The organism is Flavobacterium restrictum (assembly GCF_007097245.1).
In the GTDB taxonomy this organism is placed as follows: Bacteria; Bacteroidota; Bacteroidia; order Flavobacteriales; family Flavobacteriaceae; genus Flavobacterium; species Flavobacterium restrictum.
Genome location: NZ_VJZT01000014.1, coordinates 1 through 115,343, shown reverse-complemented (window position 1 = coordinate 115,343; position 115,343 = coordinate 1). Strand labels below are relative to the sequence as shown.

The following is a 115,343-nucleotide window of genomic DNA, read 5'->3' as shown; positions in this document are numbered from 1 at the left end:
CTTTAGAGCGTTATTTTGACTCGAATCCTTTTGGTTTCATTCAGCCTTATTTGGCACTAAATTATTGTATTTGTGTTTCAGGAGGAAATGACTAAATAGTATGTAAACAATCAGCATTTCAATTGGTTATAAATCGCTAGAAATATTATAAAAACAAACAACTATGAAAAAAATTACTATTGCTTTATTATTATTTTGTATTCAAAATACAATAGCGCAGTTTCAAAACAATGCCATCTTGTCCATTGGGGATACTGATTATGTCTATATATCGTCGTTTAACTATTCTTTTGGAGCAAGTGGACAAACCAAAACCACAAGAACTGCTTCGACTTACGGAAAATTAGTTTTTGGAGCAGCAGCCACTTGGAGCGGTGCGTCAAACAGTCATTTTGTAGATGGTTATGTTACTACAAAAGGGACAGCAGTCTTTGTTTTGCCCATAGGACAATCCAGCGTGTATGCACCAGTACAAGTTATTCCTACTACGACTGATGGTGTCGATGGAGCGTATTTTAGAACCAATCCAACCACTATTGGTGCTACACTTGATGCCACACTTGGAGGAATTTCTACCGTAGAATATTGGGATATAAAAGGAGCAGTTGCCGATGCTAAAATTTCGCTTTCATGGCGCAATTCTAGCGATGTAACTAACCTGACCCAGTACAAAGGGACTTCTATTTCGTCCTTGTCTAATTTATCAATCGTAGGTTACGATGGTGCCAAATGGGTTTTGATTCCTTCAACCATAGATGCAACTTCGTTTCTGGGTACAACAAGTAGCCTGACCGAAGGATCAATTACTACCGACGGAGTTGTCGATTTGAGTTTGTACACCTCCTTTTCATTGGGAGCAAAAGAAAGCTCTTGTAATTTGACCACCACTTGGAACGGAACATCATGGAGTCCTTTTTTGCCCACAGCCTCTCAAAAAGCGATTATTGCAGGCAATTATTCCGAAGCTATAAATATAAATGCCTGTAGTTTGGAAGTTCTAGGGACAGCCGTTGTAACGGTACCAACAGGATTTAACTTTACTATTTCTGGCAAAGTAGCGGTAGCACGAACAGCGAGTTTGACATTCGAGAACAATGCGAATCTGGTTCAAGTAGATGATGTTCCAAATCAAGGAAAAATCACATCTAAACGAAATAGTACCACGTTAATGCTTCTCGATTACACCTTATGGTCATCGCCAGTTGCAGGGCAGCAATTGTTAAGCTTTTCTCCCGCAACTTTGTCAAACCGTTTTTATATTTACAATCCAGCAACGAACTTATACAATGTAACAACACCTACAGCCAACTTCACAACAGGAACAGGTTATTTGATTAGGATGCCCAACAATCATCCGACAACGCCAACAGTTTGGAACGGAAGTTTTACAGGAATCCCAAACAACGGAACGGTATCACTTACGGTAGCCAATAACACGTATAACGGCATAGGCAATCCCTACCCATCGACTATCAGTGCCGATGCTTTTATTGATGCGAACAACCTTACCGATGCCTTGTACTTTTGGAGAAAAACCAATGGCACAACAGCATCCTATGCCACGTATACCAAAGCGGGCGGCACGGCCAATGCCGGTGGCTTAAGTAGTATTGTTCCCAACGGTACCATCCAAGTAGGGCAAGGATTTATAGCCAAATCAACCAGTACCACATTGATTTTTACCAATGCCATGCGAACGGCCAATAACACCGCTCCGTTCTTGAAAACCAAAGCCATAGAAAAAAGCAGAATCTGGTTGAATCTAGCCAAAGATACCGCTCCAGCAAACCAAATGATGGTCGCCTACATGACTGGTGCCACCGCAGGAATTGACGCAGGAATTGAAGGAAAATATTTCAACGATTCGCCTATCGCTTTGAACTCGATTATCAACAACGAAGAGTTTGTCATTCAAGGGAAAGGACTTCCGTTTGCCGATTCAGATGTGGTGCCACTCACTTTCAAAACGAACGCTGCTGGAAATTTCACTATTAGCATCGACCATGTAGAGGGACTATTCTCTGGCAATCAAGCCGTGTTCTTGAATGATAAAGAACTAGGGACATCGCAGGATTTGAAAAAAGGCGCCTACACATTTGCATCAGCAATAGGAACGTTTAACAATAGATTTGAATTGGTGTACAAAAGCAGTACCGCCTTGGGACTTGAGGAACAAGAATTCAGCAATTCGGTTCTCGTTTATAAACAAAATAGACTCATTCACATCAACGCTGGCAAAACAATTATGAAAACGGTACGAGTTTTTGATATGCAAGGGCGATTGATTTTCAAACAAGAAAAAGTGAATCAAAACACAACGATCTTAAAAGGTTTTACCGCCGCCGAGCAAACGATTTTGGTTCAAATTACCTCGGATGAAGATAAAATAGTAACCAAAAAAGTAATGTATTAAATAATCTAAAAAACGAAAGAAGCGAAAGAATCAAAAAGAATGGAACAGATTAATTTTCAACTTTTTAGAATTTTAGGCTTTTTTAAATCAAAACAATTTTTTAAATCAAACAAAACAATAGTATGAAAACAGCACAAAACAACCTCCAGAAAATCTTTATTTTATTTTCTTTTCTCTTTGCTCTCACGGCAAATGCACAATCAGTAGCCATCAATACCGATGGTAGTACCGCAGACCCATCGGCAATATTAGACTTAAAAAGCACGGATAAAGGATTGCTTATTCCTAGAATGACTATTGCGCAACGGGATGCTATTAGCACTCCAGCCACTGGATTGTTAGTTTATCAAACTGACGGCACAGCTGGTTTGTATTCCTACGACGGCAGTATCTGGAAAAGCTTGTCTAGTACAGGCGCAACCAACTCTACACTTTTGCCTAATTTTGCTATCGGACACAATGTAACTGCTTCATCAACTCCAATAACACTTTACATAAGTGCATTTACAACTTCAACAGCGACAAGTATATCGTCATCAACAAGTTTCTTTATTCCTGGGGATATTACTTTTACCATAAATTTTTACTCATATGATGACGAAGCATTTACTTATGAATTGTGGAATGTAGCACCAGTTTCAAACGCTACAAATTATACTACAACAGGAGCAGTGCTTGCAACGGCTAACACTTCAGCATACTCTAATGGTGCTCCCATTAACACATCATTTACTTATACAGCAGTAGCAGGACAATTGTTAACAATAAAAATATACAAAACTTTAGGGGGGGCAAACGCTACAACAGGAGGCATTTTTACAATGTTTTCAGCAAATTAGAGAACTCCTCTAATTACTCTCAAAGGGCTAAAAGAATGAATAAAAAATAGCGGTTTTACTTTTTTGAATAGCATAAAAAAATATTATTATCGAGAAAGCCGAAAATCGAAACAAAGAGTAGGTGATTGTAAATCAATTAAATATTAAAAAAATGGATGGTTATATTGGAGAAATTAAAATGTTTTCGGGAGATTTTGTTCCAAAAGGATGGATGTTGTGTAATGGTGAAGAATTAGCGATTACGAAATACGTTCCTCTATATTCAATTATCGGTAATGTTTATGGGGGTAATGGTAGTACTGTTTTTAATTTGCCTGATTTCTGTGGTAGGGTTGCAGTAGGTCTCGGTATAATTAGTGTGCCTGGGGATATTGGAAAATATAATCTTGGTGAAAAAAATGGAAATAATGAAACACGTCTTATGCCTTCAAATATACCTGAACTTAGGGGAGGATTTGTTGACGGAACTAAATTTTCTATACCTTGTGCCGCAGATGGCGGAGCATTTAATCCAATTGGCAAGGTGATTGGTGGTAATGGTGACGCTTCTATTTTTTCTGGAATCCCTACTGGTACGTTAGAACCATTTGATTTAAATAAGGCAATAAGTGGCGATCATCTTGTTGTTGTAAATAATAGAAATGGACATATAGAACCTTTAAGCATTATGCAACCTGGTTTGGTGATTTTTTACATAATATGTGTTAACGGATTATATCCTGACAGAGGAGAATAATAACAAAATTCTAATTTATAACTCACAACCTATGAAAAGCAACGATTTGAATCCCTTAACCAAGAAACACCAGGTGATTTCAATTTTGGCTGCATTGTCTAATTGCAATCAAAATGTTGTGAAAAATACCGAAAATGAATTACAAGATAATTTAAGCCTGCAAGTGGCTTCAGCCTTGCAAAACCCTATCATAAAAGCATACATTGGTGATTGGGATATTGTTTGGGGACCTTGTACTAAAAACAGCAGGCAAAGAGACAAAAACCTAAACATTATCCCCAATGCATTTATTACAGATAATGCTATGTTTGTTGCAAAAGGTCAGGATCCTGATGATGAAACCAAAACACTTTATGTGATTGCTGTTTCAGGCACTAATGGTGTTTCAAAATTTGGATGGCTTGATGAAGATTTTAAAGTCGAAACGAAACTTATGAAAAGTTGGGGAACTATTCCTGATGCAAAAATAGCAGGAGGTAGCCATGATGGATTAACAATTTTAAGGGATTTAAAAAACCATAAAAATCAAGATGTTATATCCTTCTTAAGCCAATTACCACTAGACCAAAATACCGAAGTAACCACTTGTGGACATAGTTTAGCTGGTGCTTTGTCGCCACTATTGGCACTTACTATAATCGAATGGAAAGAAAAAGAGAACAAAGCATTTTTAGTCTCGACCTATCCAAGTGCGGGTTCAAGCTCGGGTAACAAAGCTTTTGCAGCATATGCAGAAAGTAAATTTGGCAACAATTATCACTCGGTTATTAATAATTATGATATAGTTCCCCATGCTTGGAATTCCAAAACGTTCTTAAAAATTCCCAATATATACCATACGCCTGAATTTGGAAACCTAAAAATTTTAACCGCAACTCAAGCATACAAAACGGAGTTGGGTTTTTTATTTATAGATGTAACGCTCTTAAAAAATAGTCATTATACCCGTATTTTTGACGAAAAACCACAAGAATACAGATTTGATGGTAAGCCAAGCGAAAAAGCTACTAATACGTTTATTGAAGAAGCTGGATTTCAACATATTAATGCTTATAATTCCCCCAAAGCATTTTATTATGGGGACAATGATAGTGCCGTAGCCACAGCAGTAAATTCATATCTTAAACATTAATCACGAAAAGAGCAAAGAGTATTAATAACTGTAAATGCTTTTTTTGGACTCTTTACTATCTCCATATTTTATTTACCAAATTGATAATCATAAAAAACATAATAATATGAAAAACACAGCATTAAAATTGTATCTAACAATCGTTTGTTTATTCTCCAGCGTATTGATTTTTGCCGATCCGGGCGACGATTCGGATACCGGAGATCTCGAAGGTGGTGAGCCAATGCCAATAAACGGGAAATTGATTTTCTTGGCTTTGGTAGGAGTTGTTTTTGCAATCTATACCTTTAGAAAGAATAGAAAACTAGCTTAAAATAATTAAACCGCAAGGACGCAAAGGTGCAAAACTTTGTTGATTTTTGCAGTATAATAATAAACCGCAAGAACGCAAAAGCATAAAAATTTGCGCACTTTGCGGTTTTTTCTTTGCGCCTTTTGCGGTAAAACACTTACGCTTTCAAAATAAGCTAAAGTTTTTACAATCAAGTAAGGATTTTAAGGTATTCTCCAGGAGAACAACCTACTTCGTCTTTGAAGGTGCTTTGAAAAGAAGATCGGGACGAAAATCCAGCTTTGGATGCTACGGCATCTAATGTTAAGGTGTCTAGAGATCCTTGCTCGATTAGTTTTTTGGCATATTCAACCCGCAACTCGGCACGTATTTTTGTCAATTTAAGGTTCATTACGCTATTGAAACAATAATAAAGATGGTGCTTTGGGACATCCATTTCCCTAGAAAGTTCTTCCATTGAAAAATTGGGATTGAGATAAATTTCACTTTCTTTTATATAAACCAAAATAGATTGGGATAATTCAATGAATCGGGGTTCAATATCTTTTTCCGAAAGCACTTCTTTAGTAGTATCGATTGCTGGTGAGTTAATTTCCTTGGGTGCTGCTTGATTAAAAATGTTGTTTTTTATCTCTTTTTCGCCTGATTGAAAATCGTTGCTTTGATCTGGGTCAGTTTGGGGAATTCCATAGAGTAGCTCCGGGAAAACGAGTAAACTTACAGGAATCATCAATAAGCAAAATCCAAGAATAGCCATGGGAGTACTGGTTTTTATTCGGACAAGGTTTGGATTTGGGTCTTTCAAAAATAAATAAGTAAGCACCCCGTAACAAATCACTGTAGCTATGATGATTAAAATAAAGCCAAAGAGCCATAGTAGCATATTGCGGGTTTGCTTTTTGGGGATTCGATTGTTAGTTTTGGTTTTTGCCCAAAAGCGAAACAACATAACAAGTGCTAATACGACATAGAAGCAAAGTAACACAGGTCTTGCAATGATGTTTATAATATTAGGATAAAGCCCTACGGTTTCTGTCTTGGCAACCATGACGTCTTTGATGAGTCTATGTGCCAATGCAAGTTTATAGGCAAAGGGTGTGAATAGGTAGGGTGTGATGCTAACTATATTGATAAGCGCAGGGGTTAAATGGAGAAAATCTTTTCGGGAAAGTTTGCTTTTGTCAAAGAGCACTCCTCTCACATAAAAATAAAACAGGGGACCTACTAAATATCCAGTTGGGGCGGTATTGTTGTAAAAAATAGCCAATAAATACTCGTTTTTATTAATCAACAGCACATAGTGTATTAGGGAATAAAGCGCAAATAGTACTATGAATCCGGATAAAAAAATAGAGTTACGGTTGATGTTCCAGTTGTGGTATGCCAACAGTAGTGCCAAAAAGATAGTAAGAATAGAAATATAAGGGTGCATTAAAACGTTTTTGATTGTCAAAAGGAAGTAAAGACAAGTTTTTAATGGGAACAAATATAGGCAACACAACTTGAAAATCTATTTCTTGAAGCCCGATAAATCATTAAAAAACACTTTTGTTTGCCAGATTCGTCGAATTTGGACAATGTTGCAGTGCCTGAATAGTGGGTTTCATCGGTTTTTTTTGTCCTTTTGCCAAATATATTATAAATCACACAGTCCAGGATTATGAAACAAAGAATTACACAAACGCTACTACTATTTTTGATGATTTTTGGCATTAGCAAAACACAAGCTCAAGACGCGAGCAAGAATTGGGTAAAAGCAATGGGGGGAAGTAGTCCCGATTTTGGAACAAGCATTGTCACAGATGCCTCTGGCAATGTCTATACCACAGGTACTTTTAGTGGAACAGTCGATTTTGACCCTAGTAGTGCGGGTACAACTACTCTTACTTCGGTAGGTGGTTCCGATATCTTTGTACAAAAACTAGATGCTTCGGGCAACTTGGTTTGGGCAAAATCCATGGGGGGGAGTAATGCTGATAGTGGAAAAAGCATCAGTGTGGACTCCTCGGGCAATGTCTATGTTACAGGTTATTTTCAAGAAACAGTCGATTTTGACCCTAGTAGTACTGGTACAACTACTCTTACTTCGGTGCGTTATTTAGATATCTTTGTACAAAAACTAGATGCTTTGGGCAACTTGGTTTGGGCAAAATCCATGGGGGGAAGTAGTGATGATTATGGAAACGGCATCACTGTGGACTCCTCTGGCAATGTCTATACCACAGGTTCTTTTATTAACACAGCTGATTTTGATCCTAGTCCTACGGGTACATTTAATCTTATTGCGGCGGGTAAATCCGATATCTTTGTACAAAAACTAGATGCTTCGGGCAACTTGGTTTGGGCAAAAGCCATGGGGAGAAGTAGTATTGATAGTGGATACGGTATCAGTGTGGACTCCTCTGGCAATGTCTATACCACAGGTTTTTTTCAAGGAACAGTCGATTTTGATCCTAGTAGTACGAGTATAACTACTCTTACTGCGGTAGGTAATAGCGACATCTATGTACAAAAACTAAATGCTTCGGGCAACTTTGTTTGGGCAAAAGCCATGGGGGGAAGTAGTGGTGATATTGGCTATGGCATTACTGTAGATTCCTCGGGCAATGTTTATACTACAGGTTATTTTACAGGAGCAGTCGATTTTGACCCTAGTAGTACGGGTACATTTAATCTTACTCCGGTGGGTATTGGCGATATCTTTGTACAAAAACTAGATGCTTCGGGCAACTTCGTTTGGGCAAAATCCATGGGGGGAAGTAGTGATGATTATGGATACGGCATCAGTGTGGACACTTCTGGCAATGTCTATACCACAGGTCTTTTTCAAGGAACAGTCGATTTTGACCCTAGTAGTACGGGTAATACCAACCTTACTGCGTTGGGGGGGCAAGATATCTTTGTACAAAAACTTGATGCTTCGGGCAACTTGGTTTGGGCAAAAGCCATGGGGGGAAGTAGCGATGATTATGGATACGGCATCAGTGTGGACACTTCTGGTAATGTCTATACCACAGGTCTTTTTCAAGGAACAGCCGATTTTGACCCTAGTAGCACTAGTGCAACCAATCTTGTTTCGAGTGGAAGTTACGATATTTTTGTACAAAAGATGGGCCAAGTTACCGCCACTCCTACAAACAATGCTGTTGTAAATATAAATTCCAGTATGACAGCCGATGTAGTTGCTGATGGCACTACGGTTTCTGGAAGTACAACCGCAAACTTTGATGGATCTAGTCAGTACTTAATGTCTAGTACATTTAGTCAGTTTGGTGTGCCTACCTCTTTTTTACCAAATAATAACACGTTTACAAGTGCCCGAACGGCAAGTGTTTCTTATAGTTTAGCGCCTTACAATGCGAGTAACAGTTTGCGAATTACAGGTACAAATTCTGGAACTATTACCGTAAGCATGGCTAGTAATTTTGGTGCCAAAAAGCTTTATGTGCTAGCGGCTACTGGTGGAGCTTCTAGTACCACTAATCTCACTATCAATTTTTCTGACGGCACGAGCCAGTCTGTTTCAGGAGTTGTTGTAGGGGATTGGTATAGCGGTACCAATTTTGCCCTAAAAGGTTTTGGAAGAACGAGTACCACTTCAATAGATAATAATGCGGACAATCCACGCTTATACGAAATGGAGATTGCTATTGATGCAGCAAACCAAGCAAAAAACATTACGAGTATTGTAGTTGCTAAAACAACTTCAAATGGTGTTCTTAATGTGATGGGATTAAGTTATGAAAAAGGGACTCAAACAGTATGCAATTTAGCTACAGTTGCTGATTTACAAATGAATGGCTCTAATATCAAATGGTACACTACCGCAACGGGTGGCTCTCCGCTATCGAGTTCCCTTGTATTAACAAATAATACAACTTATTATGCAAACCAAACGATAAATGATTTTGAAAGCGCAACCCGAACCGCATTAACGATAACGGTGATCTCAAATGTTCCAGTACCAACGGCTGCTACACCACAAGTGTATACGGGTTCTGGTACAATTGCCAACTTAACAGCCACAGGAACTTCTTTGAAATGGTACGGAAACAGTACGGGTGGTTCCCCATTGGCAACAACAACTGCACTGGTAAATGGTATCACCTACTATGTGAGCCAAACGCCAAGTTCTTGCGAAAGTGCACGGGTTGCGGTAACTGCTATAACTTCTCCTGTTATTACGTCTTTTACACCTGCAAACGCAAAACCAGGTGATGTAGTGACTATTTTGGGAACTGGTTTTAATACAACAGTAACGAACGATATTGTGTTTTTTGGTGCTACAAAAGCCACCATAACCGCTGCAACGGCAACAAGTTTAACGGTAACAGTACCTGCTGGAGCAACGTATGCTCCTATTACATTTTTGAATACAGGAACAACATTGGCGTGTTATAGTTTAACCAATTTTAATCCTATTTACAGTCCTGCAAAAAGTAGCTTAAAAGCAACTGATTTTACACCAAAAGTTGGCTTTGCAACGGAAACAGGGATTTCCAGTTCAGTAGCAATTGGCGATTTAGACGGAGATGGTAAGCCTGATTTAGCTGTTATTGATGGAGAAAGTAAATTTATTGCGATATATCGCAATACTGCAACTAGTGGTAATGTTAACTCTGGTAGTTTTGCTCCTAAAGTAGTTTTTGCAACGGGAGACTATTCTAGATCAATTGCTATTGGTGATTTAGATGGAGATGGTAAACCTGATTTAGCGATAGCGAATCCCAATAATAGCACCGTTTCGGTATTGCGGAATACAGCAACTAGTGGCGCAATTACAACCAGTAGTTTTGCCGCCAAAGTTGATTTTACAACTGGTAAAAATCCTTATTCAGTAGCTATTGGCGATTTAGACGGTGATGGAAAGATGGATTTAGCGGTAGCTAATTTGGGTAGTAATACCGTTTCGCTGTATCGAAATAAATCAAGCGTAGGTGTTATCAATAGCAGTAGTTTTTCCACCAAAGTTGATTTTGTAATGGGTACTTATCCTTATTCAGTAGCTATTGGCGATTTAGATAGCGATGGTAAGCCTGATTTAGCGGTAGCGAATTATAGTAGTTCTAACGTTTCGGTATTGCGAAATACAGCAACCAGCGGCGCTCTTACTACAAGTAGTTTTGCAACCAAAGTTGATTTCTCAACGGGTTCGTCTTCTCAATCAGTTGCTATTGGCGATTTAGATGGCGATGGTAAGCCTGATTTAGCTGTGGCGAATTCTTATAGTATTTCAGTATTACGTAACACGGCAACAAGTGGAACAATTACAACCAATAGTTTTGCCTACAAAGTTGATTTTACAACAGATTACGTTTCATCTCTTCAATCAGTTGCAATTGGGGATTTTGATGGGGATAGCAAACCTGATTTGGCAGTAGTTGATCTTTCTAGTAGTACTGTTTCTGTTTTACGAAATAACGCAACCAGCGGTGCTATTACTATAAGTAGTTTTGCAAGCAAAGTTGATTTTGCAACGGGTAAATATCCTCGGTCAGTCGCCATTGGTGATTTAGATGGAGATGGTAGGCCGGATTTGGCAGTATCGAGTGGTGGTGGTGGTACTAGTGTTAGTTCTTTAGTTTCAGTTTTGCGTAATGCTGGCACCAATAGTTATTTAAGTTCATTAACGACAACTGCAGGGGCAATAAGTCCAGTATTTGCAACAGCAACAACGGCTTACACGGCAACTGTTCCAAATACTACAACTACTACAACCCTAACCCCAACGATACAAGACGTATCAGCAACGGTACAAATGAAAGTAAATGGCGGTAGTTTTACGGCGGTAACAAGCGGGGAAGCTTCAATTGCATTGGCTTTAAATGAGGGTAGCAATACCATAGAAGTGAAAGTTACGGCGCAAAACGGGGATGTAAAAAGCTATTATTTAGTTGTTTGTAGAACGGCTATTCCTATGTTTACTACTATTGCTCCGCTATGTCAAGGTAGTAGTTTCACCTTACCAACAACATCCAATAACGGTATAATCGGAACTTGGTCTCCAGCAATAAATACTGCAGCAACCACAGTTTATACTTTTACTCCAGACGCCAGTCAATGTGTTGATGCTGCACAAATGACAGTTACTATAGGAAACACCACCACTTGGACAGTAACTAGCGGTACAGGTTCTTGGGACAACGGCACTCCAACATCCACCTCCAAAGCCATCATCAACGGCAATTATTCCGAAGCTGTAAATCTCGAAGCTTGTAGCCTTGAGGTAACAGGAACAGCCGTTGTAACGGTGCCAACAGGATTTAACTTTACTGTTTCTGGCAAAGTAACCGTAGCAACAACGGCAAGTTTGACCTTTGCGAATAATGCCAATTTAGTTCAAGTAGATGAAGTTGCCAATGACGGGAAAATCACGTCTAAACGCAATAGTGCTGCATTAATGCTTCTCGATTACACCTTATGGTCGTCGCCAGTTGCGGGTCAGCAATTGCAGGGGTTTTCTTCCGCCACCTTGTCAAACCGTTTTTACATTTACAATCCAGCCACGGATAAATACAATGCAGCAACACCAACAGCCAATTTCGCAACAGGAACGGGTTATTTGATTAGGATGCCTAACAATCATCCAACAACACCAACCATTTGGAATGGAAGTTTTACAGGAATCCCAAACAACGGAACGGTATCACTTACGGTAACAAGTAATACTTACAACGGCATAGGCAATCCCTACCCATCGACTATCAGTGCGGATGCTTTTATTGATGCTAATGCGATCACTGAATCCTTGTATTTTTGGAGAAAAACGAACAACGCCGCAACCACATCCTATGCTACGTATACTAAAGCGGGCGGCACTGCCAATGCTGGTGGCTTAAGTAGTATTGTTCCTAGCGGTACGATCCAAGTAGGGCAAGGATTTCTAGCCAAATCAACCAGTACCGCATTGATTTTTACCAATGCCATGCGAACGGCCAATAATACTGCTCCGTTCTTGAAAACCAAAGCCATTGAAAAAAGCAGAATCTGGTTAAACCTAGCCAAAGATACCGCTCCAGCAAACCAAATGATGGTCGCCTACATGACGGGAGCCACCGCAGGAATCGACGCAGGAATTGAAGGGAAATATTTCAACGATTCGCCTATTGCTTTGAACTCGATTATCGACAACGAGGAATTTGTGATTCAAGGAAAAGGACTTCCGTTTGCGGATACTGATATAGTGCCACTCACTTTCAAAACGAACGCTACTGGAAATTTCACCATTAGCATCGACCATGTAGACGGACTCTTTTCTGGCAGTCAAGACGTGTTCTTGAATGATAAAACCGCAGGGACATCGCAGGATTTGAAAAAAGGCGCCTACACTTTTGCAGCTACAAAAGGAACATTTAACAATAGATTCGAATTGGTTTATAAAAGCAGTGCTGCCTTGGGAATTGATGAGCAAGAATTGAGCAATTCAGTTTTGGTTTTCAAACAAAACGGACTCATTCACATCAACGCTGGTAAAACAGTTATGAAAACGGTACGAGTTTATGATATGCAAGGGCGATTGATTTTCAAACAAGAAAAAGTGAATCAAAACACAACTATCTTAAAAGGTTTTACCGCCGCCGAGCAAACGATTTTGGTTCAAATTACCTCGGATGAAGATAAAATAGTAACCAAAAAAGTAATGTATTAAATAATCTAAAAGACGAAAGAAGCTAAAAAAGCGAAACAAAGAACCATATTTCATTCCAACCTTTTTTTAGCTTCTTTCCATTTTTTCAATTCAAAAAAAATATGAAAAACACAGCATTAAAATTGTACCTAACAATCGTTTGTTTGTTCTCCAGTGTATTGATTTTTGCCAATCCGGGCGACGATTCGGACACCGGAGATCTCGAAGGTGGAGAACCAATGCCAATAAACGGAAAATTGATTTTCTTGGCTTTGGTAGGCGTTCTTTTTGCAATCTATACTTTTAGAAAGAATAGAAAACTAGCTTAAAAAAATCAAACCACAAAGGGGCAACTCTTTGTTAATTTTGTAGTAACAACTTAAACCGCAATGACGTAAAAGCACAAAGCTTTGCGTCCTTTGCGGTTTTTTTCTTTGCGACTTTGCGGTAAAACCCTCAACAGAATGAACGCAAAAGCACAAAACTTTACAGACTTTGCGGTTTTTTCTTTGTGCGTTTGCGGTCAAACACCAATCATGAACACATAAATTTTTAAGTCTTTTCGTTTAATTCCTAGGATACTTTTTTTATCCTTTTCTCCTTGTGTTTTCATCAATTTTGCGCATCTTTAGCCTATAAATAAAATCAAAATGAAAGCATACGATATTGTTACGCTCACCGTAAACCCCTCCATAGACAAAAGCACGCATTTTTCGGGACTTGTTCCAGAACAAAAAATACGATGTCAAACCCCATTATTTGATGCAGGCGGTGGCGGAATTAATGTTTCAAAGGCAATAGCTCGTTTGGGAGGAACTTCGTTGGCCGTTTTTACTTCGGGGGGTGCTATTGGTGCCATGCTCGAAGATTTAATCCAAAAAGAATCCGTTCCCTTTGAAGCGATAGCAACCCAAAGTTGGACCCGAGAAAATTTTATTGCCGTTGATGATAATACCAATTCGCAATACCGTTTTGGGTTTACAGGAGGCGTTTTGACAACTGCCGAAAGCAACAAAATAATAGCAACGATTTTCGAATTACAACCGAAATTTTTGGTCGCTAGTGGGAGTTTGAACGAAGGTTTATCGGATGATTTTTATCAAAAAATTGCTGCAATTGCACAAAAATCGAATTCTAAACTAATAGTAGATACTTCTGGCGAAGCCTTAAAAAAAGTGCTAGAAACAGGGGCGTATCTCATCAAACCTAATGTAGGTGAACTCGCCAAGTTGGTGGGTGTAGCGCACCTAGAAATGGAGGAAGTCAACGATGCCGCCAAACAAATTATTGCCAATGGTGGAGCCGAAATTGTAGTTGTCTCTCTTGGTCCTCAAGGTGCAATTCTTGTTACCAAAGACGATTATGAGTTTGTTCCTGCTCCTAATGTTGCCAAAAAAAGTACCGTTGGAGCTGGCGATAGCATGGTAGGCGGAATGGTTTGGGCGCTTTCGCAAAATAAAAGTCTCAAAGAAGTAATTCGCTGGGGTGTTGCTTGTGGATCCGCAGCTACAATGAACGAGGGAACACAATTATTCAAAGGTGCCGATGCGCAACGGTTATTCGAATGGTTTAAATAGTTTTTTTTACTAAAAAAACAAAAGATAAATTTGTTCTTTTTGGATATTTTAACATTCAAAAAATCTGTTTTTATCCGTGTTTTTCTTTTGCAATCGCTACGATTAGCGTTCTATTTCGCAACCCTTTGTAAGGTCAAAATATCAAATCAAAATCATTTCTGCATAAGGAATTATGGTGGTGTATCCTTGATTTGCAAAGTAATCTTTAGGATTTTCCTTTGAAATAACCAGCACAAAATCTCCTCCCCATGCACCTAGACTTTTTATAATTCCTTTGAAATCAGGAAACAAAGCCTCTTTTACGGTTTTCATTTCAAGGATGTTACTCATAACTATTTCGTGTTTCTCGATTGCTTTGGCAAAGTCCGAAAGGGTGCTTGCATCCAAAACGACTTGTGTTATTTTGTTTATAACAGCACTGTTTTGTGCTAAATGAGCATTTTTATTGTTGTAATAAGCAGCTATTGCGGCTTTGCTACTTTGTTTTTGGTTGAGGTATACAAAAAATAAATGCTCCGAAAAATCGGGGGCAAAAACCACGGGTTCCACTACTGGCTTTCCTTGTTCTAATTGGTAAAGGATTGGGGTATCGTTTTGTGCGCAAGCAATATCATAACCGCTACCACCAAAACTGTTTTGGAGTAATGCGAATGCGTCTATTTGCAACCATTGTGCTACGTTATTTATCAATGTTGAGGAAGTTCCCAATCCCCATTTTCTAGGAAAAGTCAACTCGGTCGTGATTTCGTAACCTTCGGATTGGGTTATAAAGCTTGGGTTTACCAGATACCCTTGGTGCAAAATGGTTAGCAAAGTCGTTTTTACCGACTCATTTTGCCACTCTGGTGGGGTTATAATTTCCGAGAAAAGCACCGTTTCTTGAAACCAAATATTCCCGTCGGCATCAAAACTTTGCCACTGTATTTCTTGGTTTTTTCCGGAAGAGACACTTAAATTTTGTCCGAATTTGGTTGGCAATGCCAAGGCTTTGGCGCCGTCCAGAACAAGGTATTCGCCTGTTAGCAATAATTTTCCGTTGCTGTAGAAGGTTCGTTTCATGTATGTATTTTTAACCTCAAAAAGCTTATTTTTTTAAATTCGCAATAAAATCCACCACGGCACTGTGCGAAATGGGATGTGTTTTGAAGTGTTTTTTTATCAAATGGGTTTCGGTTTCGTTGATTTCAAACTGGTTCAGGATGTTGTTCAAGTGCATTTTCATGTGGCCTTCCTGAATGCCGGTGGTAGTTAGTGAACGCAAAGCGGCAAAATTTTGTGCCAATCCGGCAACCGCTACAAACTGCATCAACTCCTCGGCCGAAGGATTTTCGAGCATTTCTAACGCTAATTTTACTAATGGATGTAAGGACGTCAAACCGCCCACGGTACCTAATGCCAAAGGAACTTCGAGCCAAAAAGTAAAAATATCGTTCTCGATTTTGGCATGTGATAAGCTGGAATATTTGCCGTTTCGTGCCGCATAAGCGTGAACTCCTGCTTCGACAGCACGAAAATCATTCCCTGTTGCCAGTACAACGGCATCAATCCCGTTCATGATGCCTTTGTTGTGCGTCACGGCTCGAAAAGGTTCTACCTCGGCAATTTGCACGGCTTGTATAAAACGGCTTGCAAATTCCTGTGAATTAGGAATGTTTTTTTCGGACAAAGCAGCAACGGGACACGATACTTCGGCGCGAACAATGCAATTGGGGACATAATTCGAGAGGATGCTCATAACGATTTGGATATCCTTTTCGGTCTCGGAAAAAAGGGCGTACTTCAGGGCTTCTTCCTTCAATGTCTTGGCAAATTGCTCCAAACACGAATTGATAAAATTGGCTCCCATGCTGTCTTTGGTGTCAAAAGTGGCATGAAGCTGAAAATAATTGGGTAGGGAATTCGTCTTGTCGATTAAAGCAATATCAAGGATGCCACCGCCTCGTTTTTGCATGTTTTTGGTAAGAGATGCGGTGTCTTCGTAAAATTTATTTTTGACTTGGAGAAAAAATAAATCTAGTTTTTCAATTTCGCCTTTGTATATAAAATGAACTTGTCCAATTTTTTCGGTGTTGATTACGGTGGCTTTAAAACCGCCTCGTGTCGCCCAATATTTGGCAGCTTTTGCGGCAGCGGCAACCACAGAACTTTCCTCGATTGCCATAGGAATGGTACTGTATTTACCGTTTATCAAGAAATTTGGGGCTACTCCTAGAGGAATATAAAAATTAGAAATGGTGTTTTCTATAAAATCATCGTGTAATTGTTGGATTTTGGGGTCTGCATTCCAATACTTTTTGATTAAAGCTATTGCTTCCTGTGGGGCAGAAAAGTAGGTATTGGCAATCCAATTTATTTTTTCTTCTTTAGATAATTTCGAAAATCCGCTGACCGTTTTATTCATGCTCAATTGATTGTGTAATTTGATAGCAAAGATACGGTATTCCGTTTTTTAATTGCAAGGTCAGGGCATTCGCTTTTAAAGTACCACCACAGATTGCTTCGCCTGTTCGCTATCGCTCGGGTCGCCCATTTTAATAAAAAAAGTAACTGCATTCACCTGTTTCAGCGAAATTTATACGAATTTATTTCTAAAAAAAAGCTGAAATCCGAGCGATAGCGAACAGGCGAAGCAATCTGTTGTAAAAAACACCTTTTGAGTTTGATTTTTAAAAACGTTAAAATGATTTTTAGGAAGCTTTAATTTAACATTTAACATTCAAAATGTGTGTTTATTGTAATTTTTTCACTAAAATTGACCAGTTTTTTAAATTAAAATCAATTGTATGCATTTGAATAAAATAACGGTTTTGTTTTTAGTCTGGTCTTGTGTCGTTTTTGGACAAAAAAAAATCACAGTTGAAGAAATATATTCGGGTGTTTACACCGCCAAAGCGATGGATGAACTCAAATCCATGCAAAATACCAACCATTATACGGTATTGAATTTTGACAAGAATACGGGCAGTTCCCAAATTGATGTGTATGATTTTGGAACTCTAAAAAAAGTGACTACGCTCATCGATACCAAACAATTCAAAGCGTTACCAAAAATAGAAAGCTACAGTTTTGATGCTTCCGAAAAGCAACTTTTGCTGGCTTGCAACAAAAAGCAAATCTTTCGCCATTCCTTTACCGCCGATTATTTTTTGTTTGATACCGCAACGCAAGTTTTGGTCAAACTTTTTGATTTCCCTGTGCAAGAACCTACTTTTTCACCCGATGGAAAAAAGATTGCTTACGCCAGAGAAAACAACCTTTATGTCTATGATTTGAGTTCCAAAACGACCACGACAATCACCACCGATGGCAAGAAAAACAGCATCATTAACGGGATTACAGATTGGGTTTATGAAGAGGAATTTGCGTTTGTAAAAGCCTTTGATTGGAGTAAAGACAGCCAGATAATTGCCTACATACGGTTTGACGAAAGTCAGGTTCCTGAATTCTCAATGTCTATTTTCAAAAAAGATTTGTACCCCACAATCGAGACTTTTAAATACCCAAAAGCAGGTGAGAAAAACTCCGAAGTTTCGCTGCATATTTATGATGTGAACGCCAAGTCGACTCAAAAAGTAAATTTAGAAACCTACTCGGATTTTTATATTCCAAGAATTCAATGGACAAATGATGCCCATGTTTTGAGTGCTCAAATCTTAAATCGCCACCAAGACAGTTTGGATTTGTTGTTTATAGATGGCAATTCGGCGGTGGCAAAAGTGGTTTTGAACGAAAAAGACAAAGCGTATGTTGCGGTTACCAATGATTTGACGTTCCTCAAGGACAATAGTTTTATCTGGACGAGCGAGAAAGATGGGTTTAATCACATTTACCTCTATGACAAAACGGGAAAATTCAAAAATCAAGTGACCAAAGGCAATTGGGAAGTGACGAAATATTATGGTTTTGATGCTAAAACAAATACTGTTTTTTACCAATCGGTGGAGAATAGTTCTATCAACAAAGCGATTTATAAAATAGGACTTGACGGAAAAAACAAAGTGCTTTTGTCCCCAAAAACAGGAGCTAACGCAGCGACTTTTAGTCCCAATTTCCAATATTATATCAACACGTTTTCGACTGCCGAGCAACCCACTAGGTATTCGTTAAACGATTCGAAAACAGGCAAAGAACTTCAAGTTATAGAAAACAACGAAGCATTGGCCACGCAATTAAAAGCGTATAATTTACCTGTAAAAGAATTTTTTGTTTTAAAAACGGATAAAGGAAACGAATTGAATGCTTGGATCATGAAACCCAAAGATTTTGACGCCTCCAAGAAATATCCTGTTTTTATGATTCAGTATTCTGGGCCTGGGTCGCAACAAGTGGTGAACCAATGGGGCAATTCTAATGAGTATTGGTTTATGATGTTGGCACAACAAGGCTATATCGTAGCTTGTGTTGACGGTCGGGGAACGGGTTTTAAAGGTGCCAATTTCAAGAAGTGTACCCAAAAACAACTCGGAAAATTCGAAGTCGAAGATCAAATTGATGCTGCCAAAGTGATTGGGAATTACCCTTTTGTAGATAAAACCAGAATTGGAATTTGGGGTTGGTCTTATGGCGGATTCATGGCGTCGAATTGTATTATGAAAGGAAATGACGTTTTTAAAATGGCGATTGCAGTGGCTCCCGTGACCAATTGGCGTTTTTATGATAGCGTTTACACGGAGCGCTACATGCAAACACCACAAGAAAACCCAAGGGGATACGATGACAATTCGCCTATGAATTTTGTGCAACAACTCAAGGGGAAATTCCTTTTGATACACGGTTCAGGTGATGATAATGTACATGTGCAAAACTCCATGCAAATGATGGAAGCGATGATTCAAGCCAACATACAGTTCGATTCCCAGATTTATCCGGATAACGATCACAGCATTAGAGGTGGAAAAACGCGAATGCAACTTTATAATAAAATGACTAACTTTATCAAAGAAAATTTATAAATCACAACCTAAAACAACTATAATGACCGAAACACAATCAAAAACAGGACATCCAAAAGGGCTTTGGGTATTATTTGGAACCGAAATGTGGGAGCGTTTCAATTTCTATGGGATGCGAACCTTATTGGTTTTGTTTCTAGTAAACTCGTTACTGATGAAGGAGGAAGACGCCTCTATTATTTATGGTGGTTTTCTGGGATTGTGCTATTTAACACCCATGTTGGGCGGATTTATCTCTGACCGTTATTTTGGGAACCGGAATTGTATTTTGTTGGGAGGTTTGGTAATGGCTATTGGACAATTGTTGTTGTTTACCAGTGCCACTGTTTTTACTGCAAATTTAAGTTTGGCAACCACTATAATGTATGGCGGTTTGGGTCTAATTATTTTTGGAAATGGTTTTTTCAAACCCAATATCTCCAGTATGGTGGGGAGTTTGTATCCCAAACAAGAAAAAAGTAAATTAGATACCGCTTTTACAATTTTCTATATGGGAATCAACATTGGAGCGTTTTTAGGGCAATCAATTTGTCCGTTATTAGGCGATGTACGAGACACGGGAGGCGTACGAGATATTCACGCATTCAAGTGGGGATTTCTTGCGGCTTCTATAGCCATGCTTATTGGGACGGTTTTGTTTTATTTTCTAAAAAACAAATATGTAGTCACTCCCGAAGGGAGACCATTAGGCGGTTTGCCGTCTCAAAATGTTGCCGCAGATTTTGAAGAAGGCGAAGCACAAAAAGCCAATTTCTCTTCCTTATCCTTGGGTATTGCAGGAGTTGTTTTCCTTGTTTTAGGAGCTATTTTTCATTACGCTTTTGATCAAAACTTAATTTATACTTTAATTTATTCTAGCGGATTAACATTAGCGGGATTAATTATCTCGGATTCATCTTTGACAAAAATCGAGAGAGACCGAATTATTGTTATTTATATCGTTTCGTTTTTTATTATTTTCTTTTGGGCAGCTTTCGAGCAAGCAGGATCTTCATTGACATTTATTGCCGATAATCAAACGGATAGAGGTTTTTTTGGATGGCAAATGCCTGCTTCGATGGTTCAAATTTTTAATGGTTTATTCGTTGTTGCATTAGCAATTCCGTTTAGTATATTGTGGGATAAATTAAGAGCCAATGATAAAGAACCCATTTCGCCAGTAAAATTAGCGTTTGGATTGTTACTAATTACTGTCAGCTTTTTTATGATTGCTAATCAAGTAAAAGACCTTGGTAATTCGGGTTTGTTAGCTGTGAAATGGTTGATATTGTTGTATTTGCTAAACACTTGTGCCGAGTTGTGTTTGTCACCCATTGGACTTTCTTTGGTTGGGAAACTATCACCAAAACGGTTTTCGTCCTTATTATATGGCGTTTTCTTTTTGTCGAATGCCTCTGGCTATGCCTTGGGTGGTACTTTGGGATCGATATTGCCAGCAACGGGTGATAAATTCAAAAAAGCAACTGATTTAGGCATTGATTTACAAGGGATTTTGGACAAAACAATAACGCCAACGGCAACCCAACTCAAAGTATTGGCTGATAATAACATAAGCGATCATAATAATGTTTTTGTAGGTTTTGAAATCCATAATTTGTTCGAATTTTTTATGGTTTTTGTTGTCTTGACCGGAATTGCTGCTCTCGTTTTATTTGCATTGACTCCTTTCTTGAAAAAAATGATGCACGGTATTCGCTAATTATAAATTTTTTAAAACCCACAATATATTATGGAACATACTATTACAATCGAACAAATACAAAATTTTAAAGGGAAATATCCTAAACAGCTCTGGTATTTGTTTATTGTTGAAATGTGGGAGCGTTTTTGTTTCTATGGCATGCGTGGGGTTTTAGTTTTCTTTATGGTTGATCAGCTTTTGTTAAAAGAAGCCGCAGCTAGTTTGCAATATGGTGCTATACAGGCTTTTGTATATGCGTTTACGTTCATAGGTGGCATTTTTGCCGATAAGATTTTAGGGTTCAAGAAGTCTCTTTTTTTTGGCGGTATTGTCATGATTTTGGGTAATTTGTTAATTGCCTTTTCTCCTCAAACTTTATTTTATTATGGTATTGCTTTTTCGATTATTGGTACTGGTTTTTTCAAGCCTAATATTTCCTCTATGGTCGGCGAATTATACCACGAAAAAGACCCAAGACGGGATGCTGGTTACGGAATGTTCTATGCTGGGATTAATATTGGAGGCCTTTTAGGAGGTGCTTTGTGTATTTATTTAGGCAAAAATTACTCGTGGTCTATGTGCTTTTTGTCGGCTGCAGTTGTAATGATTATTGGTTTGACTACGTTTTTAATGACCAAAAAACATTTGGGTCCTATTGGCGATTCACCACTTTTGAATTTGACGAAAGGAAAACGAAAAACAAAAGAAATAGCCGTTTATTTGGGCTCTTTATTGAGTATTCCTTTTATTTTTATAATGGTCAAGAACACTAGTTTTACGGATTATTTTATGTACACAATAGGAATTATTGCCGTACTTTATTTTCTGTTTGAAGTCTATAATTTGAAAGAAATCACCCTTCAAAAGAAACTGTTAGCAGCCTTTGTTTTTATATTTTTCTATTTTGTTTTCAATTCTATTTACGAACAAAGCGGTGGTTCGTTGTCGCTTTTTGCCAAAGATAATTTAGATTCAAGCCTACTTTTTTTTAATATAGATCCCAATATTGTAAACAATAGTTCCAACTCGTTTTTTGTTATAATTTTTAGTCCAGTTCTAGGTTTATTGTGGCTATGGTTGGCTCAAAAGAAATTGGAGCCTAACACTATTGTTAAATTTGGTATTGGATTTTTGTTTTTGGGAGCCTCATTCTTTTTGTTTTACTACACCCGCTTTTTTGCGAATAGCAAAGGTGTCACTTCTTTAAATTTATTCACGTTTGCCTATTTAGTAACCACTTTAGGAGAACTTTGTTTAGGCCCTATTGGGATGTCTATTATTACCAAATTGTCTCCCAAAAGACTCTTCGGGATGATGATGGGATTGTGGTTTCTAGCCAGTGCCTTTGGACAATTTGCCGCCGGAAAATTAGGAGCCGCAATGGCCGAATCGAATACGGGAACAACATTAATGTCTAAATTACAATCCTATACGCAAGGATATTACCAACTGGCAATGTATTCGATTGTTGCGGGAGTTTTTTTAATACTAATTGTGCCAATAATGAAAAAATTAATGCAAGAAGTAAAATAGCCGACATTGAGTGGTATTGTTTTTGTATATATTTGTAAAAAATTAATAAAAAAGATGAAAAAAATAGTTTTGATAGCCGCATTTCTGGTAAGTGGTTTTGCCATGCAAGCGCAAGAATTAAAGTGGTATACCAATGTAAACGAAGCCATAGCTGTAGGCAATAAAGAGAAAAAACCATTGTTGTTATTCTTCACAGGAAGTGACTGGTGCGGCTGGTGTATTCGTTTGCAAAAAGAAGTTTTGACCACGCCAGAATTTGCAACTTGGGCAAAAGCCAATGTGATCTTGGTTGAATTGGATTTCCCGAGACGTGCCCCACAAACCGATGAAATTAAAAAACAAAATAATGATTTGCAACAAGCATTTAATATCCAAGGTTTCCCAACAATTTGTATCGCTAATGGAATTACCAAAGACGGAAAAACCAATTTTCAAGGGCTAGGAACTACCGGTTATGTTGCTGGCGGTCCAAAAGCTTGGTTGGCCGTTGCCGATGGTTTCTTAAAAAAAAAATAATCCTATTTTAGGTTACTGTAACCTGTAAAATCCCTTTTCGGCTGTGGCATGAAAAGGGATTTTTTGTTGCTGGCACGTTGCTTTCCAAATTTTCAAAAGACTCTTGAAATTACTCCCGTCAGCGACTACCATTTTGGGTTTCATAGTGTGCAAAACGCGCTCAAGATTAAGTCTTGCTGATTGTGTAAGTACCAAAATATCAGGTGATATGTCCTTTGGAAATGAACACAAACTATCTACAATTAGAATTTTTTCTCCTTTAAAATACGCGATATTCCCCAGCTTTTTCTTTGCCGTCAATGTGCTATAGTTGCCCACGAGATAAGTTGTAAGCACATTGTTTTTGCTTGCCGTTTTTAATACATTATCAGCAGCAAATACCGTTACTTGTTTGCCCTTTCGCTCTGTAATAAGTGTGGTTTTTTTAGCATTAAAAACAATCCATTCGTGCTCGTTTTGAATTTTCCATTGGTTTTCTAAAACAACAATTTGAGTTATAATTATGGCAATACCTACCCCAATGAGTTTGTTGAAACTTGGTTTTTTGAACCAAAGAATACAACTCACAATCAAGAGATAAAAACTCATCATAAAATACCAATTGAATGCAATATCGTGAATGATAAATTGTTCCAATGAAGCGATGGTATTGATTATTTTATTCAAATAGAAAATGCTCCATTCCAATGCTTTCGAAAGGAAATACGGGACGCAATTTAACGCTGCCAAAAGCATAACGACAACACCTAGAATCATAATCAAAGAAAGGAGCGGTATGACAACTAAATTTGTCGCAAAAAACAACCCTGGGAATTGATGGAAATAATAAATACTCAATGGAAAAGTGCCTATTTGTGCTGCAAATGTTACCGTGATAATATCCCAAATGTAGGTGAGTACTTTGTTTTTGGGTATCCAAATACCAGCCAAAAGTGGTTGCAACCAAACGATAAAAAACAATGCTACATAACTCAATTGAAACCCAACATCAAACAAAAAAGTGGGTTGAAATAGTAAAATAAGCAGGATAGAAACCAGTAATGTATGGTAAATGTTCACGCTTCGGCGCAAATGATTCCCAATGGCTACAAACGAAAACATGGTTACAGAGCGAACCACAGAGGGTGCCAAACCAGCTAAAATTCCAAACAGCCACAACGAAATCAAAATGAGTAGTAACTTGATAAACGACCCTTTTCGAGTGTTGGGAATAGGTTTTAAAACTGCCGTGAGAAACATCAAAATAAAACCAATATGCAATCCCGAAACCGATAAAATATGAACCGCACCCGCATACTGATAATCCCGAATAATCTCTGGTGAAATATCTTGTTGTTGCCCTAGAATGAGTGCCACGGCGACATCAAGTTCGGTTTTATGAAAATGGTTTTTCTCTAAATTCCGAATAATTTTTGTTCGCAATCGTGCTGTGTAATACCAAATGTCTTTTTCGAGTTTACTTCCTTTTTGAATAGCATCCGCATTGGCGTAAATTTGGGCGTAAATTTGCTTGTTCGCTAGGTATTTGCTGTAATCAAATTGGTTTGGATTGTTAGGCGGATTGTTGGGATACAACGTGCCTTTGATTTGTAAATTTGTCCCAATTTCAAATGGTAAATTTAGACTGTCTTTCCGGATATTAAGTACGATTTTCCCAGTTTGTTTTTGTTGATTTACTTGCTCAATAAGCGCAATATAACGATAGTTTGTAACTGAATTTTTTAGCTTTTCACGAATTGTCACCCTTATCAAATGGTCTTTTTCGAATAAAGACGTGTTGTGAATGTAATTGCTTTTTTGAAAAGAATCGGTGTGGACAATTAGCGCAGTTGCTCCAATGCAAAAACTCAAAAAGGCAGTGTTTATTCCAAAAAATAAGGAATTGTACGTTTTTTTAACACTCCAAAAATAGCAAAAACAAAGCGATACAAAGGCTACCAAAAGACTGCCAAAAACCAATTCTGGAATAGGGTTGCAGTAATAGGCACTTAGTATGCCCAGCACAAAACCAATTGTTATTCTCGCCAAAGGAAATTGTAGCACTTTCATCCTACTAAAATAGTGAATTTTAGTAAGAAATGGCTTTGCTTTGCTTTTTTTATTTGCTCAAAGCACTCACAATTAGTTTTGCTGTTTTGGCACTTGCACCCATTCCGCCAAGTTTTTGTTCCAATAAAGTGTAGTTTTGCAACAATTTCGTGCGATGATTGGGTTCTAGAATTTTATGTAATTCCTCTCGTATGCGTTTTGTGGTACAATCGTCTTGAATCAATTCGGTTACGACTTCTTCATCCATGATTAAATTGACTAGCGAAATGTATTTTAGGGTAATAATTCGTTTCGCAATTTGGTAGGATGCCCAACTTCCTTTGTAACACACCACTTCGGGAACTTTAAAAAGCGCCGTTTCTAGCGTGGCTGTTCCTGATGTTACTAATGCTGCAGTGGCATTTTTGAGTAAATCGTACGTTTTATTAGAAATAAATTTGATGTTTTCATGGGTTATAAATGTCTCATAAAAGGATAATTCTTGGCTTGGAGCACCCGCAATTACAAATTGATACTCCGGAAAATCATCAACAACGCTTAACATTACGGAAAGCATTTTGGTTATTTCTTGCTTTCGGCTTCCAGGTAAAATAGCAATTATAGGTTTGTCATTAAGTTGGTTCTCTTGTCTAAAAACGGTGTTGTCAATGGGCGGTTGTTGCTGGATGGCGTCTATTAATGGATGTCCTACAAAGGCAACGGGATACTGGTGTTTGTCCTCATAAAAACTTTTTTCGAAAGGCAAAATCACATACATTTTATCAATATCACGTTTGATTTCGACAATGCGGTTTTCTTTCCAAGCCCAAATTTGCGGAGAAATATAATAGTGGTTTTTATACCCTTGTAGTTTGGCCCATTTAGCTATTCGTAAGTTAAAACCGGGATAATCGATGTAAATGAGTACATCGGGCTGAAATGTGGTAATGTCATTTTTGCAAATGGTGATGTTGTTCAAAATGGTTTTCAAATTAAAAAGCACTTCAATAAATCCCATAAAAGCCAATTCGCGGTAGTGTTTGACCAAGGTGCCACCTACTTTTTGCATCAAATCGCCTCCCCAAAACCGAATATCAGCTTTTGGATCTTCAAGATACAATGCCTTCATAAGGTTCGCACCATGCAAATCCCCTGAAGCTTCTCCTGCAATAATGTAATATTTCATTGGTAAATAAGTATTGTTTTGAAACAATTCCTACCAATACTATTGTAAGTGATATTGGTACGATGTGATGGTGCAAAGATATAAAGAATTGATTTTGTTAGAGAAACAAAGTTAAAATGGTAATGCAAATTACGGCCAAAACAACGCCTCTCGCCATCATTTCTTGTTTTAATTGGAGTAAAATCCCAAAAGCAAGTAAATCCAAGATGCTTCCTAAAGCTACAATTTTGCCAAGATTTCCTTGTGATTTGATGATTTGCAATCCTGCCAAAAAGGTATAATCGGTGAACCATAACAGGAACAGGTAGCACCCTAGAATTGCCAAAATAATGGCCATTACAAATCCATAAAAAACAGCTGCTTTAGTCATTCCATTTTAGTGTGTTAAGTTGTTGCATGGCGTGATGTGCCGTCAAATCGAATTGCACGGGCACGACTGAAATATAATCGTTTTCTAATGCCCATTCATCCGTATCTTCGCCTTTGTCTTGGTTTACAAAAGTACCGCTTAACCAGTAATAATCCCTTCCTTGAGGGGTTTCTCGTTTATCAAATTTTTCTACCCAAAGTGCTTTTGCTTGCCGGCAAATTTTAATTCCTTTGATTTCGTTTTCTTTCCGTTTTGGAAAATTTACATTCAAAACTACGCCTTCGGGTAAGCCGTTTTCGAGGACTTCCAATGTTATTTTTTTGATGTATTTCTTGATTGGCTCAAAATCAGCATTCCAGTCATAATCTAGTAACGAAAACCCGATGGCAGGAATTCCTTCGATACCCGCCTCAACCGCTGCGCTCATAGTTCCAGAATAAATCACATTTATCGAGGAGTTGGATCCGTGATTGACACCAGAAACGCACAAATCTGGTTTTTGTTTTAAAATTTCATTTACCGCCATTTTCACACAATCCACAGGCGTTCCAGAGCAACTGTATTGAGTGATGAGATCTTCTTCTTTAGAAATTTTGTTCAAATACAAGGTGTTGTTGATAGTAATGGCGTGTCCCATGGCACTTTGCGGCTTGTCTGGAGCGACTACAATTACGGTTCCTATTTCGGACATGACTTCAATTAACGCTTTGATTCCTGGGGCAGTAATACCGTCGTCATTGGTTACTAATAGTAGCGGTGAGTGATTTTTCATATTTTTTATCTAAAAAAAGGGCACAATTTTGAATTCTAAAAACACCCACAAATGTAGTCATACTATCGGGTGTTTTGGGTACATAAATAAAATAAAATACCACAAATTCGCAAAGCCAAAAAGGAATGCATATTGCGTTTATGGTAGCATTATATTTGCTGCTTAATAAGGTTGCTTTATTGTGACTTCGCACCTTTGTGTCTTTGTGGCAAAATTTTAAACGCTTCAAAAAATTAAAAATTAAATCGATAAAACATTTTTATATCTTTAACAAAAATTTATAAAGCGCCACCGTTTGTTGGCATTATCTTTACTAAAAAATTACATTGACCAATTGATGAATACTATTTTTAATTTTATGAAAAAAAATTTCAAAATACTACTAGTTTTAGTATGTGTTTCGGTGACGCTTTTTGCGTTCAAAATTAATTCGGATAAAAAAGCCGCTACCGATCCCGAAAAGGATAAATTATTGCTAGAACTGCTCACTTTTGTTATTGCCAAAGGACATTATAGTCCCGCACCTATTGATGATGCTTTCTCCAAAGGGGTGTATAAGGATTACATTCAGGCATTAGATCCCTCAAAACGTTTCTTTTTACAATCGGATATTGAGGAGTTTTCTAAATTCGAAACCCAATTAGACGATCAGTTGACAAACAAGGATTTGTCTTTTTTTAACTTGACTTACAGTCGTTTGATGCAGCGCGTGGAGGAAAGTAAAAAAATATATAAAGCGGTATTAAGCCAGCCGTTTAACTATAAAGTAGACGAAAGTTTCAATACGGATTATGAAAAAGCACCTTATGCTGCCAATGAAAAAGAATTGACCGAAAAGTGGCGCAAACAAATTAAATTATCCACACTTTCGTCGCTTACAGAGCGCATGAGAGTTCAGGAAAATAAAGGAAAAACTGGAGCTGCTACTACCAAAGAGACTACTGTACCTTTGCAACAAGGACAAGAAATCAAAGAAGATTATTTGGTCAAAAAAGACGCCGATAAAGTAGCGGATACAGGTAAAATTAAAACCTTTGAAGAGCTAGAAAAAGAAACCAGAGCCAGTACTTTGAAATCGTTAGACGAGTCGTTTGGGTTTATGAATGAGCTCAACAGAGACGACTGGTTTACGGTATATATCAATTCTATTATGTCCCGTTTTGATCCGCATACGAACTATTTTGCACCGCAAGAAAAGGAACGTTTTGATGTGGATATTAGCGGAAAACTAGAAGGAATTGGCGCTCGTTTGCAAAAGAAAAATGATTTTACCGAGATTACTGAACTTATTTCTGGCGGTCCAGCTTGGAGAGGAAAACAGTTAGAAGCAGGCGATTTAGTGATGAAAGTAGCGCAAGGAAATGCGGAACCAGTTGATGTGGTAGGAATGCGTTTAGATGATGTGGTCAAAAAAATCAAAGGCCCAAAAGGTACTGAAGTACGTCTAACCGTTAAAAAAGTAGACGGAACGGTAAAAAACATTTCGATAATTAGAGACATCGTTGAAATTGAAGAAACCTACGCCAAGTCAAGTTTGGTAGAGAAAAATGGTTTGAAATATGGCGTGATTTATTTGCCAAAATTCTACATTGATTTTGAAAATAAAGAGGGTAGAGATGCAGGGAAAGACATTGCTTTGGAAGTGGAAAGGCTCAAAAAGGAAAATGTCAGCGGTATCATTTTAGACGTAAGAGATGATGGTGGTGGGTCGCTATCAACTGTGGTCGATATTGCTGGATTGTTTATTGAGCAAGGGCCAATTGTACAAATTAGATCGTCTAATCAGAAAAAGGAAGTGTTGTACGATAGGGACAAAAAAATTGAATGGGACGGGCCTTTGGTTATCATGGTGAATAGTTTTTCGGCATCGGCATCAGAGATTTTAGCGGCGGCTATTCAAGATTACAAACGAGGAATTATCATAGGTAGTAAACAAACGTATGGCAAAGGAACCGTGCAAAATGTAATTGATTTGAACCAGTTTGTACGCAATAGTGCTGTGGGCGATTTGGGTGCTTTGAAAACCACTATTCAAAAATTTTATAGAATAAATGGTGGTTCAACGCAACGAGAAGGCGTGAGTAGTGATATTGTGATGCCAGATCGTTATGCTTATTTAAAAATGGGAGAGCGCGATGTAGAAAGTGCTTTGCCTTGGGATAAAATTGACGCTGCACCTTATACTGTTTGGGATAAAAATGGGGGTTTTGAAAAAGCCGAAGCCAATAGTAAAGCCAGAATTGCTCAAAATAAACAATTGCAATTGATTGAAGAAAATGCAAAATGGATTGATAGTCGAAGCGATGAAAACACCTATAGTTTGAATATTGATAAATTCAAAGTGGCTCAAAACGAACTGGAAGAAAAAGCTAAAAAATACAAACCAATTTCTGAATACAAAAACGGCTTGAAATTTACCTCACTTCCTTATGAAGTCGAAGGCATGAGCAAAGATGTTTCTTTGAAAGAAAAAAGAGAAAGATGGCACGAAAGTTTGTCCAAAGATATTTATGTTGAAGAAGCTTTGAATGTATTGGATGATTTGCAACCAAAATCAAGTTCAGTAAAGAGTCTTTCAAAAAAAGTAAACAAAAAAGAGAAGTTGGTTAAATCTTAAATCAATTTTCATACAAAAGAACGCTTTAAAAACCAGGAAATTTTTAAAGCGTTTTTTTAATTTTAAAAAATAATAATTATGAGAATAACTACCCTTTTTTTGTCCCTTTCACTATTGTTTAATGGCGTTTTAATTTCGTGCCAAAACAACAATACCGCTGTAAATATAACATCGTCAGCTAGAAAAATTTCGAAACCAAAAGTACAAGAAGGCTTTGAAAACACGAAGGGATTTTTTGATTACCTACCAACATCTACGACAAAGCAACTTGTAAAGCACGAATATTATACCGTTTCCTATAATGAAAAGTACGAGCAAGCCGAATGGGTGGCGTATGAACTCAAGAAAGAATATGGGAGCAATACTCATTTCAAAAGACCTTTTTTTATTGAAGATCCTCAAGTCGCAACGGGTTCAGCTGATTGGCGTAATTATAAAAATTCAGGATATGACAAAGGGCATTTGTGTCCTGCGGGCGATATGGAATTTTCGAAAGCTGCTTATGACGATACTTTTTTCACGTCTAATATTTCGCCTCAAATACACGAATTTAATGATGGTATTTGGAATCGCTTGGAACAAAAAACTCGGTATTGGGCCAGTAAATACAATGGAATTTATGTGGTTACAGGCGGTGTTTTGAAAGATAATTTAAAAACTATTGGCAAAGAGAAAGTAGCAGTCCCCGATTATTTTTACAAAGTACTTTTGAACAATACTAACGGAAACTACAAAATGATTGCTTTTTTAGTTCCAAATCAAAAAAGTGAAAAACCATTGTATGATTTTGTTGTTTCGGTTGCTGTTTTAGAAAAAATGACAGGAATTGATTTTTACCCCAACTTACCCGATGATATCGAATCTAATTTGGAAAAAAACACCAACTATAAAGAATGGAGTTTTGATTAATACAATGGTGAAAGGAACGAAATAGTTTTTGTTTCTTTCACCATTTATGTAACAATCATTGTATGATGAAGTATTTTATAAATTAGAAAAAATGTGGTAACAGGTTGATTTTGAACTATTATTGAAAACATTCCTTCTTTTGACTTTACGATATTATAACTTTCGACTTACTTATTACCATTCGTTGACTTTATTAGCATCCATTTTGATAAAAATAAACAGCAAAATTGTAAATCCCCAAAGTCCCGATCCACCATAAGAAAAGAACGGAAGTGGCACTCCAATAGTGGGGAAAACGCCCGCAACCATAGCGATGTTTACAAAAAAGTGAATAAATAAAATGCCTGCAACGGCATAACCATACACTCTGCTGAATTTTGTTTTTTGCCTTTCGGCTAAATAGATGACCCTCAAAAAGAGGCCAACAAATAATCCTATGACAAACAAGGATCCTAAAAACCCCCATTCTTCCCCTACAGTAGTGAAAATATAATCCGTGTGTTGTTCGGGTACAAATCCACCTTTGGTTTGTGTTCCTTCAAGAAAACCTTTGCCAAACCATCCTCCGGATCCAATTGCAATTTCGGATTGATTGGTGTTGTATCCAATCCCTTTCATATCAACCGATTTTCCTAGCAAAATATTAAAACGATCTCGATGATGCTGCTTAAAAACATGGGTAAAAACATAATTCACAGACAACACAAATCCCGATATTACGACCAATAATATACCACTCATAACAAGGTTTCGATCACCTAAACGGGACTTAAAATGAACGATGGCAATGACCGCCAAAGCAATTAATATTACATATTGTGGTTGGAGAACAAGCGTTAAAACAAATAATAAAATGGTAATAAAACCCGTCCAAACATACCAAGCCGGAAGTCCTTCCCGATACAAAACAATAATAAAAATGCTGTAAATCAAGGCGCTTCCTGGGTCAGGTTGCGGTAGAATAAGCATCACAGGTAAAAAAACAATTGCTAATGCTTGAATTTGCCTGTTGACATCTTTCAAATTAATTTGGGGATCACTTAAGTATTTGGCCAATGCCAATGCTGTCGCTGCTTTTGCAAATTCAGAAGGTTGAAGGGTAAAACTTCCTATTCCATACCAGCAGCGTTGTCCAGCGATTGTTTTTCCAAATGCAAACAAACCCAACAGTGATAATAATGCAACTCCAAAAATAATTGTGGCATATTTTTCGTAAAATTTCCCATCTACATAAAGCACAATAAAAATTAACGGAATGGCGAGTATTATAAAAATCAATTGCTTGTCAGAGGTGCCTTCCATTGAGGAAAGTGAGGAGGAGTATATGTTTATCCATCCCAATAGCACTAATAAAATATAAATAATGACGCAAGTCCAGTCAATATTATTGGTTATACTTTGGTTTTTCATGGCGACTAAATGGGGTTTTTAATTCTCTTGTGTGGAATCAATTTTCACAACGGCTACTTTCTTTATTTTGCTTTGCAAGATAGAATCTTTGATTTTTAATTCTAATTTCACTGCTTCAGAAAGTCCGCCTAGTTTGGCATATTGTCCTTGTAAACTTGTGTTTAAAATCCTAGTTTCAAGATCCGTTCTGGTTATTTTTTTTCGTAAAAATTTTTCAATCATCAAACTTGCAATTGGCCCAGCAATTGCGGCACCAAAACCACCATTTTCAACTAAAATAGCGATGGCAATTTTTGGATTATCTTTCGGTGCAAAAGCAACAAATATGGAGTGATCGTGAAGCTTGGTTCTTACGCCATCTATTTTGGCAAAATTCTCTGCAGTTCCCGTTTTACCGCAAATGTCAATTCCTTCCACCCGAAGTGCACTGGCAGTTCCAAAATTATATACGTCAAATAATCCACTAATCATTGGCGGGAAATATTTGCGATCTATGGTGGTTACGTGTTTTGTGGTAAACTTTTTATCAATTGCTTGTCCTTCTATTTTTTTGATGATATGAGGTGTAAAATAATAGCCTTCATTAGCAACGGTTGCCATCATATTTGCTAATTGTATGGGTGTCATAAGGACTTCGCCTTGACCAATAGAGTTGGATATAATGGTTTTGCCACTCCAACGCCAATCTGGATATATCTTTTTATAGGTTTTTGATGTTGGTACTTTCCCTTTTTTACCTATTGGCAAATCATACCCCATAAATTGACCAAGTCCAAAACTCTTTACGTGATTGCTCCATACATCTACTGCGTATGGGGAGCTTCTATATTTGCCAATAATACGTAAATATACATTTGCAAAATAAGTATTACAGGAGTTGTAAATTCCGTTATGCAATTGATGAGGGCCAAAACCATGACACTTCATAAAACGACCGGGAGCATAACTAAAACCATGATGACACATATAGGTAGTTTGCTCATTTATCACCCCTTCCTGAAGTCCAACAAGACCCGTTAGGATTTTAAACGGAGAGCCTGGTGGATATTCGGCAAGTAAGCCTCTGTCGTAGAGTGGTTTTGCTATAGAATCACGGTATAGAAGTGTGTAGTTTTTAGACCGTTGTCGGCCTACTAATATTGCTGGGTCGTATGATGGTGCTGTAACGAGTGCCAAAATTTCGCCTGTTTTGGGTTCGATGGCTACAATACCACCGCGTTTATTAATCATTAATTCTTCACCATATTTTTGAAGTTCAGAATCAATCGTTAATCGGATGTCTTCGCCTTGAACGGCTGTGGTGTCGTATTTTCCCTCTTTGTAAGACCCAATTTCTCTATTGTATTTGTCTTTTTGAATGTAAGTAACTCCTTTTATACCGCGGAGAATATCCTCGTAACTTTCCTCTACACCTTGACGGCCTATTAAATCGCCACTGTTGTAATACGGATTTTTGGCCACTAATTTTTCGCTTACTTGTGTGATAAAACCAAAAACATTGGCGCCATAATTTACTTCATAATCGCGTAAAGAACGTTTTTGAAAATAGAATCCTTCGAATTTTCTGATTTTTTCTTGGAAAGCAGCAAATTCACTTTTGTTCAATTGTGCCAAAAATACAGATGGTAATCTAGGGCTGTACACTTTGGCCTTGGCCATGCGTTTTAAATAGTCCTCTTGGGTAATAGCTAATAATTGGCAAAACTCCAAAACATTAATGTCCTCCTTTACTTCCTTTGGAATTACCATGATGTCATAGGAAGCTTGGTTGGCTACCATAAGTTTGCCATTTCTATCGTAGATGTACCCACGCTCTGGGTAATCGTACTTTATTTTGATTGCATTATTTTCGGATTTCAGTTTGAAGGAATCATCAATAATTTGCAAATAAAAAATACGAATAACTAGCAGAGAAGCTGCTATAATAATTAAAGCAGGCAACAAGACTTTTCTCATCTTTTGTTTGGCTTAATAAGGTATATGATGGTAACGCAAAGAATAATGGTAAAAACGGTACTTAAAAGAGTACGTAACAATACGTCTAAAATGATGCTAAATTGAAAGGCTTCTAAAATGAACAAAATCAAATGGTGCAATAAAACAGCTACCAAAATAAACGAAAAACGTTCTGGTGTTACTACATCATTGAGTTTTACGGTTTGGTATTCGTAGCTTAATCCAAAAGAAAATTTAAAAATATATGGACGTAAATAGGCTAAACTCAAACAAGCGGTGGCATGAACTCCGCCAGAGTTGCTAAACAAATCCATAATCAGGCCGAGTAAAAAACTGGACAGTAAAAGTCCTGTTTTGTTGCCATTTACGGGATATAAAATGATAAACAAAATGTAAGGAAAAGGACTAATATAACCTAAAAAATTCATGTTATTAAACACAATAACTTGAACGGCTAGTAGGAGAATGAATCGCAAAATATTAACTAATAAGGTACTATTCATCTTTTTCTAATTTTTCTAAATTAGTAACTTCCTCTTTGTCTTTGCTTTTTATAATATAGACATGTCCCAAATTCGTCATGTCATTAAATAACTTAACAGTAATGGTATAAAAATGGGTTTGATTGTCTTTTTCAATTTTGGAAATGGTTCCAATGTTGATATTTTCAGGAAAAATAACGGATTGACCTCCTGTTACTATAGTATCTCCTTTTCGAATCGCTGCTAAACGAGGCACGTCAATAAGTTGAACAAAACCAGTATTTTTTCCGTTCCAAATTAAAGAACCAAAATGATTTGATTTTTTTATTTTGGCATTTATTTGAGATTTTTTATTTAAAATACTAATTACAGTCGAATAATTTGCCGAAGTATTGTCAATAATTCCCACGATTCCTAAACTGTTTACTACGCCCATATCCGGTTTTACGCCTTGATTGGCTCCTGAATTTAAGGTCAAATAATTTTCCGGAACGCTGTAGGAGTTGTGAATCACTTTTGACACAATGATGTCTTGGGGTTTTACTCCTTTTAGACTGTCTAGTTTTGCAACGCTGGCAGTATCTTTTTTGTTAAATAAAAGACTTTTTAAGGTTGCATTTTCTAATGCTAATGCATCGTTTTCGGTTTTTAAATTCAAATATTCATTTATGTTATTTATTTTTTCATAAACACCGCCGCTCAAGAAGTTAGCGGAACTGATGACTCTACTTCGATGAAAAGAATGGGATTGAATAGTTAACGCCAACGAAATACCCAAAAGCAGCAAAAACAGCAATCTATTACTGTTTTTAAAGATAAAATGAAATATTTGCTGCATTGTATTAAATTAAAATTTTAAATAATTCAAATGTAAAATACCAAATCCCAATTCAGCAACATTTTTAACTAAATTGGGATTTCGAAATTTAGTCTTTGTTATTTTATAAGGATGCTTTTAAATTTTCCCAAGTTTTTCAAAGCCATTCCAGTTCCACGCACTACTGCACGTAATGGATCTTCGGCGATATAAACGGGTAAATCTGTTTTTTGAGAAATTCTTTTATCAAGACCTCTTAACATAGAACCACCACCCGCAAGATAAATTCCTGTGTTGTAAATATCAGCGGCTAATTCAGGAGGTGTTTGAGATAGGGTTTCCATAACAGCATCTTCAATACGTTGAATTGATTTGTCTAATGCTTTGGCAATTTCTCTATAGGAAACCTCAACTTGTTTTGGTTTTCCTGTAAGTAAATCTCGTCCTTGTACGGACATATCTTCAGGAGGTGTTTCTAGATCTTCTATAGCAGCTCCAATTTGGATTTTTATTTTCTCGGCAGTACTTTCTCCCACAAAAAGGTTGTGTTGGGTACGCATATAATACACAATATCATTGGTAAAAACGTCACCAGCAATCTTAACGGATTTGTCGCAAACAATTCCGCCTAATGCAATTACGGCAATTTCAGTTGTTCCACCACCTATGTCTACAATCATGTTTCCTTTAGGTTGCATGATATCGATTCCAATACCAATTGCAGCGGCCATTGGCTCGTGAATCAAGTATACTTCTTTACCGTTTACTCTTTCGCAAGACTCTTTTACGGCACGCATTTCAACTTCGGTGATTCCTGAAGGGATACACACAACCATACGCAGGGCAGGAGTGAACATTCTTTTTTTCAGAGCGGGTATGCTTTTTATAAACATACTAATCATTTTTTCGGAAGCATCAAAATCGGCAATTACACCGTCTTTCAAAGGTCTTATTGTTTTGATATTTTCATGTGTCTTTCCTTGCATCATGTTGGCTTCTTTACCAACTGCAATGATTTTGCCCGAGACTCTATCTCTAGCTACAATAGATGGACTGTCAATAACAACTTTGTCATTATGAATGATTAAAGTGTTTGCGGTACCAAGGTCTATCGCAATATCCTCGGTCATGAAATCAAAAAATCCCATAAGTTTTTTAGGGGTTTAAAAGTTAAAAATAATTAGGGTCAAAGTTAAACAAATTAATGTTTAAAATGACGTGTGCCCGTAAATACCATTGCAACTTTATTTTCGTTGCAATAATTAATACTCAATTCGTCTTTAATCGAACCTCCCGGCTGAATTACAGCTGTTATTCCTGCCTTTTTGGCAATCTCAACACAATCAGGAAAAGGGAAAAAAGCATCGCTTGCCATTGAAGCGCCTTCTAAACTAAATCCAAAAGTGTTTGCTTTTTCTATTGCTTGCAACAAGGCATCTACTCGTGAAGTTTGTCCTGTTCCAGAGGAAATTAAGGTTCCGTTTTTGGCAAAAACAATGGTATTCGATTTGGTATTTTTGCACACTTTAGAGGCAAAAATCAAATCTTCTATTTCTTGAGCTGTTGGTGCTGTAAGGGTAACGGTTTTTAAGTCGGCTTTAGTATCCGTGATGTTGTTTCTGTCTTGAACCAAAATTCCGTTCAAGCAAGTTCGCACTTGTTTTTGAGGTAAAGCAACTTCGTTTTGAACTAATATAATTCGGTTTTTCTTTTGTTCCAAAAGGGTAATAGCTTCTGGCTCGTATGCGGGCGCAATAACCACTTCGCAAAATAATTTATTGATTTCGGTCGCAGTAGCTACATCAATTTTGGTATTGGAAATCAAAACACCTCCAAATGCCGATGTTGGGTCACAAGCCAAAGCCGCATTATAAGCTTCGCTTATGGTGGTTCTAGTAGCCAGGCCGCATGCGTTATTGTGTTTTAAAATAGCGAAAGTTGAGTCGTTGCATTGCAACGTCTGTACTGGATTTTTTTTGAATTCAGCAATTAAATTTACGGCTGCGTCAACATCTAGTAAGTTGTTGTATGATAATTCTTTACCGTGAATTTTATTGAACATGGCTTCAAAATCTCCAAAGAAAAATCCTTTTTGATGTGGGTTTTCGCCATAACGTAGGACTTGACCATTAGCAATACTAGCTTTATAAATGGTTTCGTCGGTGTTGAAATAATTAAAAATTGCACCATCATAATGCGAAGAAATATGAAATGCTTTGGTGGCTAATACTTTTCTATCGGCTAGTGTTGTTGTGCCATTTTGAACAGTTATAAGTTCTAAAAAAGAAGCGTATTGATCTACCGATGAAATGATTACGGTGTCCTTGAAATTTTTTGCGGCAGCTCTAATTAGTGAAATACCACCAATATCAATTTTTTCGATAATGTCTGCTTCGCTGGCTCCCGAGGCAACTGTTTTTTCGAATGGGTATAAATCTACAATCACTAAATCCAACTGTGGAATGTTGTATTCCTCCATTTGTTGCACATCACTTTCGTTGTCTTGACGGTTTAGGATTCCTCCAAAAACTTTGGGATGCAACGTTTTTACTCTCCCACCAAGGATAGATGGATAGGAAGTTATGTCTTCAACAGGGATTACAGGAATGCCTAAATTTTTTATAAAATCTTCGGTGCCACCTGTAGAGTAAAAAACAACATTTTGTTCATGAAGTTTTCTTACTATTGGTTCAAGACCCTCTTTTGAAAATACGGAAATTAATGCGGATTGGATTGTTTTACTAGTGCTCATTGTGTTGTATTGTTATAAGTTGCAAAAATAGTTTTTTTTTGATTATAAAATTCAATCCTTTACTGTAACATTTTTATAAAAAGTAGCACCTATGGGTAAGGAGAAATTTATTAGGTTTTTGATTAAAAAATACTCAATTTTACGATAACAAAAATTCAAAAGATATGTTGGTTTACTTACGATTGTTAAAAGAGAGTTTCGGCTTTGCGATGAATGCTTTGCGCAACAATAAATTGCGAACATTACTTTCGTTATTAGGCGTTACTATTGGAATTTTTTCGATAATAGCTGTTTTGGCAGCCGTAGATTCTTTGGACAGAAAAATCACTAAAGATTTAAGTAGTTTAGATAAAAACACTATTTATTTAATGAAGTTTTCCTTTGGTCCATCGGATATACCGCAATGGAAAAGGGAGCAATTTCCTAATGTAAAGTATGATGAATATACCTATATGAAAGGGGCTATGACCAATACGGATCAAATGGGGTATCAAATTTTTACTAAAAGTGAGTCTATAAAATACGAGTCGAATACCGTGAGTTCTATAAATATTGTCCCTGTTTCCCACGAGTTTATTGATATTCAAGGGTTAGAATTTGAAAAAGGAAGGTTTTACAATGAATCCGAAGCCAATTCAGGATCGATGGTTATTGTTTTAGGAAATGAAATCGCTAAATCCTTATTTGAAGACGCGGAGCCTATTGGAAAAAATGTGCGTTTGTACGGAAAACGATTCACCGTTATAGGTGTTCTAAAAAAAGAAGGTGCTGGTTTGTTTGGCGATAGCAACGATACATCTGCGTTTATTCCTGTCAATGTCATTAGGCAATTGTATGGCGACAACAACGATAATTTGACCAATGTGATCATTTTTAAACCCGAAAAAGGGGTCGATATGGACGCTTACAAAGGCGAAATCTCTCAAAAATTAAGAAACTTTAGAGGATTGAAAGCGGGTGAAATGGATAATTTTTTCATTAATGTTTTTTCTGGATTTACTGATTTTATAGACGGGATTATAGGACAAATGAATTTAGTAGGGTGGGTTATTAGTGGGTTTTCATTACTTGTAGGAGGTTTTGGTATTGCTAATATTATGTTTGTTTCAGTCAAAGAGCGTACCAATTTAATAGGAATTCAAAAATCATTGGGTGCCAAAAACAGGTTTATATTGTTTCAATTTTTGTTCGAAGCCATCATACTTTCGGTGATAGGCGGTTTGATTGGTTTGTTAATGGTGTGGTTAATTGCTTTTGTATTAACCAAAGCGCTCGATTTTGAATTTGTTTTAGGAATGGGAAATATCCTTTTAGGAACTGGTTTGGCAGCTATTATTGGGTTGGTTTCTGGGATTTTACCCGCTATTGCAGCATCAAAATTAGATCCTGTAGAAGCCATTAGAACAGGAATGTAATCTTTCTAGTTTGTTTTTTGAAATAAAAAAGTCCCGTTTATGACGGGATTTTTTTATTTATTGTTACGGTTATGTTGTTGATTTTAGGAAAATATTAATTCAATATTTTATTTGTCTTTAGTTCTTGCAACTGGAATCAACAATCATTATTTTGTATTTCATAATAATGGTATTGTTTAGAATTTTCTATTTAAAAAAAGACTTTCCTTGCAAAGCTTGAATGAGTGTGAAAATCGACAAAAGCAAGTAAAGTAGTGCAATTGCTATTGTAGCTTTTGTGTTTTTTAATAGATAATAGGAAATTAATGGGATCACTTGTAGGGCATGCATGCCTATAAAATGAGCTATTCTTGGGTCTCCATATTTAGTACTCCAATTTAAAATAGGAATTCCAGCAGCACCATCTTCGCCACCAATAGTATGTGTTAATTTGGTCCCCATTACAAAACCTTCAAAAGAGAAAATAACAAAAATTACGATTCCCAGCCGTATGGACCAAACATAGTGATTAGGCAAATCATGAAAATTGGTAGTGAAAAATAACAAGCCAACATAGGCTGTGTAAAGGGTTGCCAAAGTCGCTGCTATTGCCATCATTGCATACAAAAAGGAATACAAAGAAGTACTAGTGTTGTAATGTGACAACTGCCCTTTGTTAGCTTGAATTGCGATATAAACAATTTCAAAACCTAATAAAATAATAATGGACCAATTAAAAAAACCGATATTAAAATCAGGAAGATAATAGCAATACCAAGCCATTGCCCAAGAATATAGGAAGGTCGACAATGCAAATTTAAAGGGTTTGTACCACGCACTTACGTTGTACACCTGAACAGTAGTTGTTTTGGTTAAAACCAAAAAAAGAGCAGCAAATACAAAACATAGTAATCCAAAATAGAACAAAGTTTCATTCCTTAATTTGATTGTTTCTAGGAATTGTATCATAATTATTTTTTGATAAAACGATCTACCAGAAAGTTTTTAGCTCTTTCTTGTAAATCGTTTTTATGCTTTACAGGTGTTTTTTAATTTTTTGACAAAACCATATTCGAATTTTACAAGGTTTCTTTCAGCCATTTATAAAATTCTTTTTGCCATACTTGTGCGTTTTGTGGTTTCAGCACCCAATGATTTTCTTCAGGGAAATATAGGAACCTACTTTTTATACCACGCAATTGTGCCGCTTGAAACGCTTCTTGCGATTGGCCAATAGGGACTCTAAAATCGTTACCACCTTGAATGATTAAAATGGGTGTGTTCCATTTGTCTACTAGTGTGATTGGGTTGAAAGTGGTATAGGTTTTTTGAGCTACTTTGTTGTCTTTTTCCCAATAAGCGCCACCAAAATCCCAGTTGTTAAAAAACACTTCTTCGGTGGTGCCAAACATACTTTGGGTGTTGAAAACGCCATCGTGGGCAATAAAAGTTTTGAAACGGTTGTTGTGAATTCCTGCGAGATAAAACACGGAATACCCGCCATAACTAGCCCCAACGCAACCCAGTCTCGCTTTGTCAACATAGCTTTCATTCGCAACAGCGTCTATAGCTGTTAAATAATCATCCATAACTTGTCCGCCCCAATCTTTGCTTATTTGCTCGTTCCACGCCACTCCATGTCCAGGCATTCCCCTGCGGTTAGGTGCCACAATTACATAGCCATTAGCCGCCATTAACGAAAAATTCCAACGGAAAGAGTAGCCTTGTGTCAAAGGAGATTGTGGGCCACCTTGACAAAATAATAAGGTGGGATACTTTTTGTTCGCATCAAAATTGGGTGGAAGAATAACCCAAACTAGCATTTTTTTGCCATCGGTTGTGGTAATGTACCGTCTTTCGGTTTTGCTTAATGTGAGTGTATTGTAGGTTGCTGTGTTTATATTGGACAATTGTTTCCAAGTATTTTTCTTGGGGTTGTACGAAAAAATCTCTCCTGCATGATTCATATCGGTTCGAGTCACAATAAGGTTGTCGCCAGAAAAACCTATTAAATCATTGACGTCAAAATCGCCATTGGTTACTTGATTCACGTTGATTGCGATTCGAGTTAAACCCGGAAAATTAACTTCAAAAACTTGTTTTGTGCCATCAATTGGTGCAATAAAATAGATTTTTTTACCATCGGCACTCCACATAAAATTATCGACTGTTCCGTCCCAATTTGCGGTCAGGTTGGTATTTATTCCTTTGAAATTAACGATAATATCATTTTTGTCCGCTTCGTAACCGTCACGTTTCATTTGCAACCAAGTCAAATCGCCCTTTGGGGAGAATTGTGGTGCCATATCGTATCCTAGATTTCCTTCGGTTTTATTGATGGTTTTTCCTGTTTCTAGAAAATATTCATAAATATCAGTATTGGTCGAAATAGCGTATTGTGTTCCCGCTTTTTTCTTGGATACATAAAGAATACTTTTGCTATCAGGCGACCAAATGTAATCTTCGTCGCCACCAAAAGGCTTTTGTGGACTGTCAAAATTTCCTCCTTTTAGAATATCAATTCCAGCTGCACCTTCCTTATTTTCTTTGTAAAAAACATGGTTAAATTTGCCTTCATTCCAGGTATCCCAGTGGCGGTAATCGAGTCCGTTATAAATTTGAACATTTGATTTTTGCAAATCAGGATAAAAATCTTTTCCGTGAACGTTGTCAATTTTCACTTCCTCATTGTAGACTATATAGTTGCCGTTAGGCGAGGTGTTTTTGTCGTTCAAAAGTGTTGCTGTACTGCTAACTTCTGTCGCAATACCACCGTTTATGGGCAAAATATACATTTTTGAAGTTGATTTATTTTCTTCGATTGAGGGTGTAGCTACTTTGTAAACTACGTTTTTGCCGTCTTTAGAAATACCCAAAGGAGTTACTCTGCCTAATTTCCAGAGTAGTTCAGGCGTCATTACGTTTTGTGCCATTGCATTCAAGCTTACTAGTGTCAGGGTTAAATAAATTACTTTTTTCATATTTGAATTGAATTAAATCAAGCCTTAAAATTACTGTTTATATTTCAAAAAAAGCAACACGATTCTTGTGAAGATTTATTTTTAACATTATTGTTTAAAAACCGCGTTGAGCGATGTATTAATTGACTAAAAATATTATTTTTATAAAAAAATTCAGGACATGCAATTAAGTTATTGGGAATTAAAAAACTGGTTTACCCATGTTGATTTCACTGTTGTTGGCAGTGGAATTGTGGGGTTGCATGCGGCTTTGCGTTTGCGCGAGAAATTTCCAGAAAGTAAAATTTTGGTTTTAGAAAAAGGAATGTTGCCGCAAGGAGCGAGTACCAAGAATGCAGGTTTTGCTTGTTTTGGAAGCCTTTCGGAGATTATTGATGATTTAAAATCACATTCCGAAGAGGAAGTTATTGATCTCATTCAAAAGCGAACCAAAGGCTTGCAACTGTTACGAAAACGTCTTGGCGATGCCGCAATCGATTATAAACCCTATGGCGGTTATGAATTATTTTTGGAAAACGACGACACTTTTTATTCGGAATGTTTGGGGAAATTGCCCTTTATAAATGAAATTTTGAATCCTGTTTTCCGAAGTCCTGTTTTTGCCAAAGAAGTCGATCGTTTTGGTTTTGGCGGAAGCAAAGAATATTTGATTTTCAATCCATTCGAAGCTCAAATTGATACGGGTAACATGATGCAAGAATTGCTTAAACAAGCGGTATCCCAAAATATTTTGATCCTGAACCAACAAACTGTCACCTCGTATTTAGAAAAAAACGATCATGTAGAAGTAGCACTTGGCGATTTTAGTTTTCCTACTAGAAAGTTATTATTTGCAACCAATGGTTTTGCAAGTGCATTAACTGGAGGGCAAGTAAAGCCTGCAAGAGCACAGGTTTTGATTACGCAACCCATACCCAATTTAGATATAAAAGGCACTTTTCATTTGGATCGAGGGTATTATTATTTTAGAAATGTAGGCGATAGAATTTTGCTTGGTGGCGGGAGAAATCTTGATTTTGAAACCGAGAATACTACTGTTTTTGGCGAAACAGAATTGGTGCAAAAAAAGTTGGAAGCGTTGTTAAAAGAAGTAATTTTGCCCAATCAAGAAGTAGCCATAGCCCATCGCTGGAGCGGCATTATGGGAATGGGCAACAGCAAGAAACCCATTGTCACGCAACTCTCTGATCAGGTGTATTGTGGCGTGAGGCTAGGAGGAATGGGAGTAGCAATAGGAAGTTTAATAGGAACAGAATTAGCAGATTTAGTATAATGGCAACCAAAATAACAGCAAAAAAACCACTGAAAAAACCAGTAAAAAAGAACGAAGCTACTTTTAAGACTAAAGTCGTTCGGTTCTTGTTCAAAGCCTTGTTGTGGTTTTTTGGGCTATCGATTTTCTTTGTAGTTCTTTTTAAATTTGTTCCCGTTCCGTTTACGCCTTTGATGGTAATCAGAGTCATCGAAAACAAAATGGTTGGCAAAGAAAACCAGTACAGTCACGATTGGGAACCTATTGAAAACATATCAAATAATTTACAAAAAGCGGTTATTGCCAGTGAAGATGGTACTTTTTTGAGTCATAATGGATTCGATTTTATAGCCATGCAAAAAGCCTATAAAAGCAACGAACGCGGTCGAAAAATAAAAGGCGGCAGCACCATCTCACAACAAACGGCCAAAAATGTTTTTCTTTGGCAAGGCCGAAGCTATATCAGGAAAGGACTTGAAGCTTATTTTACGGTTTTGATAGAAGTAATTTGGGGCAAAAAACGCATAATGGAAGTCTATTTGAACAGCATTGAAATGGGTGATGGGATATATGGGGCACAGGCGGCAACTCAATATTGGTACCGCAAGGATGCTGCTAGTTTAACACCCATTCAAGCCGCAGGAATTGCTGCCATATTGCCCAATCCTAGAAAGTACAAAGCCACTAGTTCGTCCTCCTATATCAATAATAGAAAATCCAAAATCATGAAAGTTATGCGTCATGTAGGTACTATTGAATATTAAATAGCGCCATTTTTTTCTAACGTTGTTTGGGTAAAAATAAAAATCCTGCAAGATCACAATGATTTTGCAGGATTTATTATTTGTGAGAAATTCTATTTTTTACCAATGGCAAACGATACCCCTAAATTCATAGAGACCATGTGTCCATTCAGGTTGTTGCTTACCTCCGAGTGATTTCCGTCCCAAGCCAAATGTTGTCTATAGTTGGTGTAGGAGCTAATGTCAAAATAAACAGATGTTTTATTAGTTACACGAAACATGGGAGTTAAGCCTATAACGAATCCACCAAAATAATCTGCACCGCCCACTTTAGGTCGAGCCACTGTTTTTACATTTTGAAAATGCGACACGTTCAAACCACCATGTAGCAATACGGTAAATCTTGGCTGCTCATTTTTGGTTTTAAAAAGCGTGTTTAAATTGATAATTCCTTGCAATGAAGTGCGGTATTGTGCTACTTCAAAGGGTTTGCTACGGGAATCTTTATTGTTTTTGTACAAATCAAAAGCAAGATCCATCTTGAACCCAATTAACTTGGAGTAATTGTAACGTGCGCCTATACTTATGGAGTTTAATTTCACATCCCCAAATACTTTGTCGTTTTTGGTTGCAAAATATCCATCTGTATACGGAGCAGTTCCTTGGCTATTTCCCGTTCCTATTTCTAATGCCCACTTGGGAGTAGGAATTTTGGTCTTTGTAGAGTCTATTTTTTCTTGCGAAAAAACGGAGCTTACTACCAATAGTAATAGTATGATTAGTTTGTTGTTTTTCATAAAAATAAGATCTGTTTAAACTATTTCGCAAATGTATTTAATTTATTTCTTTGCAAATAACCCGTTCTACATATATAACAATTTGGAAACATTGCAAGAAAATAAAGGTCGCATTAGAATCTCTTTTTTTATAATTCAGGCTTGTTTCTTTTTATTATTTCTCAAGTAAATTGTTATTAGTTAGTTGTTTACAGGACTTTAAAGCTGGGTTTTACCATTGGTTTTTTAAATTATGAATTGTTAATTTTAAGCTAACATTCCCTTTCTGATTTTATATTTATTTTGCATTTATAATTTAAAATACAGATATGAAGTTTTTTTACACCTTTATTATAGTACTAGTATCCCAATATTTTTTTGGTCAAAACGGTACAATCAGTGGAACTGTTCTTGATGATGCCAATGGTCGATCATTGCCAGGGGTTAATATTATTATCAAAGATTTGAAATTAAGCACATCGACAGATCCTGATGGGAAATTTGTTTTTAGAAACGTTGCTCCGGGTACCTATGAAGTGGAACTTTCGTTTATTGGTTTTAAACCAAAAGCGATTTCAGAGGTGGTGGTAAAACCAAATGAAAGCACTACGTTGAACACCACGCTTGCTGAAAACAAAAACGAACTTAACGAGGTGGTAATTACAAGAACGAAAGCCAAAACCGAATCGGTTAAGTCGTTATTAGTAGCTCAAAAAAATAACGCAAGTGTATCTGATGGTATCTCTGCCGAAACGATTAAACGTACGCCAGACAAAACTACATCGGATGTTTTGAAACGGATTAGTGGTGCTAGTATTCAGGATAATAAGTTTGTTATTATTCGAGGGTTGAACGACCGTTACAATGTTGCTTTCCTAAATGGTGCGCCGTTACCAAGTTCTGAACCCGATAGAAAAGCGTTCTCCTTTGACATTTTCCCGTCTAATATGCTTGATAATTTAGTAATTACCAAAACCGCTTCGCCAGATTTACCGGGAGAATTTGCTGGGGGTGTTATTCAAATTAATACCAAATCAGTTCCGGATAAAAATTTTCAAACCCTCTCTGTAGGAACGGGTGTCAATACCATTACCACTTTCAAAACACAAAAAACCTACAAAGGGAGTGGGACGGATTGGTTGGGTTTTGATAATGGAGCTAGAGATTTACCATCGTCAGTACCAAACACTACCGAATTTAAGGAATTGACCTATGAAGAAAGAGCTGCAGTTGCTAAATCATTCCAATCAGATTGGAGTGTTCAAGACAAACGTTTTAAACCCAATGTAAATTTTCAATATTCGATAGGACATCATTTTGATTTCAAGGACAAAGTTTTGGGTGTTATGTTTTCGTTTTCCAATAATCAGTCTAAAAATTACAATGAAACCAACAGAAATGATTTTGAAGGTGGTGATCCTAATCATCCTGAAATCCCTACTGTTTTGGTTTCTAAATATGGAGATAAAAATTATATCGAGCAAGTTTTAACAGCAGGATTAGCTAACATCTCGTTAAAGTTTAATGAGAATCATACACTTACTTTTAAAAATATTTACAGTATTAACTCGACTGATTTGTTTGTGGAGCGTTATGGACAAAAAGATGTGAATGACTTGCGATTTTCAAGTTCTAATGTTAGGTGGTTTACTAGTAACAAAATTTATTCGGGACAACTCAACGGCGAACATTATTTTGCACAACCCAAAATTAAATTCAATTGGACTGGTTTTTACAGTAACATCAATAGATCCATTCCTAATTTAAGAACTAATAATTATTCTATTACTGATCCAAGTAGCACCATTCCTGGTGAAACGATTCCTGTAGCTCAAGTTGGTGATGTTGCGGGTAGTCCAAGTACCTCTGCGGGTGGTATGTTTTTCTCGGAAAATAAAGAGTCCATTTCTGGTGGTAAAATAGATATTTCTAGACGTTTTAGTATAGGCGAAGATTTTATTAACGAGATTAAAATGGGTGCATTTACACAAAAAAGAAATAGAGACTTTTTTGCTCGTCAGTTGTATTATAATAAGTATTTATTGAATAACGGGCCAAAGTTTCAGGATTCGTTGTTGGAGCTGCCAGATGCTTCGATTTTTAACCAAAGTAATATGGGGATTGTTTCTCCAGGCAAAACAGGGTTTACGTTATATGATGATACAAAACCTACCGATGCGTATCAAGCAACCTCAAGTTTGAATGCTGCCTATATCATGTTAGACAACCGGTACAAAAGTTTTAGATTAGTGTGGGGATTTCGTGTAGAGGATTACAAGCAAACTTTGGATTATTTAGATATGTCGAGTATACCTTCTAATTCTGATAGAACGCAACAAGATTTTTTACCTTCGGCTAATTTAATTTACTCTATAGATAAAAAGCAAAATCTTCGTTTGAGTTATTCTAAAACCTTGAACAGACCAGAATTTAGAGAATTAGCCCCTTTTGGGTTTTATGATTTTACAACTAAATTTTTCACGAATGGAAACCCAGATTTGAAGATTGCTAGCATAATAAACTGGGATTTTAGATATGAATTGTATCCAGGCAAAGGGCAAATTGTATCGTTTTCTTATTTCAACAAAAAATTTATAAACCCAATCGAAATTCAGCGAAACGTTAATAACAATGAGGTTATTTATAAAAATGCCGCTAGTGCCAAGAACAGTGGTATTGAGTTAGAATTCAGAACCTTATTGAGCTCCATTTTCAAGTATGAAAACGCAACTATTCTGGATGATTTGACCTTGTTTACCAATCTAGCTGTTATAAAATCAAAAGTGGATGTTTCTAATCTTGCCTCTGGAAATCCTGAAAAATCAAGACCCTTGCAAGGACAGTCTCCTTATATTTTTAATGCAGGTTTACAGTATATGAACAAGGACAATGGTTGGGCTGTATCTTTAAATGCTAACAGAGCGGGCAATAGAATTGCGGTGGCATCCAGTGAACTTAATCCAGCCTTGTGGGAAAAAGGAAGAACGTTTCTAGACATGCAAATTGCCAAGTCATTATACAAAAACAAACTGGAATTGAAGTTTAATATTCAAAATTTATTAGCGCAGGATTTGATTTTTTATCAAAATAATTTCAAAAACTCGGTAGATTATGGTACACTAGAAACGCTTGCGAATCATGTTTTTACGGGTGATTATCATTATGAAAATGGATTTAATGCCAAGGATGATGATGAGATATGGAGAACAAAATTTGGTAGAACGTTTTCATTAACCGCTACTTATAATTTTTAAATTAATCAATAAATTGGGTTAGAATACTATAGGTCTAGATATACAAAAAGGAGCACATTTTAAGAATGTGCTCCTTTTTTTGTTCCAGTCTATGTTGTGAATACCAAAGCGAGTTGCGATATATTTTAATCCTAACACGAACTTTTATGGCGAACCAGAGCCCTAGGCTCGGATTATTTTATTGGGCTGGACTTTAGTCCAGTTTGCTATAGATTTAGTTGTACAAAAAGGAGTACATTTTAAGCATGTGCTTCTTTTTTTTGTTCCAGTCTATGTTGTGAATACCAAAGCGAGTTGCTGTATATTCTAATCCTAACACGAACTTTTATGGCAAACCAGAGCCCTAGGCTCGGATTATTTTTGTAGGGCTGGCTTTAATCCTGTTTACGTTAAATATAACTGTCATTTTTATTGTTTTGTTCCTAACCTAATGATTATAAATAGTATAAATTAAGATTTTGTAGGCTCGTTTTTATTGCTTTTTGTGTTGCTTAACCTAGATTTTACATTTCTTCTTGGTTGCTAACAATTAGTTAACTGTAGCTTTCTTTTTATTTAATTTTTAGTTAGCATTCGTTTTACCCATTGAATATAGCTTTGTCCTGTTTAATAAAAAACACCAAAAAAATGAAAAAAAATTATTTAATTGCAATTTTGGTACTTATTGCCAACCTTGTAAATGCTCAAATTGAGCAAACCTCTTATCGAGGTGCTTTTGCTCCGGCTCCCACAGCAATGTGGACAGATAGCTGGACGAATTACGACCCGCAGAATGCCACTTATGGCGATGCAACAGTTACTGTTAGTGCTGATATTACAGCTAACACGACTTGGACTACCGGTAAAGTATATGCTTTATCAGGTTTGATTACGGTAAGAAACAATGCAATTTTGACAATTCAACCTGGTGTTATTGTTAGAGGGGCTGGTACTGGTGCTGCGTTGGTAATTACCAAAGGAGCAAAAATTAATGCAATTGGTACTGCTGCTAATCCTATTGTATTTACTTCAAACAAAGCTGTAGGTTCTAGAAACAAAGGCGATTGGGGAGGAATTATCCTTTTAGGTAAAGGTGCTTTCAACTTGAACAATGGTGTGAACAACATCGAAGGTCTTACTGCATCTGTGTACACAGAATACGGTGGAGGTTTAACTCCGGATAATACAGATAGTTCAGGAACATTAAAATACGTGAGAATTGAATTTGGTGGGTATGTATATGCACCAAACAATGAAATCAACGGATTGACAATGGGAGCTGTAGGTAGCGGAACTACTATTGATTATGTTCAAGTATCTTTTGCAAATGATGATGCTTTCGAATGGTTTGGTGGTGCAGTAAACTGTAAACACTTGGTGTCTTATAGAAATTTAGATGACGATTTTGATACAGATAACGGATTTAGCGGAAACGTTCAATTTGCTTTGGCAATTAGAGATCCACAAATTGCTGATAATCCATCTGTTTCTACTTCAGAAGGTTTTGAGTCAGATAACAATGCTACTGGAACTAGTGCAACTCCAGCAACAAGTGCTATTTTTACAAACTGTACTTTGATAGGACCATCTTACAGAGTTTCATCATTGACTAACGGTGGAACATTAGCTTCGGGTTACAAAAGAGGGGCTAGAATAAGAAGAGCTTCTCAATTGAAAATTTTCAACTCTTTGTTCATGGATTTTCAAGAAGGAGTTCATATTGATGGTGTAGCTGCCGAAAATAATGCAGTTGCAGGAACATTGAAATTCAAAAACAACATTTTGGCAGGAATTGTTACTACTTCAAAAGTGATACAAGTAACTTCTCCAGGTACTATTACAGCAGGAAATAATGCTGCATTTAATATGACAAATTGGTATACTGCTAATGGGAACTCAACTGTAGCTTCAAATTCAGGTTTGTTGGCAAACGCTTATGGTACAGATGCTACTACATATACAGGATTAGATTACAGACCAGCTTCAGGATCAATTGTTGAAGAAGGTTCAGATTTTACAGATAGTGCTTTTACAGGAAAATTAATTGCTACTACAGTAGTTGCTGATGCTATTGAATTTACATCTTATAGAGGTGCATTTGCTCCAGCTCCTACAGCAATGTGGACAAACAACTGGACAAACTACGATCCACAAAATACAGTTTACTCTGCTACAGGAATTACTGTAAGTGGTGAAATTACTGCAAACACAACTTGGACAACAGGTAATACTTACTTGTTGCAAGGTTTGACTTATGTTAAAAACGGTGCTACTTTGACCATTCAACCAGGAGTTACCATTAGAGGTGCTGGTGTTGGTGCGTCTTTGATTATTACCAAAGGATCTAAAATTAATGCAGTGGGTACAGCTACAAGCCCAATTGTATTTACATCAAACAATGCTGCAGGTTCAAGAAACAAAGGAGACTGGGGAGGAATTATCCTTTTAGGTAATGGTTCTTTCAACTTGAATAGTGGTGTTAATAATATTGAAGGTATTACTGCATCAGCAGATACTCAATATGGTGGAGGTTTAACTCCAGATGATGCTGATAATTCAGGTACTTTGAAATATGTACGTATTGAATTTGGTGGATATGTATATGCTCCAAACAGCGAAATCAATGGTTTGACAATGGGTGCTGTTGGAAGTGGAACTACAATTGATTATGTACAAGTATCTTTTGCAAATGACGATGCTTTCGAATGGTTTGGTGGTGCAGTAAACTGTAAACACTTGGTATCTTATAGAAATTTAGATGATGATTTTGATACTGATAACGGATTTAGTGGTAAAGTACAATATGCTTTAGCAATTAGAGACCCACAAATTTCTGATAATCCATCCGTTTCTACTTCAGAAGGTTTTGAATCTGATAACAATGCTACTGGAACTTCTGCAACTCCTTATACAAGTGCTATTTTTACAAACTGTACTTTGATAGGACCATCTTACCGTGTAGGTTTGACCAATGGTGGAACATTAGCTTCAGGTTTCAAAAGAGGGGCTAGAATCCGTAGAGCTTCTAAATTGAGTATCTACAATTCTATCTTTATGGATTTTCAAGAAGGACTTCACATAGATGGTGTTGCTGCTGAAACAAATGCTGTAAATGGTGATTTGAAATTCAAAAACAACATTTTAGCTGGTATTGTTACTACTGCAAGAGTATTGCAAGTAACTTCTCCAGGTACACTTACAGCTGGTAATAATCCTGCTTTTAACATTACCTCATGGTACGCTGCTAATGGTAATACTACACAAGCTGCAAGTGCTGGTTTGTTAACTTTACCATACAACACTGACGCTACAGTTTACACAGGATTAGATTATAGACCAGCTACAGGTTCAGCTGCATTGTCTAATTCAAACTTTACAGGTTTAGTTTCTAAAATTGCTCCAGTTGTTGTAACTCCTGTTAATTTATGTAAAGGTTCAGTAGCTACAGCTTTGACAGCTACTTTAGCTGGTGGTGTTTCATTAAAATGGTACTCTAAAGATGTAACTTACAAACCAGCTGTAGGTACAGCTGCACCAGTTGCGATAGTAGATGTTCCTTTAGCAACTGCTCCAGTTCCTGCAACTACAGTTGCTCCTTCAACAAAATCCTATTTTGTTTCTCAAGTATATGCTGATGGAACAGAAAGTCCAAGAGCTGCAATTGTTGTAAATGTAACTCCTATATTAGCTACTCCAGGTACAATTACTGGAACTACTGCTCAAGGTGCTTTGGTAGGAACTACAACTACAGCTACTTACACTATCGCCGAAGTTGTTGATGCTGTTTCTTATCTTTGGACTGCACCATTAGGAATGAATATTGTTTCTGGTCAAGGTACAAATACGGTAACTGTTAACTTTAATAATGTTCCTACAGGAGCTGGTTCAATAGGAAATATTTCTGTTGCTGCTGTAAATGCTGCAGGATGTAACAGTCTTTTCAAAGTTTTAGCACTTACTAAAGCGTTACCAGCTGCTCCAAGTGCTGTTAAACTAACAGATGCTTTATTGCCACTACCAGTTTCTGGTATTCCTACAGCTGTTTCAAGTTTTGCTAAATACATGGGTCAATCTACTGTATTAACTATTACTGCTACTCCAGTTGCTACTGCTACTTCTTATGTTTGGGAATTGCCTACAGGTGTAACTTTGTTATCTGGTGCTACTACAACATCAGGAGTTACTTCTGGTACTTCAAATGTAATTACTGTTAATTTTTCAGGTGTAACTAGTGCAAATACGTTTAATTATTTAACAACTGCTACTGTTCCTGTGTCAACAAACGTATTGCGTATAGGTGTTAAATCTAAAAACGGAACAGGACTTTCTGTAACTTCAAATGCAACTGCTGTGAGTCCTACAACTACATCTACCGCTAAACTGTTGACTTTGAAAGCTGTTTTGCCTAAAGCGCCATCTGCAATAAAATTGACTAACGATGCTGTGAGCACAGTTACTGCGGTAACCGCAATTAGTAAATTTATTGGTACAAGTACTCCATTTACTTTGACTGCTACTGCTTCATTGCTTGCATCTTCTTATTCTTGGGAATTGCCAGCGGGTGTTACTCAATTATCAGGTGGAAATTCAAATGTAATTACTGTTGATTTTTCAGGTGTTGGTGCTGGTACTACAGCTTTATACATTGGTGTGAAAGCGGTAAACGGTATTGGTTCATCTGTAACAGTTAATGCTGGATTAGAATCTACTGCTAAATTATTAAAATTAATTACTGCTGTTCCTGCTGCTGTATCTGTTGTGACAGGTCAACTTACTGCATTATGTGGTAATGGATCTTATGACTATACACTTACACCATCTCTTTTAGCTAGTTCTTATGTTATTGCTGCTCCAGAAGGTTCAATTGTTACTTCAGCTAGTAATCCTGATAATACAACTAATGTTTTAGCTACATCTGATTTGACTTTTTCAGTTAAATATAACGGATTAGTTTCTACTACTGCTGCTCCTAAATACATTACAATTGCATCAGTAAACGGAGTTGGAACTAGTGTATTAAACAAATCGTTAAAATTAGTTACTGGCTCATGTTCAGTTGCAAGACAGGATTCATCTACTAAAGATGTGGTTACTGTAACTGCTACTGAAGTGTATCCTAACCCAACTTATGGTAACTTTAATGTTGATGTTGTAGCTTCAAGAGCAGGTGTTCTTGAAATGACTATCTACTCTTTTGATGGTACTGTAGCGGTTAATACTAAATCAGTACAATTGCAAGAAGGAAGTAACACTATTAGCGAAGATGTATCTTCATTAAGAAGTGGTATTTATTTAGTTCAGTTAGTGAATGCTGCTAACAATGAAGTGATCGTTAAAAAAATGATCAAAAAATAATTTTAAGTTAAATATGAAGGCCGTCATTCGTGGCGGCCTTTTTATTTTTTTTGCTTTAAGATTTTAGTTCTTTTTAGCATATTTTGAAATAATTAGAAAGACTGCAAAACAGTTTCCTTTCAAAATAATCTAGAGTAACCTGACGTACTTGTATTATAAAATAGCTTACCCAATAAATTTATTTATTTGAGTAAGATATTTTCGTAATTTTAAGGCTTCGGTTTTTAGATTTTTAGTTGCATATAAAAAAAGTTTTTATATGCAAGTGTAAGCGAAAAATGCAGTACAGATTAATTCTTTGAAACATAATAATAGCCAAAAGATTAAAGCGTTTTGTTACCCATTAAATTGGAATCCATGCGTTTCCAAAATTAATATACAAACGAATACTGTTGCTCTGTTTTAAATACTTAAGTAAACCCTTCATTCTTTAGGCAATTATTTACTTTTGTACTATCAAATTTTTTAAATACCATAATTTGAACATGTTGAATACTAACACCAGAATCTATTTATCCTCTCCGCACATGAGTGGTGCCGAGCAAAAGTATGTCAATCAAGCTTTTGATACGAACTGGGTTGCTCCATTAGGGAAAAATGTAGATGCCTTTGAAACGGATCTAAAAAACTATCTGGATCCTAAAGTTTATGTTACCGCTTTGTCCTCTGGAACTGCTGCCATACATTTAGGTTTACTTCTTTTGGATGTAAAAGCGGGTGATGAGGTTTTGTGCCAGTCGCTTACCTTTACCGCATCAGCAAATCCTATTTTATACCTCAAGGCCATTCCTGTATTCATCGATAGTGAGCCTGATACTTGGAATATGTGTCCAATCGCATTAGAAAAAGCGATTATTGATAGAATTCAATTAGGCAAAAAGCCAAAAGCTATTGTTACCGTTCATTTGTATGGCAATCCGTACAAAGTGAATGCCATTAGAATCATAGCCGAAAAATACCAAATTCCCATTCTAGAAGATGCTGCCGAAGCCCTGGGAAGTTCCTATAAAGGTCAAAAATGCGGTACCTTTGGTGATTTGAGTGTTTTGTCTTTTAACGGCAACAAAATTATAACAACATCTGGTGGTGGTGCCCTAATAAGCCACACCGAAAAAGAGAGAACCAAAGCCATTTTCTTGGCGACACAAGCTAGAGACAATGCCATACACTATGAACATTCAGAACTAGGGTATAATTATAGATTGAGTAATATATGCGCCTCCATTGGTCGTGGACAAATGGAAGTTTTAGACGAGCATGTTGCTTTAAGGCGTGATATGAATGCCTTTTACAAAAAATTATTTCAAGACATTCCCGGCGTTTATGTGCATGATATGCCTAGCGAGGATTACTTTTCTAACCATTGGTTAACGGCTATTACCATTAATCCAAACCAAAGCAATGGCATCACTGCTACCGATTTGCGTCTGGCTTTTGAAGCCGACAATATCGAGTCACGACCGCTCTGGAAACCCTTGCACCTGCAACCTTTGTACCAAGAATATCCGTATTATGGCAACACAGTTGCACAAGATTTATTTGATATAGGTCTTTGCCTTCCTTCTGGTTCTAACCTAACCGATCCGGAACGTAAAAGAATCAAAAACGTGGTAAAAGATCTTTTTAAAATCAAAAAAAAGATAGCAAGTAAACCCGTTGTTGTCAGAAAAAATCGATTGTTGGATTTTAATTCTTTTGCTAAACTCTTCCTAGGAGTTCATTTTAAAACTACTTAATAGTGAGCGTATAATGTCTTTAAAAAAACAAGCTCTCCATGGGTTTATTTGGACTTATGCAGAGCAATCTGGAGGACAAATAATCAATTTTTTTGTTAATATAATTTTAGCTCGGACTTTGTTCCCAGATGATTTTGGAGTTTTAGGAATATTATATGTTTTTATTACAATAGCTAATGTTCTTGTTGAAGGCGGAATGAAAACTTCAATAATCAGAAAAAAAAATACTGATGAAAATGATTACTCCTCTGTTTTTTTTGCAAATATTCTGATAAGTATCTCTGTTTACATAATTATTTTTTTAGCAGCTCCTTTTATTTCAGATTTTTATAGAAAGCCAGAATTCACACTGTTATTAAGATTTTTTTCTTTGACTATAATAATTCAGGCATTTGTTTTTGTTCAATCTGCAATTTTGACTAAAAATCTTGATTTTAGAAAACAAACATTAATGAAAATCCCGTCTATATTTTTAAGTTCAATACTAGGAATAGTATTGGCTTTTATGAATTATGGTATCTGGAGTTTGGTTTGGATGTACTTAACACAAGCTTTTTTTTGGGCTCTTTTTCATTGGCTTTTTAGTGATTGGAAACCAAAATGGGTTTTTGATAAAGCCTTGTTTAAATTTCATTTTGATTTTGGGTACAAACTGACCATTGTCGAAATTCTAAATAGTATTACGGCTAATATTTATCAAATAATTATGGGTCAATATTATACTTTAAGGGACGTAGGTTATTATACACAATCCTTAACGGTACGGCAATTACCAATATCTAATATTTATGGAGCAGCTTCAAAACTTTTGCTTCCAATTTTTTCTAAAGTTCAGGACGACGAAGCTAGATTAGTAAATACTTACCAAAAAATGCTGTCAATCTTAATGGTTGTTATTGCTCCAATTTTAATGTTTATTGCTTTTTTTTCGGAGCAAATTATTGTTTTTTTATATTCTGAAAAATGGAAATTAGCAGCACCTTTTTTGTTTTATCTTGCTATCGCTGGTATCTTTAATGTTGTTTACAGCTTTAACACAAGTGTTTTGAGTATAATAGGAGATTCAAAGTTAATTTTAAGAATTGAAATTCTAAATAAAGTACAGCGATTTATTTTTATAATAGTAGCCCTTATTTTAATGCTGTCTATTGACTATTTTCTCTTTTCTATTTTGCTTGCAAGCATTGTTAATTATCTCATAGTTGATTTTTATATTTCCAAATATCTTAAAATAAAAAAATTTCTACTTATTTTTTTATTTTTGCGCTTTTTGATTTTTTCTGGGTTTTCTGTGCTTTGTTCTTATGTTTTTTTTAATAATTTTAAATTCATTTTAATTCCAGTATTGAATTTAGCCCTATCTTTTTTTGTGGGAGCATTGTTTTATGTCGCTTTAGTGTACTTTTTTAATAAAAAAACAATTAGTGATTTAATTGAACTTGTGAAAAAATGATTTTAATCCCCACAATTATTTATAAAAAACGAAAACCTTTATTTGGATATTTTAAATAAAAACCAAAAAGCTGGATGATTTTAAAAGTTAGAAAAATATACGCTGCCAACATTCATTTATTCAAGATCAAAATACTTTGGATAAACCTTCGAACCAAAGGAATTCGGAGTGATATGAGCCGTATTCTATTGTTTGGAAACTGTAGTTTTTCGATACATAAAACTGCCAAAATTAATTTGAATAACGGTCATTTGGCTCTTAATAGGTATGTGACCAAGAAAGACCCTTTTGTGGGAAATATCGAAATGTATGAGAACTCGGAAATTAATGTTCAAAACACTTTTTTCTTTCATAGCGGTTGTGATATTATGGTTTTCAAAAACGCAAAACTCCATTTAGGAAGCGGTTACATCAACCGCTATTGCAAAATACGATGTTACAGCGGCATCACGATTGGTCAAGGCGTGGCTATTTCGGATAACGTGACCATTTGGGACAGCGATGCACACGCCATTGTGGGAAATGAAGCTGGAATGACACAGCCTGTTATCATAGGAAATCGGGTATGGATTGGTGCTAATGTTACGATTCTAAAGGGGGTTACAATAGGAGAAGGCACTATTATTGCAGCGGGAGCGGTGGTTACAAAATCAATCCCTGCGCATTGTCTAGCAGCCGGAGTTCCCGCAAAAGTGATTAGAGAAAAAGTAGAATGGAAATAAAGTAACCAAGTAAAAAAGCAAATGTTTTCAATAGTCATTCCGTATTACAATAAATCTAAATACATTCAGCGTTGTTTGGATAGTGTTTTGAATCAAACTTTTCAGGAGTTTGAAATTATTTTGGTCAACGACGGCTCGACTGATGGCGGTTTGGACTTTATTTCGAATGTTTATGCTACTAAAATAACGGTAATCCATCAAGAAAATCAAGGGGTTTCGGCTGCAAGAAATGCAGGAATACAAGCATCGAAGCAGTCTTTTATAGCATTTCTAGATGCCGATGATTGCTGGCACTATCAGTTTCTTGAAAAAGTAAAAGCCGTCCTTGATGTGGAAAAAGACATCAAAATTATTGGTGCGCATTATACTAGAAACAAAGGTTTTTTAGACACGGATTCGGGCGTTTTGGATTATTTTAAATTTGATGATTATTTTAAATCGGCAATCAGAAATACTTATTTTTCATCCTCTTCGACCATTATTGCAGCTGATTTTTTTCAAAAAAATAAAGGATTTAATAGCGATTTAAAAAAAGGAGAAGACATTGATGTCTGGGTTCGGGCAGTGTACAGCGGTGGAAATGCTTTTTATATTAAAAATACTTTGGTATATTATTCAAACGAAGATGAAAATCAGGTCACAAATAGCAAAGTTTTGATTGAAAATTCATTGGTTGGGATAATAAATAAATACCCATCAGGTGTTAATAAAAGCTTTAGCAAGTTTGTGAGTGTTTTTGTGCTCTGTAATTTATACCCTTATTATTATGATTCCAAATCACATTTACAAGCCAAGACCACGCTCAAAAACAATCAATACGAGTTCTTTTTATTGCAATTGGTTTATATGTTTCCTGTGAGTTTTGGGAGTAAAGTATTGCAATCTAGTACATTAAAAAAAGGGGTTCGATTGTATATTAAATTTGTAATTCGATATGTAATGAATTGATAGTGATATCATAGTAAGAAATAGTATGTTTAAAAATTTTAATGCTAGCCCAAGTGTTTCAAACGAGGCTAAAAAAAGATAATTATGTTTAGCAATTACAACAGTCTAGGTTTCAATAATCCTTATTTTTATTTGGAAAATGGGACGTTTAAAATTTATAAAAATTTTCCTGAAACCATAGCAAATTTCCCTGAAGAAAAAAAAATTGATCCAGCGGCAGTGGTCGAAATGTTTAATAAAGAATTTGTTTTGGGTGACAGAACATTGCTACAAAACATAAAAAAAACACCTTGGTTAGCCCAACCCAACTCAAGTTTGAATGCCTGGGACTATGATCTTGCTCCAAAACACGGAATGCAAAATACCGAAGAAGGAGTAGTAGCTAAAATGTTATTTGAAAAAATAGTTGCTGAAATTGAGCAATATATAGGTGATAAAAAAAAGATTGGAATACTTTTGAGCGGTGGAATGGACAGCAGAATGGTTGCTGGAGCTTTGGATTATTTAATACAAAAAGGGAAAATAGGCAATGTAAAAGTAACCGCTTTAACTTGGGGAAATAGCAATACAAGAGATGTTGTTTATGCGGAGCGAATAGCCAAAAGATTGCACTGGGAATGGAAGCATTATCAAGTTACTGCAGCGGATTTATTAAATAATATAAAGGAAGCTGCAATAAATGGCTGTGAATATTCTCCCATTCATTTGCATGCCATGCCACAAATACGAGATGATAATGATCTGGAAGTAATCCTCGGGGGTAGTTATGGAGATAGTATTGGCAGAGCCGAATATGGAGGTAAAAATGTTCGTTTTCTAGAATCACTTTTAAATAATATAAGTAATGTTAGTAGTTTATTTCGTCAAAATGTTTACGAAAAAACGCTTGTCGATATCAATACTGATGTACAGACCTACCATCAATTATTTCCACGAGAGGAAATATATATGCAAAATGAATTAGACTATCAGCTCCATTATATGCGTAGAATGTTGAATCCTTGTATGGATGTTTTTAATCAAAAAATGGAGTTTTATCAAGTGTTTTCCAGTCCAGAAGTGTATGGTTTTATGTGGTCATTACATCCTGAAAAAAGAAATGATAAGGTGTATAAATACATGCTGCAAGAGTTTGTAACAAATCTGGAGGACATACCTTGGGCAAGAACAGGACTGTGTTATGGGGCAACAAATGGCGTTCCGGATACGTATTTAAAAAGGCATCATACGTATGTAGGAATTATTCAAAACGAAATTTTGAAAGATATAAAGAGTAGCGTTTTGACTGAAGATTTTAAAAAAATTGGAATTTTTAGATATAAATCCATAGAAACGCTTTTTTTTCTTATTAAACACTTTCCAATCAATAGTCTTTATTATTTAGAAAAAGTAATTTGGTTAGCCAGTTTAGCCGAAATGATTAAATTATATAAGATAAATGACAAAGAAAAAGCCGCAGATTTTAAATTTGATAGCGATCAATTTTCATTTATCGTTGCGTATTCCAAACGATATTTAAGAAATAGAACAGGTTTTTATTTAAGAAAATTAAAAGTAATCCGTTAAAATTAGATGAAAACAGTTTCTCCATTAAAAATAATACGGCTTTCTACTTTTTTAGATTTTGGAGGTGTAGAAAAACGACTGACCAATATAGCGCATGTTCAAGATGAAAATCAATGGATTTTTTGCGCCATAAATAAAGGTGGCACAGCAGAAAACGAAATAAAAAAGCAGCATAAAAAAGTCGTTATTTTTAATTTGCCCTATAAAATCCCCAATTTATTTACCCTATTCAAACTAGTTCTTTTTTTTAGAAAAGAAAAACCAAACGTGGTTCACACCTCTGGAGCCGAAGCAAATTTTCATGGAATTATTGCTGCAAAACTAGCTGCTGTTCCCGTTATTATAGCCGAAGAAATTGGGATTCCTACTCAAAGTGCAATGGCAAAAAAAATATTTTCGGCGGTGTATTCCTTTGCTGATTTTGTAGTTGGAAATTCAAATGAAGTGATTGCATATTTAAAAACACACAATAAGGTTTTAGATAAAAAGGTATTAAAAATTCCTAATCCAGTTATTTTTCCCAATCTACCTGAAACTAGAAAAATAGCACAGAATGTATTTCGTATTATCTCTGTTTCAAGATTAGAAAAAGTAAAAAACATTGATAGCATGTTGCGAGTTGTGGCAAGATTGAACGAAATAAATATACCGGTACAGTATTCAATACTTGGTGATGGTTCAGAAAAATGGCATTTAGAAAAGTTAACCAAAGCATTAAATATCGAAAATCAAGTTGTTTTTTTAGGTTTCCAAGAAAGACCATATTCCTTTTTATTATCATCAGATTTATATGTTTTAACCTCTTTTAGCGAGGGCTTTTCAAATTCATTAGCAGAAGCTATGTATTGTGGAGTACCATCTTTGACCACAAGAGTTGGTGCTGCTCAAGAAATTATAACCAACAATCAAAACGGTTGGATTGTCAATGTCAATGATGATGATGATTTATTTCAGTGTGTTCAAAGCATCATAAAAAGAAATAAAGACGAGCAAATAGCAATTGGTCAAAAAGGAAAAGCGACCATCGTACAAAAGTATTCGCTTCAAAATCATATTGATTTATTGATGACAATTTATAATAAGCATTACAAATGATACGAGTTTTACATATTATTGAAACTATAATGTCAGGAGGTGTTGAACGCACTAGACTTTCAATTGCTAAATTAATGGATAATTCCCAGTTTGAATTAAAAATTATTTGCACCCATGCAGTTGGTTCTCTACCTATTGAGTTTGCAGCACTCGGGATTGAGATAATTGAAATAGGCGATTTAAAGTCGGTTTTTGACATTAAGCAGCATAAAAAAGTGATGAGGATTATTGATGATTTCAAACCTCATATTATTCATGGGGCAGTTTTTGAAGGAGTTACTATGGCTGCTATTTCTGGATTTATCAAGAAAGTGCCAATCGTTATTCTTGAAGAAACATCGGATCCTCAAAACCGTAGGTGGAAAGGACATTTGTTATTGAAATTATTGTCACTATCCGCGGACAAAGTTATAGGTGTATCTCCTGGTGTAATGGAGTACCTTACCAACAAATTGTATTTGTCTAAAAAAAAATCTTTCTTACTTAATAATGGAGTAAAAATTCCAAAACAAACGGAACAAATTGAGATTGAGCATTTAAAAAGGTTACATGGTATAGATACTAATCATGTTGTAATTGGATCCGTTGGCAGAATGCTGCATGATGATCATAAAAGATATTCGGATTTAATAAAAGCGTTTGCGATATTGATAAATAAAGGGCTTAAAGTAAAATTGATACTTGTTAGCGGTGGGCGTTTAATTGATACATATCAAGAATTGGTAAATAAATTACAAATTCAAGATCATGTCGTTTTTACAGGTTATCAAAATAATCCGGATAAGTATTATGCTGTTTTTGATATATTTTCACTGGTTTCAGCTTATGAAGCATTTGGATTGGTTTTAGCCGAGGCTATGCTTCACAAACTTCCAATAGTAGCGACCAAAGTTGGTGGAATGAAATACATTGTAAAGGATAATGAAACAGGTTTTTTAGTAAATAAATACGATATTCAGGAAATCGCTATTAAATTAGAAGAATTATACTTTAATGAAAATTTGCGTAAATCCTTTGGTGAAAATGGTTATGCTAGGGCTATCAATAATTACACAGAAGATATTTACGTGAAAAATTTGTTCGATTTGTATAAAAACTTGTTAATAAAAAAAGGGTTACAGCATAAATTTTAAAAAAAAATATTGTAAAAATGATACATAAAATATTTTCATATTTAATCTATTTAAAACAGTTTTATAAATCCTCCATTTTGGAGGTTATAAAATATTATAATACTAAATCTAAAGAGTTAATTCTTGTCGAGGGGTATGCTGAATCTCGCAATTTTGGAGATGCTTTAAATGTGCCATTAATTGAACATTTGTCAAATAAGAAAGTACTGTTCTCCAAATTTTTGCCTAAAATTATTAAACGAAAGGATACCACTTATGCCGTGATAGGAAGTATTTTACAATGGTCACAAAATAATTGTGTCATTTGGGGAGCAGGTTTTATTTCGGATAAAAAAATTAGAGTAGTTAAACCTAAAAAAATACATGCTGTCAGGGGACCTTTAACAAGAAAAATATTTTTGGACAATAATATAGAATGTCCTGAAATTTATGGAGACCCAGCGCTTTTATTGCCTTTTATTTATGATCCAGTAATCACAAAGAAGTATGAAATTGGGTTTATCCCTCATTTTATGAATAAAAATTCCGAATATGTGAAGCACTTCGAGAATGATAAAAACTGTACTGTTTTGGATATCCTAGAGCGAGTGGATTATCAGGTTTTTGTGGATAATATGTTGTCTTGTAAGTCTATAGTTACTAGTTCGTTACATGGTTTAATAGTTGCGCATAGTTATAATATTCCAGTGTTGTGGGTGCAATATTCAGTAGAATTGGTAGGCGGTAAATTCAAATTTGAAGATTATTTGCACTCCGTAAATAAACAAACTACTAGTCCTTTATTTGTAAGCAAACACTATACGGTAGAAGAGTATATTAATATGATGGATACCAAAAAAATTGTTTTTGATTATGAGAAATTAGTGCATTCCTGTCCTTTTATTTCGACAAATCGTAAACTAGAAATTATTAGTAAAATAAATAAATCAGATAAAATTTAACTAATTATTAATTGCGTATCATAAATTACGAATTGAGATTAAATTGAATTGTTTGGAAACTAAAAACGTATCTTCAAATAACTGTAATTACTTACTTGTTACTTAACAAAATACTTTTTTTCCATTGAGGAAATTTTTAAACTACTTTATTTTTTTTATACCTGTTTTGAGGTCTGGTTGGTAAATAAAAAAAGGATTACGCAATAACTTAAATTACTAAAAATAATTTTGAAAGTGAAAGATAAAATATATTTACCAGGATTAAATGGGTTGAGAGCTATAGCTGCTTTGAGCGTTATTTTGTGTCATATTTTTCAACAATTGAATGATTATGGTCTTAACAGTTCTGGTCTTTTTAACTCGTTTGGTATTTATGGTGTTACCGTTTTCTTTACCTTAAGTGGTTTTTTGATTACCTATTTACTCCTTAAAGAAAAGGAAAAGACAACTACCATTGCAATAAAAAAGTTTTATATCAGAAGAGTTTTACGGATTTGGCCGCTTTATTTTTTATTTATTTTAATTGTTCTTTCTGTAATGAAGTTCAACGTTGCCTCTAATTTGTGGTTTTATCTATTGATGTTGCCCAATATTCCATGGGCTGTAGGTAGCGCAGGCGGAATGATCCATACCATTCCCTTATTGAGTCACTATTGGTCACTTGGAGTCGAAGAACAATTTTATGCTTTTTGGCCCTTTATCATTAAGTATGTAAAGAAATTGAAATTATTTTTAATTTGTTTTTGTTTGTTTTTCATAGCATTAAAATTTACTTTGAAGCTATTTCATGCTCCTGCAACACTTGTTTCGTTCGTTTATTACACTCGGTTTTCCTGCATGATTATTGGTGGAATTGGGGCATATTTTTTTTACACAAATAATAATTTTTTGAAAATAGTGACTACCAAATGGTTTGATTTTCTTTCTTGGTTTGTGCTAGTATCATTGGTTTTACTGCCTTTTTTTGGAATAAAAATGTACGCAGTTCTCGAAAATGAAATAGTCTCGGTGCTCACATTACTCCTTATTTTGAATCAAATTTCGAATCCAAAACGAATTATTTCTCTAGAGAATAGGTTTTTTGATTATTTAGGAAAAATTTCTTTTGGTTTGTACGTTTACAATCCGTTAGTTATTTATACAATGGCATTTGTTTTTCAATTTTTTAAAATCGAAAATCAAAAAATCAAACTGTTTTTGATTGTAATAACTGTTATTTCTATCGTTATATTTCTAGCTCATGTGTCTTATTTTTATTTTGAAAAGCATTTCTTGAAATTAAAAAATAAGTTTACTACAGTACAAAGTGTAGCGAGTAAATTTGAATCCGAAAACCACTCATGAAAAACATACTCTTCATAACTTGGGATGGCCCGCAAACCACGTATATGGAAGGCCTTTTTATGCCCATTTTGAGCGAAGTACAATCGCAATCAGGGTATGTTTTTCATATCATACAATTCACATGGGGAACTCCTGAAAAAGTGGCTATTACTCAAAAAGCAGCTGATGAATTGCAACTCAAATACGCTTCTCGACGAATTACTAGAAAACCAATTGCCTTTTTAGGAACTTTATTTACGTTGTATAAAGGCATTCGATTTTTGAATACATACATCAAAAACAACAACATTTCGATTGTAATGCCCAGAAGCACGATGCCAGCTATTATGGTCAATCGGATTAGGAAACAGCATTTCAAATTCATTTTTGATGCCGATGGATTGCCGCTTGAAGAGCGTGTTGATTTCTCGGGATTATCACGAGAAAGCAAACAATACCAATGGTTAAAAGCCGAAGAATCCAAAATGCTCTCTCGTGCCGATGTCGTCTTGACACGTTCCCAGGAAGCAGTACACATTCATTCGAATACTCTAAAAAATAAAAATACAGCCAAATTCTCGGTGGTGAGTAACGGTCGAAATAGTGAATTTTTTAAACCCAATTTGTCCCAAAGAGAAAAAATCAGGAATGAATTGGGTATTTCCGGTCAAGACAAAGTGCTGGTGTATTGCGGTTCATTAGGGCCACAATACGGCTGGGACGAAATGGTAGCAATTTTCAAAGAATATCAGGCAAAAAATCCGTCTGCATTGTTTTTAATACTAACGGGAAATGTGGCTTTTGCCAAAGAGCGAATTCCTAACGAAATGAAAAAAGCGATGCTAGTTAAAACGATTCCTTTCGTTCAAGTTCCCCATTATCTTGCGGCTGCCGATGTGGCTTTTGCTATTCGGGAACCAAAATTTAGTATGCAAGGAGTCGCTCCCATTAAGCTGGGTGAATATTTGTTAATGGGTATTCCAACCATTGCATCTGTTGGGATTGGCGATACAGAGCAAATCCTAAATGCCATTCCCAATTGCTTTTTGTACCACCATCAAAACCCGAATCGTGTCGCTGGTGCGGTTGCTTTTATAGAAGGTTTGGGTAATACAAATTTTGAGGCAATCAGGAAGTTTGCGCTTCCATTTTTTTCAATAGGAAATAGTGCTGCCAGTTATTGTAATGCTTTAGATAAAATAAAATGAGAGTACTTTATTTAACTAAATACAGTCCAAACGGAGCCAGTAGTCGCTTGCGAAGCTACCAGTATTTTCCTTTTTTGGAAGCCAAAGGATTCTCGATTACCGTGCACCCCTTTTTTGACGAAAACTATTTAATTGATTTGTATGCTGGAAAAAAAACAGCCAAAGTAAAGCTGCTAAAATGCTATCTGAACCGATTTTTCACGCTTTTTTCTGTCTACAAATACGACAAAATAGTAATCGAAAAAGAGCTTTTTCCTTATTTTTTTAGTTGGTTTGAGAGAATTCTGGCGCTATTTAAAGTGAATTATATAGTCGATTATGACGATGCTATTTTTCATAATTATGATTTGAGTGCGAGTAAACTCATTCGCTTTTTATTCAAAAATAAGATTGATACCGTTATGAAATATAGCGGTTGTGTGCTGGCTGGCAACGGTTATTTGTATGAAAGAGCCAAAGAGGCGGGAGCCAAAAAAATAGTAATCCTGCCTACGGTTATTGATGTTGATGCTTATAAAGTAACTCAAAAAACAGCCGATGCCAAAGTAATTATTGGTTGGATTGGTTCGCCATCCACCTTTAAATATGTCAAAAATTACAAAATGGTCTTTTCAGAACTACTGCAAAACAACGCTGTCGAATTGCATATTGTAGGTGCTACCGAAGATTTAGGATTAGGAGCGAAAGTAAAATACCTAACATGGACAGCCGCCACCGAAGTTGGGTTGATTTCGAACTTTGACATTGGCATCATGCCACTCGAAAATACGCCTTGGGAACTAGGGAAATGTGCCTATAAATTAATTCAATATATGGGTTGCGGTCTTCCTGTGGTGGCCTCGGCAGTGGGAATGAACAAGGAGGTTGTAGATGCAACAACTGGTTTTTTGGTTCGGTCAGAGTCCGAATGGTTGGACAAATTAAACAAATTAATAAACGATAGCATCTTAAGAGAACAGCTAGGAAAAAATGGTCGAAAAAAAGTAGAATCCCTGTATAGCCTCCAAAAAAGTAGTACAATCCTGTTATCCGTTCTGTCAAATGAGTAGCAATTCTAAAAGTCAATATTTGGACATTTTACAGCTTTTTAGAGGTATAGCTGCTTTGATGGTGGTCTTGCATCATAGCATTGGGTCGCTACGATATTATCATAAAATAAATGACCCTTTCCTGGATTACGTAGGACGAATGGGAAAATTTGGAGTCGATTTCTTTTTTGTTTTGTCTGGATTTATTATTACCTATTCTACTTTTTACAAGTATAATGAACCCCATGCTTTTGGTAATTATATCAAAAATAGACTACTCCGAATTTATGTTCCTTACCTTCCCATTGGAATTTGTATGTTGGTTGTTTATACGCTTTTGCCCGGTTTCTCTAACGGGAATCGAACTATTAGTGCACTGACTTCCTTGACCTTAATTCCTTATGGGAACCCAGCGTTATCAGTAGCTTGGACGCTTTCGTTTGAACTTTGTTTTTATCTTTTGTTTAGTATTTCTTTTTTTTCAAAAAAGGCTTGGAATTATTTTGTTTTGAGTTGGTTTGCATGGATAGTACTTTTTAATTATTCTTCGTTTTCGACTTTTTCATTTTTAAAAATTCGTTTTTTTAGCATTTTATTTTCTACGTATAACATCGAGTTTATTTTAGGATTTGTATTGGCACAGTTAGTCCTCAAGAAAATCAAATTTAATAGTATTTTTTTATTTTTGGGGCTTGTAATAGTGCTTATTTCTTTTGGCTATTGTACGGTTACTCATGTGACAATCTTTGCATTCGATGTTAATTTACTATTTGCACTAGTCGCCTTTTTTAGTATATTTATAGCCATTAGGTGTGGTGATTTAAAAATTAATAATGTTGGAATGTTACTGATGATTGGCAATGCAACGTATTCAATTTACCTGATTCACAATCCATTACAAATGATAGTAATTCGATTGTTTCCTAAAATTACTTCAATTGCGGGAGCACTAGTTGCTTTGGTAACTGTATTGCTACTGTCTTGCGGTATTGGCTATTGTTATTATTTGGTCTTTGAGAAAAAGGCAATTCGTTTCCTGAAATCTAAATTAATAAAGTAAAACATGAATTTTTTTAGTATCGTTTTAGCCATTGGACTCGGGTATCTTTTTATTTTGAGTTTCAAAAACACACTTTCCGAGGGGAATTTAAGTACGCTAAAAAAATTATTTCTGTTTCATCTGCTATTTGGGGCGTATTTTTGTCTTTTTGTACAAGGCGACGCTGTTGGTTACTGGAAACAAGCCAAATTGATGACCTATGCTGATTTTATATATTCCTTAACCGAAGATCAAGGTACCTATTTCATACTCGCTTTGAATTATTATCCATCGAATATTTTGGATTTATCCTACTTTGCAGGAACCATGATTTATAGTGTGATTGGATTTATTGGGCTGGCTTATTTTTATGTAATTGCGGTCGATTTGATTCCAAATAATCCAAAATTCAAAGAATATTACCTCTTTCCACTTCTTTTTTTTCTTCCTAATTTGCATTTTTGGAGCTGTGCAGTAGGCAAGGACACGTTGCTGTTTTTTTGTATCGCCATTTTTACGTACGGTTTGTTGCAACCTGCTAGGCGGATTCCAATGGTTATTTTAGGCTTGGTTTTGGCTTATTTTATTAGACCGCACATGACTTTGTTTATGCTTTTGGGATTTGGAATGGCCTATTTTTCTGGTAAAAATATTTCAATAGGACAACGGTTGCTGTTTTTTGTTGTTATGATTGGAATCGCCATTGTGATTTTGCCCAAAGTGATGGAATTTGCCAAAGTCGAAGAAGCCTCTGTGGATAGTTTTAATAAATTCTCTCAAACAAAATCAGCTCTTTTGAGCACCGCAAGTTCCAGTACGGCGATTGATATTTCCTCTTATCCGTTTCCATTAAAGGTTTTTACGTTTTTATTTCGTCCTTTCTTTTTTGATATTAATGGAATTCCGTCGGTATTAGCTTCTTTTGAAAATTTGATTTTATTGATTTTGACCATTAGTATTCTTAAAAATAAACCGCTACAATCCTTCCGGAATGCGCCATTTATTATTCAAGGAATGGTTTATTTTTTAATCATTGGTACCCTTGCTTTTTCCCAATCTTTGGGGAATGTGGGTATTATGATTCGGATGCGAAATATGTTTTTGCCCGGGCTTATTATTTTTATTTTTTGGCATTTTTCCTATGTTCAAAATCAAGATTCCAAAGCGTAATTGATTATATTTTGATAACAATTTGACTTCTCTTTGGTAACATTACCGCCTTCTGTTTTAAATTATTGTAAAGTTTTGTCTTGTTTTAAAAAGGTATCGTTTTTTGGTATTATTTTTATGTAAAACAAGAATTTCAAAAGATTTATTTGATGTTTATCTAATTCTTTTTTACTTGTTTTTAGTATTTCTTTTTTACTTTTTTTCAAAATAAAAAAGAAAATGGACTTTAAATAAGGCATGGAAATAAGCAAAAAAAAACTCATCCGGATTACAACTATTCCTCTTTCGTTAGATAAATTATTGTCAGGGCAACTCCATTTTATGAATGCATTTTATGATGTAATTGCAGTTTCTTCGGATAATGCTTATTTGCAAAAAATAGGAAATAAAGAAAAAACAAGAACCTTTTCGCTTGCAATGTCTCGAAAAATCACTCCTTTTTTGGATTTGGTTGCGGTCGTACAATTGTTTTTATTTCTAAAAAAAGAAAAGCCATTAGTAGTTCATTCGCATACGCCAAAAGCGGGAATAGTCGCTATGTTGGCCGCAAAACTTGCCCGCGTTCCTATCCGGTTGCATACCGTTGCAGGATTGCCTTTGATGGAAACAAATGGCCCAAAACGCAAACTACTTGAAGCTGTAGAAAAAGTTACCTATTCCTGTGCGACTAGAATTTATCCTAACTCGAGAGGGTTATTTGATTTTTTGGTAACGAATGAATTTATAGCCGAAAACAAAATGAAAGTGATAGGAAACGGCAGTTCAAATGGGATAGATACTGCTTATTTTTCGCCTGATAAAATCTCGGAAACGCAACAAAAATACTTGAGAATAAGCCTCGGAATTCAAAATGATGATTTTGTGTTTGTTTTCGTAGGTCGATTGGTTGGTGATAAAGGAATCAACGAATTAGTGCTTGCTTTTAAAAATGCAAATCAGCACAACAAGCGTTTAAAATTACTTTTGGTAGGAACACCTGAAATGGATTTAGACCCCTTACAAGCAGTCACTCAATTAGAAATCGCACATCACAAAAACATTATTTCAGTTGGTTTTCAGGAGGATATTCGGCCTTATTTAGCCATAAGTGACGCACTGGTTTTTCCGAGTTATCGCGAAGGTTTTCCCAATGTTGTTTTGCAAGCGGGTGCTATGGGTTTGCCTGCCATCGTGACAAATATCAATGGTTGTAACGAAATTATCAAAGACGGACAAAACGGAATTATTATTCCCGTAAAAAATAGCGATGCCATTGAAAAAGTTTTTTTTAAACTGATGAAAGACAAACAATTGTTTAAATTTCTCCAGTCGAATGCCAGACCAATGATAACATCACGATTTGAGCAAAAAGAAATTTGGAAACTACTTCGGGCGGAATACCAAGAGCTGGAAACGGCATGGCTTAAAAAGTAAATTATGTATCAAAAAATTGTTAAACCTTTTTTAGATTTCAGTATTGCTTTTGTGGCTTTTGTGGCGGTATTTCCGCTGTTTTTTGTGGTGGTTATTGGTTTGTTTTTTGCTAATCGGGGTTCGGTTTTTTTCTTGCAAAAACGACCAGGCAAAAACGGAAAACTGTTTACGATTATCAAGTTCAAAACCATGAATGATAGTAAAGATAGTAATGGAGTCACATTGCCCGATGCCAAACGATTAACGCCTATAGGAAAATGGATTCGGAAAACCTCTATTGATGAATTGCCACAATTACTAAATGTAGTAAAAGGTGATATGAGTTTGGTGGGACCACGACCATTATTGCCGGAATATTTGCCTTTATACACTAGTTTTCAAAACAAAAGACATGATGTAAAACCAGGGATTACGGGCTGGGCACAGGTCAATGGGAGGAACGCAATAGATTGGGAAACTAAATTTAGCTATGATGTTTGGTATGTAGCAAACCAATCTTTTGAACTGGATTTAAAAATACTTTTGGCGACAATTGTAAAAGTGATACAAGTTGAAAATATTAATGCTGCCAATGCAGCCACAATGGAAGCTTTTGATGGAAAATAAAAAACTTTATATTTTTGGCGCTAGCGGTCATGGCAAAGTGGTTGCGGAACTCCTTGCAAGCAACAATTGCGTTGTCGAAGCTTTTATTGACGACGCTCCCAAAAATGATTTTTGGCATGCTATTCCTATTTATAATACTTTGGCTAGTATAAAACGAACAGACGATGCGGCTTTGATTATTGCTATAGGCGATAATTTGATACGCAAAAGGAGCAGTTTCCGTTTTCAGGATTTTCCTTTTTTTACGAGTATTCACCCAACGGCAATTGTTTCACCCACAGCACGTATTGGTTTGGGAACGGTGGTACTTGTGAATGCAATTGTTAATTCGGATGCGGTGCTAGGAAATCATGTTATTATTAACACAGCAGTTGTTATTGAACACGATTGTAGTATTGGCAATTTTGTACATATTTCACCAAACGCTACTCTTTCTGGCAATGTAAGTGTTGGCGAAGGCACGCATATTGGCGTGGGAGTTGTTGTTATTCCTGGTGTCAAAATAGGGAAGTGGTGTACCATTGGAGCAGGAACAGTACTCCTAAATGACGTCCCTGATGGCGCAACAGTAGTAGGTAATCCAGGTCGAATTATTAAATACAATACGGATTTTGATATTTTGAAAATGGCAGTAAATTAATACCAGTGTTTAAATTTTAGGTTACAATTCCGGTGCTTTTTTGGGAGTATTTTGTAATTAAACCTACGATTTCTGGAATAATTTTCGGTATTGTTTTTTTATTTTAAATCCGAGCGTAGTATTTTTTATAGCATCATTATCATAGCCGTATCCATAGCCGTAATTATAGGAATAGCTGTAGCCATAGCCTTTGTTTTGCCCAACATTATTCAAAATAAGTCCCATGTTTTTGATGGCATTCAAATTCTTTAAAGTGGCAATGAACTTGAGTAATTTTTTTTCGGTATAATTAGCGCGAGTTACATAAAGTACCGTATCCGCAAGATGGGTAATAAGCGTGGTGTCCGCCACTAATAGCGTTGGTGCGGTATCTACAATGATGTAATCGTAATCGGTTTTTATTTCATTCAACAACATTTCAAATCGCCCGTTTGATAATAATTCGGCTGGATTTGGCGGAATAGTTCCTGAAAAGATGATGTCGAAATTCAAATTTGTTTCGGTCGAATAATTCATTCGGATGTCATCAATACGGGTATTTTTATCATACAAGTAGTTGCTAACGCCTCTCAAATTGGGTCTTTCGATGTCTAATTTTTTGTGTAATTGAGGGTTTCTTAAATCGGCACCTATGAGGATTACTTTTTTTCCAAGTGTCGAAAGGGTTATCGCTAAATTTAATGACACAAATGTTTTTCCTTCGCCTTTGATGGTAGAAGTTACAAATAGAACGGCACCTTTGCTTGTTATTGGGCTGATGTAATTAATGTTCGTTCGCAGGATTCTAAACGATTCAGAGAGAATCGATCGGTCCAAAAACTGTATTGTTTTATTTTCATTTTCTATAAAAGGGATTTCGGCTACTACGGGAATTTCTGGTATAAGCCGTTCTAAATCATCTTTGGTATTGATTTTATTATCAAATAAATAGAAAACATAAATGGCCACAATAGGAAGTAATAATCCAATAAGCAATGCTGTGATGAAAATTATTTTGCGTTCAGGAGCAATTGGCAATTCCGAAAAGTTGGCGTAATCGACCACTTTTATTGAGGGATTGATAATGGCCAAATTGATAGCGGCTTCTTCTCTTTTTTGTAATAATAAAATGTAAAGTGATTCTTTTATGGATTGTTGGCGTTCTATAGCGTGTACCCCTTTTTCGTTGAAGGGAACTTTACTGTATTTTTCTTTGTCGGTATTTGTGATTCTATTGGCTTCGTCACGGTTTAATTGCAATACATTTTGGTAGCCAAGAAGTGAGGTTTTGATGTTATTTTTTATTTGTAAAGCACCATTTGAAGTTTCTTTGACCAATGGATTCGATTCGCCCCCGCCAGAAGTTAGTAGTTTATTACGTTTTAAAACTTCTTCGTTATAACTGGCAATCAAACCATTTACTTCTCCATTTTCGATACCAATGTTAGCGGGTAATAATTCAAATGATTTAGTTGCATTTACGGCATTCATCATCAATTTCGATAACGCAATTTGGGTATTTGCTGTCTCTAATTTTGATTTAGAGTCGTAGTTGTTTTGCATCAATACACCTGCATCTGCTGCTACATAACTAATTTCTTTCTCTTTTTTGTAATTCGCTTTGGACGTCTCAATCGAATCCAAATCATTGAAGAGAAACTTAAAGCGTTCGTCTACAAATTCTATTGTTTTTTTGGAGACCAATTGCCTGTCTTCTATCCCATCTTGATTGAAAACCGCAATCAAGGTGTTGACAACTGCATTTATTTTTTCTTGATTTAAGCCATTCAGCGAAAGACTCAAAATGTCACTTTGTTTGGCAACATAATCAATAGTAATGCTGTTCGAAATGGCTTGTATTGCACTTTTTCGAGTTTTGAGACTAATGAGGTACGTGCTTCCTTTTTTATTGTGTAATGCCTTTGCGTTTTTCAATATTATTTTACAGGGCACTGCTGTTTCAAAATTGGTTTCGCCAAATTTATATTCTTTATTCTCGCCTTTAATCTGGTAGCCGTTTGCGGTTAATTGTATTTGAAAAGCCGTTTGTTTGGTTGCCAATGAATCTTTTTCGGTTGCCCAAACCACTCGGAACGGAGCATTTTTCCACATTTCAATAGATTTGATGTTCCCCACCGCATAAATTTCGGTGGTTAAATTCAAACTGTCTACAACGGTACCAATGATACGCGATGATTTCATGATAACCATTTCGTTCTGCAAATTGATTTCATCTCTGCCAAAAATCGACATGTTATCACTAGGTAATTTAAATGCAGCATCTTGATTGTCAAGAATTTTAATTTGGGCTGCGGTGTGGTAAATGTTATTGGCGTAGCGTAAATAAAAAAACGAAGCCAGAAGCGCAATAGTTATTGATAAAACAATCCATTTCCAATACGATAGGTATTTAAGTATTTCCTGCTTTATATTGAAATTATTTTCTTTACTTTCCAATGGGGATTGTTATTTTGTTAGTATTAAAAAGGTCGATAACGCAATCGAAATCAATCCCAATAAGCCGCCAACAGAGCTTATGTAGCCAGCTGATTTTACCTTGGCATCATTTGGATTCACATAAATCACATCATTTGGTTTGATGTAGTAATATGGAGAATCAAACCATTTTTTAGAGGTCATGTCAATTCTCATGTAGGTTTTGCTGTTGTTTTCTTCTCTAATAATCAATAAATCCTGTCTTTTGCCATGTATAGTTAAGTCGCCAGCATAGCCTAAAGCTTGAAGAATACTAATGTTCTGTTCGCTAAAAGGGTAGGTACCAGGGTTATTTACTTCACCCAAAACAGTGAATTTTGCATTTAGTAAGCGAACAGTTACAATAGGATTCGCCAGATGTTTTCCGTCTATGAGCGTTTTTGCCAAAACGTTTTCGAGATCCATAAGCGTTAGATCTTGCGCTTTTATTTTCCCTAAAACAGGCAGCGTAATCATGCCGTCTAATGAAACTAGATAACCCGTTGCTGGAGTAGTGTTTTGATTGTACATTACCGCTAGCTCTGGTGTGCTGGACGAAATAACAATACTCAATATATCATTAGGTCGAATGGTACTTGGCGAAAAAACAATTTTGTCTTGAGTTGTCACATCAACATCGCTAAAATAGAGCATCTCTTTTTTTGAAGAACAAGAACACAGTAGTATAAGCCCTAAAAATAGGAAGAACAAATAATTTTGTTTGTGGGTCATTTGATTTTAATTAGCATCAAAGGTTATGATAGTTGTACTAAAAGCTTGTTTAGGAACGTATAAAAGTGAATTTGATTTCATTGTTTTCTAAAATTTCAAGAAAATCAACTTTAAATACAGGTAACAAAGCTAATGTTCTTAAATGAAATGCACAACCCTAAATGGGATTGAATAGTGTGGATGTGAATTATTTTGAATTGATAATCAATATATTGGTTTATAATTTGCAAAAATAAATAAACAAAAACAGTACGGGTTAATTGAATATTTTTTAATTGTTACCATAATGTTATGTTTCTTTTTTTCTAAAAATTGTAAAAACAAAACATGTTTTTTTTTACAAACTATCGTAAGTTGAAATAGCGGATTGCAATAAGTCACTTTTTTCGAAATAAAAAACCCTTAAAATAAACTGATTTTAAGGGTTTAATTCATAATGAAATAATTTTGTGGAGAATATCGGATTCGAACCGACCACCTCTTGCCTGCCAGGCAAGCGCTCTAGCCAAATGAGCTAATCCCCCATTGCAGGGCGCAAATATAACATAATTATATCCCAAAAAGCAAATTTAAAATTTACAAATCCATAGTATTTCAAAAAAAAGCAAAACCCTCCTTTACTTTTTTTAACTTTACATCAAAATCCATGCTATGGCACTACACAATTCAAGAGGATCACTTCTGATCACTATCGAAAATAAAATGGCAATCCTTGAGTTTGGGCATCCGGCAAGCAATTCGTTTCCAGCTGAATTATTAGCACGCCTAACCCATGAAATCCAAGAATTAGCAGTCAATCCAGCGGTTTTGATACTGCTTATAAAGAGTACTGGCACAGGGGTTTTTTGCGCTGGAGCCTCGTTTGATGAACTGTTGCTTATTTCAAATCAAGAACAAGGAACCGCATTTTTTTCAGGATTTGCCAACTTAATTAATGCCATGCGAACCTGTCCAAAATTAATTGTAGGACGCATTCAAGGAAAAGCAATAGGTGGTGGAGTTGGAATTGCAGCTGCTTGCGATTATGTTCTAGCAACCCAAGATGCCTCCATAAAACTATCCGAATTAGCCATCGGAATTGGGCCATTTGTCATAGAACCTGCCGTATCTCGAAAAATTGGAAAAACAGCGGTAACCCAAATGACTTTGGCTGCTCACGAATGGAAAACCGCCCATTGGGCCAAAGACAAAGGGCTCTACGCCTCCGTTTTCGAAACCATTTCAGCACTCGATAACGCCGTATCCGATTTTTGCACCCAATTAACCAGCTACAATCCACAAGCACTACTCGAAATGAAAAAAGTCCTTTGGCAAGACACCCATCATTGGGAAACATTGTTGCCTGAACGGGCCGCCATTTCTGGAAAATTAGTGCTGTCCGATTTTACCAAAAAGGCATTGTCTCAATTCAAAAAGTAATTTTTTTAGGAGCTATTTCCTGCTGTCCGTTATATCTATTGTGGCGAACCCTGCCACAATAGGTAATTGCGAAAGCAATTGGAAATCAGGGCTAGGCAGCAGTGGAATCTGAATACCAAGATTTACATCTCATTTCTCATAACAATTTGCTAAATTTGCAACCAAAATAAAATCCAAATGAGCAATATCCGAATTACCAAAAAATTCAGTTTCGAAACCGGTCACGCCCTTTATGGCTATGATGGAAAATGTAAAAATGTACACGGACACAGCTATAAATTATCCGTTACCGTAATTGGCTCCCCAATAACCGATAGAAACAATGTAAAATTTGGAATGGTCATTGATTTTACTGATTTGAAAAAAATAGTAAAAGAAGAAATTGTAGATCAGTTTGATCACGCTACCGTATTTAATGAAACCACACCGCATATAGAATTGGCCAAAGAATTAAAAGAACGCGGTCACCATGTAATTCTTGTTGATTATCAACCCACAAGCGAAAACATGGTTGTGGATTTTTCACAAAGAATTAGTAATAGATTGCCAGATGGAATCAAGCTTTTTTCCTTAAAACTACAAGAAACAGAATCCTCTTTTGCAGAATGGTTTGCAAGTGATAATTTGTAATTTTAAATTCCTATTTTAGCTTCATGCAACTACCCCACAACAAAAAAATATATTTTGCATCCGACCAACATTTTGGTGCACCAACTCCCGAATTAAGTTTTCCCAGAGAACAAAAATTTGTGGCTTGGCTTGACGAAGTGAAAAAAGATGCTGAAGCTATTTTTTTATTAGGGGATTTATTCGATTTTTGGTTCGAATATAAAACCGTAGTTCCCAAAGGATTTGTGCGCGTTTTAGGCAAACTTGCTGAAATTCGAGATAGTGGAATTCCTATTTATTTCTTCGTAGGGAATCATGATTTATGGATGGAAGATTATTTTCAAAAAGAATTGAATATTCCTGTTTATCACGACAATCAAGAATTTACTTTTGGAGAAAAGACCTTTCTTATTGGTCACGGGGACGGAAAAGGACCTGGCGATATGGGCTACAAACGAATGAAAAAAGTATTTACCAATCCGTTTTCAAAATGGCTTTTTAGATGGCTTCACCCCGATATTGGGGTTGGACTAGCACAATACCTTTCCGTAAAAAACAAACTCATTTCGGGTGATGAAGATGTAAAATTTCTTGGAGAAGACAATGAATGGCTTATTTTATATTCCAAAAGAAAACTGGAAACCAAACACTACAATTACCTTATTTTCGGTCACCGACACTTACCGATGAAAGTAACCGTTGGCAAAAATGCCGAATATGTAAATCTTGGCGATTGGATTAGTTATTTTACCTATGGCGTTTTTGACGGAGAAAATTTGGAGATTAAAAAATATACTTCTTAATTCATCTCCAAGCCAAATAAACAACCATTGTGTTTTTACTCTCCATTTTCATGGGCATCAACCTCTTTTTGTAAATCTAATTGTCTAAAAGTTGGGGATAGTGCTCCAGTTATAAAAACGGTTATCAGTGTCATGCTTCCGCCAAAAACTACTGCGGTAACGGCACCCATTAATTTGGCAGTTAATCCGCTTTCAAAAGCACCCAATTCATTAGAGGAACCTACAAAAATAGAATTTACAGCTGCAACACGACCCCTCATATGATCTGGGGTTTTGAGTTGTAAAATAGTTTGGCGTATTACCACCGAAATACCATCAAAAACACCACTCAAAAATAAGGCTGCAACAGATAACCAAAAAATAGTGGAAAGTCCAAAGACAATAATACATATCCCAAAAGCAAAAATTGCAGCTAATAATTTCATTCCTGCATTTTTAGTAAAAGGAATATAGGCTGAAAGAATAAGGGTTAAAAAAGCACCAACTGCTGGCGCAGCTCTCAATACTCCAAATCCTTCGGGACCAACTTTTAAAATATCTTGTGCAAAAACAGGCAATAGAGCAACTGCTCCACCAAATAAGACAGCTATCATATCCAAAGACAAAGCACCTAAAATCGTTTTGTTTTGGAAAACAAATTTCACACCTTCTTTTAAACTTTCCATAATGGGTTCGCCAATTTTAGGATTCAAAATGGGTTTAGTTGCAATTTGGGATAAAGCAGTCAGTGCAAAAATCGAAAAGCCAAACACCAAACACATTGACCAATGGACGCCTATCCAAGTAATGGAGAAACCAGCAACAGCAGGTCCTAAAACAGAGCCGATTTGCCAAACGGAACTGCTCCATGTCGCTGCATTTGGATAGCTTTTTTTAGGAACAATTAAGGCTAAAAGGGAAAATATCGTTGGCCCCAAAAAAGCACGGACTAATCCGCCTAGAAATACCAAAAAGTAGATGGAATATAAAATAGTGTGGGTCGAAATACCGGTTACAATTACCGGCCAAGTCAGTAAGAATAACCCAAAGCTAATTACCGAAAATCCTAAAATGCATTTTAAAAGCAATCCCTTTTTTTCTTTTTGATCTACAATATGTCCCGCAAATAGGGCCATTGAAATGGCTGGAATAATTTCCATTAAACCAATAATTCCTAATGAAAGGGGGTTTTTGGTTAAACTGTAAACTTGCCATTCAATGATAATAAATTGCATAGACCAAGCAAAAACCATGGCAAAACGCAAAAGCAAAAAAACATTGAATTCACGGTATCGTAAGGCTGCGTAAGGATCGTTTTTTTTCATATTTACTGAATGTCTTTTAATCGTAATTGAATGGAAATTTTGTCATTCCATTCATTTTCATCGATGCAATACAAAGCATCAAATGGTTTTTTATTTGTTGTTAAATCAAATTTAGCTCCCAAGCCAAAACCAATTGCGGCAATACCTTCTGAATTGTTTTGTTTTACAAAAAGTTTAATGTGTTCCTCTTCTTTCCCCATCGGTTTTCCGTAACCTGTGTCTTTTATGTTTTTTGTTAAGAAAATGGGAGTCATATTTTGTGGTCCAAAAGGTTCAAATTGTTTTAAAATTCGAGTTAGTTTTGGAGTTATAGCTGTAAAATTAATTTCGGTATCAATGGCAATTTCGGGAATTAATTGGTCGGGATGAATAGTCTCTTGCACTATTTTTTCAAATGCATTTTTGAATTTTTGATAATTTTCAGCCTTTAATGTCATTCCTGCGGCATACATGTGTCCGCCAAATTGTTCCAAATGCTCCGAACAAGCTTCAAGTGCATTATACACATCAAAACCTTTAACGGAGCGAGCCGAAGCAGCATATTTATCGCCACTTTTTGTAAAAACCAAGGTAGGTCTATAATACGTTTCTATCAATCGAGAAGCTACAATTCCGATAACACCTTTATGCCAGTTTTCTTGAAACACGACCGAAGTAAATCTTTTTTGTTCCTGATTATCCTCAATTTGTAGCAGTGCTTCTTGGGTAATCAGTTTGTCTAAATCTTTGCGTTCTGTATTGTAAGCTTCGATTTCTGCAGCAAATTGTTGGGCTTGTTCAAAATCAAATTCGGTTAATAATTCCACAGCATGATTTCCGTGTTTTATTCTTCCTGCTGCATTTATTCTGGGCGCAATGATAAAAACGACATCGGTGATATCGAGTGTTTGTTTTTTTAATTGGTGTGTCATGGCCTTGATTCCGGGCCTTGGATTTGCATTAATGACTTGCAAACCAAAGTAGGCTAAAACCCTGTTTTCTCCAGTCATTGGAACAATATCGGCTGCGATTGCTGCAGCGACTAAATCCAAATAGGAAATTAAATCGGTAATGGTTTGATTTCTATTTTTGCCTAAAGCCTGAATCAATTTAAAACCAATCCCACAGCCACATAGTTCATCATAAGGATAGTTGCAATCCGCTCTTTTTGGGTCTAGAACGGCAATTGCTTCGGGCAAAAATGCTCCAGGTCTGTGGTGGTCACAAATGATGAAATCAATATTTCGCTCTTTGGCGTAGGCCACATGATCGATTGACTTTATACCGCAATCCAAGGCAATTATTAAGGAGAAATCATTGTCATCAGCAAAGTCAATTCCTTTGAAAGAAATACCGTAACCCTCATCGTATCGGTCTGGTATATAAGTGGCTACATTGGGGTAATAGCTTTTTAGATAAGAAGAAACTAACGAAACTGCTGTTGTTCCGTCTACATCATAATCGCCAAAAACCAAAATATTTTCTTGATTGGCTATTGCTTTTTCGATACGAGAAACTGCTTTTTCCATATCTTTCATGAGATAAGGATCGTGTAAATTAGCTAATGTAGGACGAAAAAAGTGTTTGGCATCTTCAAATGTTCCAATCCCTCTTTGAACTAATAAGGTAGCTACAAAATCTTCCACATTCAAGGCTTGCGCCAATTGTTTTACTTTTTCTTCGGAAGGTTTAGGTTTGAGAGTCCAACGCATTTTTTATAATTTAGGAGTATTTTATACGAAATTAAATTTATTTTGAAGAAATAACAGGCTAGAGCGAAGTATTAACTTATTTAATTTTTGAAAATAAAATAAAATAAATGGTGATTACAAATTTAATAGAATTAAATTTGTAGCATATATAATTCAATAAGTATAAAATATAGACATAATGGAACAATTAAGTTACTATAAAAATTGGTACGGCATGACTGATAATGCTATTGTTGCAACGCTTTGTTCAAGTGTTAAACAAATGCGTTTGAATAAAAATATATCGCAAGAAGAACTTTCTGAACGTTCTGGCGTGAATAGAGTTACTATAAGTCGTATGGAAACGGGTAAGGCTATTAATTTGATAACTTTGATTCAGTTACTTCGTGCGCTAGAAAAGCTTGATTTGTTAAGCTCTTTAATGGAAGGGCCTCAAATTAGTCCAATGATGGTTATGGAACAACAACAAAAATTACGCAAAAAAGCAACTCCATATCCAAAAGTTAAATCTATCCAAAACCTATAAGTATGGTTGCTGTTGCTGATGTCAAAATTTGGGGCAATAATGTGGGCGTGGTGCTTTGGGACGAAGTGCGTAATTATGGTATTTTTGAGTTTGACAAATCTTTTTTGAAATTAGGACTTGATTTGTCGCCCATATCACTTCCTCTTGCTGCCGCACAACGAGGAAATAGAATTTTTTCTTTCCCGATGTTGAATCCTGAAACGTTTAAGGGTTTACCCGGATTGTTATCGGATAGTTTGCCTGATAAATTTGGAAATCAAATTATTGATGCTTGGCTTGCACAACAAGGAAAAAACAGTGCCGATTTTAATCCTGTGGATCGACTTTGCTATATTGGTAAACGAGGAATGGGTGCTTTAGAGTTTGAACCTGCCAATACGGTTACGGTTGAGAATTCGAATCCAATCCAGATTCAGGAGTTGGTTCAGTTTGCTAAAGCTGTTCTTGACAACCGCAATGATTTTCATACCAATCTAGATTCCAAAAAAGGATTCTCGGATATTTTGCAAGTAGGAAGTTCTGCTGGTGGTGCTAGAGCCAAAGCGGTTATTGCCTATAACAAAGCTACGGGTGAAGTACGTTCGGGACAGGTTGATGGTTTGGATGGTTTTGAGTATTGGTTGATTAAATTTGATGGGGTTACAAATCATCAATTAGGTGACCCAAAGGGCTATGGAAATATTGAATATGCGTATTATTTAATGGCTGTGGATGCTGGAATTTCGATGTCCGAGAGTCGGCTAATGACTGAAAATAATCGTTCTCATTTTATGACCAAGCGGTTTGATAGGCAAAACAATCAAAAAATCCACATGCAAACGTTGTGTGGTATTGCTCATTTTGATTACAATCAACCGCGCGCATATTCCTATGAGCAGGCTTTTCAAGTAATGCGGCAGATGAAATTACCCTATTCGGATATGGAGGAGTTGTACCGCCGAATGGTTTTTAATGTTATGGCTAGAAACCAAGATGATCATACCAAAAACATTTCTTTTTTGATGTTTCCTGACGGGCAGTGGCAACTTTCGCCTGCTTATGATATTACGTATGCTTATAATCCCGATAACTTTTGGCTTAAAGCGCATCAAATGAGTGTCAATGGAAAACGAGAGGCTATACTGTTAGATGATTTATTGGCTATTGCCAAAAGTTGCAACATCAAAAAACCAAAAGCAATTATTGCCTTATGCAATAAAGTAATGGCGAATTGGACTGATTATGCTTCAAAAGCAGGAATTGATAGCGTGCAAATACTGCAAATCCAAAAAGAGCTTATTATTTATACAATATAACTTATTTGTTTCAATATATATTAAAAAACCACATGTTGAAACAAATAAGTTACCTATTTTTATTTTAACTCTAAAGGGTCTCCTTCAAATTGAATTCCATTCCAACCAGTATTCATAAAATTGCGAATGTTTTGATGATCCTTTCCTGCTGGATTTTTCAAAACGTCGTGATAATAATACGCGCCAAAACACGCTAATGTTTCGGTTTGGGTTAACTGCTGTAATTTTGCGAAAGCAAATAACTTACAAGAGCCAGAATTTTCTCCTGCAGCATTATTTAGCAATCCGTTTTTAAAAGCGTTAGGTGTAAAGTTATAATTGGCCTCAATTACAGCAATTGTTTCTGTAAAAAGGATGGTTTCTGGGGTTTGTTTTAGTTTGTCTAAAAAGGATGTTATGTTCATGTTTTTTTATTCTTCTTCTGAAAATTTATTTTTTTTAGGTTCTTTAAGCACTACTTTTCCACCTACAACGACTACAATTTCGCCTCTTGGAGCTGTTTTTTCAAAATGGGTGAGCACTTCTCGAACGGTACCACGAACATTTTCTTCGTGTAGTTTTGATAATTCTCTCGAAACACAAATAGGTCTGTCTTCGCCAAAATAAGTGATAAATTCAACTAATGTCTTAAGCAGTTTGTGTGGGGAAACATACAAAATCATGGTGCGTGTTTCTTCGGCTAATGCGAGATAGCGGGTTTGTTTTCCTTTTTTGTCAGGCAAGAAACCTTCGAAAACGAATTTGTCATTGGGCAAACCGCTATTGACCAAAGCAGGCACAAAAGCCGTTGCGCCTGGCAAACATTCTACCTCAATTTTGTTTTCAACACAAGCACGAGTGAGTAAAAATCCTGGGTCAGAAATAGCGGGGGTTCCTGCATCCGAAATCAGAGCAATATTCTCACCTGCCTTTAATCTTGAGATTAAATTTTCGATTGTTTTATGCTCGTTGTGCATGTGATGGCTGTACATGTGGGTGCCAATTTCAAAATGTTTTAATAATTTTCCGCTGGTTCGGGTGTCCTCGGCAAGGATTAAATCGACTTCTTTGAGAATGCGGATGGCACGAAAAGTCATGTCTTCGAGATTACCGATGGGCGTAGGCACAATATATAATTTTGACATAATACTAAAAATTAAACACGAATTTCAATGGCAATCGAAATTCGTGTTTGTTTGGATGGGCTATTTTTTATAAAAACTTCTTTTCTATAATTTCCATAAATCGGTCAGCGTAATCGTCTTTTCCTGACCAATTATTATAGTCTGGTTTTACCATTTCGTCAATAAAAAGTTTGGTTTCTTGAAAGGTGTCAAAAGTGATTAATTGATTTAGAACCCTATTGTAATCCTCGGAACTGTTCCCAAAAAGGTGTTTTACAAAACCAATTCGGTCGTTCAAATCAATCGAAATTCCTTTGACTAATTTTTCATTTAACGGAATTGATTTGGGCTCCTCGATTTCTTTTTCTTCAATTGCCATTTCAATTGGAGTTTCAATAGCAATAGCAGTTGGTATGGTGTCTAATGTGTTTACTTTTACAAAATGAGTGTCGTTATAATTGCCGCCTAATAAATCTTCAAAAGAAATTTGAACTACTTCTGGTTTTTTTATTTCGGGTGTTTTGACAATTTCTGGTATTACTTCTACTTCGTTTTCTGGCGTAAATTCAAACGAAGGGATGAAGGTCGCGGCACTTGGTTCTATTATTTCGATTACTGATTCTGGTATTGCAGTGGCTTCAATTTCTTGTGGCTCTAATGTTGAATTTTCTTCTAGTGTTACAATTTCTTTTTCGGTTTCTAGAACTGCTTCAGGAAGGATAACTTCTTCTTCAAGGATTACTGCTGCTGTTTTTGGCTCATTTTCTTCGGCTTCTTTTTTATAAAAAGCAATTTCTATTTCATTTTCAACGGCTACTTGACCTATGGTTGGTTTTATTTCTCCTAGGTTTTCTTCTACAAATTTTAGAACGGCAAGCTTTTCATATAGTTTTTGGGTTTCCAAAAACAACAAATTTATATCAGATTTATTTTTAAGTTGTAGTATTCGGTGTGCAATGCTGATTAAATCGGCTTCCAATCTTTTTTTCATAACTTTTAATATTATAGTGAGTAAGGCGTGAGTTTTTTAATAAATTTGTTGCTATTACAAAGTAATAAAATCTATTTATTTTTAAAGTTGAAAAATACAAAATGTTTCTCGAAAATACAGTAAATCATAAAGAACAATTTGGTTGGATCGAAGTTATTTGTGGTTCGATGTTTTCAGGCAAAACCGAAGAACTTATTCGCCGACTAAAACGAGCGCAATTTGCCAAGCAAAAAGTAGAAATTTTTAAGCCTGCCATTGATACGCGTTATCATGACGAAATGGTTGTTTCGCACGATAGCAACGAAATTCGTTCGACTCCAGTTCCCGCTGCCGCAAATATTGCTATTTTGGCTCAAGGTTGTGATGTTGTGGGTATAGATGAAGCGCAATTTTTTGATGACGAAATCGTGCGAGTTTGTAATGATCTTGCTAATCAAGGTATTCGAGTTATTGTTGCAGGATTGGATATGGATTTTAAAGGAAATCCTTTTGGGCCTATGCCTGCGTTAATGGCCACCGCTGAATATGTGACCAAAGTGCATGCGGTTTGTACGCGTACTGGAAATTTAGCCAATTATAGTTTTAGAAAAACGGATAATGATAAATTAGTGCTCCTAGGCGAAACCGAAGAATATGAACCTTTAAGTCGTGCGGCTTATTATCACGCAATGCGAAAGAATGTAGACTAGTTTATAAATTTAAAATGATATAAATTGTACCTTTTAGTTTTATATTATTAGCTAAACTAGCCGTAAAGTGGTTTGTTTTATGTTAAATTTAAGTATTTCTGGCAACAAATGAATCTTTTTATTTATTTGGTTTGATCAGCAATACGTTTTTATATTTTCGTTTGATTTCGGTTAGGTTTCTTTCGGCCTCAATTCGTGTTCTAAAATTACCAACCCACACTTTGTAGTTTGGCGTGTTGAAAATAATAGTAGCGTCTAAATCACTAAATTCTTGTTTGAATTCGCTCATTGTTTTCTTTGCGACATCACTTATTCCGCTATAAATCTGTATTTTATAGCGATCATTTATAGATAAAGAAGCGTTAATTTTTTGTTTTTCATTTAACAATTGTCCAAATTTTTCATCCTGATTAATTCCATTGTTTTTATCTTGAGCCCTTAAATTGTTTGAATAAATACAAATTGTAAGTAAGCAAAAACATATTTTTTTAAATGTTAAATTTCTCATAACGTGTTGGTTTTTATGCAAAAATACTATTTAAAGAATGAAAGTAAATTATAAAAATTATTTAGAATTATTATAAATTGTTCTTTAAGGCTATTTAAGGGTTTTGTGAATAGTTCTTAAGTCGTATTTTTGTCGAAGTTTTAAAAGATAAGGTTGTTTTTATCTGTTTGTTTTATAGTAAAAACTGTGCCAATTTTTAGTAGATAATCATTATATAATATGAAAAAGGTGGGTAACCATAATTCGATCTCAAGGAAATTATTTTTTAGTGTTGCTTTGACGCTATGTATTTCCTTAACTTCATTTTCACAAACTGCTGCGCCAGCGGCAGCGCCTGTTGCACCTGCAGCTGTAGCAACTGCTTCGGGTGGTGATCCTGTAAAAGGAAAAGAGCTTTTTAATGCGAATTGTGCGGCATGTCACAAACTGGATGCTAAAGCAACTGGGCCAATGTTAAGAGGCGTTGCTGCTAAACACGAAATGGCATGGATTTACAAGTGGGTTCATAATAGTTCTGACATGATTAAGTCTGGCGATGCGGCTGCTGTGAAACTTTTTGAAGAAAATAACAAGTCAGTAATGACTGCTTTTCCTCAACTAGCAACTACAGATATTGATAATATCATTGCTTACACATCTGAACCTAAAGCCGAGGCTCCTGCAGCAACTGTTGGTGGGCCAGTTGTAGATAAGGCTCAAGAAGGTAGTGGAGTTACTAATAGTGTTATTCTTGGTGCGTTGGCATTGGTAATGGCTATGTTAGTAGTGATGTTGGTTTTGGTTAATAATGTATTGCGAAAAGTAGCAAAAGCAAATGGAATTGAAGTAGCTCCAAAAGAGACAACAATGCCAATTTGGAAAGCATTCGCAAAGAATCAATTTTTAGTATTGGTTTCAGCTATATTCTTATTGTTAACAGGAGCGTATTTAGTATACGGCTTTTTGATGCAAGTAGGTGTGGATCAAAACTATGAGCCAATTCAACCTATTCATTATTCGCACAGAATTCACGCAGGAAGTAATGGTATTAATTGTAAATATTGTCACTCTGCCGCTCGTGTGAGTAAACATTCAAATATTCCTTCATTGAATGTATGTATGAATTGTCATAAAAATATCGCCGAAGTTTCGGATACTACTGCAACTCCAGATCATTCTAAAGCATTTTATGATGGTGAAATCCAAAAACTCTACAAAGCAGTAGGTTGGGATGCTTCAACTCAAAGTTATACCGGTAAAACAGAACCTGTTAAATGGGTTCGTATCCATAATTTACCTGATTTTGTTTATTTCAATCACTCGCAACACGTTAATGTAGCTGGTGTGGAATGTCAAACATGTCATGGGCCTGTTCAAACGTATGAGGTGATGAAGCAATTTTCTCCTTTAACCATGGGATGGTGTATTGATTGTCATAGAAAAACTGAAGTTAAAATGGAAGGAAATGACTATTACACCAAAATCCACGAACAACTTTCTAAAAAATACGGCGTTGAAAAATTAACTGCAGCGCAAATGGGTGGTTTAGAATGTGGAAAATGTCACTATTAATCAAATTATTAAGATTTTAATATTTATATATGTCATCAAACAAAAAATACTGGAAAAGTGTTGAAGAACTAGACGGAAATAGTTCTATTGTTGAGGCGCTTAAAAATAACGAATTTGTTGAAGAAATACCTACTGAAGATTTTCTAGGTAATAATGAAGCTTTGTCTTCTTCGGCTACAACACGTCGTGACTTTTTAAAGTACGTTGGATTTACTACTGCAGCTGCTACACTTGCAGCTTGTGAAGGCCCTGTTCATAAGTCAATTCCTTATGTATTACAGCCAGAACAAATTATACCTGGAATTGCAGATTATTATGCAACTTCGGTTTTTGATGGTTTTGATTTTGCTAATTTATTGGTAAAAACTAGAGAAGGACGTCCTATTAAAATTGACAATAATACGCTTGCGGGTGCTAAATTTTCGGCTAATGCTAGAATTCACGCCTCTATTTTGTCCTTATATGACGGAATGCGTTTGAAAGAACCAAAAATAGAAGGCAAAAACGCGTCATGGTCAGCTGTTGATTCTAAAATTAAATCTAGTATTGCTGATGCTAAAGCAAAAGGAGGACAAATTGTTCTTTTGACAAATACTTTGGCAAGTCCATCTACAGAGAAATTAATTGCTGATTTTATTTCAAAAAATCCAACGGCAAAACACGTTATTTATGACGCTGTTTCCGAGTCAGAAGCGTTGGATGCTTTTGAAACAGTTTATGGTAAAAGAGCGCTTGTAGATTATGATTTTTCAAAAGCTTCTTTGATTGTGTCTGTTGGAGCGGATTTCCTTGGCGATTGGCAAGGTGGTTCGTATGATTCAGGATATGCACAAGGTAGAATCCCGAAAGCAGGAAAAATGTCACGTCATTTTCAATTAGAAGCTAATATGACTTTGTCTGGTGCTGCTGCTGATAAGCGTTTGGCAATGTCTACTGCGAATCAAAAACAAGCATTAGTTCTTATTTATAATATAGTAACTGGAGCATCTGTTCCGGTAGCATTGGATGCAAAATTCAAATCAGAAGTAACCAAAGCGGGTCAGCAATTAAAATCAGCTGGTTCTAAAGGAGTTTTAGTTTCTGGTATTCAAGATAAAAATGCACAATTACTAGTTTTGGCAATAAACCAAGCCTTGTTAAGTGAAGCTTTTGTAACTACTGGATTGAGACAAATTCGTAAAGGTTCTAACCAAAAAGTAGCGCAATTGGTAGCTGAAATGAAAGCGGGTAACGTACATACTCTAATTATGAGTGGCGTAAATCCTGTTTACACTTTGGCGGATAGTAACTCTTTTCAACAAGGGCTCAAAAAAGTGAAAACATCGGTTGCTTTTTCTTTGAAAGAAGATGAAACAGCATTGTTAAGTACTGTTGCTGCTGCGGTTCCTCATTATTTGGAATCTTGGGGTGATTTGAGTTTGACAGAAGGTACCTATAGTGTTACACAACCTACTATTCGTCCTTTGTTTAATACCAAACAATTTCAAGATGTTTTAGTGTCTCTGAATGGTTTGGGTGGTAATTTTTATGATTATTTAAAAGCAAACGCTGCAGGAATTGTTGCGGGATCTTCTTGGAATAAAGTATTGCACGATGGTGTTTTTGTTGGTGTTATTCCAGCTTCTTCGCCAAGTTCAGTTGATTATACTGCGGCAGCAAATGGATTATCACAATCTAAAGTGGCTCAAGGATTCGAATTGGTTTTGTATACAAAAACTGGAATGGGTGATGGGCAACAAGCTAACAATCCATGGTTGCAAGAGTTTCCAGATCCTTTAACAAGAGTTTCTTGGGATAATTATGTTACTGTTGCGCCTGCCGATGCTAAAACGTTAGGCTTGTCAAATGCAATTGTTGCTAATGGAGGGTTAAATGGTAGTTATGCTACTTTGACTGCTAATGGTGTTACTTTTGATAAAGTACCTGTTATAGTTCAGCCAGGTCAAGCAATTGGTACTGTTGGTATGGCTCTAGGGTATGGTCGTAAGGCTGCTTTAAAAGAAGAAATGCAAGTAGGTTTGAATGCCTACACTTTATATAAAGGTTTTAATAATGTTCAAGCAATTACATTTGTAAAAGCCGATGGAGAACATGAGTTTGCTTGTGTTCAAGGTCAAAAGACATTGATGGGAAGAGGGGATATTATTAAAGAAACAACTTTAGAAATATTCAATACCAAAGATGCTGAAATCTGGAACGAACAACCTATGGTTTCTTTAGATCATAAAGAAGTTGAAGCTACTTCTGTAGGGCTTTGGGATTCATTTGATCGCTCGATTGGTCATCATTTTAATCTTTCTATAGATTTGAATGCTTGTACGGGTTGTGGTGCTTGTGTTATCGCTTGTCACGCCGAAAATAATGTTCCAGTTGTTGGAAAATCAGAAATTAGAAGAAGCCGAGATATGCACTGGTTGCGTATTGATAGATATTACTCATCAGAAAGTACTTTTGCCGAAGATGATGAAAAGAAAGATAATTTCAAGGGATTGTTTGGTAAAGAAGGTTCTTTGGGTGGTTTTGGTGAATTAGAAAGCCCTTCGGATAATCCACAAGTGGCTTTTCAACCAGTAATGTGTCAACATTGTAATCACGCACCTTGTGAAACTGTTTGTCCAGTTGCTGCTACCTCTCATGGTCGTCAGGGTCAAAATATGATGGCGTATAATAGATGTGTAGGTACTCGTTATTGTGCGAACAACTGTCCGTATAAAGTACGTCGTTTTAACTGGTTTTTATACAATGAAAACAGTCAATTTGATTATCACATGAATGATGATTTGGGACGAATGGTATTGAATCCAGATGTAAATGTTCGTTCTCGTGGGGTTATGGAAAAATGTTCCATGTGTATTCAAATGACACAAGCGACAATTTTGAAAGCCAAAAACGAAGGAAGAGCTATTGTTGATGGTGAATTCCAAACTGCTTGTTCTAATGCTTGTTCTACAGGAGCAATGATTTTTGGGGATGTAAATGATAAGGAATCTAAAGTTGCAGAGCTTGTTGAAGATGAAAGAATGTATCATTTATTAGAGCATGTTGGTACAAAACCAAACGTGATTTATCATGTTAAAGTTAGAAATACGTAGAAATAAATTAAAAATCAATATAAAGGAATATGTCTCATATATACGACGCAAGTATTAGAAAACCTTTAGTTATAGGTGATAAATCATATCACGACGTAACAGTAGATGTTGCAGCGCCAGTTGAAGGCAAAGCTAACAAGCATTGGTGGATTGTGTTTACAATCGCATTAACCGCTTTCCTTTGGGGATTGGGTTGTATTATTTATACCGTATCTACAGGTATCGGTACTTGGGGATTAAACAAAACGGTAGGTTGGGCTTGGGATATTACTAACTTTGTTTGGTGGGTAGGTATTGGTCATGCTGGAACTTTGATTTCGGCGGTACTTTTATTATTTCGTCAACGATGGAGAATGGCAATTAACCGTTCTGCAGAAGCAATGACTATATTCTCTGTAATTCAAGCAGGTTTATTTCCAATTATACACATGGGGCGACCTTGGTTAGCGTATTGGGTATTGCCAATTCCTAATCAATTTGGATCATTGTGGGTAAACTTTAACTCTCCATTGCTTTGGGACGTATTTGCAATTTCTACGTATCTTTCCGTATCATTGGTTTTCTGGTGGACTGGTTTGTTACCTGATTTTGCTATGTTGCGAGATAGAGCAATTACACCATTTAACAAACGAATATATTCTATTTTAAGTTTTGGTTGGAGTGGTAGAGCAAAAGATTGGCAGCGTTTTGAAGAAGTTTCTTTAGTTCTTGCGGGTTTAGCTACTCCTCTTGTACTTTCAGTGCATACTATTGTATCTATGGACTTTGCTACCTCGGTTATTCCTGGATGGCATACTACTATTTTTCCTCCTTATTTTGTGGCGGGAGCCGTTTTCTCTGGTTTTGCAATGGTAAACACGTTGCTTATCATAATGAGAAAAGTTTCTAACCTTGAAGCTTATATTACTTTACAACATATCGAATTGATGAATATTGTAATTATGATTACAGGTTCTATAGTTGGTGTTGCTTACATTACGGAGCTTTTTATTGCTTGGTATTCTGGAGTTGAATATGAACAATATGCTTTTTTAAATAGAGCGACTGGACCTTATGCTTGGGCATATTGGGCAATGATGTCTTGTAACGTTTTTTCACCACAATTTATGTGGTTCAAAAAATTAAGAACAAGTATCATGTTTTCATTTGTTATTTCGATTGTTGTTAACATTGGAATGTGGTTCGAACGTTTTGTAATTATTGTAACTTCATTGCATAGAGATTACCTTCCTTCTTCATGGACTATGTTTTCCCCTACTTTTGTAGATATTGGAATATTTATAGGTACAATTGGTTTCTTCTTCGTGTTATTCTTATTGTATGCTAGAACATTCCCAGTAATAGCACAAGCAGAGGTTAAAACAATATTAAAAGCTACTGGAGAATATTATATTAAAGAAAGAGAAGCAAATAAAGACGCACACCATGAGTAATAAAGTAATATACGCCATTTATAATGACGATGACATATTGATGGATGCCGTAAAAAAAACACGTGCAGCACACCATCATATTGAAGAAGTTTTTAGTCCATTTCCTGTTCACGGATTGGATAAAGCTATGGGAATTCCTCCAACAAGATTAGCAATTTGTGCTTTTATCTATGGTTTGTGTGGATTGTCTTTTGGAACTTGGATGATGAATTATATTATGATTCAGGATTGGCCGCAAGATATTGGTGGCAAACCAAGCTTTAGTTACATTGAGAATATGCCTTCTTTTGTTCCAATTATGTTTGAAGAAACCGTGTTTTTTGCTGCTCACTTAATGGTTATTACTTTTTATATGAGAAGTAGATTGTGGCCATTTAAACAAGCTGAAAACCCAGATGTTAGAACAACTGATGATCACTTTTTAATGGAAGTTGCCATTCATGATAATGAAGAGGAATTAGTTTCATTTTTTCAAAGTACTGGAGCAGTTGAAGTAAAAGTAATAGAAAAGAATTAATTGTAGTTATGAAAAGTATATATAAAATAACACTTTTGGTTGGTATTATGATGTTAGCATCGTCTTGTCATAACAATTCGGCACCAAATTATCAATATTTTCCAAACATGTACGAATCAGTTGGTTATGAAACCTATTCTGAATCGAATGCGTTCAAGAATGGTAAAGAAGGTCAACTTCCTCCTGATGGAACTATAAAAAGAGGTTTTGAGGTGTATGAATACGAAAATTCTACAGCTGGTTATGAATTGGCTAAATTGAATTCAAAATCTCCTTTGGATACTATTTCTGAAAAAGAAGTAGCTAAATCAAAAGAATTATTCGAAATTTATTGTGCTATATGTCACGGTAACGAAGGTAATGGAAAAGGAAAACTAGTTACACAAGGGAAGTTTTTAGGCGTTCCTAGTTATAAAGATAGAGTAATAACTGAAGGTAGTGTTTATCATGTTCAAACGTATGGTTTAAATTCTATGGGTTCCTATGCGAATCAATTGAATCAACATGAACGTTGGTTGATAGCATCCTATGTTATAAATCTAAAATCTAAATTATAATTGTTGAACAAACTGATCGTAAAAGATATGTATACATTTTCAAGTAAATTAAAAACTTTTTCTTTTATTCTTATGGCTGTAGGTCTTTTGGGTATTGGATATGGTTTTTTCACTGCACCAAAAGATATTAAAGCTGTTGAAACCTTGCTTGCTTCAGAAAGTCATGGAGAACATGCAGCCGCTACAGCACATGAGGCTGTTAATTCACATGAAGTTGCCGCAAGTACTTCGGGTAAATCTGAAGTAAATGAAGCTACTGAACACAAAGAACATTTGGAACATGTTTTGCACCAATTGCAAAATAAGCCTTGGGCAGCGTTTTATGTTGCGTGTATCTTTTTTATGCTATTGTCATTAGGAACTCTTGCTTTCTATGCTATTCAACAAGTAGCTCAAGCAGGTTGGTCTCCAGTATTGTTTAGAGTTATGCAAGGAATTACTGCTTACTTGCCTGTAGGTTCAGTTGTGTTTTTTGTGTTTTTATTGTTGGCTGGTTTTCACATGAATCATATTTTTATATGGTTGAATGAAGGAATAACGGATCCCAAAAGTGTAGATTTTGATAAAATTATTGCTGGTAAATCAGGGTATTTGAATTTTCCATTTTGGATTTTAAGAGCCACTATCTTTTTACTAGGTTGGAATGCGTATCGTTATTTTTCTAGAAAAAATTGCCTGGCTCAAGATGAGTCTAACGATAATAGTTTTTATAAAAAGAATTTCAACATATCAGCGATGTTTTTGGTTTTCTTTATCGTATCGGAATCGATCATGTCATGGGATTGGATTATGTCTATTGATCCACATTGGTCAAGTACTTTGTTTGGATGGTATGTTTTTGCCAGTTTCTTTGTAAGTGGTATTACTATGATTGCTATGGTTACTGTGTATTTGAAATCAAGAGGCTATTTACAAAATGTTAATACAAGTCATATTCATGATTTAGCTAAATTCATGTTTGGTATTAGTGTTTTTTGGACTTATTTATGGTTTTCACAATTCATGTTGATTTGGTATGCTAATATTCCTGAAGAGGTTACTTACTTTGTGACTCGTATTCAAGTTTATAATTTGCCTTTCTTTGGTGCTGTTGTTATGAATTTCTTATTTCCTATTTTAATTTTAATCAATACCGATTTTAAAAGAATTACTTGGATTTTGGTTATGGCAGGAATTGTAATTTTATTAGGGCATTACGTTGATTTTTTCAATATGATTATGCCTGGAACTGTTGGAGGTAGCTGGTTTATTGGAGTTTCTGAAATTTCTTCATTAGCATTTTTCCTTGGATTGTTTATTTTTGTTGTTTTTACAGCATTGACTAAAGTTCCTTTATTACCTAAAAGAAATCCTTTCATCGACGAAAGTAAACATTTTCATTATTAATATTTAAAATAGAAAAACAGATGACAAGTTTGTTGGTAATTATAGTTTTAGTTTTATTGGCTGTTGCTCTTTGGCAATTGACGAAAATTTTTGATCTCACTCAAGTTGGTTCAAATACAGACAATTCACAAGTAGCTACGGATAATGATAATAATGTACAAGGGTATTTGATGTTTGGCTTTTTGTCCTTCATTTATATTTTTACTATTTATGGTTTGTTTACGTGGGGTAATTTAGTACTTCATACTCCTGCATCTGCCCATGGTGCTACTGTAGACAACTTAATGAATATTACTTGGATATTGATATTTACAGTTCAAGCAATCACTCAAGTTTTATTACACTATTTTGCCTTTAAATACAGAGGCAAAAAAGATCAAAAAGCGTTGTATTTTGCTGATAACAATAAGTTAGAGGCAATTTGGAGTGTTATACCAGCTATTGTTTTGGCCGGTTTGATTCTTTACGGTCTTTATGCTTGGACAAATATTATGTTTATCGATGAAGATGAAGATACTGTAGTTATTGAATTATACGCACAACAATTTAAATGGACAGCACGTTACGCTGGAGCTGATAAAGTTTTAGGAAAAGCCAATGTTAGATTAATTGAAGGTGTTAATAGCCTTGGTGTTGATTTATCTGATCCTAATGCTCAAGATGATTTTGTTGTAACCGAATTGCATATCCCAAAAGGAAAGAAGATACATTTCAAAATGCGTTCACAAGATGTTTTGCACTCTGCTTACATGCCTTATTTTAGAGCTCAAATGAATTGTGTACCTGGAATGGTTACTGAATTTGCATTTACACCAATTTACACTACAGCCGAATATCAAGCATTGCCTTACATGGTTGAGAAAGTGGCCAATATTAATGCTATACGTGCTAAAAAGAGTATTGAATTAGTTGCTAATGGTGAAACAGCATTGGATCCTTACACATTTGATTATTTATTACTGTGTAACAAAATTTGTGGCGCTTCTCATTATAACATGCAAATGAAAATAATTGTTGACACTCCAGAAGAGTATGCTAAATGGCTCAAAGATAAAACAACTGTTATTCAAGAAGTTAAAAAGGCTAACACTCTCGCTCCGGTTGATGGTGCAGTTGGTGTTGATTCAACAAAAACGATGGATACTGTAGCTGTTGCTAAAGTAGACATGAAATAATTAGTAAGAAAAATTTAAAGTAAAATTATATGTCAGCAGAAGTTCACGATCACGGACACGAACACGAACACCACCATAAAGATACATTTATAACTAAATACATTTTTAGTATTGATCATAAAATGATTGCCAAGCAATACTTGATTACAGGTATTATTATGGGTGTTATTGGAGTTGCTATCTCCCTGCTTTTTAGATTGCAGTTAGCTTGGCCTGAACAATCATTTAAGATATTTAGTATTGTTTTGGGTGATTCTTATGCTCCAGATGGGGTAATGGCTAATGATCGTTATCTAGCTTTAGTAACAATCCATGGAACTATAATGGTATTCTTTGTGTTAACCGCTGCATTGAGCGGAACATTTAGTAATTTATTGATACCGCTTCAAATTGGTGCACGAGATATGGCATCGGGATTTATGAATATGTTGTCCTATTGGATGTTTTTTCTATCCTCAATTATAATGGTTAGTTCCTTGTTTGTAGAATCAGGACCTGCTTCCGCTGGTTGGACAATATATCCTCCATTAAGTGCTTTGCCACAAGCTATTCCAGGATCAGGAATGGGTATGACTTTATGGTTAGTTTCTATGGCTATATTTATTGCTTCCTCTTTGATGGGATCTTTAAATTATATTGTTACAGTTATCAATTTGAGAACAAAAGGTATGTCTATGACTAGATTACCATTAACAATTTGGGCTTTCTTTGTTACTGCTATTATTGGTGTTATTTCGTTTCCAGTACTTTTATCTGCTGCTTTATTGTTAATTTTTGATAGAAGTTTTGGTACTTCCTTTTTCCTTTCAGACATTTACATTGCTGGAGAAGTATTGCATTATCAAGGAGGTTCACCTGTTTTATTTGAACATTTATTTTGGTTTCTTGGTCATCCTGAAGTGTATATCATCCTTTTGCCTGCCTTGGGTATTACATCTGAAGTAATTGCAACTAATTCAAGAAAACCGATCTTTGGATACAGAGCAATGATCATGTCTATTATAGCTATTGCATTTTTGTCAACCATCGTTTGGGGACATCACATGTTTATTTCGGGTATGAATCCATTTTTAGGTTCGGTATTTACGTTTACCACCTTATTGATTGCAATTCCATCTGCTGTAAAAGCTTTTAATTACATTACTACGTTGTGGAAAGGTAATTTGCAATTGAATCCTGCAATGTTGTTTTCAATTGGATTGGTTTCGACCTTTATCACTGGAGGTCTTACAGGAATTATTCTTGGAGATAGTACTTTGGATATTAATGTGCATGATACTTATTTTGTTGTAGCGCATTTCCATTTGGTTATGGGTATCTCTGCATTGTATGGTATGTTTGCTGGTATTTACCATTGGTTTCCAAAAATGTTTGGTAGAATGTTGAATAAAAACCTAGGTTATGTTCACTTTTGGGTTACTGCAGTTTGTGCTTACGGTGTGTTTTTTCCAATGCACTTTATAGGACTTGCTGGTTTACCTAGACGTTATTACACAAACACTAACTTTCCATTATTTGACGATTTGCAAAATGTCAACGTTTTAATAACTGTTTTTGCCTTAATTGGTGGTGCTTTTCAATTGGTATTTTTATACAATTTCTTTAGTAGTATTTTCTACGGTAAGAAAACAGTTCAAAATCCATGGAAATCAAACACGTTGGAGTGGACGGCACCTATAGAACATATACATGGCAACTGGCCAGGCGAAATTCCAGAAGTACACCGTTGGCCTTATGATTACAGTAAGCCGGGTCATGATGTTGATTTTGTACCGCAAAACGTTCCAATGAAAGAAGGTGAAGAAGTTTTACATCACTAATCTTTTTTAAAAATATAAAAATGCCTTTCTATTTTGAAAGGCATTTTTTTTTAATACATCGCTTACTTTTTTTATCTTTATCCAATGAATGAAAATTTAGATCCTACCAATACAAATTTTAATGCCGAAGAGCTTGATATCGAAAAAAGATTACGACCCTTAAGTTTTGATGATTTTGCGGGTCAAGATCAAGTGTTAGAGAATTTGAAAGTTTTTGTTGCTGCTGCTAATCAACGTAATGAAGCCCTAGATCATACGCTTTTTCATGGGCCTCCGGGATTGGGTAAGACCACTTTGGCTAATATTTTGGCGAACGAATTGCAAGTTGGTATTAAGATTACTTCCGGACCTGTTCTGGATAAACCCGGGGATTTGGCAGGTTTACTAACGAATCTGGAAGAACGGGATGTTCTGTTTATTGACGAAATTCATCGTTTGAGTCCTATTGTCGAAGAGTATTTGTACTCTGCCATGGAAGATTTCAAAATTGATATTATGATTGAATCAGGGCCTAATGCAAGGACGGTTCAAATCAATTTGAATCCTTTTACTTTAATTGGTGCTACCACTCGATCCGGATTGTTGACCGCTCCTATGCGTGCTCGTTTTGGTATTTCTTCCAGATTGCAATATTACACCACCGAACTTTTGACAACCATTGTTGAGCGAAGTGCGATGATTTTCAAAATGCCTATTTCTATGGAAGCCGCTATTGAAATTGCCGGTAGGAGTAGAGGTACGCCTCGTATTGCGAACGCATTGCTACGTAGAGTGCGTGATTTTGCTCAAATTAAAGGCAATGGCACTATTGACATAGAAATTGCTCGTTATGCTTTAAAAGCCTTAAATGTTGATGCACATGGGCTAGACGAAATGGATAATAAAATTTTGAATACAATTATAGATAAGTTCAAAGGTGGCCCTGTTGGTCTCTCTACTTTGGCGACAGCCGTATCTGAAAGCAGCGAAACCATTGAGGAAGTGTATGAACCATTCTTAATTCAAGAGGGTTTTATTATGCGGACACCAAGGGGAAGAGAAGTCACTGAAAAAGCATACAAACATTTGGGGAAAGTAAAAACTAATGTTCAAGGAGGACTTTTTTAATTTTTTAAGTTGATAAATAACAAAAATAAATACGCCCAATTCATAAAATCCGAAGCCAAACGCCTCGGATTTTTGTCATGTGGTATATCCAAAGCAGGTTTTCTAGAGGAAGAAGCTACCCGATTGGAAGATTGGCTCGCCAAAAACAGGAATGGTCAAATGACCTACATGGAAAACAATTTTGATAAACGATTGAACCCTACATTGCTCGTTGATGGTGCAAAAAGTGTGATCTCTCTTCTGTTAAATTATTATCCTTCAGAAACTCAAAACCCTGATTCGTATAAAATTTCTAAATACGCTTATGGTAAAGATTATCATTTAGTTATCAAAGAAAAACTTAAGGAGTTGCTTTTTTCAATTCAGGCTACTATTGGTGCCGTTTCGGGTTGCGCATTTGTCGATTCGGCTCCTGTTCTTGATAAAGCTTGGGCGGCCAAAAGCGGTTTGGGTTGGATAGGTAAAAACAGTAATTTGATTACTCAAAAAGTAGGTTCTTTTTATTTTATAGCCGAGTTGATTATTGATTTAGAGTTAGAATATGACCACGCCATAACGGATCATTGCGGAACGTGTACCGCCTGTATCGATGCGTGTCCAACGGCTGCAATTGTGGCTCCCTATGTTGTGGATGGTAGCAAATGCATTTCCTATTTTACGATAGAACTCAAAGAAAACATCCCTAACGAAATGAAAGGAAAATTTGCTGATTGGGCATTTGGCTGTGATATTTGTCAGGATGTATGTCCTTGGAATCGGTTTTCTACACCGCACAATGAACCTTTATTTAGTCCCAATCCAGATGTTCTTGAATTATCCAAAAGGGATTGGGAGGAAATTACCGAAGAGACTTTTAAATTAGTTTTTAAAGATTCACCACTCAAAAGAGCCAAATATGAAGGGTTGCAAAGGAATATAGATTTTATAAAATAGGAATCCAACAAGAATTTTACCAAAGCGATTAATTTTTCAACCAATTGCTAACTTTAACCAATTCCTAGTAATGCCAATAATAGTTTATCGCATACTAGATTCCCTAACAATAACGCTGGTTTCCAGTAAAATGGTTCTTGGTGTAAATGGAATTCCTTCTTTGTGGCAATTCATTTCTTCCAATAAGAGCTGGAATGATTCAATCCCCATTTGGTGACTGGGTTGGTCTACAGTACTCAATTTAGGAGTAATTACTTGTGACATAAACCAATTACTAAAACCAATTATGGCTATCTGCTCCGGCACTTTTATGTTGTGATCGTTGCAATAGGACAAGGCGCCAACGGCAACTAAATCCGTGATGGCAAATATCCCGTCTACATCTGGATGATCCTTGCAAATTTGTTCCGTAAATTCGATGCCTTCCTCGAAAGTAACATTCTCGCAGGTATAGACTAGCGATGCATCAAAGGAAATGTTGTTTTTTTCTAACGCTTTTTTGTATCCAATGTAACGGTCAATTGCATTTTGTGGGTTTAATGGTCCTCTAATATGTGCAATTTTTCTACATCCTTGATCGATTAAATGTTGCGTTGCATTGATAGCTGCTTTTTGATCATCGATAATGACTTTGGAACATTTAGCCAGCTTTGTAATTTTATCAAAAAGCACAAATGGAATACCTCTATTGATGATTTCTTTTACGTGATCGTCATTATTAGATTCGTTAGAAAGGGACATAATAATCCCGTCAACTCTTTTATTGATTAGTAATTCTACTTGTTTTTTTTCTAATTCTAATGATTCGTTGGATTGTAAAATGATGACCAAATAACCATTTTTTTCGGCTTCGTCAATTATGGCATTAATTACATTCGAAAAAAAGTGATGCATTACCTCTGGGATTATTAAACCAATGGTTTTGGACTCCTTGGTTCTTAAATTCACAGCAAAACTGTTGGGTGTATAATGCAATGTTTGTGCCATTTCAATGACCGCTTTTTTAGTTTTTTCGCTTACATCGGGATAGTTTTTCAACGCTTTCGATACAGTAGTAATCGAAATCCCTAACTGTGATGCAATTTCTTTAAGAGTTATGTCTTTCATAAAGCTTGTTGCTTTTTAATATTAAAAAATGATGGAATAACGAACCTTTTTTTGTAGTTACTAATTCAATAAGTTTTTAAAAAAAAGTAGTTCACATACTGCATTCCAAGGTATTGTTTTTATATTGATTTCTATAAAATTTTAAAAAGAAAATCTTTTTTATTCCCTATTTCGTGTAAAGATAAAAATAGGTGGTCAAAATTAGGAGGATTGCCTTTCTAAAATTGTAGTTTCTAATTCGATAGTTTGAAAAACAACGGGTAGATTGTTTTTCTTTAAATTAATTTCGTCAAATAATACCGAGGCAGCGCGTCTTCCTATTTCGAATCCAGGTTGGTCTACTGTAGAGAGTTTTGGCGAAGTTACTTGAGTTACAAAGGAATTACAAAATCCAAAAAGGGCAATTTGTGTGGGAATTTCAATACCTGCATCCTTACAATATTTTAGAATTCCTACTGCAACCAAATCGGTAATGGCAAAAATGGCATCAATTTCTGGATGTTCCTCGAGTGCTTTTTTGGCATTATTGTATCCGTCTTCAAAGTCTAAATTACTATCGCAAACATAAACTAAAGTCGAATCATACGTGATGTTGTTGTCCTCGAGTGCTTTTTTATAACCCAAAAAGCGGTCTATGGAATTCTGGGGCATGTAGGATCCTCTAAAATGAGCTATTTTTTTGCGTCCTTTTTGTATCAAATAGGTAACGGCATCATAAGATGCTTTTCGGTCATTGATGCTAATTTTTGAGCAGTTTACCAGTTTTGCTATTTTGTCAAAAAGTACTAGTGGCGTTTTTAATGCTAAAACGTTGTTGATGTGATGAAAATCGCCCGTTTCATTAGAAAGCGATAGCAAAATACCGTCGACTCTCTTGTTTAATAAAAGGGCAAGTTGTTTTTTCTCTAGCTCTAATTTTTCGTTGGAGCGCAATATTATAACGAGATAATTTCTTTTTTCGGCTTCTTCTAATACGCCTTTAAACACTTTTGAAAAAAAATGATAATCCACTGTAGGTACGATCAAACCAATGGTTTTGGACTCTTTGGTTCTTAAATTTACAGCAAAACTATTGGGCGTGTAATTTAATTTGGTGGCTAGATCCACAACAGCTTTTTTAGTAGCCACGCTTACATCTGAATAGTCTTTCAATGCCTTGGAAACAGTGGTTATAGAAATCCCAAGTTGAATGGCAATTTGTTTAAGCGTAGTGTTGTGCATGGATGGATTCCTAAAATTTATTTTCCGTAAATAAAAACTGTTTCTTAAAAACAAACTTACAATTTAATTGTTGTAAATCAATTTTCGAGAAACAGTTTAATTTAAATTTTTGAATACCAGATGTTACAAACCTTTTTGAAATCGTACTACTATTTTCAATTAAAAAGAACTTCTTTTTCCGCTTTTTTATTTTCTAAAATGGGATAATTTATTAGAAGTAATTTTGTTTTTGTCGTTTTTTATAGTGTTTTATAGCTAGTTTTTTTTTGGAATTCAATTCTATAAAGCTATTGTTTTCAGGATTGATTAAGGTGTGATTCTAGTAAACAAGTGTTAAATTTTTTTAGGATAATTGGGTTGGTTTTTTTAAATAATACATTGGTGAATTTCTGATTTTCTCCCTCATTTAAAGGTAGGTATTTCAACTTCGAGTATAATGCAATATTGCGCAAATTGCTTATAAATGCTAACCTAAAATAGTTGCAGGAGCTATTTCCAGCTATCCGTTACAAGTCCTCACTCAAAATCCTGTTTTTCTAAACCAGAAAAGGAGCTTCCGCTGGTCGCTCTTTTCTGGCAAGAAAAATAGGGTTTTTCGCTGTGGGCTTTACACTACTGTCTGGGCTAGGGCATTGGTTTTCATAACGGAATTAGATGGTAATGCCACATTGTTTTTTTGAATGCAACTTGTATTTAGGTCATGAAGTGATTTAGACTTTTTGTATTTAAGTGAAAATTTTGGATTTTGTGCCCAATTTTAGTCTTTTTTAAGATGCATAGCTGGGCTATGGAACGAAAAAAAGGCTAAAATTGGGTGCAAAAGACAAATTTTTAGCAAATAGAAAAGTCTAAATCACTTCAATGGTACAATTCGTTACTTGTGCCAATTTCAAAACAAGTATACTACAAGGAATTTCAATCCCTAAATCCCGCTAATTTTCATAAAAAAACCCTTCCCATCTTAAATGTAGACGGAAAGGGTTTTTACTTTTAAAACTTGTAACCAAGCCTATGAGGTAACGCTAATAGTAACGACATCACTCCACGAACCAACTTTTTCGTCATTGAGCAAGTAGATGGCTCTGTATTTCCAAACGGCACTTTGACCTTGTGCGGGCATGGTGGAATTGTCTATAAAATCAGGGTGAAAATCTTTATCGAGGGTTACAAAACCTACTCCGCTGTCTTTCTCGATTAGGATACCACCAAATTTTCCTTTTTTCCAGAGTAGGTTTACTTGTCCGCCACGCATAACGGTTTTTAGGGTTGGTTGAGCCGAATCTAAATTTACTCTTTGGGTGTTTGTCATTTCGATTCCTAAATTCTGACCAATAGCAGTAGTATAGCTTTGGTGGGCTTTGATGCGGTTGACCATCGTAGTAAAGCGGGTCACCACCCCAGGAGGTACAACGGGCGGCGTGGCATCTAGCACGGGAGCTGGAGGCGCAGTATTGCTCGTTACGTTCGATTCTCCTTTTTTGAGAATGTTCTTGAAGGTAGTCCAATTCTTTTTGTAGGTTTCAATTTTTTTGAAATTGGTAATGGACCAAGCCAAATAAACCCCATCGGCTTTGATGCTCGTTACTTCGGCGGCAGTAATGCCAAAAGCAACATTGTAGGTGTCAATTTTTGAAGTAAAATTAGTCAACTGAAGGGCTAATTTCTCATCTGTTTGTTCTAGATAACCAGTCATACATTTATATTTAAATTGTTAATAGTACTACCCAAAAATCAAAAACTAAACCAATATACTGTCATGAACCATAATTTATTGTTAAAAATACTACATTATAATTACTTACTATTTCTATGCGGAATTCAAAATTGTATTTTATGACCTTTTATTTTTTAAAACCATATAAGGCATTTAAGGGCATATAAGGGTGTGGATAGGTAAGTCTCTTGCAAAAATAATTTTCGCATCTGATAAAATAGTTTTCGCACCTGATAAAATGATTTTTGCGCCTGATAAAATAGTTTTTGCACCTGCTAAAATGATTTCTGCACCTGATAAAATAATTTTCGCACCTGCTAAAATGATTTCTGCACCTGCTAAAATGATTTTTGCGCCTGATAAAATAGTTTTTGCGCCTGATAAAATAGTTTTTGTGCTTGATAAAATAGTTTTCGCTCCTGATAAAATGATTAACCATATCAAGGATTTAAGGATTCTATAAGTGGGATTACTAAAAATTCAGTTTTTTAAAAATCGATGAAACAACAACCTTATATGTCCTTAAATGCCTTATATGGTTTTTAAAAAAATTATTTCTACGTCTGATGAAATCATTTCACAGCACTCCAGAATTATTTTAGTTTTAAAATTTGTGACTCGAACGAGAGTGAACAGGCGAAGTAATCAGTGGTGTATTTTCTTTTTTTATTTACAATTGTTTTAAAAGTGAATGCCCAATGTTATTAAGTTAAGCAGAAAATTATAAAATCAGCACGCAGATTCAGCATTTTTTTTCTCGTTTTTCTGCGCAAATCTGCAAAATCTGCGTGAAAAAAAAGAGTAATTCCTTAACCTAACGACATTGGGCGAACGCCCTGCCGTAGAAATGAATAGACGAACACTTTGCTTTACCTGCGTTGACAACTCAATACTGACCATCAAAATGAATAATTACTACATTTAACATTAATTTAACACGAAATTTTAGGTTTAATAAAAATGGGGGGGGGTATTTTTGTAATCATTAACCTCCCTTTTTTTATGAAAAAATACTACTCTCCATTACTGTTGTTTTGTTGTTGTATAGCAATGGCTCAAAATCCTGACAAAATCGTCTTTACCTACGATACTGCGGGAAACCAAGTGCAACGGGAACTTTGTATTAACTGTACGAACCCCAATGCTAAATATGTGAGTAATCCCAAAATGCTAAAAAAAGAAGAACTGATACCCAGCGAAGCTTCGGATTTAGTGTCCTATTACCCCAATCCGGTCAAGGAAGAGTTGTATTTAAAATGGGAATTAGCACTTACTAATCCAGTGACCACCATACAAGTTTATGATTTGAACGGTCGAACCTTAAAATCTTTTACGCAAACTAATAAGGATACTTCCTGCACAATACCATTTCTATCCTACCCTGTTGGAATGTATCTTATTATTTTCAACTACACTAATGGGGAGCAAAAAAAGATTAAAATTGTCAAGCAATAAAATAGTAATTGTCATTAAAGTTATCAGTCTACTATTTTTATAAAATCAAAAAAAATGAAGCACTATTACATCCTCCTCTGCTTTTTTATAAGTCAATTGTTTTTTGGACAGAATTTTCAAGACACCAAAGGCGAGTTGCAAATTTCTAATTCGGGTTCAGCAGTTTATAATTTGCCTATTGCTATGCCGCCTAGTATAAAAAATGTAGCACCAATTATAAATCTCACCTATAGTAGTGGCGTAAGAGGCGGTATTGCAGGACAAGGATGGAATATCAATAGCATCTCAACCATCAGCCGTATGGCGACTAGAAGAGATATTGATGGTTTTGTTGACGGAGTCGATTTTGATGCCGATGATAAACTCGCTCTTGACGGACAACGGTTACTCTTAAAAACAGGAACGTATTGGACAACAGGCTCAACTTATGAAACCGAATACAAAAGCAATACTAAAATTGAGTTGAAGATTGAAAACGGTGGTGCTGCTACTTTTTTTATTGTTACTACTCCAGATGGTTCTAGAACTTGGTACGGCAGTACGGGCGGTGGAACTTACCAAAACGCAGTATCAACAAATGCTTGGTATATTGTACGCTTTGAGGATACCTATGGCAATACTATTAATTACAATTACACTACTGTAACCTTTAATAGCACCAACCAGTTGTATGTTGACAATATTACCTTTAGTGGTAATGCAACAGCTGGAATTATCGCTCAAGACAAGATTCAGTTTAATTACCGAGATGCTAAACGCATAGAAAGAGATTATACAAAAGGAGTTCCCGTTTATGCTACTAAAATTCTTGATAACATTCAAGTAGTAGCAAATACCGTATTATTTCGAAAATACCAACTGACTCAAGTTGCTGATACTAGTTTAGGATACGAACGAGTGACTAGTATAGTCGAGTCTAACACAATTGGCGAAGTGTCAAATCCTGTAATATTTGAGTACAATACAACGCCAACTACAACAACAAGAACAGAAAAAACCTATACCAATACCTTGAATTTTAATGAAACCGATTTAGCAGGAGATTTTGATGGAGACGGACGATTAGATTTTGTGGCTAACAATCAAGTTTATGTCAATCTATTTAACGGAACCACAGGAAATGAACCTGTTAATTTACCTTTTACTGCAAGCAAGTGGCAAGTATTTACCGCAACAACATTGACTAGTAGCAAACTGAATCAGTTTCAATCAATTATTTTTGAGGATAACATCTCAAATTCTAAAGCTTTCAAAGTCTATAATTTAACAAACAACACAATCCAATTAAGCTACACTAAATCATTGAGTACCGATACAGTACCACTAATTGCAGAAGCCGAAACTAGAAAATATGTTAATGTAACCCAGTATATGGGGGCTAACAATGCTTTTGTTGCTCCAACAGTTGGTGTTAGCAGTCAATATTTGGAAGGGGATTTTAACGGAGACGGCATTAGCGAAGTTCTAATCATTAATCCAAAAACAAAATACCATAAAGAAACTACATTTTATGTTAATGCAAGTGGCGGAAATACAGACGGGGGTTACTTGACTCAAGCAATTATTGAGTCAAATGGAGAAGATTTGTATGTTGCTGATTTAAATGTAAACGCATCTGTCACTATGGGCGATAAAGGATTTGTTAAATTGCCTTACACAACCCTTAAATTGAGTTCAAATTCAGGTGGTAGTAATTATATAATGGATTTTAATGGCGATGGAAAATCGGATATTTTTCAAATAAAACCAGATTATACTTATGTTGTTTATAGTTTTAAACAACTTTCAGCTTCACCTTGGATGGAGTTAGAAATTATAGGAGAAGGTACTACTCCGGATAATAATTTAAGTAAATTTAAACTCTTTGGCGACTATAATGGGGATGGCAAGACTGATATTATGATACCAGACGGAGATGGAAAAAGTCCCAATCAAACCTTATGGAATATTTATTATGCCAATCCAAAACCAACAGCAGGAGAATTTTTCGTAAAAGAATCTCACAACATTGTAGAATACTGGCCTAATACGGGAACTTATTACAATACCCAAACCCATTTAAGCAGCTATTATGCCATTGATATTAATGGCGATGGAAAATCAGATTTAGTTAGAGTATGGCGTAAATACTACAAACCTGCTTGGACTATAAATGACCATAATACACAATGGAACGTTACTGCTTTTAGTAATAATATAGGCAATACTACTAGTACAACAACTTTCCCCTTAACATACGATTCTGGTATTTTTGATTCGCCATCACCTGACATCCCAATCCCAATCACTTCTAATTACAAATACCAAGGTGGCAATACCGATCTAGTAATTGTTCGTGGGCATTATAACAAAATTGAATATTACCAGTTCAATAAAAATTTGGATACCGATAACAGACTTAAATCGGTAACGGAATCCAATGGCAACATCAAGCAAACTATTGATTACAAAACAATGGAAGCTACGGACAGTGGGCTGGGAAATTATGCTACTGATTTTTATTCCTCTAGCAATACGTCTGTATATCCTAATCTAGAGGTCATTCGCAATACTAGTAGTTTTTTGGTTTCTAAAGTAACAGCAACTATCAATGGCGTTTCTAAATACCAAGATTTTAAGTACAGCGGCTATATTTCTAATTTCAATTACGGAACGGTAGGTTTCAAGCGCACCTCCAGAAGTAGCTGGTATGTTGACTCCGCTACTGATCCTAAAATTTGGTCAACTTATAACAACGATGAAAACCTACGTGGTGCCAACACCATAACGTGGTCTAGTACTAATGCTGCGACCGTTTTTGCTCCTGTTCCAGATAATTTGTTGAGTACCAAAACCAATGTTTTTGCTACTTATGTTAATCCAACTTCTAAAGTTTATAATGTTTTATTGAGTTCTCAAACTGCGCTAGATGCCCTTACAACCGTCAAATCCGAAAGTATTTTTACTTATGACGGAACAGTAACTTCACCCAGTTATTATGGATTGCAAACTAGCACTGTTTCTAAACAATACATTGGTTCAACATTACAAGGTACTACTACAAGTACTACTACCTATGACAACAACCCAACAGGAGTTGGTAGTGCCTACTATATAGGTAGACCCAAGTCTACGAATACAAGTACAACCAGCTATACACCGGACACACGAGTAAGTGGAGAAGCCTATACGTATACGGGTAACAACCTAACAAAAACCGAGAAAACAGGTAATAATACCTACGCCATTGTAGAGGATATGACCTATGATGCGATAGGGAATTTATTGACCAAAACCGTATCAGCTCCAGCAGCACCCACTCCTATTGCAGCAAGAACAATAATAGATGAGTATGACCCTACAAAACGCTTTGTAACCAAGAAAACGGATCATCAAGGCTTTGTAACTAATTTTGTTTATAACACTCTAGGACAAGTAACCCAATCGACTAATTATCTGGGGGTAGTGAGCGATTATACGTTCGACAATTGGGGCAAACTAACCAAAAGCAAGACTACTGGTGTATCATTAACCCCATTGGAAACTACGATTTCGTATGTTAAATTATCCGATGGAGGCTACACGACTACGAGTGAAAACACCGTGGGAGACCAAGCCAAATCCATAACCCAATACGATGTTTTGGGCAGAGCAATTGTAACTACCACAAAAGGATTTGCAATCAACTCCACCATATCCAAACAAGTAGTTTATGATGCCTTGGGTCGAAAACTAAAAGAAAGCGAGCCTTATTATACAGCTCCTACAAAATGGACTGCATACGAATACGATTATTTACAACGCCCTACCAAAGTAACAACACCAGCCGGACGAGTTCAAACGCTGGCCTATGCTGGCTTAACTACAACCAGCACCGATGATGGCAAAATAACCACTGCCACCGCCGATGCACTAGGCAATAAAATACAAACTACAGACCCAGGCGGCACCATCAATTTTACTTTTTATGCCAATGGACAACTCAAAGAATCAAACTATGATGGGCATAAAGTAAGCATAAGCATAGACGGATGGGGGAATAAAACAGCCATGAACGACCCTAACGCTGGCACGTACAGTTACACCTATGATGCTTTTGGACAGCCCTTGACCGAAACCACCCCTAAAGGCACAACAACCAATACCTATGATACTTATGGAAAGCTCCTTAAGAAAAAAACAGGGGGAGATGGAGCTGATTTTGAAACTGATTATGTTTATAATTCCTTTGCCCAACTTACCTCTGAAAGTAGTAAAAAAGCAATAGGAACACCTATTGATACTTTTACCTATGGTTTTGACTCGTTACATAGACTCACCACCACCACCGAGAGTAATACTAGTTTTACTCAAACCAAAACCATCACCTACGATAGTTACGGGAGACCAATAACAGCCGTCAATGCTACCCAAGAGCTAACCACAGGCTTGAGCACCAGCATCATGACCAAGAATACCTACAATACTTACAACGGTATTATGGATAAAATGACCGATGCTACCGATGCCGTTTTGTGGCAATTGAATACCGCCAACGAAAAAATGCAATCCCTTACCGAAACCTTGGGCAATGGCGTAAACATAACGAACCAGTATTCAGCAGATGGGTACTTTACCTCACAAAACCACCTCAAAGGCACCACCACTATTTTAGACAATAGGTATAATTTTAATGCCGTAAAAGGAACATTACAAAACAGGCAGAATATGCTTCATGGCTATTATAGTGAAGAATTTGGATATGATACCCTAGACAGGCTCACCACAATTACCACCAATGAGAAGTTTATAAACAACACCTTTAGCACCACAGATACCGAGGGGTTTCAAGCCGAAGCTGGAGCAACCACAAGCAGTTCTGCAGGTCAGCTTACTACTCAAGCCGCAATAGCGGGAGCCACCGTCAAAAAAACAATACAAGTTGGAGCTAAACTAGGCGATAGCGTACTCTTGAATTTTGACTTAAATAGAGTTATGGGTACAGATGAGTTAAAAGTCTACATCGAAGAGAAAGACCCAACTACAGGAAACAGCACAAAGTATTTTTATCAAACAGTAACAGTAGGACGTAATGTGTACATTAATCACACCGTTACACAATACACAACACTAGTATTACGCATAGAGAAAACAACGACAACAGCACTAAATGTTTTCTTGATTGATAATGTTATTGGCGGTAAGGTGTATCGAAGAGAACAACTTTATGATACCAAAGGTAGAATTACCAAGAACGGCATAGGCGATTATAATTACAACACCACTCTCGCAACAGGAATTTACCGCAAAAAGTCCATCACGCTTGCACCAGAGGCAAAGGATTATTATACTAATTTGCCCAAACAAGTAGTCACCTACACCATGTTCAAGAGTCCTATTTCTATTAACGAAAGTGACAAAGGCAGTACCCAGTTTGTATACAACTCCCATTTGTCCAGACAAATGATGACTTATGGCTACACCATACCCACACCTGGCGCCACGGGCGTGTATACCAAAACCAAAAATTATACCGATGATGGCACGGTCGAAATACTCAAAACACCTACCACCATTACCATACGCACCTTTATAGGAGGCGATGCCTACAGCGCACCACTCTATATAGATAAAATAAAAACCATAGCCACAGGCGCAATTGTAGATAAAAAATATTACCTTCATAGGGATTATTTAGGCAGTATTATAGCCATTACCGATGCAGCTGGTATAGCCGTAGAACGCCGCCATTTTGATGCTTGGGGCAATCTAGCCAAGCTAGAACAAAATGGAGTTGCAGTAACACTACCAACCAATGGCACAAGTGGTGGACTCATGATGCTAGACCGGGGCTACACAGGACATGAACACCTAGCCGAAGTAGGACTCATACAAATGAATGGTCGCTTGTATGACCCCGTTTTGAGAACGTTCCTAATGCCAGATAATTTTATCCAGCAACCAGAGAACACCCAGAATTACAACCGTTACGCATACGTTCTTAATAACCCATTAAAATATACCGATCCTAGTGGGGAATTATTTGGATTAGATGATTTAGCTGCAGCAATCATAATAGGTGCAGTTATAGCTGCAACAACATACACCATGACCGCTTTACTTGCCGATGTTCCTTTTACGGTAGGCGGTCTAGCAAAAGCAACCTTTGTAGGTGCGGCAAGTGCGGCAGTAACTTTTGGGATAGGTACAGCAGCAGGGAATTTATTTACTAATTTCTTCTCCAGGGCGGCATTTCAAGCATTGGCTCACGGAATGTTTCAAGGAACCATGAGTGGCATACAAGGAGGCAAGTTTTTTAGTAGCTTTGTGGCTGGGGCATTGAGTAGTATAGCAGCGAGTGCTTTTGCGGGAGGTTCCAGCAATAATTCTCAAGGCCAAGAAATATACAATACTGGTATGAAAGGTTTAGGTGCTGGAATGGGAAATGCTGGCATGATTGCCTTTGGTTCAATTAGTGGGGGTGCTGGTGCGGCACTAACTGGCGGGAATTTTTGGCAGGGTGCTGTTACTGGACTTGTGGTTAGTGGGCTGAATCATGCGATGCATAAAATGCAGGAAAGACAGTCTTTTAAAGAACAACTAAAAGCGAAAGGAATAAATCCCAACGGAAAATTTGGTTTTACAGAGGAGGCAATAGGTAAAAACATAAATGCTATAAAAGAATTGAGAATGTTGGCCAGTAAGGCTGATAGTAAAATATCAGCATATGAATTCAGAGAAGCATTAGTTACAGAAAATGGAATGGAGGCTTATGGAGAATCTGAAATGATGCCAGATAATAGTTGGAAAGTTTCATTGTCAATGTCTAAAATAGTAACTAATTTAGATTTCGTCTATACTATCGGACACGAATTCACACATATTTTGAATATGAGTAATATGAATTACGCTGGTTTTCACTCTATGACCAATCCTCAAAAATACCAAGAAGAGTTAAATGTTTGGACAAATTTCAATCAAGTTTACGGAGACCCAAATGCTCAAGCAGGTATAAATTATTATCAAAACTTATTAAAAAAATAATAGCTATGAAACTGAAATTCTTATCAATTGCATTGTTTTTTTTTAGTATGAATTATGCTCAAAGTATTGAATACAAGATTTTAAATTCAAAGCTAGATGAAAATAAAAAAATAATTTTAGAAATCGTTTTGAGTAATAAAACAAATGTAAATTATGTGATTAATAAAAACTTTACCTTTGAGAACAAGGCTCCAGACTTTTCTTCTGATTCTTATACAAAAGTTAATATATTTAAAAATGACTCCGTTGAAACACGAATAGCGGAAGTTAAATTTGAAAAATTAACAGAACGAAACAAGAATATAAAAAAGTATGATGTTTTTTTTATTAAAAGCAATACAAGTGAAACTATTAGTTTTTGTTTAGACGATTTCTTAACAGAGGGAGAAAAAATAGGACTAAAAATGAAAATGATTTCAAATAGTGATTTAAGTATTAGTTTAAATTTATATCAATCAGGTTTTTTAAACATCAAGAAAAAGAAGATTCTTGCAAAAATGCGTAAAGAAAATTATATGGTTTTTAGAGGACAAATAAATACTAATAAAGTTCCTTTGATATTGAAGTAATTGAATATTATAAAAACGAAAAAAACAGGCAAATTTAGCCTGTTTTTTTATGCTTTATAGTGAAATTTTTATTGCGCTAATTGCTGAATTTTCTTTTTTGTTATGAAAGCATCAAGAAAAGTTTTTACAAGATGTTTTTCGTCAGGGTTTAGTTTTTCTACTTCCTGAAACTGTTTTATAAGTTCCATATCGGTTAGTTGCGCTTCTACTTGCCCTGTTTTACCGTTCATTAAATAATCGGTGCTAGTACCCAATACAGAAGCTAATTTTTGCAATACATCGGATGATGGATTGCTTTTCACCCAGCTGGTGCGAGCAGAAATAAGTTCAACGGCTAGTGCGAGCTTCAAGCTCGTACCCAACATCGAAATCAAGCAAAACAAAACTACAATTCTAAAAAAGTTGTAGTTTTTTGTTTTAAAAATAGAACAAAAGGATTATGTTTGTGTGTACGAGCTTGAAGCTCGCACTAGCCTAGTGTTACCTAATGCTCGGACTGGCTGGCGGGAATTTTTGGCAGGGTGCTGTTACTGGACTTGTGGTTAGTGGACTGAATCACGCAATGCATAAAATGCAGGAAAAGTCTATGCTTGACAAAGCTATTAGAAAAGGAGGTTATGGAAAAATATTGGATGATGACCCATATTTAAATTGGAGTAATGAAGAAATAGGTGAATTCGCATCGAAAGTATTTCCTGATTTATATGAATCTGCAAATTGCCCAAGTTTTGAAAAACAAACTATGATTGGGGGTAATTCTGACATTGCTGGTCAAGCTCAAGCATTGCGTTCAGGTACAGAAGGCAACTACACTATTAGATCTCTTGGTAAAATATTGATTAGAAGTAATGTTCTTAATTCTATAAGGCAATTAGGTAGTGTAGTTGGTCACGAATTGAACCATATGACCGATTATATAAACGGGGCATACGCTGGTTGGATTAATCAATATAAATTGGTAAAAGGTAAAGCATATTCAGAAGTCAAGGCTTATGGTTGGGAACAAAGTATGGGTTCTCCTTACTTTAACAGTCAGATGTACAATCATAATTTAAATCTAACTAAATAAAGATGATTATGAAAACTATAACACTAGCCTCTTTTTTGTTTTTACTTTTAAATTCTTGTGCTTCAAAAAAAGAAATGAGCAGAGACATTGAATTTACAATAACAGATAAATCTATAGCAGACAATTCTTTTATCAATTTGCAAATAAGTAATAAAACCACATCAAATTATTATTTGCCTATTATATATTCAAGTGATAGTGAAAAATGGAAATATATGATGTCTGCCAATGAAAATAAATTCTTTTTTATTTATAAGGTTGGATTCAATGCTATAGATGAGAAAAGACATTGGTCTTCTGTAGATTGTAATTATGATGTTATAGATACAGAAATAGAAAAAGTTGATAAATTATGGGAGCAAAAGAAAGAAGTCATTACTACGAAAGATTTAATTTTATTAAAATCGGGAGAAAGCATAAAAATTAAAATTCCAATGAATTTACATATAAAAATTTCAAAATATTGTAATTGGGAATTGGAAAATTACAGAAATGAAAAAGAACTACATATTGCAATCAATTATCCAAAGAAAGATAGAGAATTAGCGACTAAATTTTTAAGTTCAAAAACCCTTGATAGCTTAAAACAAATGGGATATGAATTGTATGACAAGGAAATAAACTCTAACAAAGTGCCTTTGATCTTAAAATAGATTTGATTAGAAACAGAAAAGCCGAGCAAATGCTCGGCTTTTCTGTTTTATAACATTGCTACATTTTTAGCAAAGAAGTCTTTGAATTTCTTTTTGGTAAGCATTGTGTCAAGCATAGAGAAAATAATAATTTTGTCTTTTTCTTCCAGTTCTTGAATTAAGCGTAATTGTTCCATAGTAGTTTTATCTTCAATTACAACTTCGGTAGGTACTTCATTATCGGGGTGTACTATTTTATCAATAGAAATGCCGTAAAATTTAGCCAAATTATCCAACATCTCTACGGACGCTTCACGTTGTCCGTTTTCTATTTTGTTGTAATGCGAGATTCCTAAACCTACTTCGGTTGCTACTTGTTTTTGTAACAATCCTTTTTGCTCTCTCAACAATTTTATGTTTTGTCCTAGATTCATAATATATAAAATTACAGCCCCCGCTAGTCCGAGCATTAGGTTTCATTGGGCTAGTGCGAGCTTCAAGCTCGTACCCACAATCAAAATCAGGCA

The 115,343-nt window shown here is 35.8% G+C and carries 86 protein-coding genes and 1 tRNA gene; 56 read left to right on the top strand and 31 right to left on the bottom strand.

Annotation, left to right across the window (positions count from 1 at the left end):
- Positions 1-163 precede the first annotated feature (163 nt).
- The 5 genes from FNW21_RS12980 (at position 164) to FNW21_RS12960 (ending at position 5,433) form a co-directional block, all read left to right on the top strand.
- Positions 164-2,413, top strand: a complete 2,250-nt coding sequence (locus FNW21_RS12980; RefSeq protein WP_144257184.1) for a T9SS sorting signal type C domain-containing protein — start codon at positions 164-166, stop codon at positions 2,411-2,413.
- A gap of 122 nt (positions 2,414-2,535) precedes the next feature.
- On the top strand, positions 2,536-3,252 hold the full coding sequence (locus FNW21_RS12975; RefSeq protein WP_144257183.1) for a hypothetical protein: 717 nt from the start codon (positions 2,536-2,538) through the stop codon (positions 3,250-3,252).
- 151 nt (positions 3,253-3,403) lie between these two features.
- Positions 3,404-3,988 carry a phage tail protein gene (locus FNW21_RS12970; protein ID WP_144257182.1) on the top strand — a complete coding sequence of 195 codons (585 nt, stop codon included), beginning with the start codon at positions 3,404-3,406 and terminating at the stop codon, positions 3,986-3,988.
- A gap of 31 nt (positions 3,989-4,019) precedes the next feature.
- On the top strand, positions 4,020-5,120 hold the full coding sequence (locus FNW21_RS12965) for a lipase family protein (protein WP_144257181.1): 1,101 nt from the start codon (positions 4,020-4,022) through the stop codon (positions 5,118-5,120).
- A 106-nt stretch (positions 5,121-5,226) separates the two neighbouring features.
- Positions 5,227-5,433, top strand: coding sequence for a hypothetical protein (locus FNW21_RS12960; protein WP_144257180.1), 207 nt, complete (start codon positions 5,227-5,229; stop codon positions 5,431-5,433).
- Positions 5,434-5,602: 169 nt separating this feature from the next.
- On the opposite strand, the gene FNW21_RS12955 is transcribed toward FNW21_RS12960, so the two are convergent.
- A complete protein-coding gene (locus FNW21_RS12955) occupies positions 5,603-6,844 on the bottom strand; it encodes a helix-turn-helix domain-containing protein (protein ID WP_144257179.1) in 1,242 nt (413 codons plus the stop codon).
- Positions 6,845-7,072: 228 nt separating this feature from the next.
- Here FNW21_RS12955 and FNW21_RS12950 point away from each other — a divergent pair, with 228 nt between their 5' ends.
- The 3 genes from FNW21_RS12950 to FNW21_RS12940 all read left to right on the top strand — a co-directional run bounded on the left by FNW21_RS12950 (position 7,073) and on the right by FNW21_RS12940 (position 14,616).
- Entirely contained in the window at positions 7,073-13,060 is a 5,988-nt protein-coding gene (locus tag FNW21_RS12950; RefSeq protein ID WP_144257178.1) for an FG-GAP-like repeat-containing protein, read from the top strand.
- Between the two features lie 101 nt (positions 13,061-13,161).
- The gene (locus FNW21_RS12945; RefSeq protein WP_144257177.1) at positions 13,162-13,368 is read left to right on the top strand and encodes a hypothetical protein; all 207 of its coding nucleotides are present in this window, start codon (positions 13,162-13,164) and stop codon (positions 13,366-13,368) included.
- Between the two features lie 321 nt (positions 13,369-13,689).
- A complete protein-coding gene (locus FNW21_RS12940; RefSeq protein WP_144257176.1) occupies positions 13,690-14,616 on the top strand; it encodes a 1-phosphofructokinase family hexose kinase in 927 nt (308 codons plus the stop codon).
- A gap of 141 nt (positions 14,617-14,757) precedes the next feature.
- On the opposite strand, the gene FNW21_RS12935 is transcribed toward FNW21_RS12940, so the two are convergent.
- Both FNW21_RS12935 and FNW21_RS12930 read right to left on the bottom strand, forming a co-directional pair.
- Positions 14,758-15,675, bottom strand: a complete 918-nt coding sequence (locus tag FNW21_RS12935; protein ID WP_144257175.1) for a GYDIA family GHMP kinase — start codon at positions 15,673-15,675, stop codon at positions 14,758-14,760.
- Between the two features lie 25 nt (positions 15,676-15,700).
- Positions 15,701-17,017: a hydroxymethylglutaryl-CoA reductase, degradative gene (locus FNW21_RS12930; protein WP_144257174.1), complete on the bottom strand. Its 1,317-nt coding sequence runs from the start codon at positions 17,015-17,017 to the stop codon at positions 15,701-15,703.
- A 382-nt stretch (positions 17,018-17,399) separates the two neighbouring features.
- On the opposite strand from FNW21_RS12930, the gene FNW21_RS12925 reads away from it, so the two are divergent.
- The 4 genes from FNW21_RS12925 to FNW21_RS12910 are packed head-to-tail and all read left to right on the top strand — an operon-like array spanning position 17,400 to position 23,298.
- On the top strand, positions 17,400-19,568 hold the full coding sequence (locus FNW21_RS12925) for a S9 family peptidase (RefSeq protein ID WP_144257173.1): 2,169 nt from the start codon (positions 17,400-17,402) through the stop codon (positions 19,566-19,568).
- Between the two features lie 22 nt (positions 19,569-19,590).
- Positions 19,591-21,267 carry a peptide MFS transporter gene (locus FNW21_RS12920; protein WP_144257172.1) on the top strand — a complete coding sequence of 559 codons (1,677 nt, stop codon included), beginning with the start codon at positions 19,591-19,593 and terminating at the stop codon, positions 21,265-21,267.
- 30 nt (positions 21,268-21,297) lie between these two features.
- Positions 21,298-22,782: a peptide MFS transporter gene (locus FNW21_RS12915; protein ID WP_144257171.1), complete on the top strand. Its 1,485-nt coding sequence runs from the start codon at positions 21,298-21,300 to the stop codon at positions 22,780-22,782.
- Positions 22,783-22,836: 54 nt separating this feature from the next.
- Positions 22,837-23,298, top strand: coding sequence for a thioredoxin family protein (locus FNW21_RS12910; RefSeq protein ID WP_144257170.1), 462 nt, complete (start codon positions 22,837-22,839; stop codon positions 23,296-23,298).
- A 12-nt stretch (positions 23,299-23,310) separates the two neighbouring features.
- Here the strand turns inward: FNW21_RS12910 and FNW21_RS12905 are convergent, their stop codons facing one another.
- The 4 genes from FNW21_RS12905 to surE form a co-directional block, all read right to left on the bottom strand.
- Positions 23,311-25,347 (bottom strand): ComEC/Rec2 family competence protein, encoded by a 2,037-nt coding sequence (locus FNW21_RS12905; RefSeq protein ID WP_144257169.1) that lies wholly within the window; start codon positions 25,345-25,347, stop codon positions 23,311-23,313.
- A 49-nt stretch (positions 25,348-25,396) separates the two neighbouring features.
- Complete coding sequence (gene lpxB / locus FNW21_RS12900; protein ID WP_144257168.1) at positions 25,397-26,512, bottom strand: lipid-A-disaccharide synthase; 1,116 nt, start codon at positions 26,510-26,512, stop codon at positions 25,397-25,399.
- A gap of 97 nt (positions 26,513-26,609) precedes the next feature.
- Positions 26,610-26,882, bottom strand: coding sequence for a hypothetical protein (locus FNW21_RS12895; protein ID WP_144257167.1), 273 nt, complete (start codon positions 26,880-26,882; stop codon positions 26,610-26,612).
- Positions 26,875-27,654: a 5'/3'-nucleotidase SurE gene (gene surE / locus FNW21_RS12890; RefSeq protein WP_144257166.1), complete on the bottom strand. Its 780-nt coding sequence runs from the start codon at positions 27,652-27,654 to the stop codon at positions 26,875-26,877. Before surE ends, FNW21_RS12895 begins: the two co-directional genes overlap by 8 nt.
- Positions 27,655-27,991: 337 nt before the next feature.
- On the opposite strand from surE, the gene FNW21_RS12885 reads away from it, so the two are divergent.
- Both FNW21_RS12885 and FNW21_RS12880 read left to right on the top strand, forming a co-directional pair.
- A complete protein-coding gene (locus FNW21_RS12885; protein ID WP_144257165.1) occupies positions 27,992-30,271 on the top strand; it encodes a carboxy terminal-processing peptidase in 2,280 nt (759 codons plus the stop codon).
- Positions 30,272-30,349: 78 nt separating this feature from the next.
- A complete protein-coding gene (locus FNW21_RS12880) occupies positions 30,350-31,180 on the top strand; it encodes a DNA/RNA non-specific endonuclease (RefSeq protein ID WP_144257164.1) in 831 nt (276 codons plus the stop codon).
- A 174-nt stretch (positions 31,181-31,354) separates the two neighbouring features.
- Here the strand turns inward: FNW21_RS12880 and rodA are convergent, their stop codons facing one another.
- The 6 genes from rodA to purH all read right to left on the bottom strand — a co-directional run bounded on the left by rodA (position 31,355) and on the right by purH (position 38,597).
- Positions 31,355-32,590, bottom strand: coding sequence for a rod shape-determining protein RodA (rodA, locus tag FNW21_RS12875; protein ID WP_144257163.1), 1,236 nt, complete (start codon positions 32,588-32,590; stop codon positions 31,355-31,357).
- An 18-nt stretch (positions 32,591-32,608) separates the two neighbouring features.
- Positions 32,609-34,546, bottom strand: coding sequence for a penicillin-binding protein 2 (gene mrdA / locus FNW21_RS12870; RefSeq protein ID WP_144257162.1), 1,938 nt, complete (start codon positions 34,544-34,546; stop codon positions 32,609-32,611).
- Positions 34,543-35,049 carry a rod shape-determining protein MreD gene (locus FNW21_RS12865; protein WP_144257161.1) on the bottom strand — a complete coding sequence of 169 codons (507 nt, stop codon included), beginning with the start codon at positions 35,047-35,049 and terminating at the stop codon, positions 34,543-34,545. Before FNW21_RS12865 ends, mrdA begins: the two co-directional genes overlap by 4 nt.
- Positions 35,042-35,866 (bottom strand): rod shape-determining protein MreC, encoded by an 825-nt coding sequence (gene mreC, locus FNW21_RS12860; RefSeq protein ID WP_144257160.1) that lies wholly within the window; start codon positions 35,864-35,866, stop codon positions 35,042-35,044. The genes FNW21_RS12865 and mreC overlap by 8 nt, the downstream gene beginning before the upstream one ends.
- Positions 35,867-35,964: 98 nt before the next feature.
- Entirely contained in the window at positions 35,965-36,993 is a 1,029-nt protein-coding gene (locus FNW21_RS12855; RefSeq protein WP_144257159.1) for a rod shape-determining protein, read from the bottom strand.
- Positions 36,994-37,046: 53 nt separating this feature from the next.
- Complete coding sequence (purH, locus tag FNW21_RS12850; protein WP_144257158.1) at positions 37,047-38,597, bottom strand: bifunctional phosphoribosylaminoimidazolecarboxamide formyltransferase/IMP cyclohydrolase; 1,551 nt, start codon at positions 38,595-38,597, stop codon at positions 37,047-37,049.
- Positions 38,598-38,761: 164 nt separating this feature from the next.
- On the opposite strand from purH, the gene FNW21_RS12845 reads away from it, so the two are divergent.
- Entirely contained in the window at positions 38,762-40,012 is a 1,251-nt protein-coding gene (locus FNW21_RS12845) for an ABC transporter permease (protein ID WP_144257157.1), read from the top strand.
- A 186-nt stretch (positions 40,013-40,198) separates the two neighbouring features.
- Here the strand turns inward: FNW21_RS12845 and FNW21_RS12840 are convergent, their stop codons facing one another.
- Complete coding sequence (locus FNW21_RS12840; RefSeq protein WP_144257156.1) at positions 40,199-40,960, bottom strand: hypothetical protein; 762 nt, start codon at positions 40,958-40,960, stop codon at positions 40,199-40,201.
- A gap of 110 nt (positions 40,961-41,070) precedes the next feature.
- Complete coding sequence (locus FNW21_RS12835; protein WP_144257155.1) at positions 41,071-42,972, bottom strand: S9 family peptidase; 1,902 nt, start codon at positions 42,970-42,972, stop codon at positions 41,071-41,073.
- A gap of 160 nt (positions 42,973-43,132) precedes the next feature.
- Here FNW21_RS12835 and FNW21_RS12830 point away from each other — a divergent pair, with 160 nt between their 5' ends.
- Positions 43,133-44,245, top strand: a complete 1,113-nt coding sequence (locus FNW21_RS12830; protein ID WP_144257154.1) for an NAD(P)/FAD-dependent oxidoreductase — start codon at positions 43,133-43,135, stop codon at positions 44,243-44,245.
- On the top strand, positions 44,245-44,988 hold the full coding sequence (gene mtgA / locus FNW21_RS12825) for a monofunctional biosynthetic peptidoglycan transglycosylase (protein ID WP_144257153.1): 744 nt from the start codon (positions 44,245-44,247) through the stop codon (positions 44,986-44,988). The genes FNW21_RS12830 and mtgA overlap by 1 nt, the downstream gene beginning before the upstream one ends.
- Before the next feature lie 92 nt (positions 44,989-45,080).
- Here the strand turns inward: mtgA and FNW21_RS12820 are convergent, their stop codons facing one another.
- Positions 45,081-45,764: a hypothetical protein gene (locus FNW21_RS12820; RefSeq protein ID WP_144257152.1), complete on the bottom strand. Its 684-nt coding sequence runs from the start codon at positions 45,762-45,764 to the stop codon at positions 45,081-45,083.
- Between the two features lie 308 nt (positions 45,765-46,072).
- Between FNW21_RS12820 and FNW21_RS12815 the strand changes: the two genes are divergently transcribed.
- From FNW21_RS12815 to FNW21_RS12730, 18 genes are all read left to right on the top strand, one after another.
- Entirely contained in the window at positions 46,073-48,997 is a 2,925-nt protein-coding gene (locus tag FNW21_RS12815) for a TonB-dependent receptor (protein WP_144257151.1), read from the top strand.
- A gap of 627 nt (positions 48,998-49,624) precedes the next feature.
- Positions 49,625-54,331 (top strand): beta strand repeat-containing protein, encoded by a 4,707-nt coding sequence (locus FNW21_RS12810; protein ID WP_144257150.1) that lies wholly within the window; start codon positions 49,625-49,627, stop codon positions 54,329-54,331.
- Between the two features lie 485 nt (positions 54,332-54,816).
- Entirely contained in the window at positions 54,817-56,067 is a 1,251-nt protein-coding gene (locus FNW21_RS12805) for a DegT/DnrJ/EryC1/StrS family aminotransferase (protein ID WP_144257149.1), read from the top strand.
- A gap of 13 nt (positions 56,068-56,080) precedes the next feature.
- Positions 56,081-57,520: a lipopolysaccharide biosynthesis protein gene (locus FNW21_RS12800; RefSeq protein ID WP_144257148.1), complete on the top strand. Its 1,440-nt coding sequence runs from the start codon at positions 56,081-56,083 to the stop codon at positions 57,518-57,520.
- A 74-nt stretch (positions 57,521-57,594) separates the two neighbouring features.
- Positions 57,595-58,242, top strand: coding sequence for an acyltransferase (locus FNW21_RS12795; RefSeq protein WP_144257147.1), 648 nt, complete (start codon positions 57,595-57,597; stop codon positions 58,240-58,242).
- Positions 58,243-58,263: 21 nt separating this feature from the next.
- Positions 58,264-59,190, top strand: a complete 927-nt coding sequence (locus FNW21_RS12790; RefSeq protein WP_144257146.1) for a glycosyltransferase family 2 protein — start codon at positions 58,264-58,266, stop codon at positions 59,188-59,190.
- Between the two features lie 84 nt (positions 59,191-59,274).
- Positions 59,275-60,756, top strand: a complete 1,482-nt coding sequence (locus FNW21_RS12785; RefSeq protein WP_144257145.1) for an asparagine synthase C-terminal domain-containing protein — start codon at positions 59,275-59,277, stop codon at positions 60,754-60,756.
- Between the two features lie 6 nt (positions 60,757-60,762).
- Entirely contained in the window at positions 60,763-61,851 is a 1,089-nt protein-coding gene (locus FNW21_RS12780) for a glycosyltransferase (protein WP_144257144.1), read from the top strand.
- Positions 61,848-62,984 (top strand): glycosyltransferase, encoded by a 1,137-nt coding sequence (locus FNW21_RS12775; protein ID WP_144257143.1) that lies wholly within the window; start codon positions 61,848-61,850, stop codon positions 62,982-62,984. Before FNW21_RS12780 ends, FNW21_RS12775 begins: the two co-directional genes overlap by 4 nt.
- A 17-nt stretch (positions 62,985-63,001) precedes the next feature.
- Positions 63,002-63,925, top strand: a complete 924-nt coding sequence (locus FNW21_RS12770; RefSeq protein ID WP_144257142.1) for a polysaccharide pyruvyl transferase family protein — start codon at positions 63,002-63,004, stop codon at positions 63,923-63,925.
- Positions 63,926-64,159: 234 nt separating this feature from the next.
- Positions 64,160-65,269 carry an acyltransferase family protein gene (locus FNW21_RS12765; RefSeq protein WP_185963932.1) on the top strand — a complete coding sequence of 370 codons (1,110 nt, stop codon included), beginning with the start codon at positions 64,160-64,162 and terminating at the stop codon, positions 65,267-65,269.
- On the top strand, positions 65,266-66,456 hold the full coding sequence (locus tag FNW21_RS12760) for a glycosyltransferase (RefSeq protein ID WP_144257140.1): 1,191 nt from the start codon (positions 65,266-65,268) through the stop codon (positions 66,454-66,456). The genes FNW21_RS12765 and FNW21_RS12760 overlap by 4 nt, the downstream gene beginning before the upstream one ends.
- Positions 66,453-67,505: a glycosyltransferase family 4 protein gene (locus FNW21_RS12755; protein ID WP_144257139.1), complete on the top strand. Its 1,053-nt coding sequence runs from the start codon at positions 66,453-66,455 to the stop codon at positions 67,503-67,505. Before FNW21_RS12760 ends, FNW21_RS12755 begins: the two co-directional genes overlap by 4 nt.
- A 19-nt stretch (positions 67,506-67,524) precedes the next feature.
- Complete coding sequence (locus FNW21_RS12750) at positions 67,525-68,544, top strand: acyltransferase family protein (RefSeq protein ID WP_185963931.1); 1,020 nt, start codon at positions 67,525-67,527, stop codon at positions 68,542-68,544.
- A 3-nt stretch (positions 68,545-68,547) separates the two neighbouring features.
- A complete protein-coding gene (locus FNW21_RS12745) occupies positions 68,548-69,693 on the top strand; it encodes a hypothetical protein (protein WP_144257137.1) in 1,146 nt (381 codons plus the stop codon).
- Between the two features lie 237 nt (positions 69,694-69,930).
- Positions 69,931-71,106 carry a glycosyltransferase family 4 protein gene (locus tag FNW21_RS12740; protein ID WP_185963930.1) on the top strand — a complete coding sequence of 392 codons (1,176 nt, stop codon included), beginning with the start codon at positions 69,931-69,933 and terminating at the stop codon, positions 71,104-71,106.
- A gap of 3 nt (positions 71,107-71,109) precedes the next feature.
- Positions 71,110-71,712, top strand: coding sequence for a sugar transferase (locus FNW21_RS12735; RefSeq protein ID WP_144257136.1), 603 nt, complete (start codon positions 71,110-71,112; stop codon positions 71,710-71,712).
- Entirely contained in the window at positions 71,702-72,352 is a 651-nt protein-coding gene (locus tag FNW21_RS12730; protein WP_144257135.1) for an acetyltransferase, read from the top strand. The genes FNW21_RS12735 and FNW21_RS12730 overlap by 11 nt, the downstream gene beginning before the upstream one ends.
- A gap of 63 nt (positions 72,353-72,415) precedes the next feature.
- Here FNW21_RS12730 and FNW21_RS12725 read toward each other — a convergent pair whose 3' ends face one another.
- The 3 genes from FNW21_RS12725 to FNW21_RS12715 all read right to left on the bottom strand — a co-directional run bounded on the left by FNW21_RS12725 (position 72,416) and on the right by FNW21_RS12715 (position 76,062).
- Positions 72,416-74,788 carry a GumC family protein gene (locus FNW21_RS12725; RefSeq protein WP_144257134.1) on the bottom strand — a complete coding sequence of 791 codons (2,373 nt, stop codon included), beginning with the start codon at positions 74,786-74,788 and terminating at the stop codon, positions 72,416-72,418.
- A 9-nt stretch (positions 74,789-74,797) separates the two neighbouring features.
- The gene (locus tag FNW21_RS12720; protein ID WP_144257133.1) at positions 74,798-75,538 is read right to left on the bottom strand and encodes a polysaccharide biosynthesis/export family protein; all 741 of its coding nucleotides are present in this window, start codon (positions 75,536-75,538) and stop codon (positions 74,798-74,800) included.
- Positions 75,539-75,988: 450 nt separating this feature from the next.
- A tRNA-Ala gene (locus FNW21_RS12715) sits at positions 75,989-76,062 on the bottom strand.
- A 127-nt stretch (positions 76,063-76,189) separates the two neighbouring features.
- On the opposite strand from FNW21_RS12715, the gene FNW21_RS12710 reads away from it, so the two are divergent.
- The 3 genes from FNW21_RS12710 to FNW21_RS12700 all read left to right on the top strand — a co-directional run bounded on the left by FNW21_RS12710 (position 76,190) and on the right by FNW21_RS12700 (position 78,369).
- Positions 76,190-76,957: an enoyl-CoA hydratase/isomerase family protein gene (locus FNW21_RS12710; RefSeq protein ID WP_144257132.1), complete on the top strand. Its 768-nt coding sequence runs from the start codon at positions 76,190-76,192 to the stop codon at positions 76,955-76,957.
- Between the two features lie 177 nt (positions 76,958-77,134).
- On the top strand, positions 77,135-77,587 hold the full coding sequence (locus FNW21_RS12705) for a 6-pyruvoyl trahydropterin synthase family protein (protein ID WP_144257131.1): 453 nt from the start codon (positions 77,135-77,137) through the stop codon (positions 77,585-77,587).
- Between the two features lie 23 nt (positions 77,588-77,610).
- Complete coding sequence (locus FNW21_RS12700; protein WP_144257130.1) at positions 77,611-78,369, top strand: UDP-2,3-diacylglucosamine diphosphatase; 759 nt, start codon at positions 77,611-77,613, stop codon at positions 78,367-78,369.
- 35 nt (positions 78,370-78,404) lie between these two features.
- Here the strand turns inward: FNW21_RS12700 and FNW21_RS12695 are convergent, their stop codons facing one another.
- Both FNW21_RS12695 and recJ read right to left on the bottom strand, forming a co-directional pair.
- Positions 78,405-79,673 carry an MFS transporter gene (locus FNW21_RS12695; protein WP_144257129.1) on the bottom strand — a complete coding sequence of 423 codons (1,269 nt, stop codon included), beginning with the start codon at positions 79,671-79,673 and terminating at the stop codon, positions 78,405-78,407.
- Positions 79,674-79,675: 2 nt separating this feature from the next.
- Positions 79,676-81,364: a single-stranded-DNA-specific exonuclease RecJ gene (gene recJ, locus FNW21_RS12690; RefSeq protein WP_144257128.1), complete on the bottom strand. Its 1,689-nt coding sequence runs from the start codon at positions 81,362-81,364 to the stop codon at positions 79,676-79,678.
- 178 nt (positions 81,365-81,542) lie between these two features.
- On the opposite strand from recJ, the gene FNW21_RS12685 reads away from it, so the two are divergent.
- Both FNW21_RS12685 and FNW21_RS12680 read left to right on the top strand, forming a co-directional pair.
- A complete protein-coding gene (locus FNW21_RS12685; protein ID WP_144257127.1) occupies positions 81,543-81,890 on the top strand; it encodes a helix-turn-helix domain-containing protein in 348 nt (115 codons plus the stop codon).
- Between the two features lie 2 nt (positions 81,891-81,892).
- Complete coding sequence (locus tag FNW21_RS12680) at positions 81,893-83,185, top strand: type II toxin-antitoxin system HipA family toxin (RefSeq protein WP_144257126.1); 1,293 nt, start codon at positions 81,893-81,895, stop codon at positions 83,183-83,185.
- A 59-nt stretch (positions 83,186-83,244) separates the two neighbouring features.
- Here FNW21_RS12680 and FNW21_RS12675 read toward each other — a convergent pair whose 3' ends face one another.
- From FNW21_RS12675 to FNW21_RS12665, 3 genes are all read right to left on the bottom strand, one after another.
- On the bottom strand, positions 83,245-83,589 hold the full coding sequence (locus FNW21_RS12675) for a HopJ type III effector protein (RefSeq protein ID WP_144257125.1): 345 nt from the start codon (positions 83,587-83,589) through the stop codon (positions 83,245-83,247).
- A 6-nt stretch (positions 83,590-83,595) separates the two neighbouring features.
- Positions 83,596-84,309 carry a 16S rRNA (cytidine(1402)-2'-O)-methyltransferase gene (gene rsmI, locus FNW21_RS12670; protein WP_144257124.1) on the bottom strand — a complete coding sequence of 238 codons (714 nt, stop codon included), beginning with the start codon at positions 84,307-84,309 and terminating at the stop codon, positions 83,596-83,598.
- Positions 84,310-84,376: 67 nt separating this feature from the next.
- Complete coding sequence (locus tag FNW21_RS12665) at positions 84,377-85,279, bottom strand: hypothetical protein (RefSeq protein ID WP_144257123.1); 903 nt, start codon at positions 85,277-85,279, stop codon at positions 84,377-84,379.
- Between the two features lie 101 nt (positions 85,280-85,380).
- Between FNW21_RS12665 and FNW21_RS12660 the strand changes: the two genes are divergently transcribed.
- The gene (locus FNW21_RS12660) at positions 85,381-85,968 is read left to right on the top strand and encodes a thymidine kinase (protein WP_144257122.1); all 588 of its coding nucleotides are present in this window, start codon (positions 85,381-85,383) and stop codon (positions 85,966-85,968) included.
- A gap of 118 nt (positions 85,969-86,086) precedes the next feature.
- Here the strand turns inward: FNW21_RS12660 and FNW21_RS12655 are convergent, their stop codons facing one another.
- Complete coding sequence (locus tag FNW21_RS12655) at positions 86,087-86,497, bottom strand: SPOR domain-containing protein (RefSeq protein WP_317129304.1); 411 nt, start codon at positions 86,495-86,497, stop codon at positions 86,087-86,089.
- Between the two features lie 198 nt (positions 86,498-86,695).
- Between FNW21_RS12655 and FNW21_RS12650 the strand changes: the two genes are divergently transcribed.
- The 10 genes from FNW21_RS12650 to queG all read left to right on the top strand — a co-directional run bounded on the left by FNW21_RS12650 (position 86,696) and on the right by queG (position 100,047).
- The gene (locus FNW21_RS12650; protein WP_144257121.1) at positions 86,696-88,027 is read left to right on the top strand and encodes a c-type cytochrome; all 1,332 of its coding nucleotides are present in this window, start codon (positions 86,696-86,698) and stop codon (positions 88,025-88,027) included.
- Positions 88,028-88,056: 29 nt separating this feature from the next.
- Positions 88,057-91,119 (top strand): TAT-variant-translocated molybdopterin oxidoreductase, encoded by a 3,063-nt coding sequence (locus FNW21_RS12645; RefSeq protein ID WP_144257120.1) that lies wholly within the window; start codon positions 88,057-88,059, stop codon positions 91,117-91,119.
- A gap of 29 nt (positions 91,120-91,148) precedes the next feature.
- Entirely contained in the window at positions 91,149-92,552 is a 1,404-nt protein-coding gene (gene nrfD, locus FNW21_RS12640) for an NrfD/PsrC family molybdoenzyme membrane anchor subunit (RefSeq protein WP_144257119.1), read from the top strand.
- Positions 92,545-93,069: a DUF3341 domain-containing protein gene (locus FNW21_RS12635; RefSeq protein WP_144257118.1), complete on the top strand. Its 525-nt coding sequence runs from the start codon at positions 92,545-92,547 to the stop codon at positions 93,067-93,069. Before nrfD ends, FNW21_RS12635 begins: the two co-directional genes overlap by 8 nt.
- Before the next feature lie 8 nt (positions 93,070-93,077).
- On the top strand, positions 93,078-93,626 hold the full coding sequence (locus FNW21_RS12630; RefSeq protein WP_144257117.1) for a c-type cytochrome: 549 nt from the start codon (positions 93,078-93,080) through the stop codon (positions 93,624-93,626).
- Between the two features lie 27 nt (positions 93,627-93,653).
- Entirely contained in the window at positions 93,654-95,012 is a 1,359-nt protein-coding gene (locus FNW21_RS12625) for a cation-translocating P-type ATPase (RefSeq protein WP_144257116.1), read from the top strand.
- Between the two features lie 20 nt (positions 95,013-95,032).
- Positions 95,033-96,187 carry a cytochrome c oxidase subunit II gene (locus FNW21_RS12620; RefSeq protein WP_144257115.1) on the top strand — a complete coding sequence of 385 codons (1,155 nt, stop codon included), beginning with the start codon at positions 95,033-95,035 and terminating at the stop codon, positions 96,185-96,187.
- A 29-nt stretch (positions 96,188-96,216) separates the two neighbouring features.
- The gene (locus tag FNW21_RS12615; protein ID WP_144257114.1) at positions 96,217-98,007 is read left to right on the top strand and encodes a cytochrome c oxidase subunit I; all 1,791 of its coding nucleotides are present in this window, start codon (positions 96,217-96,219) and stop codon (positions 98,005-98,007) included.
- 84 nt (positions 98,008-98,091) lie between these two features.
- Positions 98,092-99,114: a Holliday junction branch migration DNA helicase RuvB gene (ruvB, locus tag FNW21_RS12610; RefSeq protein WP_144257113.1), complete on the top strand. Its 1,023-nt coding sequence runs from the start codon at positions 98,092-98,094 to the stop codon at positions 99,112-99,114.
- A gap of 9 nt (positions 99,115-99,123) precedes the next feature.
- Positions 99,124-100,047 carry a tRNA epoxyqueuosine(34) reductase QueG gene (gene queG / locus FNW21_RS12605; protein ID WP_144257112.1) on the top strand — a complete coding sequence of 308 codons (924 nt, stop codon included), beginning with the start codon at positions 99,124-99,126 and terminating at the stop codon, positions 100,045-100,047.
- An 84-nt stretch (positions 100,048-100,131) separates the two neighbouring features.
- On the opposite strand, the gene FNW21_RS12600 is transcribed toward queG, so the two are convergent.
- From FNW21_RS12600 to FNW21_RS12585, 4 genes are all read right to left on the bottom strand, one after another.
- Positions 100,132-101,154 carry a LacI family DNA-binding transcriptional regulator gene (locus FNW21_RS12600; RefSeq protein WP_144257111.1) on the bottom strand — a complete coding sequence of 341 codons (1,023 nt, stop codon included), beginning with the start codon at positions 101,152-101,154 and terminating at the stop codon, positions 100,132-100,134.
- 201 nt (positions 101,155-101,355) lie between these two features.
- Complete coding sequence (locus FNW21_RS12595) at positions 101,356-102,375, bottom strand: LacI family DNA-binding transcriptional regulator (protein WP_144257110.1); 1,020 nt, start codon at positions 102,373-102,375, stop codon at positions 101,356-101,358.
- Positions 102,376-103,384: 1,009 nt separating this feature from the next.
- Positions 103,385-104,068: a hypothetical protein gene (locus FNW21_RS12590; RefSeq protein WP_144257109.1), complete on the bottom strand. Its 684-nt coding sequence runs from the start codon at positions 104,066-104,068 to the stop codon at positions 103,385-103,387.
- 174 nt (positions 104,069-104,242) lie between these two features.
- Positions 104,243-104,533, bottom strand: coding sequence for a hypothetical protein (locus tag FNW21_RS12585; RefSeq protein ID WP_144257108.1), 291 nt, complete (start codon positions 104,531-104,533; stop codon positions 104,243-104,245).
- A gap of 558 nt (positions 104,534-105,091) precedes the next feature.
- On the opposite strand from FNW21_RS12585, the gene FNW21_RS12580 reads away from it, so the two are divergent.
- The 3 genes from FNW21_RS12580 to FNW21_RS12570 are packed head-to-tail and all read left to right on the top strand — an operon-like array spanning position 105,092 to position 113,115.
- Positions 105,092-105,544 carry a T9SS type A sorting domain-containing protein gene (locus tag FNW21_RS12580; protein ID WP_185963929.1) on the top strand — a complete coding sequence of 151 codons (453 nt, stop codon included), beginning with the start codon at positions 105,092-105,094 and terminating at the stop codon, positions 105,542-105,544.
- A 54-nt stretch (positions 105,545-105,598) separates the two neighbouring features.
- Positions 105,599-112,546 carry an RHS repeat-associated core domain-containing protein gene (locus FNW21_RS12575; RefSeq protein ID WP_144257106.1) on the top strand — a complete coding sequence of 2,316 codons (6,948 nt, stop codon included), beginning with the start codon at positions 105,599-105,601 and terminating at the stop codon, positions 112,544-112,546.
- A gap of 5 nt (positions 112,547-112,551) precedes the next feature.
- Positions 112,552-113,115, top strand: coding sequence for a hypothetical protein (locus FNW21_RS12570; RefSeq protein WP_144257105.1), 564 nt, complete (start codon positions 112,552-112,554; stop codon positions 113,113-113,115).
- Between the two features lie 68 nt (positions 113,116-113,183).
- Here the strand turns inward: FNW21_RS12570 and FNW21_RS12565 are convergent, their stop codons facing one another.
- Entirely contained in the window at positions 113,184-113,465 is a 282-nt protein-coding gene (locus FNW21_RS12565; RefSeq protein ID WP_144257104.1) for a hypothetical protein, read from the bottom strand.
- A gap of 137 nt (positions 113,466-113,602) precedes the next feature.
- On the opposite strand from FNW21_RS12565, the gene FNW21_RS12560 reads away from it, so the two are divergent.
- The gene (locus FNW21_RS12560) at positions 113,603-114,184 is read left to right on the top strand and encodes a hypothetical protein (RefSeq protein ID WP_144257103.1); all 582 of its coding nucleotides are present in this window, start codon (positions 113,603-113,605) and stop codon (positions 114,182-114,184) included.
- 8 nt (positions 114,185-114,192) lie between these two features.
- Entirely contained in the window at positions 114,193-114,837 is a 645-nt protein-coding gene (locus FNW21_RS12555; protein WP_144257102.1) for a hypothetical protein, read from the top strand.
- 47 nt (positions 114,838-114,884) lie between these two features.
- Here FNW21_RS12555 and FNW21_RS12550 read toward each other — a convergent pair whose 3' ends face one another.
- Positions 114,885-115,286 (bottom strand): helix-turn-helix domain-containing protein, encoded by a 402-nt coding sequence (locus tag FNW21_RS12550; RefSeq protein ID WP_144257101.1) that lies wholly within the window; start codon positions 115,284-115,286, stop codon positions 114,885-114,887.
- Positions 115,287-115,343 lie beyond the last annotated feature (57 nt).

What these genes read in the sequence shown, in the direction of transcription:
- FNW21_RS12905 (WP_144257169.1), bottom strand. Translation starts at nt 25,347, where the DNA reads ATGAAAGTGCTACAATTTCCTTTGGCGAGAATAACAATTGGTTTTGTG.
- FNW21_RS12855 (WP_144257159.1), bottom strand. Translation starts at nt 36,993, where the DNA reads ATGGGATTTTTTGATTTCATGACCGAGGATATTGCGATAGACCTTGGT.
- rodA (WP_144257163.1), bottom strand. Translation starts at nt 32,590, where the DNA reads ATGAAAAACCAAAGTATAACCAATAATATTGACTGGACTTGCGTCATT.
- FNW21_RS12775 (WP_144257143.1), top strand. Translation starts at nt 61,848, where the DNA reads ATGATACGAGTTTTACATATTATTGAAACTATAATGTCAGGAGGTGTT.
- FNW21_RS12840 (WP_144257156.1), bottom strand. Translation starts at nt 40,960, where the DNA reads ATGATACAATTCCTAGAAACAATCAAATTAAGGAATGAAACTTTGTTC.
- FNW21_RS12910 (WP_144257170.1), top strand. Translation starts at nt 22,837, where the DNA reads ATGAAAAAAATAGTTTTGATAGCCGCATTTCTGGTAAGTGGTTTTGCC.
- FNW21_RS12960 (WP_144257180.1), top strand. Translation starts at nt 5,227, where the DNA reads ATGAAAAACACAGCATTAAAATTGTATCTAACAATCGTTTGTTTATTC.
- mrdA (WP_144257162.1), bottom strand. Translation starts at nt 34,546, where the DNA reads ATGAGAAAAGTCTTGTTGCCTGCTTTAATTATTATAGCAGCTTCTCTG.
- FNW21_RS12745 (WP_144257137.1), top strand. Translation starts at nt 68,548, where the DNA reads ATGAATTTTTTTAGTATCGTTTTAGCCATTGGACTCGGGTATCTTTTT.
- FNW21_RS12595 (WP_144257110.1), bottom strand. Translation starts at nt 102,375, where the DNA reads ATGCACAACACTACGCTTAAACAAATTGCCATTCAACTTGGGATTTCT.
- FNW21_RS12935 (WP_144257175.1), bottom strand. Translation starts at nt 15,675, where the DNA reads ATGAAACGAACCTTCTACAGCAACGGAAAATTATTGCTAACAGGCGAA.
- mtgA (WP_144257153.1), top strand. Translation starts at nt 44,245, where the DNA reads ATGGCAACCAAAATAACAGCAAAAAAACCACTGAAAAAACCAGTAAAA.
- FNW21_RS12810 (WP_144257150.1), top strand. Translation starts at nt 49,625, where the DNA reads ATGAAAAAAAATTATTTAATTGCAATTTTGGTACTTATTGCCAACCTT.
- FNW21_RS12895 (WP_144257167.1), bottom strand. Translation starts at nt 26,882, where the DNA reads ATGACTAAAGCAGCTGTTTTTTATGGATTTGTAATGGCCATTATTTTG.
- FNW21_RS12820 (WP_144257152.1), bottom strand. Translation starts at nt 45,764, where the DNA reads ATGAAAAACAACAAACTAATCATACTATTACTATTGGTAGTAAGCTCC.
- FNW21_RS12865 (WP_144257161.1), bottom strand. Translation starts at nt 35,049, where the DNA reads ATGAATAGTACCTTATTAGTTAATATTTTGCGATTCATTCTCCTACTA.
- lpxB (WP_144257168.1), bottom strand. Translation starts at nt 26,512, where the DNA reads ATGAAATATTACATTATTGCAGGAGAAGCTTCAGGGGATTTGCATGGT.
- FNW21_RS12710 (WP_144257132.1), top strand. Translation starts at nt 76,190, where the DNA reads ATGGCACTACACAATTCAAGAGGATCACTTCTGATCACTATCGAAAAT.
- FNW21_RS12845 (WP_144257157.1), top strand. Translation starts at nt 38,762, where the DNA reads ATGTTGGTTTACTTACGATTGTTAAAAGAGAGTTTCGGCTTTGCGATG.
- FNW21_RS12925 (WP_144257173.1), top strand. Translation starts at nt 17,400, where the DNA reads ATGCATTTGAATAAAATAACGGTTTTGTTTTTAGTCTGGTCTTGTGTC.
- FNW21_RS12940 (WP_144257176.1), top strand. Translation starts at nt 13,690, where the DNA reads ATGAAAGCATACGATATTGTTACGCTCACCGTAAACCCCTCCATAGAC.
- FNW21_RS12560 (WP_144257103.1), top strand. Translation starts at nt 113,603, where the DNA reads ATGCTCGGACTGGCTGGCGGGAATTTTTGGCAGGGTGCTGTTACTGGA.
- FNW21_RS12665 (WP_144257123.1), bottom strand. Translation starts at nt 85,279, where the DNA reads ATGAAAAAAAGATTGGAAGCCGATTTAATCAGCATTGCACACCGAATA.
- FNW21_RS12570 (WP_144257105.1), top strand. Translation starts at nt 112,552, where the DNA reads ATGAAACTGAAATTCTTATCAATTGCATTGTTTTTTTTTAGTATGAAT.
- FNW21_RS12620 (WP_144257115.1), top strand. Translation starts at nt 95,033, where the DNA reads ATGACAAGTTTGTTGGTAATTATAGTTTTAGTTTTATTGGCTGTTGCT.
- purH (WP_144257158.1), bottom strand. Translation starts at nt 38,597, where the DNA reads ATGAGCACTAGTAAAACAATCCAATCCGCATTAATTTCCGTATTTTCA.
- FNW21_RS12930 (WP_144257174.1), bottom strand. Translation starts at nt 17,017, where the DNA reads ATGAATAAAACGGTCAGCGGATTTTCGAAATTATCTAAAGAAGAAAAA.
- FNW21_RS12955 (WP_144257179.1), bottom strand. Translation starts at nt 6,844, where the DNA reads ATGCACCCTTATATTTCTATTCTTACTATCTTTTTGGCACTACTGTTG.
- FNW21_RS12795 (WP_144257147.1), top strand. Translation starts at nt 57,595, where the DNA reads ATGATTTTAAAAGTTAGAAAAATATACGCTGCCAACATTCATTTATTC.
- rsmI (WP_144257124.1), bottom strand. Translation starts at nt 84,309, where the DNA reads ATGTCAAAATTATATATTGTGCCTACGCCCATCGGTAATCTCGAAGAC.
- FNW21_RS12550 (WP_144257101.1), bottom strand. Translation starts at nt 115,286, where the DNA reads ATGCTCGGACTAGCGGGGGCTGTAATTTTATATATTATGAATCTAGGA.
- ruvB (WP_144257113.1), top strand. Translation starts at nt 98,092, where the DNA reads ATGAATGAAAATTTAGATCCTACCAATACAAATTTTAATGCCGAAGAG.
- FNW21_RS12780 (WP_144257144.1), top strand. Translation starts at nt 60,763, where the DNA reads ATGAAAACAGTTTCTCCATTAAAAATAATACGGCTTTCTACTTTTTTA.
- FNW21_RS12660 (WP_144257122.1), top strand. Translation starts at nt 85,381, where the DNA reads ATGTTTCTCGAAAATACAGTAAATCATAAAGAACAATTTGGTTGGATC.
- FNW21_RS12980 (WP_144257184.1), top strand. Translation starts at nt 164, where the DNA reads ATGAAAAAAATTACTATTGCTTTATTATTATTTTGTATTCAAAATACA.
- FNW21_RS12700 (WP_144257130.1), top strand. Translation starts at nt 77,611, where the DNA reads ATGCAACTACCCCACAACAAAAAAATATATTTTGCATCCGACCAACAT.
- FNW21_RS12805 (WP_144257149.1), top strand. Translation starts at nt 54,817, where the DNA reads ATGTTGAATACTAACACCAGAATCTATTTATCCTCTCCGCACATGAGT.
- FNW21_RS12630 (WP_144257117.1), top strand. Translation starts at nt 93,078, where the DNA reads ATGAAAAGTATATATAAAATAACACTTTTGGTTGGTATTATGATGTTA.
- FNW21_RS12885 (WP_144257165.1), top strand. Translation starts at nt 27,992, where the DNA reads ATGAATACTATTTTTAATTTTATGAAAAAAAATTTCAAAATACTACTA.
- FNW21_RS12730 (WP_144257135.1), top strand. Translation starts at nt 71,702, where the DNA reads ATGGAAAATAAAAAACTTTATATTTTTGGCGCTAGCGGTCATGGCAAA.
- FNW21_RS12800 (WP_144257148.1), top strand. Translation starts at nt 56,081, where the DNA reads ATGTCTTTAAAAAAACAAGCTCTCCATGGGTTTATTTGGACTTATGCA.
- FNW21_RS12880 (WP_144257164.1), top strand. Translation starts at nt 30,350, where the DNA reads ATGAGAATAACTACCCTTTTTTTGTCCCTTTCACTATTGTTTAATGGC.
- FNW21_RS12615 (WP_144257114.1), top strand. Translation starts at nt 96,217, where the DNA reads ATGTCAGCAGAAGTTCACGATCACGGACACGAACACGAACACCACCAT.
- nrfD (WP_144257119.1), top strand. Translation starts at nt 91,149, where the DNA reads ATGTCTCATATATACGACGCAAGTATTAGAAAACCTTTAGTTATAGGT.
- FNW21_RS12650 (WP_144257121.1), top strand. Translation starts at nt 86,696, where the DNA reads ATGAAAAAGGTGGGTAACCATAATTCGATCTCAAGGAAATTATTTTTT.
- FNW21_RS12580 (WP_185963929.1), top strand. Translation starts at nt 105,092, where the DNA reads ATGAAAAAATACTACTCTCCATTACTGTTGTTTTGTTGTTGTATAGCA.
- FNW21_RS12735 (WP_144257136.1), top strand. Translation starts at nt 71,110, where the DNA reads ATGTATCAAAAAATTGTTAAACCTTTTTTAGATTTCAGTATTGCTTTT.
- mreC (WP_144257160.1), bottom strand. Translation starts at nt 35,866, where the DNA reads ATGCAGCAAATATTTCATTTTATCTTTAAAAACAGTAATAGATTGCTG.
- FNW21_RS12705 (WP_144257131.1), top strand. Translation starts at nt 77,135, where the DNA reads ATGAGCAATATCCGAATTACCAAAAAATTCAGTTTCGAAACCGGTCAC.
- FNW21_RS12675 (WP_144257125.1), bottom strand. Translation starts at nt 83,589, where the DNA reads ATGAACATAACATCCTTTTTAGACAAACTAAAACAAACCCCAGAAACC.
- recJ (WP_144257128.1), bottom strand. Translation starts at nt 81,364, where the DNA reads ATGCGTTGGACTCTCAAACCTAAACCTTCCGAAGAAAAAGTAAAACAA.
- FNW21_RS12695 (WP_144257129.1), bottom strand. Translation starts at nt 79,673, where the DNA reads ATGAAAAAAAACGATCCTTACGCAGCCTTACGATACCGTGAATTCAAT.
- FNW21_RS12755 (WP_144257139.1), top strand. Translation starts at nt 66,453, where the DNA reads ATGAGAGTACTTTATTTAACTAAATACAGTCCAAACGGAGCCAGTAGT.
- FNW21_RS12645 (WP_144257120.1), top strand. Translation starts at nt 88,057, where the DNA reads ATGTCATCAAACAAAAAATACTGGAAAAGTGTTGAAGAACTAGACGGA.
- FNW21_RS12835 (WP_144257155.1), bottom strand. Translation starts at nt 42,972, where the DNA reads ATGAAAAAAGTAATTTATTTAACCCTGACACTAGTAAGCTTGAATGCA.
- FNW21_RS12830 (WP_144257154.1), top strand. Translation starts at nt 43,133, where the DNA reads ATGCAATTAAGTTATTGGGAATTAAAAAACTGGTTTACCCATGTTGAT.
- FNW21_RS12575 (WP_144257106.1), top strand. Translation starts at nt 105,599, where the DNA reads ATGAAGCACTATTACATCCTCCTCTGCTTTTTTATAAGTCAATTGTTT.
- FNW21_RS12965 (WP_144257181.1), top strand. Translation starts at nt 4,020, where the DNA reads ATGAAAAGCAACGATTTGAATCCCTTAACCAAGAAACACCAGGTGATT.
- FNW21_RS12945 (WP_144257177.1), top strand. Translation starts at nt 13,162, where the DNA reads ATGAAAAACACAGCATTAAAATTGTACCTAACAATCGTTTGTTTGTTC.
- FNW21_RS12950 (WP_144257178.1), top strand. Translation starts at nt 7,073, where the DNA reads ATGAAACAAAGAATTACACAAACGCTACTACTATTTTTGATGATTTTT.
- FNW21_RS12760 (WP_144257140.1), top strand. Translation starts at nt 65,266, where the DNA reads ATGAAAAACATACTCTTCATAACTTGGGATGGCCCGCAAACCACGTAT.
- FNW21_RS12590 (WP_144257109.1), bottom strand. Translation starts at nt 104,068, where the DNA reads ATGACTGGTTATCTAGAACAAACAGATGAGAAATTAGCCCTTCAGTTG.
- FNW21_RS12770 (WP_144257142.1), top strand. Translation starts at nt 63,002, where the DNA reads ATGATACATAAAATATTTTCATATTTAATCTATTTAAAACAGTTTTAT.
- FNW21_RS12975 (WP_144257183.1), top strand. Translation starts at nt 2,536, where the DNA reads ATGAAAACAGCACAAAACAACCTCCAGAAAATCTTTATTTTATTTTCT.
- FNW21_RS12680 (WP_144257126.1), top strand. Translation starts at nt 81,893, where the DNA reads ATGGTTGCTGTTGCTGATGTCAAAATTTGGGGCAATAATGTGGGCGTG.
- surE (WP_144257166.1), bottom strand. Translation starts at nt 27,654, where the DNA reads ATGAAAAATCACTCACCGCTACTATTAGTAACCAATGACGACGGTATT.
- FNW21_RS12740 (WP_185963930.1), top strand. Translation starts at nt 69,931, where the DNA reads ATGGAAATAAGCAAAAAAAAACTCATCCGGATTACAACTATTCCTCTT.
- FNW21_RS12635 (WP_144257118.1), top strand. Translation starts at nt 92,545, where the DNA reads ATGAGTAATAAAGTAATATACGCCATTTATAATGACGATGACATATTG.
- FNW21_RS12625 (WP_144257116.1), top strand. Translation starts at nt 93,654, where the DNA reads ATGTATACATTTTCAAGTAAATTAAAAACTTTTTCTTTTATTCTTATG.
- FNW21_RS12785 (WP_144257145.1), top strand. Translation starts at nt 59,275, where the DNA reads ATGTTTAGCAATTACAACAGTCTAGGTTTCAATAATCCTTATTTTTAT.
- FNW21_RS12685 (WP_144257127.1), top strand. Translation starts at nt 81,543, where the DNA reads ATGGAACAATTAAGTTACTATAAAAATTGGTACGGCATGACTGATAAT.
- FNW21_RS12555 (WP_144257102.1), top strand. Translation starts at nt 114,193, where the DNA reads ATGAAAACTATAACACTAGCCTCTTTTTTGTTTTTACTTTTAAATTCT.
- FNW21_RS12915 (WP_144257171.1), top strand. Translation starts at nt 21,298, where the DNA reads ATGGAACATACTATTACAATCGAACAAATACAAAATTTTAAAGGGAAA.
- FNW21_RS12600 (WP_144257111.1), bottom strand. Translation starts at nt 101,154, where the DNA reads ATGAAAGACATAACTCTTAAAGAAATTGCATCACAGTTAGGGATTTCG.
- FNW21_RS12920 (WP_144257172.1), top strand. Translation starts at nt 19,591, where the DNA reads ATGACCGAAACACAATCAAAAACAGGACATCCAAAAGGGCTTTGGGTA.
- FNW21_RS12815 (WP_144257151.1), top strand. Translation starts at nt 46,073, where the DNA reads ATGAAGTTTTTTTACACCTTTATTATAGTACTAGTATCCCAATATTTT.
- FNW21_RS12790 (WP_144257146.1), top strand. Translation starts at nt 58,264, where the DNA reads ATGTTTTCAATAGTCATTCCGTATTACAATAAATCTAAATACATTCAG.
- FNW21_RS12720 (WP_144257133.1), bottom strand. Translation starts at nt 75,538, where the DNA reads ATGACCCACAAACAAAATTATTTGTTCTTCCTATTTTTAGGGCTTATA.
- FNW21_RS12970 (WP_144257182.1), top strand. Translation starts at nt 3,404, where the DNA reads ATGGATGGTTATATTGGAGAAATTAAAATGTTTTCGGGAGATTTTGTT.